Genomic DNA, 113,367 nt, shown 5'->3' on the forward strand with positions numbered 1-113,367 from the left:
ACGATCAGAATAATGGCGAACAAAAAAGCCGGTATGGCGTAGCCGATGATTATCAGGCTGCTGCTCCAGGTGTCAAAGGCGCTGCCGTTGCGCACTGCCTTGCGAATGCCGAGCGGGATCGACACCAGGTAAATGATCAATGTGCTCCACAGCCCGAGAGTGATCGATACCGGCATGCTCTGGCCGATCAGTTGCATTACCGACGCGCCACGAAACAGGCTGTCGCCGAAATCCAGACGGGCATAGTTCCACAGCATGGTGAAGTAGCGCTCATGTAACGGCTTGTCGAAGCCGTAGCGCTGGGTAATTTCGGCGATCACTTCAGGATCCAGTCCGCGGGATCCACGGTACTGGCTTTCCGGGCGCGCGTGGCCAAGACCGTCACTGACGCCGCCCGCGCCAAAGCCGCTGCTGTGGCCGAGTTCGATGGCGGCAATCGCCTGATCTACCGGCCCGCCGGGGGCGATTTGCACGATAAAGAAGTTGATGGTAATGATGGCCCACAGCGTCGGGATCACCAAAAGCAGTCTGCGAATCAGATAAGCGCCCACCGGTTGCCCCCTATTGCTGCTGAGCCGGCAAACGCGCGGCTTTATTGACGTCGAACCACCAATTGTCTAAGCCGATGTCATAGGCAGGACGGATGGCCGGCAGCGAGAACTTGTCCCAGAAGGCGTAACGGTCGTGGTTGGAGTACCACATCGGCAGCATGTAGTGGTTCCAGGTCAGCACCCGATCGAGCGTTCGGCCGAGCGGCAGCAGGTTTTTTTCATTACCCTGATTTTTGGCGATCTGGGCAATCAGCGCATCCACCGCCGGGTCGCTGACGCCCGGCGTGTTATAGCTCGAATCGATATAGGCGGAACCCCAGTATATCTGGAGATCGGCGCTCGGGAACGGCATCGCCGGATAGACGGTCGACACCATATCGAAGTCGCGGTTACGGACGCGGCGGGTGTACTGACTGGCATCGATTTCACGGATCTCCATGGTGATACCGAGCCGTTGCAGGTTGTGCTGGAACGGCAAAACGTACTGGAAGTTGCTGCCGCTCAGCAGCAATAGCTCAAACACCAACGGTTGGCCGGTTTTGCCGTTGATCAGACGCTGGTCTTTCACTTGCCAGCCGGCCTCTTTCAGCAGTTGGGTCGCCTTCAGCAGGTTTTGCCGATCGTTACCGCTGCCGTCAGAGGTTGGCGGTTGATAAATGGCGGTAAACACCTCCGGCGGCACTTGGCCTTTCAACGGCGCCAGTAGCGCGAGTTCGGCAGCATCCGGATAGCCTTTGGCGGCGTAGGGGGTGTTCTGGAAATAACTGTTGGTGCGTTGATAGGCGTTGTAATACAGCGCCTTGTTCATCCAGTCGAAGTCAAACGCCAGTGAAATGGCTTCACGCACCCGGCGATCGGCAAACTGTGGCCGTTTAATATTGAACGCCAGCCAGCGGGCGTTTTGTGCCGCTTCGTTGGTTTCATCATGCTTGATAATGTAATTGCGGGCAAAGTTGCCCCCCTGGTACTGGGTAGCCCAGCTTTTGGGCGAGCCTTCGGCGCGGAAGTCGTAGGCGCCGGCCTTGAAGGCTTCCAACGCCACCTTGTCATCCAGGTAGTAATCGTAGCGCAGGCTATCAAAATTAAAGCGCCCGCGGTTGACCGGCAGATCGGCCGCCCAGTAATCGCGAACCCGCTGATAGGTAATGTATTGCCCGAGGCGGTAGCTACCGATCTTGTACGGGCCGCTACCAGGCGGCGGCGTGCCGAGCGGCTGGTTCAGCTTGTGCCGTTTCCAGAAGCTTTCGGGCATCACCGGCAGGCTGAGCAGGCTGAGCATCTGTTCGCGATCCGGCTTGGGCAGTTCAATGCGCACCGTCAGGCGCGAAATGGCCTTGACCGTGACGCCCTTATAGTAGGAACGGAACTGCGGTACCCCTTCGGTCATGAATTTGCCAAAGGTGAAGGCCACGTCGCTGGCGGTGATCGGGCTGCCGTCGTGGAAGCGGGCGCGGGCGTTGATATCCAGCTCCATCCAGCGCATGTCTTGCGGATAGCGTGCCGATTCGGCTACCAGCGGGTAATAACTGGCCGGTTCGTCATGCGATTGGGTGAACAGGGAATCGTACAGTTCGCCGGTGCGCTGGCCGGGGACGCCGCGGCTGGCGTAGCGGTTGAAGTTGTCGTAGGTACCGATAGCCGCCAGCCGTACGTTGCCCCCTTTGGGCGCCGCCGGATTGACGTAGTCATAATGGCTGAAGTTGGCAGAGTACTTCGGCTCGCCAAGCAGAGCGAAAGCGTAGCCTTCGTTGATGGCTTCGGCCTGCGAAGCAAAAGTCAGTGCCGAAAGCACCAGAGCAGCAAAAACGCGCATGGACATTTTTACGGTAAGCTCCTGCTGTGTAGTCAATTAAACTGCGCACAGCATAACATTCCCAGCTGTGCCATGAAGTAAAGAAGTTTAAATATTGGGCTCAGCATCGGCCCGGTGCGGATAAACCGCGTTAACGTTGCAAAACTCGACAAACGCCTCAATGCTCAACGGCTTGCTGAAGTAATAACCTTGCATGAAGTTGACGCCGTGCTGGTATAAATAATGACGTTGTTCCGCGGTTTCAACGCCTTCGGCCACGGTTTGCATCCTGAGCTTTTTCGCCAGCGTCAATACCGCATCCAGTACCGGGGCGGTGACCGTGTCCTGACCGATGGTGCTGACGAAGCCACGGTCGATCTTCAGATAGTCCATGCTAAAACGCTCCAGGTAAATCAGCGCGCTGTGCCCAGTGCCGAAGTCATCGATCGCCACCTCGATGCCTTGTCGATGCAGCCAGTCAAACTCCGCCAACGCGCTTTTTTCTTCCAGCATGCCGCGTTCGGTAATTTCAAATACCAGGGTGAAATGGTCTTCAGGCAATTGCGCCAGCAGCGCGCGCACATCCTGATGGAACGACGGGGCGCTGAGGTGATGGGGAGAGAGATTGAGGCCCAGTTTGGCACCGCGCGGCAGTACCGTCGCCAACCGGGGCGCATCTGTGGCAATCAGCGAAAACAGATGACGGGTCAGCGGCACAATCAGGTCTTCGCTTTCCGCGTAGGGGATGAATAAATCCGGCGGGATGCGGCCTTCTATCGGATGCTGCCAGCGAAGCAGGGCCTCCAATCCGGAAACCGCGTTGCTGGCGCTATGCAATACCGGTTGGTATTCGACAAAAAATTCGTTGTGCCTGATAGCGCGCATCAGCGCGCGTTCCGGGCTCTGGCGTAGCATCAGCATGTAATAGCACAACACGCCGATCAGCAGTGACAAGACCAGGCTGCCCAGCACCGTCAGACGTATATCGTTAGGGGTCAACTTTTCGTTATAAAACTGAATGGCCAACGGATAACCGGGAATCGACAGCCGGTAGGAACGGCCGCTCGGCAGTTGATCCAGCGAGAGCAGGTCGGGGCCAAAGGTGGTCAGGGCGCGGTTGCCCATGATGATGGCAATACCGGGCGCTTCTTCATCATGCGAAGTAAACAGCAGGTACGGCAGCAAATCGATATCCAGCGTTGCCAGCACGCCGGTGTTCCCCGCGCCGGGCTGGCGCAGCCATACCGCGACCGCCGGCTTGTCGGGCACCATCGGCGTACCTTGCTGCAATTTGAGGTCGAGTGGCTGATGCCAGTTGAGATCCGGATAAATATCCTTCATTGCCAGCATCATGTCGCCGGTGGCGGAAGAGCAGTAGGCATAGCCGTTCTTGATCAGCAGGAAAGTGCGCACGCCGCTGGTAAATGCGGCCTGATAGGTAATGTCGGCCTGCATGGCCAGACAGGGTTTGTCGGTCAGCGCGGTTAGCTCGCGCATGATGCCGGTCAGGTGGTTAAGGTAATTGACGGTAAACTTCTGCGTCCGCTGCTCCACCAGACGCTGGTATTGCGCGCGCTGATGATCGATTAAAAATAGCGTCACCGAGATAAACAGCAGAAAAAAAACCAGGGCGGCAATAGCACTTTTAACCAGGCTGCGTTGTCGGTGTGAGACGTGGCGCGCGAATGCTCTTTTCAAGCCCATAAACCTGCCCCCTGAGCATGGCATAACAGTCTGTTTTTATTATAGCGACAGCTTTTACTATATCTCATCAACCGCGATCTGATCATTTTGCCGGCAGCAGCTAGGCGCACTTCAAGTAACGCATCACCACGTCTACCGTCATTTGGCGGTAATAGGCCAGCTTTTCTTCTGCAGAGCGGTTGCCTTCGAACAAGGTGTCGAAGGTGTACTGGTTCGCGGCATAGTGAAAACAGAGTGAACTGATCACCCGGTGCAGATCGCGCGCATTCACTTGCGGGTCGAACAGCATCTGTTGTTTGCCGCGCAGCAGTATTTCCTCCAGCGTGTGTAAGGCGCTGGTATTGAGCATTTTCAGTTTTTCCGACTGGCGGGCATATTGCCCGCGTTGCATATTTTCCAGGCTGACCAGGCGGATAAACGCCGGATGGGCGGCGTGATAGGTGAAACTGGCTTCAACCAACCGCTGCATTGCCGCTTTCGGCTCCACCGTGGCCAGATTAAGCGCGATTTCATCCTGGCGAATATGGGCATAGGCATATTCCAGCACGGCAATATATAAAGACTCTTTATTTTTAAAATGATAGACCACCATGCGCTTGGTGGTTTCAGCTTGCTCTGCAATCCGTTCCAGTCGCGCGCCCTTCAGGCCGGCCTCGGAAAACTCGATCAGGGCGCTTTCGAAGATACGCTGTTTCAGGCCTTCAGGATCGTTTTTACGTGTGCCTTTCGGGGATGTTTCGCGGGTAGCGCTCAAAGTCGGCTCCATTACCTGGCGGATTCAGTAAACTGAAATCTTGTCACAATTTAAAAGCAGACGGTAGAAAGTGCAAATTTAACCGGCATATAGCAGAAAAAACGCCGCCTACAAGGGGCGGCGCTAGTTCGTTCGTTTGGGATTCTGGACTTCGGACGGGTTGCGACTTAGCTGCTGGTGAGCACTCGCCGCGCTTCGCGATAACGTTTATTCCAATAGTTATCGGTCAGCTTCGATATCATCACGCCGCTGCTGGTAGAGGCATGAACGAATTGATCGTTACCCAGGTAGATGCCGACATGACGTCCGGTTGAACCCGCGCGGAACAGCACCAGATCGCCAGGGCGCAATTTGGTTCGCTGAATCTTCTTGCCGACGTCTTCCTGACCATAGGTCGAGCGCGGCAGATCCATACCAAACTGTTCGCGGAACGTTCGCTGTACAAACGCCGAGCAATCGATGCCACGCTTGGTTTCACCGCCTAAACGGTAGCGAACGCCTTTCCAGTCAGCATACTGGTCCATAATTTTTGACTTGATGTCAACATTACGCACCATCGCTTCGAATTCATCCTGAGACGCTTGCAGTAAAAGACCGTTTTTGTCATTAACTGCATGCGTCTCAGTTTGTGCGTTATCCAAGTTCGATGTGTGAGTAGTACTACATGCGGAGAGCAGAACCGCTGCCGCAACGGCAGGTACCAACCGCAAAACATATCTCAGAAAAGGTTGAGATGTGACCATTGTTATTGTTATCCCTTGAAGTCCTTAACGACGGATGTCGCTATCAGAAAATGCCAAACGAAACGAGACTAGTCTGCTGCTGGTTCACCGACAATCAGTTACCGCTGAAAATGTGCTGGAACGCACAGTTTTCCTTGGTTTCTTACTGAAAGGCAGTAAACCAGATATAAACGTTGTTGAGATTACCGGAACGAATAGGGGATTGCGAGCCTTTTTCGGTGCTTTTTAATATAAAATATCGATGTAACATAATGTAAATATTCATATAAAAAAACAAAGCCGATTCTGTCGGTAATTTGCCGGAATTCGGGCGGTGAAAGAGGAGGGCAGACGGCGGATGCAAATAGCATGGCGCGGGTGAAATCCGCCCGACGGCGGCGCGGCCTTCAGGCGGTCATAACGGTCTCTTATGGCTATTGCGGGCGATTTTTCCCGGGGAGTCGGCGATTCAATCCGTTAATCAACGCATCGCTGGCCGGCGTCATCAGCCACCAACTGGCACCAACCAGCACCACTGACAGGGAGCCGACGGCAATATCGGTAAACCAGTGCGCACCTATCATCACGCGCGGCAATGAAAACACTACGGTAATCAGCATGGCGCAGGCAAACGCCCAAACGTTAAAGTAACGCAGCATAAAGCAGGCAAAAATCATCAGCATCATGCCGTGATCGCCAGGGAAACTGTCCCACGAAGCATCTTTGGTGGGGATACCGGTCAATTCGCTAACGCGATTGACGTGTTCAAAGCTGACCGACGGGCTGGGGTGTTTTACCGGCAACAGATGTCCCAACTGGTTGAGCACCACCGCCGTCAGTAACATCACAATGCCGGTCACCAACAGCCGACGGCGCCCGGCGGCGTCTTGTTTGAGGAAGAAATAGAGATACAGCAGCCCCATGGCGATCAGCGAAATGCCGTCGAAGGCGCGGTTATTGGTGATTGCCACCAGATGCAAAAACGCCGGGTCGCTCGCCAGATGACGATTAAAGAAGAAGAAAATTGCCGAGTCCAGCGCAAACCACTGGCCGTGATTCGCCGGCAAGTACCAGGATAAAAACAGTGCGATGCCCAGGATATTGAGCAGCAGGATGAACGGTAAATTGCGGCGCGTCATGAAATAACCTGTATCTATAGTCTAAAAACGGGAACAACGGTAAAACCATTAACTTAAACGAATCTTAAACAGATCGGATTGCAGCGCATTCCAATCTGCATCGGCGCTGTGGATCAGTTCAATACGGCTGTCGAGAGGGGCGCCCGGGCGGGTTTCGATGCTGAAATCCTGCCCTTGACGGTTTACCAGCAGCGTGCCTTCATTAATACGTACCACCGCTTTGGCGCGGTCGACCGGCGCCAGCCGCACCCATTCCATCATGCCGATGGTGTCAAATTCGGTGTCGCCGTCAAAAATCCAGCCGCAGGCGGTATAACCCTGTCCCTGATTCAGCGCACGGCGCCAGCGGCTGTTTTCCGGCAGACGCAGTGCCGCCAAACCCTGGCTTTTGCCGTGCGTATGATGATGCTGCGCATCCGGCAATGCTGTGCTATTTGTGCGGGGGCGGTCGAGCAGTTCCACCGCCAATCGGCCGTGCTCGATGCGCAATAGCGGGCGCTCGCCGGCAAACTGCGCTTGCCAGTCCTGTAATGCCTCAACATCCTGCGGCTGCCAGGTATCGCTTTTATTGGCGATGATAATGTCGGCTGCCGCCAGTTGATCACGAAAATTCTCGTTTTCCGTGTAGCGGGCATCGCTAAGCTGACGCGGATCCAGCAGGCACAGCGTGGCGCGCAAATCAATCCAGCCGCCATAGGTTTCCTGTGTCAGCAACGACAGGATCTGCTTCGGATGCCCGAGACCGGTGGGCTCAATCAATAAACGATCGGGTTTGGACTGTTGCAACAGCATGTTCAACCCGACCTGCATCGGCAATCCATTCACGCAGCACATGCATCCGCCCGGGATCTCTTTCAAAACGGCTCCGCTGTCGGCCAGCAAGGCACCATCGATACCGATTTCGCCAAATTCATTCACCAGCACCGCCCAGCGCTCATTTTCGGGTTTGTTCGCCAACAGGTGACGGATGGTGGTGGTTTTGCCGCTGCCGAGGAAACCGGTGATCAGGTTGGTTTTTGTCATGGATATCATCCTGATGTTAATGGATTTAACATATTAATAAATAAGGTTAATTGTGCGTTTTATCAGCGCCAGAGCGGCCAGCGTGTTGCGCGTCACAAATATGACAGATAAAGATGCCGCTTTCTGGCGTAGAAATCCATCTTACGTTACAAGAAAAATCCTATTAAAAACCATGTATTAGGAGGGGGGCTGTTTGTTATTAGCTTGTTTTTACGCGGTTAATTACCCGATTACTCAACCAATATACTGCCTTACCTTGCGATTATTCTTAGGAAGATCCTCTATGTTTAAATTGGCTTAATTAAAAGTGAGGTTGCCATGAAGACCCGTCGGTTTATCACGATAGTAGGACTTGCAGTTTCATGGATAGCAGGCAGCCATGCCGAAACCAACGGCGGAGTGATTTATTTCTCCGGCGCCATTGCGGAAAGCCCTTGCACGTTTTCCGTCACTGATTCAACCGCCAATACGCAATGTTATCGCAACGGACGACACTATCAAAGCCAGCAGCACACCCTGCCACACTTCGATACCACCCGCAAAAACCTTCCACTTAATTTGGGTTCGACAGAAATGAACTGGGTGAACCAACAACAAAAACTGGCCGTCATGACGGTAGTCTATCGTTAATTCCTTACGCCATGCCGGGTGTGAGTAGCCCGGCATGGCGGCATAGACCGGCTTACGCCTGGTTAACCCAGTCCTGTACCGTCTGGCGGGCACCCCGATCGCGTAGTGACAGGTAGGCTTGGGTCACCGAGGCAATAAAACGTTGATCCTGTGGCAACTGCTTGCCAAACACATTGCTCAGCGCCAGCAGCGCCTGAACCCGGCTTTCATCATCCGGCGTGGTACTGACCACCTGTTGCAGGCTGTTGAGCAGCGGATCGCGGATATCAATGACATTGCCAGCATCGTCAATGCCGCCAACATAGCGCATCCAGCCAGCCACCCCCAACGCCAGACCGGAGAAGCTGCCGCCGTGCTGCAAATGCCAACGCACCGAATCCAGCAGGCGTTGCGGCAGTTTTTGCGTGCCGTCCATGGCGATTTGCCAGGTGCGATGCTGCAAGGCCGGATTGCTGTAGCGCGCGATCAGTTGATCGGCGTAGGCGGCCAGATCGATGCCGCTTACGCTCAGCGTCGGCGCCTGTTCTGCCAGCATCAGACGGTGAGCAGCCTGCCGGTAGTGAACATCCGCCATGCAGTCGTTGATGTATTGATAACCGCCGAGATAACCGAGGTAAGCCAGGAACGAGTGGCTGCCGTTCAGCATACGCAGCTTCATTTGTTCAAACGGAAGCACGTCGTCCACCAACTGCGCGCCGGCCACTTGCCAATCCGGGCGTCCGGCGACAAAGTTGTCTTCCACTACCCACTGAATGAACGGTTCGCAGGCGATGGCGCATTCATCACGCACTCCGCCGAGCGCAGTGGCGATTTCATCCAGCGTTTCAGGCGTGGCGGCCGGCACGATACGGTCCACCATGGTGCTGGGGAAGGTGACGTGGCTGGCGATCCAGTCGGCCAATGCGGCGTCGCGGGCCTGCGCCAGCCCGATGACCGCATTGCGTACCACGTGGCCGTTTTCCGGAATATTGTCGCATGACAACACGGTAAACGCCGGTAGCCCACGTTGTCGGCGCAGATGCAGCGCTTCAACCAAAATGCCCGGCACGCTGCTCGGCTGTGCCGGATTGGCCAGATCGTCACGGATGGCCTGATGCTGCAAATCCAGTTGGCCGCTGCCGGGTTCGATGCAGTAGCCTTTTTCGGTAATGGTCATCGAAACAATCGCCACCTGCGGCTCCGCCAGCTTCGCCAGCACCGCGTCGATGCCTTCCAGCTTGCGGTGCACGCTTTCATGCACTGCGCCGATGATGATGGCCTGATTGCCGTCGGCGCCTTTCTCCAGCACCGTATAGCAGTGCGCTTGCTGGCGTAGTGCTTCAAACAGCTTGTCGCCGCCGTATTGGCTGATCTCGCATAGCCCCCAATCGCCACCCTGGCGTTCAAGCACCCGATCGGTCAACAGCGCCTGATGAGCGCGATGAAATGCACCAAAGCCGATATGCACAATGCGGCTGCGCAACGCGCTGCGATCGTAAGTGGGCTGCCGTACGTTGGCGGGAAGCGGCTGGTTGGCGATAGTCTTCATGCAAAGCTCCATAGCAAGGTAAAGGATTCGGGGTGCCGGCAAAAGTTATCAGACCAGTTGGCCGATCGGTATACGCTGAGTTTCACGCTAGCCAGCATATATCTGTCCACTTAGCGCCGCTGAATGTTGTATCCAAAATAGATTGGAAGCGTGAGGTGGATCAACCAAATAACGATTCTGTTTTGACAGCGTGCTGCGAAGGAGTAAGGTTAAAGCTGAATGATATCTATCGCAAGTTGGTATAACAGCATTGTCTTAAATGTGCGATCTGCCTCACCACTGCGCAGTCAATAACCCTAAAAGGATAACGGTATGGAACAAACGTGGCGTTGGTACGGGCCGAATGACCCGGTTTCTCTTGATGATGTCCGCCAGGCCGGGGCTACCGGAGTCGTCACCGCTCTGCATCACATTGCCAACGGTCAGGTTTGGCCGGTCGAAGAGATCAGGGCGCGCCAGGCGCAGCTGGCTGAAAAAGGGCTGGTATGGTCGGTGGTGGAAAGCATCCCGGTGCATGAAGAGATCAAGACCCACAGCGGCGACTATCAACGGCATATCAGCAACTATCAGCAGTCGCTGCGTAATCTGGCAACGTGTGGCATTGATACCGTATGCTACAACTTTATGCCGATCCTCGACTGGACGCGTACCGATCTGGAATACACCCTGCCGGATGGATCAAAAGCGCTACGCTTCGATCAGATCGCGTTCGCGGCGTTCGATCTGCATATTTTGCAGCGCGCCGGGGCAGAGCAAGATTACAGCCAACAGGAGCAGGAACAGGCGGCGGCATATTTCAAGGCGATGAGTGAGGCGGAAATCGCCAGGCTGACCGGTAACATCATTGCCGGTCTGCCGGGCGCTGAAGAGGGCTATACGCTCGATCAGTTCCGTGCGCGACTGGCAGAGTATGACGCCATCGACAAAGCGCAACTGCGCGAAAATATGGCCTATTTCCTGCGTGCTATCGTACCGGTAGCCGAAGAGTCAGGCATACGGCTGGCGGTACACCCGGACGATCCGCCGCGGCCAATTCTCGGTCTGCCACGCATCGTTTCCACCATTGAAGACATGCAGTGGCTGAAGAGCACCGTCGACAGCATTCACAACGGATTTACCATGTGTACCGGCTCGTATGGCGTACGTGCCGATAACGATCTGGTGAAAATGATCGAAACCTTCGGCGATCGTATTCATTTCACCCACTTGCGTGCCACCTGTCGCGAAGAAAACCCGAAAACCTTCCACGAGGGCGCCCACCTGCACGGCGATGTCGATATGGTGGCGGTGATTGAGGCGATCCTCAGCGAAGAGCAGCGCCGTCTGCGCGCAGGGGATCGCCGACCGATCCCGATGCGTCCGGATCATGGTCATCAGATGCTGGATGACTTGAAGAAGAAAACCAACCCGGGCTATTCGGCGATTGGGCGGTTGAAGGGGTTAGCGGAAATTCGCGGCGTCGAGCTGGCACTCAAGCGGCGCTTCTTCCCGGATTTGTTGCCATAGACGGCACCCAAGCTCAGTGGAATTCACGCTGCGGCCAGGCGGCCAGTGCACGGATCCCCAGCAGCTGACATAAGTCGGTAACTGGGGTAAACGTACGCCGCCGGCAACGCGGCAGCGTGAATGACGAGGGGCTAGTCTGCGCGGCTCATGTAGCGGCGTTCGGCAATATGGATCCGGATCTTGTCACCGGTGCTGAGGTATTCCGGTACGTGGATCACCAGGCCGGTTGCCATGGTCGCCGGCTTGTTGCGTGCGCTGGCTGAGGCACCCTTGATGCCTGGTGCGGTTTCCACAATTTCCATATCCACGGTTTGCGGCAGTTCCAGCGCCAATACCTGGCCGTCCAGCGTCAGAACCTGCATGCCTGGCAGACCCGCTTCAGGAATAAACAGCAGTTCCTCTTCGATCTGCTCTTTCTTGAAGATGTATGGGGTGTAGTCCTCTTCGTCCATAAAGACGTATTCTTCGCCATCGATGTACGAGAAGGTAACTTTGCGGCGTGACAGCGAAATGGTATCGAGAATATCGTCGCCTTTAAAGCGCTCTTCGACCTTCAAACCGGTGCGCACGTCCGAAAACCGCATTTTGTATAGCGTACTGGCGCCACGGGCGCTTGGGCTCTGCACGTCGATGTCTTTCACCAGCAGCAGTTTGCCGTTGTAGCTGATCGCCATGCCGCGTTTGATTTCGTTAGCTCTTGCCATAAAAATAACCTGTCAGTAAGGATCCGGGGAAAGTTGCGACAAATTACTCGCGCCGCGTGATTCAGGCAAGCGCAACGCGTGAAAACATGGCGCAAATCGGCTTTCGGGGCAGCAGGCGGGGGCCGAGCGGGTGGCTCCGCCCGCCGATATGTCGGGTTAGCCAAACACCGGCAGCACGCCGAACAGCGCCAGCAGGTGGGCGACGGCGTTGATCAGGCCAAACAGGATGATGAACAACACCATTCCCTGACCGCCGGGAGCCCGGTAACGGGCATTGGCAAAGCGGCGACGGCTGGCGCGCGCCATCAATGCTGGCACGATAACCGCCCAGATGGTGGCCGCCAGACCGGCAAAACCGATGGCGTACAGAAAACCGTTCGGCAACAGCAACGCGGCCAGGGTTGGCGGAGCGAAGGTAACCAGCGCAGTCTTGCTGCGGCCGGTAGCGTCATCGCTGAATTTGAAAAAATCGGCGATATAGTCGAACAGACCAAGCGACACGCCAAGAAACGAGCTGGCCAATGCCATATAAGAGAAGGCGTTGAGCAGTTGGCTGACGGTCTGGCTGCTGGAGACGTTACCCATCTGCTTGAGCAGGCTGCCGATATTGCCGCCTTCGGCGATCACCTGTTTAAAGGCGTCACGCGCAATGTTGCCCTGAATCACATACTGCCACAGGATGTAAATCGCCAGTGCCAGCAGCGTGCCGTACACCAGGCTGCGCACCACCGCGCCGCTGTCCTTTTGGTAGTATTTCACCAATCCTGGCACGTTGCCGTGGTAGCCGAACGAGGTCAGCAGATAGGGCAGCGCGGCCAGCGCATAAGGCAGGTAATGCGCGTCGCTGTCGCGTTGGTTCAACAGGGTCGCCGTTTGCACATGGCTGAACATATCGCCGACCGACATCACAAAGGTAATGACCATACCGCCGATCAAAATGGTGCTCAGACGATCCACCGCGCGGGTCGACAGCCAGACGATAAACGCCACCACGGCGGCAAATAGCAGGCCGGCACTGGTCTGACCAACGTTGCCGAGCGTATGGGCGATGATCGAGCCACCGGCAGAAATATAGGCATAGGTGAGGATATACAGCACAAAGGCGATGGAAATGCCATTGATGGCGTTCCAGCCTTTGCCGAGCAGGTCTTTGACCACGGTATGGAAACTGGCGCCCGCCGGATAATGCAGCGTGGCTTCCAGGATCATCAGGCCGGAAATCAGCATGCAAGCCCAGGTATACACCAGCAACGCGATCGAACCGCTGAACCACACGCCAGAAGTAACAATGGGGATCGAAAACATGCCGGCACCGACGGCGGTACCGGCAATGATCATCGCGCCACCGATAACCGATGGGCGAGAAAGCTTCTGGATGGTGTCCGTGGACATGCGGGCTCCTGAATGACCGATGTGGTCGTGAGTTCTTTTGTACTAGCTTGATGGTACGCGTTGGGCTGATGCATGTAAAGCGCTTATTGTGCATAAACGGCGCACTAAACCAGCTAGCGGTGCCGTTTTTTAGCGAAACAGGGGAGGGGAAGCTGGCAATCGTTGATGGCCGGCGGACCGGCGGCTGGCATAGTGGTACGATTGTGCTGGCGGTGTCGGTACGCGACTGCTATTGTCGCGCTTCAATTCCGCCAGCCCACCGGGAGACTCGCTGATGGACTGCCGTCCCGACTGCGGCGCATGCTGCATCGCGCCTTCGATATCCAGCCCTATCCCCGGCATGCCGAACGGCAAACCGGCCAATACCCGCTGCATTCATCTTGATGAACAGCTGCGCTGTGGCCTGTTCCATTCACCGTTACGGCCAAAGGTCTGCGGCAGCCTGCAGGCCAGCCGCGAAATGTGCCATGACCGCCGTGATGAGGCGCTGATCTATCTGGCCAGGCTGGAAGCGGACACCGCGCCGTAAGCCGTCAGGCGTCCTTTAATTTCCACAGGCACAGCGCTGCACCGATCACCATGGCCACCGCCGAATAAAACACGGCGTGGTAATTCCAGATTTCCGCCACCGAACCGGCTATTGAACCGGCGATGATCCAGCCTACGCGTGTGGTGTTGGTGAACAGCGTGGTGGCAGCGCCGGCCTGACCAGGCATCAGATCCTGAAAATACAGCATGCCAATCCCCGCCAGTACGCCAATAAAAACCGCGTTGAGCAATTGCAGCGCTATCAGTTGCCAACTGCCGCTAATAAACAGCAGCGCGACATAAAACAGCAAGCCGCCGATCGTCGCAGCGCGCATCAGAGCGCGTTTGCCAACGCGTTTTGCCACCATGCCGGCCAGCAGCATGATGGGGATTTCCAGGCCGGCGGCGGTGCCCATCAGGATACCGGCCAGTTTCTCGGATAGCTGTAATTCATGTACCACATATAGCGGCATATTGATCAGGTACATGCCGTTGGCGGTCCACATACAGGTACAGGCAATAAACAGCAGCAGCGTATCGCGGCGGTTCTGGCGCGGCGCTTCCAGCACCGTGCCGGGCGTCGGCGCGCTTTTGCGCATTGACGGCAGCAGCCTCCATACCAACGCGCCGCAGACGATAAACGCAGCGGCGGCGGCCAGGTACATGAACTTAAAGCCAAAACCCAACGCCAGTGCAAAGGCGACCGGCGGGCCAACCACCCATGCCAGCGAAACCTGCGTACGTAGAATCGAGCTGAACATCACCGCTTCCCGACCGGTGCGCTCGGCATGTTCGCGCGCCAGGGCAAACATTTGCGGGTTGGCGGTAGAGCCAAAACTGCTCAAAACGACACCGACCAGCAACAGCAGATAATAGTTACGGTTCCAGGCGAACAGCACGCAACCCAGAGCGCCAAGCATGCAGCAGAGGAAAATCAGCGATTTGCGGTCGCCTTTTTGATCCGAGCGTCGGGCCAGATACTGGCTGACCAAAATACCTATTACCGCACTGCCGGTGAAGAACAGCCCGATCATGGTTGGCCGTACGTTGACTTCGGTCGACAAAAACAGGCTCAGCGTCGGTGTTTGCAGTGCCCCGGCAATCCCGGTAAGAAAAGCCACGACCAGGAAAGCCAACGAAGTGAGGTCGGGCAAGCGCCGCGTTAGCGCAGGAGTAGTTTGCATAAGTGCTTAATAAATGGCTGGAAGGAAAGTCGCGCGTATAATACGCCTGTTTAAAAAAAACAAAAACCAGTTTCATTGCGGGCGGGGGCAAAACGCACGCAGACATAAAAAAGCAGGGCGGTGCTGGTCATCGCCCTGTCATGGATGTGGTCCGAGCCGGTCGTGGAGGCGACGGAGATGGCCCCGTCGCGGGCGATCGCTACGCGCCGGCCGGCACGTCGTGTGCGGTATTTTTCAATACCTGTCCCTGATACTTTTCGATTTCCAACTGCGCCATCTGCCCGCAGTTGCCCTGTGCCAGGCTGGAGGTGCCGACGTCGAAGGTGAGACAGTTGACGTTGCCATTCTTGCAAATCGAGCCCGGCTGTGATGGATCGGCCGGATCGAACCATGCCCCTTCGCTAATACGCACCGCGCCGGGGCGTACATCCTCACTGATCAACGCGCCGACCAGTATCTGGCCGCGATCGTTGAATGCACGCACCAGATCGCCATTGGTGATACCGCGCGCTTGGGCATCCTGCGGGTTGATCATGATCGCCTCACGATCGGCCACCGCGTACTTCTTGCGTAACGGGGTATTGTCCAACTGTGAATGCAGACGGTTGATCGGATGCGCGGTATTGAGCGATAGCGGATATTTCGCCGCTTCCGGCCCGCGATACCATTCATGCGGCGGCATCCAGGTCGGGATCCCTTTGCAATCCTGATAATTCATCTTGGCAATGGCATCGGAATAGATCTCGATTTTCCCCGAGGGGGTGCCGAGCGGATTGAGCAACGGGTTCTCGCGGTAATCGGCGAAGCGCACCCATTGCTGATTGGCTTCCGGCACCGGGAAGCGCACGTAGTTATTGGATTGCCAGAACATATCGAACGGCGGCAGGGCCACGCGGGCGTTGCGCGCCTGCTGTTTCATATCGTCATACATGCCCTTCAGCCATTGAGTTTCGTCTTTGCCTTCGGTGAAGGCATCCTGCACGCCAAGCTTGGCGGCCATGGCAGCAAAAATATCGAAGTCGTTACGCGCTTCATGCTGCGGTGCCACGCATTGATGCATTGGGAACACATACAGCTGCGAATAATCGCCGCCCATCTCCAGATCATTGCGTTCATAACTGGTGGTTGCCGGCAGCACGATATCGGCATATTTGGCGGTGGCGGTCCAATAAGGTTCGTTGACCACGATGGTTTCCGGCCGCTGCCAGGCTTTGATCAGGTTATTGGTGTCCTGATGCTGGTGGAAGGTATTGCCACCGGCCACATAGACCATTTTCACCTCGGGATAAGTGACGTCAGCCCCGTTGAAATGAATGGTTTTTCCTGGATTGGCAAGGCATTCGGCGATGCGCGCCACCGGGATCGGTGATGGCGAATTCTTCGGCGCGTTGCCGGCGGAAATACCGGCGATAATGCCGCCTTTCGCCGTCGGGCTGCCGCCGGAAGAGTAGTGGTAACTAAAGCCGAAGCCGCCGCCGGGCATACCGATCTGGCCGAGCATCGCAGCCACCGTGACCAGCAACCAGTGTTGCTGTTCGCCGTGATGCTGGCGCTGAATGCCCCAGCCGCCCATGATCATGGTGCGGTTCTTGGCCATGTCGCGTGCCAGTTGCCGCAGTACCTCGGCGTCGACGCCGCTGATGTCGGCTGCCCATTCGGCAGTTTTTGGCGTGCCGTCTTCCTCACCCAGCAGGTAGGCGGCAAAACGATCGAAGCCGACGGTGTAGGTTTTCAGGAAGTCCGGGTTATGCAGTTTTTCGCTCAACAGCGTATGGGCGATGCCGATCAGCATTGCGCTGTCGGTGTACGGGCGCGGCGCGATCCACTGCGCATTGACGAATTTGGCGCTGTCGTTATGTACTGGATCAATGCTGATCACCCGGGTGCCTTTTTTCTTCAGCGCTTCAAACCCGGTTTGGCCATAGTGATCCGGTACGTTCCAGCTATTTCTCAGCGTGACCATCGGGTTACAGCCCCAGAGGATCACCAGTTGGCTGTTTTCAATCACGTTTGGCCAGGCGGTTTGCTGTTCATATACCTCCATAGAGCCGACCACGTGTGACATGATCACCTGCGCGGCGCCGGTCGAATAATCCCCGGCGTAGCCGAGAAATCCGCCGGTCAGATTCATCAGACGTTGCAACAGCGTGCGGCTATTGTGCAGCATACCGACGCTCTTCCAGCCGTAGGAACCGGCATAGATCGACTGTGGGCCATGCTGTTGCTGCAAACGGGAGATTTCGTTGCTCACCAGCGTGATGGCCTTGTCCCAGCTGACGCGCACCCACTCATCGTGGCCGCGCAGTTCAGGGCGGCTTCCGGGGCCACCCTCCAGCCAGCTTTTGCGCACCATCGGATATTTGATGCGGTTTTCGGCGTGCACCTGATACGGTGCCATGGTGATCAGATCGTTCGGGTACGGATCGTCCTTGACCGGCTGTACGCCGACCATTTTACCGTCCTGCACGATGGCTTCAAAGGCGCCCCAGTGAGCGCCGGTCAGAATGCCTTTTTGTGCCTGACGCAGCACCACAAACTGCGGCAGCGCCTGGCTGATGGCTTCCGCCAGCGCGGTTTTTGGCCATAGACCCGCCAGCAACGGTGCGGCGGCAAGCGCAGTGGCGCCGGTCAGAAAGCGGCGACGACTCATTTTTAATGGTTGTTGTGAATACGATTTCATCTGCGCTTCTCCCTTAAAGCTTGGCCGAGGTGGCCGGTGGCATATCGCTGGCGTGTTTCTGCACGTATTGCGTCAATACACGCAGCTGTTCCTGCGTCAGTGAGGTACGTGGAGCCATGCCCTTGATTACGCCGATCCATTGGTTGGCGTTGAAGCGGTCGAGCGCGGTCAGACCATGGCAGCCGGTGCAGTTGGCCGACATCATGTCTGCGCTGTAGCGCCAGATTTTTTGTTGATCGTCAATCAGCTGCTTACGCGGCAGCCACACCTGCAGGGAAACCTGGTGCCACACCAGCCCGGTTTCTGTGTCGGTCATGGTGTTGGCGGATTTCAGCTGCTTGCGCGCGTCTTCACCCAGCAATACGCTGAGGATGCGCTTGCCCTGTGCGGCATAGAACACTTCGCTGACGCCGTCCTGTTGCCAACCGGCCACTTCGGCCAGCACCTTGTCACCGTCCTGTTTCACCACGCGCACTTCGGTTGAAGGCATCAGATTGCCGGCGTTGTGTTCGTCGTTTGGCTGCAAGAAGAACGGTTCGGTCGCAATGGTGTACAGCGTGGTGGCCGTTGGCGAGGTTTCAGCCGCCGCCTTCGCCAGTTCGGCGGCTCCGGCCTGCGCTGCGCCGCTCATGTCTGGCAGAATGTGCGCAACGCCCTTATGACAGTCGATGCAGGTTTCACCCTGTTTGATCGCCACCGGGTGCTGCACGCGCGCTTCAGCACTTTGTGCGGTGATGTCCATGGCGTCAAAGCTGTGGCATGAACGACAGGTGGCGGAATCATTTTCTTTTAACGTTTTCCACACCGACTGCGCCATCGCCAGTTTGTGCGCTTCGTATTTTTCCGGCGTGCTGATGGTGCCGGCCATTTCGCCATAAATGTCTTTCACCGCACGAATTTTGGTCCACAGATATTCCAGCGGTTCGTGCGGAACGTGACAGTCGGCGCATTCAGCGCGGATGCCTTTGGTATTCTGGAAGTGAACGCTGCCCTGATATTCGGCGAGAGGTTGCTGCATGGTATGACAGGAAACGCAAAAAGCGGTATCGCTGGTTTTATGAAAGACGGTGGCAGTGCCGGCCAACAGCGCTGCGCCAAGAACGATGCCAATGAGTAACAGCCACAACCATCCCCACCGGCGCCGCTTTTCCAAGCCAGTTGTTTTTTTGCTCATATTGAACCCACTTATAATTATGAAATCCCGAAGAAGCCTTGCCAAAAATCCCGATGGGGATTAACCCCATATACCCATGCGATTATAAAGCCTATTTATTGGTGTTACTAACACATTGGGGGTAATTGTAGGTAATAATTCGACATTTGCTGCAAAATAAAGCGTTATGTTTCATTTTATATAACGAGGGGCGATAGGATTGGGCTTTTGTCTGGTGGGTAATCGACGGGGTAACCAGCGTGGTGTCGGCCAACAAATACCGCGATGGACATGACATTAACGCGCCTGGCAGTAGTATTGCCCGCGTTGCCACAGGGTAACGGCCATTTTGCTGGCTTCGAAATGCGGTTCGGGCAGGGCGTCGGGCGAGCACCAACACCATTGCGCGCATTTTTCCGGCTCGAGACGCTGTGGCTCACCGCCAGCGTGTTGCGCCAGCATGCAGATGGACACCGTGTGTTTACCTTCTTCACGCCAGGTTTGCAGGTTATTGCAAACGCCAATAAATAGCGGCGGCGCGATATGCAAGCCGGTTTCTTCCAGCACTTCTCGTTGAGCGCATTGCTCAAAACTCTCACCGGCATCCAGATGCCCGCCGGGGATCGACCAGTAAGGGGCGTGCTTGCCGCAGCGTTTACCCAGTAGAATATGCCCCTGTGCGTTAACGATGATCACGCCTATGCCGGTCATGACGCTCATGTTTTTCTCCTTCAGCAAATTTCAGCAAATTATGCCACTTCTGTGCCGCACCGGGGGAATGGTGGGGAAAAATGTGCGTAAGCTCAAAAATCTGCTACGTCCCGATGGAGAAAACTTGCTTTCAGCATGGGCTGATTACACACTCCTTGAAACGTTTCAGCGTTATCGGACTGACTGGGTTGGTTTGGATAACGCTCCTTTTTCTCAATGAAGCTGAAACGATTCAATTCAGCAGGAGAGGAGAGCCATGTTCCAGTTGTCACAGCAAGACATTCACCTGGGCGCTGCCGCTGGCAGCAAGCAGGACGCCATCCAGCAGGTGGCGGCCGCCCTTACCGAGGCTGGCTGCGTCGGCGCCGCCTATGTGGACGGTATGTTGCAGCGCGAGCTGCAAACCTCCACCTATCTTGGCAATGGTATTGCCATTCCCCACGGCACCACCGATACCCGCGATTTGGTGTTGAACACGGGTGTGCAGGTGTTTCAGTTTCCGCAAGGCGTCGAATGGGGCGAAGGCCAGACCGCCTATGTGGTGATCGGCATTGCCGCGCGTTCTGACGAACACCTGGCGCTGTTGCGCCAACTGACGCACGTGCTGAGTGATGACAGCGTGGCGGAGCAACTGGCGAAGACCACCTCGCCGAACGAGCTGCGCAGCCTGCTGATGGGTGAAAAACAGGCGGCCGAATTCCAGTTCGACGCGTCGCTGATTGCGCTTGATGTTGCTGCCGACAGTCTGATGACGCTGCAGGCGTTGAACGCCGGTCGTCTGCAAAAGATTGGCGCGGTTAGCGCCGAGTTCGTCAGCGACGTCATTACCCGCAAGCCGCTGAACCTGGGACAGGGCATCTGGTTGAGCGACAGCACCGAAGGCAATCTGGGCAGCGCTGCCACCGTCAGCCGTCCGGCCCCAGCGTTCGACGAAGACGGTGAAAAGGTGGCGTTGCTGCTGACCGTCGCCGTGGCCGATCGGCAACCGCTGACGGTGCTGAACTATCTGGGCGATCTACTGCTGGCGCAAAAAGCTGAACGTCTGCTGAACGCTGACGCCGCCGGAGTGCTGGCATTGCTGACCAGCGAGGTGGCGGAGGAAAGCACCGTACTGACCGCAGAATACATCATCCGCAACGAACATGGCCTGCATGCGCGGCCGGGAACGGCGCTGGTCAACGTGATCAAACAGTTCACTAGCGAGATTACCGTGACCAACCTGGACGGCAGCGGCAAGCCGGCCAACGGGCGCAGCCTGATGAAAGTAGTTGCGCTGGGAGTGAAAAAAGGCCATCGCCTGCGCTTTACCGCCAGCGGTGAAGATGCAGAAGTCGCGCTGAAAACCATCGGCGAGGCAATCAACGAAGGACTGGGCGAGGGCGCAGCATGAGCAGAAGAGTCGCAACCATCACCCTGAACCCGGCTTACGATCTGGTGGGGTTTTGCCCCGAGATCGAGCGTGGCGAAGTGAATCTGGTTAAAACCGCCGGCCTGCACGCCGCCGGTAAAGGCATCAACGTTGCCAAGGTATTGAAAGATCTTGGCATTGACGTCACCGTCGGTGGTTTTCTAGGCAAGGAAAACCAGGACGGCTTCCAATTGCTGTTCAGCGATCTGGGCATTGCCAATCGCTTTCAGGTGGTGCCGGGGCGTACGCGCATCAACGTCAAACTGACGGAAAAAGACGGTGAAGTGACCGACTTCAATTTTTCGGGCTTTGAGGTAACGCCGCAGGATTGGGAGCGTTTCGTCAGCGACTCTCTGAGCTGGCTCGGCCAGTTCGACATGGTGGCGGTCAGTGGTAGCCTGCCGGCTGGCGTCGCGCCGGAAGCCTTTACTGACTGGATGACCCGTTTGCGCGCCCAGTGTCCGTGCATCATTTTCGACAGCAGCCGCGAAGCGCTGGTGGCCGGTTTGAAGGCCGCACCGTGGTTGGTCAAGCCAAACCGCCGTGAACTGGAAATCTGGGCCGGTCGCCGCCTGCCAACGCTGGCGGATGTGGTGGAAGCCGCCCATGCGCTGCGCGATCAGGGTATTGCCCACGTGGTGATTTCACTGGGTGCCGAAGGTGCCCTGTGGGTGAATGCTTCGGGTGCCTGGATTGCCAAACCGCCGGCATGCGAAGTGGTCAGCACGGTCGGCGCTGGTGATTCGATGGTCGGCGGCCTGATCTATGGTCTGCTGATGCGTGAGTCCAGCGAACATACGCTGCGTTTGGCCACCGCCGTTGCCGCCCTGGCCGTCAGCCAGAGCAACGTTGGCGTGACCGACCGTCCCCAGTTGGCCGCGATGATGGCGCGCGTCGATTTAAAACCTTTTAATCAATAGCAGGAGGCAGAATGAAAACGCTGCTGATGATAGACAGTTCGCTGGGACAGGCCCGTGGGCACCTGGCGCAACGCATGCTGAGTGCGGCTGCGGCCAAACAGGGGCTACAACGGGTTGACTCGCTGGCTGATGCCGAGCTGGTGGTGGTGGCCGGGCAGTCTGTGCCGGCAGACGCCGCGCTGAACGGTAAAGCGCTTTACCTCGGTGATGTCGAGCAGGCGGTGCGCGAGCCGGAGGCCTTCCTGGCTGCGGCCAAGGCGCAAGCTCAGCCGTATCAGGCACCGGCGGTCGCAGCCGTGCCGGCGCAAGCCGCCGGTCAAAAACGCGTTGTGGCGATAACCGCGTGTCCGACCGGCGTGGCACATACCTTTATGGCTGCCGAAGCGATTGAAAGTGAAGCGAAAAAACGTGGCTGGTGGGTGAAGGTAGAAACACGCGGCTCGGTGGGCGCAGGCAATGCCATCACGCCGGAAGAAGTGGCCGCGGCGGATTTGGTGATTGTCGCCGCCGACATTGAAGTCGATCTGGACAAGTTTGCCGGTAAACCGATGTATCGCACCTCTACCGGCCTGGCGCTGAAGAAAACCGCGCAGGAGCTGGACAAGGCGCAGGCGGAAGCCGAGGTGTACCAGCCGCAGAAAAGCGGCGCTGCCGCCTCCACCGCTGGCAAGAAAAAGGAAAGTGCCGGCCCATACCGCCACCTGTTGACCGGCGTGTCGTACATGCTGCCGATGGTGGTCGCGGGTGGCCTGTGCATCGCGCTGTCGTTCGTGTTCGGTATCAAGGCGTTCGAAGAGAAAGGCACGCTGGCGGCAGCATTGATGCAGATTGGCGGTGGTTCCGCTTTTGCCCTGATGGTGCCGGTATTGGCCGGTTACATTGCATTTTCCATCGCCGATCGTCCGGGCCTGACGCCGGGTCTGATCGGCGGCATGCTGGCAGTGAGCACCGGTGCCGGCTTCCTCGGCGGCATTATTGCCGGTTTCCTCGCGGGTTACGTCGCCAAGGCGATCAGCGGCAAGCTGCGCCTGCCACAGAGTATGGAAGCGCTGAAACCGATACTGATCATTCCGCTGGTTGCCAGCCTGATCACCGGTCTGGTGATGATTTACGTGGTCGGCACGCCGGTTGCGAAAATCATGGAAGGCCTGACCCACTGGCTACAATCGTTGGGAACCGCCAATGCGGTGCTGCTGGGGGCAATCCTCGGTGCGATGATGTGTACCGATATGGGGGGCCCGGTGAACAAGGCGGCTTATGCCTTTGGCGTCGCGCTGCTGAGCTCTTCGGTGTATGCGCCAATGGCGGCGATCATGGCGGCCGGTATGGTGCCACCGCTGGCGATGGGGCTGGCTACGCTGCTGGCGCGTCGCAAGTTCGAGAAGTCCGAGCAGGAAGGCGGCAAAGCGGCGTTGGTGCTGGGGTTGTGCTTTATTTCCGAAGGGGCGATCCCGTTCGCTGCCCGTGATCCGATGCGCGTACTGCCGTGCTGCATTGCCGGCGGTGCATTGACCGGCGCGCTGTCAATGGCGTTCGGCGCCAAGCTGATGGCACCGCACGGTGGCTTGTTCGTCCTGCTGATCCCGGGGGCAATTTCACCGGTGCTGCTGTATCTGCTGGCGATAGTCGCCGGGACGTTGCTGGCCGGGGTATCTTATGCGGTGTTGAAACGCCCTGAAGCGGCGATGACCAGCGTGGCATGATCCTCTGCCTCAATACCCGCAAACCGGCCAGGATATCCTGGCCGGTTTGCGTTGTAATCTGCTGATGTTGGGGTGGGAGGTTATTGCTGCGCCTTCAGCCAGGCGATTTCTTCCGCCCAGATATCCGGGTTGACGGTTTCGAGGATCAGCGGAATATTGTCGAAACGCGCATCGCGCATGATGTAGCTGAACACCGTTTTACCGATATTACCTTCCCCCAGGCTGTGATGGCGGTCGACCCGACTGTCGAACTGGCTCTTGGCGTCGTTCAGGTGCATGCCGCGCAGATAGTTAAAGCCGACGATGTCGCCCAGGGCCTTGAACGTCTGCTCGCAGTTTTCTTCGGTACGCAGATCGTAACCTGCGGCGAAGGCATGGCAGGTATCAATGCACACGCCGACCCGGCTCTTGTCTTCTACTCCGTCAATGATCGCCGCCAGATGCTCAAATCTAAAGCCCAGATTGCTGCCCTGGCCGGCGGTGTTTTCAATCACCGCGGTGACGCCCCGGGTTTTATCCAGCGCGATATTGATCGATTCAGCGATCAGTGCCAGACAGCGCTCTTCGTCGATCTGCTTCAGATGGCTGCCAGGGTGGAAGTTCAGCAACGTCAGCCCCAGCTGTTCGCAACGTTGCATTTCATCGATAAACGCTTCGCGCGATTTTTCCAGCGCTTCTGCGACAGGGTGGCCGAGGTTAATCAGGTAACTGTCGTGCGGCAAGATCTGCCCCGGGCCGAACCCGTATTGCGCGCAGGCGCTCTTGAATTTATCTATCACGTCGGCAGGCAGCGGTGCCGCTTTCCATTGACGCTGATTTTTGGTGAACAGGGCGAATGCGGTCGCCTCCAGTTCGTGTGCGCGGATAACTGCTTGATCCACGCCGCCTGACGCGCTGACATGTGCACCGACAAACTTCATTTTCATTCTCCTGTATTATCGGCGTCATTATGGCATTGATAGCGGCAGATTTGGAAGGCGGGGAGGGATTACGGACCCGCTTTCGGGCCCGTAGGCAGGGATTACAGCAGATGTTGTACCAGTTGGTTGATGGCAGCACCGCCGACAATCAGCCAGACAAACAGCAGCGTGGCCAGCAGAATCGGTTTGACCCCGGCCTGTCGCACCGCGCTGATATGGGTGGTCAGGCCCAGTGCGGCCATCGCCATTGCCAGCATCCAGGTATCGGCGGTTATCAGGTGTTGCACTAACGGTGCCGGGAGCAGATTGAATGAGTTGAAGCCGGCAACCGCAATGAACAACACCGCAAACCACGGGATGGTGATGGCGGACTTTTCACTTTTATCCGCCTGACCGCCGCGGCTGATGTAGCCGGAAAGCAGCAGCAGGAACGGTGCCAGCATCATCACGCGAATCATTTTTGCTATTACTGCCGCATTTTCCGCTTCCGGGCCAATGGCATGACCGGCGGCCACTACCTGCGCCACTTCATGAATGGTAGAGCCGGTGTAGATACCAAAGGTTTCCTGGCTAAACGGCAGCCACTGGAACTGCTGGTTGAGATGATACAGCCACGGGTAGGCGAAAATCGCCAGGGTACCGAACACCACCACGGTGGAGACCGCGACCGCCACCTTACTTGAATCGGCCTTTAACACCGGCTCGGTCGCCATCACCGCCGCGGCACCGCAGATACTGCTGCCAGCACCGATCAGCATCGCGGTCTGACCATCGATACCAAACACTTTTTTCCCCAGCCAGCAGGCGAGCAAAAAAGTGCTGGTGAGGGTCAGGGCATCAATAATGATACCGGTGGTGCCGACGTCGGCAATTTGCTGAAAGGTCAGGCGAAAACCATAAAGGATGATCCCCAGGCGCAGCAGTCGCTGTTTGGCCAACTGCACACCGGTGTGACAGCGTGGTTGCAGCCACGGATAAAGCGTATTGCCGACCACAATGCCCAACAGGATCGCCAGCGTCAGCGCACCGAGTCCCAGCCCGGCAATCCACGGCACTTCGCCGGCCCAGATGGCGATGGCGGTCAGCGCGGCGGTCAGTGCCAGGCCGGGTACCAGGCGCGGCAGGCCAAACAGCGGGAAACGCCGTTCGGGGAACAGTGGGGTGGTGTGGGTTGCCATAAATGAGTCCTTGTGCTGTTTCTCTGCCGACAAGGATATAGCGCTGTACTATAAAAGATAAATTGATTATATATTTATAACCAATCTAAATAAGTGGTATAACCGCCGTGATGGGCCCACAGCCGTTTTGGCCAAACGTGATAATCTTAATCACAGGTTCCAGGACAAACAGGCTGGCTTATCAGCGGACAGGCGTTCACGCGGCGCAAGATAGCCCGCTCACCCCATTATCGAGACGGCCATGCATATTACCTTACGTCAGTTGGAAGTGTTTACCGAAGTGCTGAAAAGCGGCTCGACTACTCAGGCCTCGGTGGTGTTGGCGTTATCGCAATCGGCAGTCAGCGCGGCGCTGGCGGATCTGGAAGGGCAACTTGGCGTACAGTTATTTGATCGCGTTGGCAAGCGGCTGGTGATCAATGAACATGGCCGTTTACTGTATCCCAAAGCGCTGGCGCTGCTGGAACAGGCCGGTGAGATTGAACAGCTGTTTCGTCATGACGGCGGCGCGTTGCGCATTGCTGCCAGCAGTACCATCGGCAACTATCTGCTGCCGGCGATGATGGCGCACTACCGGCAGGATTACCCCAATGTGCCGTTGGAGTTGAACGTTGGCAATAGCCAGGATGTGATTGGGGCGGTGGCGGATTTTCGCGTCGATCTGGGGTTGATCGAAGGGCCGTGTCATATGCCGGAGCTGGTTACCCAGCCGTGGCAGGAAGATGAGCTGGTGGTGTTTGCCGCGCCGGACAGTCCGTTGGCGCAACGATCGCTAAGCCTGGAGGCGCTGGCCAACGCCCCCTGGATCCTGCGTGAGCGCGGTTCCGGCACGCGAGAAGTGCTGGATCATCTGTTGCTGGCCCATCTGCCGCATTTTCAGTTGGTGATGGAGCTTGGCAATTCGGAAGCGATCAAACACGCGGTGCGTCACGGCATTGGCATCAGCTGTCTGTCACGGCGGGTGATTGGCGAGCAGTTGGCGGCCGGCACGCTGGTGGAGTTGCAGGTGCCGCTGCCGCCGCTGATGCGCACGCTGTATTTGATCCATCACCGACAAAAACATATTTCCAACGCGCTTGCGCGTTTTCTCAGCTATTGCACCCTGCCTGCACAAGCATAAAAACCCGTGCTGCTTCACATTAATGATACGAAGTCGGGCAAATCAGGTTGCTGCTAATAATTGCCTCTGAATTATGAAGCTATCTTATATCATTGCAATGTTGCTAGTGCGTCGGCGGGTATTTGTTACAATCCGCCCTCATTTTTTGAAGAGCAAATAGGGTAAGAATGGCTCAGCAGGATATAAAAACATCGGGGCAACCAGCACCCGGGCTACGCCGCGAGCTAAAAGCGCGGCATTTAACCATGATTGCCATTGGTGGTTCCATCGGTACCGGCCTGTTTGTCGCCTCGGGCGCAACGGTTTCTCAAGCCGGGCCGGGTGGGGCGCTGTTGTCTTATGCGCTGATTGGTCTGATGGTGTACTTCTTGATGACCAGTCTGGGCGAACTGGCGGCATTTATGCCGGTTTCCGGCTCATTTTCCACCTACGGCGCCAAATACGTCGAAGAAGGCTTTGGCTTCGCGCTGGGCTGGAACTATTGGTACAACTGGGCGGTTACCATCGCCGTTGACCTGGTCGCCTCGCAGTTGGTGATGAGCTACTGGTTCCCGGATACGCCCGGCTGGATCTGGAGCGCCTTGTTCCTTGGTCTGATGTTCCTGCTGAATTACATTTCGGTGAAAGGCTTCGGCGAAGCCGAATACTGGTTCTCGCTGATCAAGGTAACTACGGTCATCATCTTCATCGCCATTGGCGTATTGATGATTGTCGGCATCCTGCAGGGCGGTGAACATGCCGGCTGGCAAAACTGGACCATAGGCGATGCGCCGTTTGCCGGTGGATTTTCGGCGATGATAGGCGTGGCGATGATCGTCGGTTTCTCGTTCCAGGGGACTGAACTGATCGGCATCGCCGCCGGTGAATCCGAGAACCCGGGCAAAAATATCCCGCGTGCGGTGCGTCAGGTGTTCTGGCGTATTCTGCTGTTCTATATCTTCGCCATCCTGATCATCAGCCTGATCATTCCTTATACCGATCCGAGCCTGCTGCGTAACGACGTGAAAGACATCAGCGTCAGCCCGTTCACGCTGGTATTCCAGCATGCCGGCCTGCTGTCTGCGGCGGCGGTCATGAACGCGGTTATTCTGACGGCGGTGCTGTCGGCCGGCAACTCCGGCATGTATGCCTCGACCCGTATGCTGTTCACGCTGGCGTCGGAAGGCAAGGCGCCGCGCATCTTCGCCAAGTTGTCAAAGGGCGGCGTACCGCGTAATGCGCTGTATGCCACTACCGTGGTGGCGGGCCTGTGCTTCCTGAGCTCGATGTTCGGCAACCAGTCGGTGTATCTGTGGCTGCTTAACACCTCGGGCATGACCGGTTTCATTGCCTGGTTGGGGATTGCCATCAGCCACTATCGGTTCCGCCGTGGCTATATGCTGCAAGGGCGTGACCTGAGCGATTTACCGTACCGTTCCGGGTTCTTCCCGCTGGGGCCGATCTTCGCTTTCGTGCTGTGCCTGATCATTACCCTGGGCCAGAACTACCAGGCGTTCCTGCAAGATAAAATCGACTGGTATGGCGTGACCGCCACCTACATCGGTATTCCGCTGTTCCTGATTATCTGGTTCGGTTACAAGCTGACGCGCGGTACCCGCGTGGTGAAATACAGCGAAATGGAATTCCCGAAGATGGACGTGAAATAACCTCCCGTTCCGACCAAACGCGGCGCCATGGTGCCGCGTTATTTCCCTTCCCGTTTTGCCTCCGCCAGCGCCTGCTGGGCCGCCGTTAACAGACTTTCCACCGTTTGATCATGCCATGGCCGTAACAGCAGGATACCGGTCGTCAGACTCAGGCTGACGCTGCCGAACGCGCCGAAGCCAAAAGGCGCAGCCAATGGCGGCGTAATGCGCGCCAGCAGCTCTTTTTCCGCGCCGTAAGGCAGGTCATGCAGCAGAATCAGAAACTGTCCGCCAAGATAGTGACAAAGATGATCGCTCGGGCGGATCAGCGTTTTCAGGCGTTCGCCGACAGTGCGCAGCACGTCATCACCGATCTGCACGCCGTGACTCTGATACAGCGCCGACAAAGGGCCGAATTCGAGAATGAACATATGCGATAGGGAATGCGCGATTGGCGAAGACTGGCACATCTCGGCCAGTATGGTTTCGATACCGGTGCGGTTGAGCAGGCCGGTCAGCGGATCCCGATGAGCCACCCGTTGCTGCTCCGCTGCCAGCTGCACGCTCTGCGCCAACTGGCGGTGATGACGTCGGATAAGCCCATGTGCCAACCATAACCACAATGGCAGAATATCTGCCAGCAGATAGAGGTGCTGTACGCCGGAAAACGGCATCGTCAGCAGATAGGGCGTGGTCAGCAGCGTAATTTCCAGCATGGCGAATCGTGGCGCGGCGGCGTGGTGCTGCATCAGCCAGAATGCCAGCCCGCACACCAGTAAACCGGCGCCCGACATCAATACATAGCGGCCGGAAAGTACCGCCAGCACAGCCAGCGTCGCCAGCAGCACCGCGCCGGCGACATATAGCCACCACGCGTTGACGGACACGGGTAATGCCTGGCGCATCTGGCTCTGGAACCGGCAGTCATCGGCGTGTAGCGGGCTGTGTAGTAACCAGCGCAGCAGTAACGGGCGTTTTGCCGCGTTGGCGGAGGGTAACGTTCTCATAAAGCCTCTTTATATCCCTATTAATATGGCCGCAACGGCGCGCTCAATTGCGGCCATAGCTGGGATTCTATGTGCTTTTTTGGCTATTTGTGCATAACGCTGGGGGAGACGACGGGCTTTTCAGAATGTTTAACCTGGTGAAACATATGCTTTCATTGGGAAGCTAACTGTCATTCTATTTATAAAACAAATAATTACGCTGAAATTTTTGCTGTCATGGCTATCGCTGTGATTGATAAGTATTATCGTTTGCTTTATTGTTAGCGCCTATTATTGCGCAGATGCTGCGCACTTTTCCGCTGCAATCACCGGGTTGATCAGTGGCAATCATTTCGTCGTAACAGGTAGCCAAAATAATGAGCGTAACCACCGATCCTTTGCCAGAGGCAAAGGGGCAATCCAGCGTCCAGGTGATGGGGCACTATCAGCATATTCTGCGTCATCGCCTGATGATCATGGGGATTCTGGCGCTGGCGATCGCCGGCTCACTGCTGCTGGACTTTACCATGGGGCCGTCCGGCCTTTCGCTGTCTTCCCTTTGGCAAACGCTGATCGATCCTGCGTCGGCCGATGCCGGCACCCGGGTCATCGTCTGGGACATTCGTCTGCCGTACGCGTTGATGGCGGTGGTGGTTGGCATGGCGTTGGGACTGGCCGGTGCAGAAATGCAGACCATCCTCAACAATCCGCTGGCCAGCCCGTTTACGCTGGGGGTTTCTTCGGCGGCGGCGTTCGGCGCCGCGCTGGCTATCGTGTTGGGTATTGGCCTGCCGGGGGTTCCTGCCCAGTGGTTTATTTCCGCCAACGCCTTCGTTTTTGCGTTATTGGCCGCGCTGATGCTGGACGGCATCACTCGCTGGACGCGGGTTGCCACCTCCGGCGTGGTGCTGTTTGGCATCGCGCTGGTGTTCACTTTCAATGCGCTGGTATCGATGATGCAGTTTATCGCCAGTGAAGATACCCTGCAGGGGCTGGTGTTCTGGACCATGGGCAGCCTGTCGCGGGCCTCATGGGACAAGCTTGGCATACTGTTTGCGGCGTTTGCCGTGCTGTTGCCGCTGTCGATGATGAGTTCCTGGAAACTGACCGCGCTGCGTCTGGGTGAAGATCGTGCCGTCAGCTTTGGCATCGACGTACGTCGCTTGCGACTGGCGACTCTGCTGCGCATCAGCATTCTTTCGGCACTGGCGGTGGCATTCGTTGGGCCGATCGGCTTTATCGGGCTGGTTGCACCGCATATCGCGCGTATGATGTTTGGTGAAGATCACCGTTTCTATCTGCCGGCCAGTGCGCTGATCGGCGCGCTGGTGCTGTCGATGGCGTCGGTGGCGTCGAAAAACCTGGTACCGGGCATCATTATTCCGGTTGGTATTGTCACCTCGCTGGTTGGCGTGCCGTTCTTCCTGAGTATTATTCTGCGCCACCGGGGGAACGTCTGATGAACCAGGGCCTACGTATCGCCGGCTTTTCTGCCGGTTACCCAAAACGACCGGTGATCGTCGATCTGTCGGTGCCGATGCTGCCGCGCGGCAAGATTACCGTACTGCTGGGGCCGAACGGCAGCGGCAAGTCGACGCTGCTGCGCTCGCTGGCTGGCCTTAACCCGGCGCAGGGCCAGCTGTGGCTGGATAACAATGATCTGATGCAGATGCCGTTCGCCCGTCGTGCCGAGCAGGTGGTTTACCTGCCGCAGTCGCTGCCGGCCGGCGTACATTTGCACGTGCTGGAATCGATTATCGTGGCGCAGCGTGCCTCCGGTGGCCGGAGCAATGCCGGCAGCGAAGCGGAGGTGATGACGCTGCTGGAACAGCTCGGTATCGCCCATCTGGCGCTGAGCTATCTGGATCAGCTGTCCGGCGGCCAGAAACAATTGGTCGGCCTGGCGCAGTCGCTGATCCGTCAACCGTCGTTGCTGTTGCTGGACGAACCGCTCAGCGCGCTCGATCTGAACTATCAGTTTCACGTGATGGATTTGGTGCGCCGTGAAACCCGCAAACGCAATATCGTGACGGTGGTGGTGGTGCATGATATCAACATTGCATTACGCCACGGTGACCACGTCCTGATGCTGCAAAACGGCGATATGATCGCCGACGGGCTGCCGGAGCAGGTGATCACGCCGCAAAGCCTGGCGCAGGTCTATGGCGTTCGCGGTCGCATCGAGCGCTGCTCCCAGGGTACCCCGCAGGTATTGATTGATGGACTGGTGACCGAGCCGGTGGTGTAACGGCTGGTAAAGCAAGCGTCGGAATAAAAAGGCCCGTCAGGGCCTTTTGTCCGTTAGAAGCTGTAGGTCATGCCCACCGTGTAGCGGCGGCCGTCCAGCGTGGTGTTGTAGTCGTCGTAATTGACGTTTTTATCCAGAACGTTGTACACCCCGCCGGTCACCAGCAGGTTTTTGTTCGCCTTATAGCTCAGCCCCATGTCAACGAAGGTATATGAGGGGGTGCTCTGTGCGATCGAGGTGCGGCTCAGGTATTGCGAGGTTTTACTGCGGAAGTTGACGCGCGACCACAGGCTGACGTCGTGGGTTGCCTGCCAGTCCAGCGTCGAGTTGATCATGTGCTTGGGCATCTGGTTTAACGGCTTGCCTTTGAACTGGCCGCTCTTTTGCTCGGACGAGGTATAGGTGTAGTTGGTGTTCCACTGCCAATCCTTGCCGATCTGCCAGCCGAAGGTGGCTTCCACGCCGCGCATGTTGGCTTTATCAACGTTGACGCGGTCGCTGATAAAGTCGTAGTGGGTGGCGCCAATCATGCAATCAGGCGTATCTTCGCAGCGCCTTACTTCGGTAATTTTATCTTTAAAGTCGGTATTGAATACCGTAACGCCGCCATTGATACCCTTGAGGCTATCCCACATCAGGCCGATTTCTTCGCTCAGGCTTTTTTCCGGCTGCAAATCCGGGTTGCCGACGATAATGCCGGAGCGCACGCCGCCGCCGGTGGCCTGGCCCCAGTTGGGCGAGGACTGGCGCAGATCGGGTGAGCGGTAACCGGCAGAAACGCCGCCTTTCAGCGTCCACTGTTCGGCCAGGTGCCATACGCCATACATGCGCGGCGTCCAATGGCTGCCGTAGTTTTGATCCTGATCCATCCGCAGACCGGTAGTCAGGCTGAAGTCGTTGGTCAACGCCCATTCATCTTCGGCAAACAACGCCCAGCTCCAGCGCGTCAGCTGGTTCACATCCTGCGCCGCTGCCAACTTGTTGCCGCCGTCAGCCAGCTTTTCATAACGATATTGGCCGCCCAGATTGAGCATATGATTGCCCAACTCGAACTGGTTCTGGGTATTGAAGATGGTGTTGTACATCTTCATGTTACGGCCGGGGTTGTTGGTTTCTTCGCGTTGAACGTAGCTGTTGGTATGGCCAAAATCATAGTAGCCGTTATGGGTCAACGCATAGTTGGTGCGGGTATACAGGCTTTCGCTCACCTGGCTTGGGGTGCACTTGCCTTTGCTGCAACGTTCAACGGCCACCGACTTGCCGGGAGTGCTGTTACGATCCTGCAAGGAACGGCCAATTTCAAAGTCTAATTCGTTTTGATCATCCGGCGTCAGGCTGAACACCGCAGTACCGCTGCGCATGCGCTGTTCGTTGTAGCCGTTGACGATCTTGTCTTCGGCGCGCTGCGACAGCAGTCCGTTGACGCGCAGACCGAGCAGGCCGTCAATCAGCGGGCCGGAGGCATAGGCGTTGGTCTGGAACAGATCGCCGGAATCGCGGCGCTCCTGGAAGGTGGCGTCGGCGTGCAGCGAGCCTTTCCAGCCCTGGGTGGTGGCGGTCTTGCGCGTAATGACGTTGATCACGCCGCCCATGGCATCGGAACCGTACAGCGATGACATTGGGCCGCGTACCACTTCGATACGTTCGATGGCCTCCAGCGGCGGCAGCCAGCCTTGTTCGATACCGGCATTGTCGCTGTTTGGGCGGGTACCGCGGGTATCGACGCGCTTGCCGTCCACCAGAATCAGCGTGTATTTGGATGACATGCCGCGAATGCTGATATCGCTGCTGCTGCCGCCGCCGGTGACTACCACGCCCGGCACGTCTTTCAGCGCATCGGTGACGTCGCGATAGGCTTTTTCTTCCAGTTGCTGACGGGGGATCACCGAGATCGATGCCGCTGAATCCTGAATTTTCTGTTGGAACCCGGAGGCGGTAACCACCATGGTGTCCTGTTGATCGTCCTGGCTGGCTGCAAAGGCAGCGTGGCTGGCAAATGACGCAAGGATTAATGCGGCGAGTTTATTATAGTTTGGCGTTTCCATGAATGAACGATTCCTAGCCAGAGAAACAGGCGGATCTGCCTGTTAACCTACTGAATTAAAAATTAAAACCCTTGCATCTCTGTGGATGAAAAGGCCCGAGTGGTGGTGCGTAAGGGTATTGTAAGATAATAAAAACGAATGTAAATGCAAATGATAATTCGTATCATTTATATATTTAATCGGGCGTGGGTCAGGAATAATCCAACGAGGGTGAAACGGCACGCTGTTAGCGTGCCGGGGGATTTAGCGCTTTTGGATGTAGGTGATGGCCAGCGCCAGCGCCAGTACCAACCCTTTGATGATATCCATCGCGTAGTAGGGTACCGACAGCATCACCAGGCCGTTTTGCAACACGCCAAGAATGATTGCGCCAATCAGCGTGCCGAAGGCGTTGGGTTTGCCGGACCCGGCCAGCGAAAAACCGATATAGGCTGCCGCCACTGCATCCATTAAATAACCGCCGCCAGCGTTGACCTGCGAAGAGCCGATACGTGACGCCAGTAGAATACCGCCAAGCGCCGCCAGCAGCGACGAAAGCACGTAAGCGATAACCCTGTAACGCAGTGTGCGAATACCGGAAAGCCGCGCCGCTTCCGCATTGCCGCCGATCGCGTACATGCGGCGTCCGTGCTTGGTCAGCGACAGGAACAGCTGTATTACCAGCGTTACCGCCAACATGATCAGCACGATCGTCGGCACCTGGCCCAGCGCGGAAAAAATCTGCGGAATGACGCCTTCTGCCATCTCGCCGTTGGGCAACAGCATATTCTGGGTGATTGATCCGCCGTAACTGTAGGTCATCGCCACGCCCTGGATGACGAACAGGCTGGCGAGAGTGGCCAGCATATCCGGGATCTTGAGTACCACGATCAGAAACGCGTTGAACAAACCGACCAGGCAGCATATCAGCAGCGTCAGGATAATCGCCCCGGTGGTGCCAAAGCCGTACCAGACAAACAGCGAGATCACCAGTGCATTAGCCAGCGACGCGGTCGATCCGACGGAAAGATCAAACCCGCCAACCGACAGCGAAATGGAAACGCCAATGGCGATCACCGTGACGATGGCGATCGAACGCAGAATATTGATGATGTTGTTGGGATCGAGAAAATTGTCCGACGCCAGGCCGAACAGGGCGACCAGAGCAACGACGGTGAGCAGCATCCCCCATTTATACAAAAACTCGAACAGCCGATGACGCCAGGGTTGCACGTTGGGCAGGGAAAGATCTTTACTCACGCTGGGATTCCTCCGGTGGAATACAGTAACAGGGTTTCTTCATCAATATCGGCGGCATTGAGTTCAGCCACGATGCGGCCATCCCATAACACGCAAATGCGATCGCACAGGCCAACCAGTTCGGAGAATTCACCCGAGGCATAGATGATGCCTTTGCCGTCACGCGCCAACTGGTCTATCAACGCAAACAAATCCTGCTTGGCCTTGATGTCCACGCCCTTGGTCGGTTCATCGAAAATCAGCAGATCGGCATCGCCGCGCGGCCATTTGCCTATCGCCACTTTTTGCTGGTTGCCGCCGGAGAGTCGCGCCAGCTTCTGCTGCGGCCCGGCGGCGCGTACGCCCAGGCGGCGGATGACCCGTTGCGCCCAGTCCAGCGCCTGCCGCTGGCTGAAAACGCCCCAGCGGCAAAAACCATCGTCGGCAGCAACGCTCAGGTTCATGGCAATGGTTTCGTCAATAAACACCCCCTGTTTGCGGCGCTCCTCCGGCACCAGCGCCATACCTAGCGCAACGCAACGATGCGGCGAACCTGGCACCCATCGTTTGCCGTGCAGTTCGCCGTGTTCGATGCGTGCCGGGGTGGCACCGAACAGCGCCTTGCACAATTCGGTTTTGCCAGCACCTGCCAGACCGGCGATGCCGAGAATTTCGCCCCGTTGCAGCGTCAGGGAAATGTCGCGCAATTTATGGCGATCGCTCAGGCCGCGTACCGACAGCAGTGGCCGAGGCTGTGGCGTAGGGCGACGCGGTGGAAAGATGTCGTCCAGGCGATGGCCAAGCATTTTTTCGACAATCTGTTCGCCGCTCAGCCCGCGCATGGTGTCCTCGCTGACCTGTCTGCCATCGCGCAGCACCGTCAAGCGGTCGCAGACTTCGCTCAGTTCATGAATACGATGTGAAATAAACACAATGCCGATGCCTTCAGACTGCAAACGGCGCACCACCGTAAACAGACGTTGGCTTTCGGCGTGGTCCAGCGGGGCGGTCGGTTCATCCAGCACCAGAAAGCGGCAGCGGTGCGATAGCGCGCGTGCCAGCAGCACCTGCTGCTTTTCCGCCAGCGTGCAATCTGCCAGCCGCCGTCGCGGGTTGATGGTCGACGCCAGTTGAGCGAGCAGGGCTTGCGCCTGGGTGTACAACTGACGCCAGTTCAACAGCTGGCCGGGCTGATTGAGCCAGTCGAGCATGATGTTTTCCGCGACCGATAGCGTCGGGATCAGGGCGACGTCAACTTCCTGCTGCACTACGTGAATGCCATGCTGCCGCGCATGCAGCGGTGAGTGAATGTCGACCGCTTGGCCATCTATCAAGATATTGCCGTGATAATGACTATGGGCGCCGGACAGGATCGCCATCAGCGTCGACTTGCCGGCACCGTTGGCACCGACCAACGCATGGATGGATCCTCCCGTCAGGGTAAAGTCCACCTGTTGCAGGGCGTTGAAACCGGCAAAGGCGATCGAGATATTGCGCATCTCCAGGCGGGAGGGCGTAGGGGTTGGCATCATATGTATGAAGACGTTTAGGTGTTTAGATGGCTAAAGTGGCTCTTTTGTAACATAGATTGCCGTTTTGGCAACGAACGAAATGGCATAAGAGAGATGAAAATGGTTGTTGCATCGGCGAATCCCCGCCCGCGTGGCGCAGCGGGCAGGAAATGGCCAGCGATCAGAAGGTGGTGGGGGTATGCGCGCTGACGATGCGGCAGACGCGGGTTGAGGTATTGCTGAAGCTGTGGGGGATACCGGTGTTGATCGCGTAGCTCTGGCCGGCGCTGAGAGAATAGCTCTGGCCGTTGATGGTCAGCACGATTTCACCCTCCAGCAGGGTGCCGACTTCTTCGCCCTGGTGCTTTATTTTTTCGCCGGTGGTGGTGCCTGGCGGGTAGGTTTCCAGCATCATCGCCAGCGTGCGCGTCGGGCTGCCGTTATGTACCAGTTTCATTGATACGCCCTGGCTGCCGATTTCTATCAGATCGTCGGCGTCAATCACCACTTTTGGTTGATCCAGCCGCTCCGGTTCGGCAAAGAATTCCGACAGTGACAAGCCATACACTTTCAACAGTTTTTGCAGAGTGCTGATGGCAGGGCTGACCTTGTCCTGCTCGATGGTACTGATGGCACTGTGGGTCAACCCGGACAGTTCGGCGACCCGGCGCTGTGACAAACCCAATTGCTGACGGATTTGCGACAGGCGCTTACCTGGCGCCAAGCTGACTTCGCTCATAGTGGTACTTCCTTCTAAAAGAGATGGCTGGCAGAAAGGATGCCGCCATAGGGCAGCAGGACGATGCCGGTGGAAAATATATTGCCCATGATGATACCTGACTCACCGAAATAAATTCTGTCTGTCAAAACAATCTATCGCCTTTTCGGTCAATATTTTATCAATTTAGCAGCGAGTGGTGAATAATCAATCACTATTGTAACATTTGCAAACCAATTCTGTTAAGGCTATGTTTGATATTATGGATGTTATTTTGAGCGCCGGCCGCGGGCGCTGTCTAGAGAGAGTTGATTAGCTATGTTAAACGTTCGGTAAGCGGGCGCCACGGCGTCTTTTCAGGGCATAATGGCAGGTGATGTATGCAAACCCATATCGCAGCAGTTGAAAATTTTGCACAGCATAATGAAGAAAGGCGAAGTAGCGCGTTCCAACGTGAGGTTGCTCACTATTTGGAACGCCACCCTGCAACGCAGTATATCGATATTCTCCTCACCGATCTCAATGGTTCCTTCCGCGGTAAACGCATCCCCGTCTCCGGGCTGAGCAAACTGGAAAAAGGCTGTTACTTCCCCGCCTCGGTATTTGCCATGGATATTTTGGGCAACGTGGTGGAAGAGGCCGGTCTGGGCCAGGAACTGGGCGAGCCGGACCGGGTGTGCATGCCGGTAGCCGGCAGCTTGACGCCGTCGGCGGCGGATCCGGAAAATATCGGCCAGCTGTTGCTGACCATGCTGGATGAAGATGGCACTCCCTTTGACGTTGAACCCCGCAATGTACTGAACCGAGTGTGGCAGATGTTGCGCCAGCGCGGCATGTTCCCGGTGGTAGCGGTAGAGTTGGAGTTCTATCTGATTGACCGACAGCGCGATGCCGAAGGCTATCTGCAACCGCCGTGTGCGCCTGGCACGCAGGAACGCAATGTGCACAGCCAGGTGTATTCTCTGGACAACCTGAACCATTTTTCCGATGTGCTGAACGATATCGACAGCCTGGCGCAAATGCAGGGACTGCCCGCAGACGGCGCGGTGGCCGAAGCCTCGCCTGGCCAGTTTGAAGTGAATCTCAACCATACCGACAACGTGCTGCAAGCCTGCGATCATGCGCTGGCGTTGAAAAGGCTGGTGCGTCAGGTGGCGGAAAACCACGATATGCATGCCACGTTTATGGCCAAACCCTATGAGGAATATACCGGCAGCGGTATGCATATCCATATCAGCATGGTGGACGGCAACGGGGTCAATCTGTTTGCCGATGCGGATGGCGGCGACTCCGCGCTGCTGCACCGCGCCCTGGCCGGGATGATTGCGCTGATGCCGGCGTCAATGGCGCTGCTGGCGCCCAACGTCAATGCCTTCCGGCGCTTCCAGCCGGGGATGTACGTGCCGACGCAGGCGTCATGGGGTCACAACAACCGCACCGTGGCGTTGCGTATTCCCTGTGGCGAACCGCAAAATCACCGGGTCGAATATCGGGTTGCCGGCGCCGATGCCAATCCCTACCTGGTGTTGGCAACCGTGCTGAGCGGCATTTTATACGGCCTGGATCACCCGTTGCCGCTGCCCGAGCCGGTGACCGGTAACGGGCTGGAACAGCAAGGGCAGCCTTTCCCTATTCGCCAGAGCGACGCGTTGTACGAGTTTGCCGAGCAGCCGGCGATGCAACGGTATCTGGGCCAGCGTTTTTGTCATGTCTATCATGCCTGCAAGTCGGACGAGCTGATGCAGTTCGAGCGTATGGTGACTGAAACCGAGATTGACTGGATGTTGAAAAATGCCTGAAAAGAGGTATAAAGTAAGGGCAGTTAAATAACTTTTCGTGCTATGACTTGCGGAATTATTAAGCCGTAAGGCGGTTTTCCAGTCGATCGCGAAAAGAATTTGTGTCAGAAGGCTTCTGGATCTTGTCATCCAGAGGCTTTCTGATGCAAAATATCCCCAATGCAGATAGCCGACGTTTTAAAGCGTCGGTTATTTTTTTGCATTTTTGTTTTGTAAACCGAGCGTTTCATACACCAAGCGAGGCCGGACTTCGAGCCGGATAGATAAACAGGTTTGTTCACGATCAACCAAAACTTTATGGTCGTGACTCATGAGGATAAGAAAGATGGGGCAATTTTTCACTTTAGCACCGGTGCCCGCCGGTTTCCGCTGCACACGCAGCGATTATGGAGCAGCAGCCAAGGCCGCCTTGACGCGTTATCCAGCTTCCAATACCCCTCTTTTAGAATTCAGTCGCACGTTGCGAAGTTTCCCCGCAACCTTGAGTCTTGGCGTGTCCATTATCCGCAAGTCTGAAGGTCAGGGGGGGCTGCGCAATGTCCGATAACATCATCAGCGCTGCCGCTGCGGCACCGCGCCCTCAATTGCGTAAAACCCTGACGTTGCTCCCGGTGGTAATGATGGGTCTGGCTTACCTGCAGCCAATGACCATTTTCGATACCTTCGGCATCGTTTCCGGCCTGACCGATGGTCATGTCGCGACCGCCTATGCCTTTGCGCTGCTGGCGGTACTGTTTACCGCGCTCAGCTACGGCAAACTGGTGAAGAAATTCCCATCGGCCGGCTCGGCTTACACCTATGCGCAAAAGGCCATTGGCCCGCACGTTGGCTTTATGGTCGGCTGGTCGTCGTTGCTCGATTATCTGTTCATGCCGATGATCAACATTCTGTTGGCCAAGATTTATCTGGAAGCCATCTTCCCGGGCGTGCCGTCGTGGATTTTCGTTGCGGCGCTGGTGGCGTTGATGACGCTGTTCAACCTGCGTGGCATCAAGCTGGTCGCTAATCTGAACTCCATCATCGTGGTGGTGCAGGTTGCTATCATGATCGTGTTCCTTGGCCTGGTGATCAACGGCGTCTATCACGGCGAAGGTGCGGGCCATCTGGTTAGCAGCCGCCCGTTCTGGTCTGAGGATGCCCACGTGGTGCCGATGATCACCGGTGCAACCATCCTGTGCTTCTCGTTCCTCGGTTTTGACGGTATCAGTTCGCTGTCGGAAGAGACCAAAGACGCTGAGAAAGTGATCCCGAAAGCAATCTTCCTGACGGCGCTGATCGGCGGCATTATCTTTATCGTGGTGTCTTACTTTGTGCAACTGTACTTCCCGGACATTTCGCGCTTCAAGGACCCTGATGCCTCACAGCCTGAAATCATGCTGTACGTGGCCGGCAAGTTCTTCCAGTCGGTCATTCTGGTGTTCTCCTGCGTGACGGTATTGGCGTCCGGCATGGCAGCGCACGCTGGCGTTTCCCGTCTGATGTACGTGATGGGCCGCGATGGGGTATTCCCGCAGCGTTTCTTCGGCTATGTGCACCCGCAATGGCGTACTCCGGCGCTGAACGTGCTGCTGGTTGGGGCGATTGCCCTGTCTGCGGTGTCGTTTGATCTGGTTACCGCCACGGCGTTGATCAACTTCGGTGCGTTGGTGGCATTCACCTTCGTTAACCTGTCGGTGATCTCCCAGTTCTACATTCGCGACAAAATGAACCGTAGCGTTAAAGACACGGTTAATTACCTGATTCTGCCGATCATGGGTGCGTTGACGGTGGGTGCACTGTGGTTGAACCTGGAAAGCAGCTCGATGACGCTGGGCCTGGTATGGGCGGCAATCGGCCTGATCTACCTGGCATTCGTCACCCGCAGCTTCCGTTTGCCGGTGCCGCAAGCCAGCGAAGACCTGGCCTAAGCGCATCAAAAGGGTTGCACGTGTGCAACCCTGAGTAAGACTGAACAGTCAGAATCCGAAAGGCCGCCGTTGCGGCCTTTTTTTTTTGGCCTCACCCGACCAGTTGCTTGCCGTAATCGAACAGCGATTTCAGCAACGCCAGTTTGGCGCTATCACCTTCATGCAGGTTGTATAACGCTTCCAGTTGCAGCACATAATTTTGCACTTTTTCGGCGCTGAGCGCCGTCTGGCGATGTTGCAGCCAGCGACGTTGCTCGCCGTCATCCAGCGTATTGGGGTAATTACGCGCGCGGAAACGGAACAGTAGCTCCTGCATACGGTCATCGTTGAAGGTCAAATCCAGTGCCGGCAGGTTTTGCGGTTTGGTCTGCTGAATGATTTTCATCGCCGCTTTGTCGGCGTCGCTGAAGAAACCGTCATACAGCCTGGCATCGACGTCATCGCTGGCGGCAAAGGGCTCGGCTTCGGCATACAGCGCCACCACCTTTTCGCGAACTTCCGGATGCTGGCGCAGGATCTGCAGATTGTTCAGACAGGCCTGGCGATCGATGCCCAGCCGATCGGCATTCTCCGGCAGCAGCGTTTTTGCCGGCGCCAGCACCGGGCATTTGTTGATATGCACCAGCTTGATCGGCACCGGCGGCCGATCGGCGCTGAGCCGATCGCGGCGGGTATACAGTCGCTCACGCAGCTGGTCGGCGTCCAGTTTCAGCAGCGGCGTAATGTCGCCGGCCAGGTCGCACACGATCAGCGCATTTTTGTTGTCCGGATGCCAGGCCAGCGGCGCAACCCAGCTGGTGTTGCTGCGTGCGGCGCCAAACATGCCGGAGACGTGCACCAGCGGCGTCATTTCGGCAATGTCGATCAGCGCGTTCAGCTTGTGTTTATTGCGGTGTTGCAGCAGATAATCAAACAGCCGCGGCTGGGCCTGACGTACCAGCTTGGCCATGGCGATGGTGGCATACACGTCGGACATCGCGTCGTGCGCCTGCTCATGCGCGACGCCGTTGGCGCGCGTCAGGTGCTCAAGCCGGAAACTGGGGAAGCCGTCGTCGTTTTCTGGCCAGGTGATGCCCTCAGGGCGCAGGGCGTAGCAGGCACGCATCACGTCGAGCAAGTCCCAGCGGGAATTGCCGTTCTGCCAGCTGTAGGCATAAGGGTCGTAAAAACTGCGATAGAAGATGTTACGGCTGACTTCGTCATCGAAGCGAATGTTGTTGTAGCCAACGATGCAGGTGCCGGGGACGCTGAAGGCTTGGTGTATCTGGCGGGCGAACTCCGCTTCGCATACGCCTTTTGCCAGCGCTTCCTGCGGCGTTATGCCGGTAATCATCACCGCTTCCGGGTCGGGCAGGTAGTCATCGGCCGGGGTGCAGTAGATCACCAGCGGCTCTTCGATAATATTGAAATCGATGTCGGTACGCACGCCGGCGAACTGCGCCGGGCGATCCAACGAAGGACTTTTGCCGAAGGTTTCATAGTCGTGGAAGTAGAATGTGGCCGGTGCCTTGCTGCTCAAAATCGCATCTCTTCAGTCGCGTAGGAATATCTCCCTATTGTAACGGCGTGCGGCGCGATGCCAAGCAGTGGTTATGCTTTCACGTTGAAATGCGCGTTGTTGCGCATGCTGTCCGTAGCAATGGTGTGCGGATTTTTGGCATGCGGATTGATTGCGGCCTTTGCCATCTGGCCGCTCTGTTGTGCAGATTGTTGCGATAGCCGTTCACCCAGCGTATGTACACTCTGGATCACCGCCAGCCAGAACAGCGTGCAAAATAGCACAACGCCCAGCCATACTTTTTGATTGTAGCTCATGGTCACTCCGAAAGAGACGGGAATATTTGCGCTGATTAAAACAAACGCAACATAAATAAGATATCAACGCATGGGAAATATCTTATCTGCCGTGGCGGAAGAGTGTTACCAACAGGCGATTGATGTTTCAGGATATTCCTTAAGATAATATTAAGAAGCTCATTGTTTTTTCGTGCGTATTCTATTGATGATGCGTTTAATTTCCACCGCATACAATCCGTCTCATTCAATGCCAATGTGGATGATTACAATGAAAACCTTACTGTTGACGGGTGCTACCGGCTTTCTCGGGGGGGCGGTGCTTGAGAAGATACTTATTGAAAAACAGCCGGTTACTTTCCTGTTATTGGTACGAGCCAATAATCCTGAACAGGGTTTGGCACGTATTAAGGATAATATGTCCAAGTTTAATCTTGCGCCTGATTTATTTGATAATCTTAGCGAAGAAAATATTCTATTAGGGGATTTGTCGGAGCCGGAAGGTTTTTTATCGGACATTCGAATTAATCAGGTAACGCATGTTATCAATTGTGCGGCGGTGGCGTCATTTGGCAATAATCCGCTTATTTGGAAAGTTAACGTTGAAGGTACGATGGCTCTGGCGAAGAGAATGTCGCAGGTCGATGGATTGCAACGCTTTTTGCACGTTGGTACCGCCATGTCCTGTGCGCCGGAGCAGGGGGCGCTGGTGTCGGAAAGCGGCGAGTTTGAACCGGACGCCGAGCACCTGGTGGAATATACCCGTTCAAAATCCACCATCGAACAGCGCATGCGCCGTGAATTGCCACAATTGCCGCTGGTGATTGCCCGGCCTTCGATCGTGGTCGGCCATACGCGCCTCGGCTGTCAGCCATCGAGCAGCATTTTCTGGGTGTTCAGCATGGCGCTGATGCTGCGTAAATTCATGTGCTCGCTGCAGGACAATATCGATGTCATCCCGGTTGATTACTGCGCCGACGCGTTAGTGATGCTGCTCAACAGCGAACGATTGGAAAATGACCTGTACCATATTTCTGCCGGCGAAGAGTGCAGCGTCAGTTTTGCCGACATAGATCGGGCCATGGCGGCGGCGTTGGAAACTGCGCCGGTCGGCGATCGCTATGCGCAGGTCAGTTATGACGCACTGGTGCAGATGCGCCGGCAGTTGAAAGACATTTTCGGCCCGTGTAATGAACGTCTGATGCTCAAGGCGATGCGCCTGTATGGTTCATTCGCCATGCTCAACGTACGGTTCAGTAATGAAAAAATCCTCAAGCTGGGCATGCCGAAACCACCGCGCTTCACCGATTATATCGCGCGGTGCGTCCACTCTACGCGTGGCCTGTCGATCCCGCAGCAGATGGTGGTGGATTTCAAATAAGCGTTTACCAGGACGAGGACGACCAGAATACCCGGCCCAGCACGATCAACTGCTCTTTACGCTGCTGGTAGCTGAGCTGTTCGTCCTGGTATTCTTCGCGGTTCAGCGAGCGGATGATCACCCCGCCGTCCGGCTGTTCGATCAGGATTTTGACTCGCAGCAGGTTGCCGTGGCGAATGGCGTAGGTTTTTCCTTCGCGGATGCGCGTGTCGTCGGTATTGATGCCGACCACGTCGCCGTCCTGCAGGCGTGGTTCCATGCTCGAGCCGGAAATGCGGATAATGCGCGCGGCATTGACCGGCACGCCCATCTTGTGCAGGTAGTAGCGGCGGAATATCAGTGAAAATGCTTCGAGATCGACAATGTCATAGCAGCCGTCGCCGGCAGAGAAATCGATGTCCAGCAGCGGGATCTCCACAAACTCTTCCCGATCCTGCTCGGTTTCTTCCCAGACCACCGGTTTTAGCCGCGCAGGCTGAAAGTCGGATTCTGCCGCAACGTTATCAAAGGGTTTTGCCAGCAATTTTTCATGAAAAACGTCAAGCCAACCGGTGGGCAGACTGAGCCTGGCCTCAATCCGTCTGGCGAGATTATCGCCAAGATTGCGGCAGGATTTGTCACCGGTAATTTGGCTGAGCGTGGGCGCGGAAGATTCAACCAGTCTGGAAAACTCGTGTTGATTGATGCCGTTGCGCGCATAGCGTGCCATCAGGTCGCGCAGATTATTGCGCCGTATTTCTTTGATTTCCATCGGCCGATAATCGCACCGTTTGGCAAAAAGTGGAATATCCTGTTGCTAAAAACTTGCCCTCAATTTAGCAATCCGCTAAAAGTGGGGGAGCCGCGAGGAACCGCCGCGCCTGTTTTGCCTATCATGACGATCGGTAAGCAGCATCTGCGGCAACCACCAAGAGGGAATCTGCGATGTTCACTATTGATTACAACAGTTATCGGTCGGTAGCCAGCTTTAATCGCCGCGTGCGTTTTCTGGTGTTGCATTATACCGCGCAAAACTTTGCCGACTCGATAACCTCGCTGACCGGACCTGCCGTCAGCGCGCACTATCTGGTGCCGGATCCGGGCGATCAAAGTTATCGTGATGCCGGCTATGGCGATCTGCGTATTTTCAACCTGGTGGATGAAAACGAACGCGCCTGGCATGCCGGCGCCAGCCAGTGGGCTGGGCGCACCAATCTCAACGACACCGCCATCGGTATTGAAATCGTCAATATGGCGAGCGGTGACGGCGAGGATATTCACTTCCCGCCGTTCAATTCCCAACAGATCGATGCGGTGATCCAGCTGACGCGCAATATTTTGCAGCGCTATCCGGACATTTCGCCGGTTAACGTGGTGGCGCATTCGGATATCGCCCCTGGTCGCAAAAGCGATCCAGGCCCGCAGTTCCCCTGGTTGCAACTGTATCAGGCCGGTGTGGGAGCCTGGTATGACGCCGCAGTGCAGCATCGCCATCAACAGTACTATTGCCGTCACGGCCTGCCTGAACGCTCGGCGCTGCTGGCGCTGTTCGCCCGCTACGGTTACGACACTTCTGCTGCCGGCAGCGATGAAGGCTACCGTCAACTGGTGCGCGCCTTTCAGTTGCATTTTCGTCAGCGCCAATATGATGGCGTGATGGACGCCGAAACGGCGGCCACCTTGCAGGCACTGGTGGACAAGTACGGCGCTTGACGTCTGCCGGCTTGCCGCGAGCCGCTGGTTTGCTTGAATAGCGTACCGTTAGCGGGCTGGAATAGGGGTGAGATCATAAAGCAGGCGCTTCAGGTTTTTGCCAGGCTGCTAAAGTGGGTAAGATAACGGCATTGAGAGTTGTGTCGCATAGCCACAAACCTGTATCTTGGTGTCATTGTGGCCGTAAGCAAATGAATCTGTGTATTACAAAGCAAGGGTATGAAGATGGATAATGCAAATAAGCCGAGTTTCCAGGACGTGCTGGAGTTTGTGCGTATGTTCCGACGTAAAAACAAGCTGCAACGTGAAATCGTTGATAACGAAAAGAAAATTCGCGACAACCAAAAGCGCGTATTGCTGCTCGACAACCTGAGCGAATACATCAAGCCGGGCATGAGCATTGAAGACATTCAGGCGATCATCGCCAATATGCGCGGCGATTACGAAGATCGCGTCGATGACTACATCATCAAGAACGCCGATTTGTCGAAAGAGCGCCGTGAGCTGTCTAAAAAGCTGAAAGCCATGGGTGAAGTGAAATAACCTGCGGTCAGCGCCGGCGCAGGGCGCTGTTGCCATTGCGCCTGCATACCCACAAACCCGCACCAAGCGGGTTTTTTCATTCTGGCCCGTGCGGTTTGAGCATAAGCGCCTGCGGCAGGCCTGTGCCGCGATTGCGCGGCGAACCGAAGCCGTTGCTTAGCCGTGCAGCAGCAGCGAAATCTTCGGATACCTCTGACAGATAAATTCAACGAATGCCCGCACTTTCGGCGTCGTCAGGCGCCTTGAGGTGTGTAACACCCAGAGTGCAACTTCCATTCCCGTCACGGTTCCCCACTGCACCAGTTCGCCAGCTGCAAGCTGGCTACCGATTATCGAGCGTGGCAGCCGTGCCACGCCGCCGCCGGCGATGGCTGCATCGCGGATCATCAGAAACGAAGAAAACTTCATTCGCGGTATGGGGTCGAGGACCAGGCGGCCCTGATCCAGATCCCAGAGAGTTGGCTGGAAGTTTGAAAATACCAGCGCGGGTACCGGGCTGACCTGACCCGGGGGCGGCATTGCAACCGAAGGCGCGGCCACTACCACCTGCCTATCTTCGGCAACACACCGGCCGATGAGGCCATCGTCGGGTCTGGGGTTGATGCGGATGGCAACGTCAAAATGTTCTTCGACCAGATCGACCATGCGATCCTCGGCAACGACTTCGAGGGTGATTTCCGGGTAGGTGGCACAAAACTCGGCGGCGATGCGCCCCATCGACAGCTGGGAGAATAGCACCGGCGCTGCGACGCGTAAGTGACCGCGCGGCGTCGAAAGCCCTTCCTGAACCGATGTCATGGCTTCGCCCAGTTCGTTTATCGACCCGGTGGTGCGCGCCATCAACATCTCTCCCGCTTCGCTAAGCCGCAATCCACGGGGGCTGCGCTCAATCAGCCGCACGCCGAGCTGTTCTTCCAGATCGGCTATATGGCGTGACAGAGTGGCCTTGGACCTGCCGCTGGCACGGCTTGCCTTGCTCGCCTGGTCAGCTTCTGTTTTCACGCTGACTTCGCGTTACTGGCAGCGTTTCAGGATGTCAGCTGGTGACTGTCGGCAAGCAACGGGTGTATTTCTTGGGCTGACAGCGGGCCGGGCAGCAGAATGCTGACCCTGTGTTCCTTGTTCATATGGCAAGCCGGCAGGATAGCGTTTTTTTCCGCAACGGGCCAATATGCTCCGGACGCGCTTTGACTTCGGACTCGTCCAGCTGCCGATCGGACAATGCCATCATCGCTCGCTGCGGCAGGGGACGAAAGGGTGATGCGTTTTGTGCCAATTGGCTCGTTGAGCGAGTAAGAGATTTCCTTGCATAATAAAAAGAAATTAAGAATATTATTCCTCCAATCAGGGGAAAATAAAAAGTAAGATTCACTTGTAATACTCTCTGAGGTGTCTCGGACTTTTTATGGACAGGATACATGGAGAGGAAAGCAAGGCATGCTTACTTTCTCATGATAATATCATCGGTAGCAAAAAACGACAAAAGCCCGGGAAGATAACGCGAATGATGCTCATTATACTACAAGCGATTTTAATGCAGAGCCGTATAAAGCCATTGTAACCCATAGTATATAAATTATGGACTCAAATAGAAGGTCATAACAGACCATAATAATATAATAAATCTGATATTTATATTTCGTTTACACTTCGTTTCAGTTGGTTGGTGTTAAATGGCTAGTGAGAAGAGCGACGCTTTTGTTGTAAAATTGATTGGAGGTAATAATGAAAGGTAATATCATGGCGATTATGGTACTTTCTGCCGCATTCGCTGTTGTTGGGTGTTCAAGTGATTATGTGATCTCCACTAATGATGGTCATATTATGACCACTCATGGGAAGCCTAAAAAAGATAAAGATACGGGGTTGATATCATATAAGGACTCAGACGGGAACGTTCATCAGTTGCATCAGTCTGATGTCAAAGAGATTGTCGAGAAGTAATTAAACGTTTTTTACAATATTAAAAAGTTCCGTCATGATGAATGCGCGGAACTTTCGTGAAATTATTCTTTATGAAATGTAGTTGCCCCTTCCAATTATTATCACTGTTATATCATTTTCCGTCAGATTCGCTATTGATACCGCGATATGTCAGGCTGCCGGTGATATTATCAGTCAGTACTAAAGATGATAATTCCCCAACGCCATTCACCCTTATTTTTGTTTTAGAAGCATCGAACATTGCTTACCCATCGCGAGTTTAACGAAAGGCAATATCAGTAACTTAGGGTTTATGCTTGCAAAGTAAATCATACCATCTCGGGATTCACCAGGCTGATATGGTTTTAAGAAGTCCACCTGAACGCTATGAGCCAAAAGAGTATGGCCATTATCATCATCAAGATAAAAACATAATTGATTTTCCTTGCCAGGGGTTAATGGTGCTTTAGAATTATTACTCACGGTAACTTTATAATAAATGGTATATCTTGACGTGTTTTTTATACTATTCCACTCGCTTCCGATTGATCCTTTAAGGGCGGTAACAGTAATATCAAAAAGCCCGTCTGATGCAGTTGCGTTGGTGGATAGCATTATAAACAATAATCCAATAATCATTCTTCCCTTGAAGTTAAACATATTTTCTCCTGCAATGTTTAGTTAAAAATTTAAAATACTGCAAGCCCGTTCCCGTCAAGTAAAAATATAACATTCATGCTTAGTGAATCAATATTTTTCAATGGAATGATTCGTGGTTCTTCGGTATTCCATGGGGGTGCATCCATATTCTTTATTAAAGCTTCTGCTAAAATGAGCGCAATCGCTAAAACCTATGTGCAAAGCAATTTCAGTTATACTTTCACTTGAATTGCGTAAAAGCCACTTCCCATACTTTAATCGACAGTGCCGAATAAAATCAGCGGGAGTTTGGTTAAACTCCGTTTTGAATAACCTGCATAGTTGGCGTGGGCTGATATTAACCTGTTCCGCCAACCATGCAGTATTTATAGATTTGACAAGATACTCTTCCACAAGAAAAACTGCTTTACGCAAACGTGTATCTGATACCCGAGTAAAACCGAGAGCTCGCGTAATACTGACAGCATTATTATCCAGTCGATTAGGAACAGCAATCTGATGGATCGCTTTGGTAGCCCGATCTGGGCCACAATATCTTTTAATCAACTCAGTCGCAGCCGCGATTGTAGATATCCCACCGGGGCAAGTCATAATGCCTTTGCTGTCAATATAGTCGCATCCTGTAACAGCCTTAACATCAGGGAAACGCCTACAAAATTCTTGCAGATGATAAGGATGTACAGCGGCACGATTGCCGGATAGCAGTCCTTCCTCGGCAATAACAAAGCTACCGGTACAAATACCGATAAGATTTACACCCCTTTCCGCTGCATTGATGAGATACTTTCTGGCCTGCTTTGAAGCTTTATGCAAACTCCTCAGTAATCCACCGATAACGACAATGCAATCAAACTGTTGTGGATCCTTATAATAACCATCAATGTTGACTGATATTCCTGAACTTGAAATGACTTCATCTTTGGGTTTATTGCCCATTATAAACCAGGAGCAACGTTTTTTTTGGCTATCATCACCATTGTCTGCAGCGTGCCGCAGAGAGTCGACCAGGCTCGCCAAGGCCAGAATAGGAAACTCCGGCCAGAGCAGTATTCCTACTCTTAGTTCTGGCTGCCCCTGTGGCGAGGTTTCATCTAAATGGTCTATTTCTTTTATAAACTCATACGACACCTCAGAATACAGTTCTTTCATATTTGATCCTTCCCAGCGTGCCTTGCAAACAGTATCGTGAGCAATAAGCCAGTTAAAAGTAAAACAGCACCCGATATGAATCCAGGGGTTAGTATCTCGCCAAGTACTATATGACCTGCAATTATACCCATTACGGGGGTCATGAGTATAAATGAGCTTAATGATGCAACCTGGTACTTTCTCAATAGATTAAACCATACCAGATAACTGATAAATGAAACTACAACTGTCTGACATAAAAGATTGATAACGACCGTTCCGTCTGGTACCAACCTGTAATCTTCAAAAAATAATGCATAGCCACATAATGTGATTGACGTTACTGCTAATTGATAGAAAAGTGTGCATGCCGCCGGAGCAGTTGACAGTATGGAACATCGAATAATGATACTGCTTAACCCCCAGGCAAAACCCGCGGCTACGGCACAAAGATCGCCAGAAAAGGACCAGTCTTTTTCTGACGATAAACCCATTCGGACCGCTAGCGCTATGCCTATGAGAGCTACGCCAATACCTACCCACTGATATTTATTGAGCTTCTCCTGCGGAAGCAAAAAATGTAACCCCACAGCCGTAAAAACGGGCGCAGTGTATAAATAAAGAGAAACATGGGATGTTTCAGTTCTCGAGATTGCTGCTGAAACAAGGAAGAACTCTAACGAAAATAGCAACCCAACCGTTAATGCGGCGAGTAATAATTTTTTATCAGTAAGATGATAGAGTATTTTTTCTTTTTTGTTAAAAAACAGCAAAATTAATATGGCAGCAATGCCGGACCTAATTCCAATCTGCATTGTTAAAGATATACTATGTTGTATCGATTTCATCGCTACCTGTTGCCCACCCCAGACGCAGCAGATGAGGGTCATGACCAAGAAGACCTTCAAATCAATATTTTTTCTCATTTGTCATGCTACCATGGTGAATAAATGCAATGTTAAATATTTGCTTTAAATTGTTAATGCCCTAAGGGCTGCTTGCCATTCTTGACTGATTTTGACTAGCAACTATGGTTTTATTATAAAGACTTGCCCTGGTGAGATACATGCTTTACTCGATTGTCTGATGCGATGAAGTGCATTAGTTTTGTCGCTTTATCTCTAAAAAACAACTTTTTATTATGATTAGATATAAGATCTGACTTTACCCTGGTTGCCATCAGCGAAAAATATTTATAGTCATGTTTGTGCGTGTAGGGTTGAGTAGTGGAATTGGCACCAAAACTTATCAGAAGCAATGTTATTACTATTATCAAAGATTTATTCAATACGGTGTTCATACACATTTCCTGTATGTACTAAATTTATAAGACCCATTTTCAATGCTTTTACATTTTTATACTTGAACGTAACGGACATAAGATTGTCCCCGTCAGACAGATGATTCCAAGGGGCCTCGATGAGCCTACCTGACTTCGAGCCGAAATCCTGCACCATTCAGAAATAGAATCCCGGCATGATGAATACCTCCCTGAACGGAGATGGTGCCGATGAAAAGTCGCGATTCACCGAAGAACGGCGTGTCTATGCCCTGAGGCAGGCTGTGTGAGGACGCCGGTGCCGGAAGTCTGTCGTAAGCCGGGTCTTTCCGAGGTCACATTCTATACGGGGCGGAAGAAATATGGCGGTATTCCACCCCCGGCGTTGCAGCTCATGCGGCAGCAATTTGCGGATACCTTCAGGTTGTTGCCGAGCGACACAAAGAGAGTGCCCAGGATAGGCGTACAGCGCAATGCAGGATTGATCACCGTTAATTGGATACCTGGGATCCCAGTGACGGCCGCCGCCGGGCTTGGGTAAAAGAAATGGGCCGTGGGAATCGGGGAGTTAAAAAGGTTTTTCAGAAGGTTTGATAGTGCGGATTTCGCCTCGCAAAAATGCATCGAGGCAGGAAGTATGGCTCCTCTGACTGGACTCGAACCAGTGACATACGGATTAACAGTCCGCCGTTCTACCGACTGAACTACAGAGGAATCGTGTGAACGGGGCGCATGTTAGCGAGGGTGAGGATGTTTGTCAAAGCCGGGATTCGGCAAAAAAGCGCGTTTGCTGATGCAATGTACAGCATGGCGGGTTTTTCGCCACCGCTGGGGTAATTGGCAAGCAAAATGGCGTAGGGGAGCGCCGGCGATACCGGCGGGATCGTGGTGGGGCAGATATTTTTGGCTCACCTGCAAGAAAAATAATTATCATAAAAAGTGTGACGCATATCGCATTTTATAACGCAGTTGGATAAAATATCTCCATTGCTTCCCACCTGTTCTGGACCCATTTACCATGGAAGAAATTGCCGCTTCCCGCCGCACAGCCTGGCTGCGCGTCGTCGTGCTTGCCGTTTCGGCATTTATTTTTAATACCACCGAATTTATTCCGGTCGGTTTGCTCAGTGACATTGCCCAAAGCTTCGCCATGCAAACCGAACAGGTGGGGCTGATTATTACCATTTATGCCTGGATCGTGGCCACGGCGTCGTTGATCTGCATGCTGCTGACCAGCAAGATTGAGCGTCGCAAGTTGCTTATCGGCGTATTTATCCTGTTTATCGCCAGCCATGTGTTGACCGCCGTGGCCTGGGATTTCACCACGCTGGTGATTTCACGTGCCGGCGTAGCCTTGGCGCACTCGGTGTTTTGGGCAATTACCGCCTCTCTGGCGATTCGCGTGGCTCCGGCGGGTAAAAAAGCGCAGGCATTAAGCATGCTGGCCGGCGGCACCGCCCTGGCGATGGTGCTGGGTTTGCCGCTGGGCCGGGTGGTCGGGCAGTTGCTCGGCTGGCGTATGACCTTTATTGGCATCGCGGTGGCGGCAACCTTGGCGCTGGTGATGCTGTGGCGACTGCTGCCGGAACTGAAAAGCGAGCACTCCGGCTCACTGGCCAGCGTACCGATGCTGTTCAAACGCCCGGCGCTGGTCAGCCTGTATATGTTGACCATTATCGTGGTGACGGCGCATTTCACCGCTTACAGCTACATCGAGCCTTTCATTCAGAACGTGGCCGGCCTGAGCGGCAACTTCACCACCTTGATGCTGCTACTGTTCGGTGCGAGTGGCATCATCGGCAGCATGCTGTTCAGCCGTTATAGCGAGCGTTATCCGTCGGGTCTGTTTATCGGCGCGATTGGCCTGCTGACGCTGTGCCTGCTGTTGCTGTTGCCGGCGGCGGGCAGCCAGCTCAACCTCACGCTGCTTTGCGCTTTCTGGGGGATGGCGATTATGGCGATTGGTCTGTCGATGCAGGCTAAAGTGCTCAGCCTGGCGCCGGACGCGACCGATGTGGCGATGGCGATTTTCTCGGGTTTGTACAATCTGGGGATCGGCGGTGGGGCGCTGCTGGGCAATCAGGTCAGTTTGCATCTCGGCATGCCGAACATCGGTCTGGTCGGCGCGCCGCTGGCGCTGATCGCCCTGGGTTGGTGCGTGCTGAACTTCTACCGCAGCGAACGGCTGCAACACCACCGCGCGTAATCTGGCACTGCGGCCGAGGGCGACTGGCCCCCGGCCGGGTTCAGACTTAGCGGAACGGCGGTTCGTTGAAGGTGCGCAGTTTGCGTGAATGCAGGCGCTCACCTTCGGCGCGCAGCAGGTCAATTGCGCGGATACCGATTTGCAAATGCTCTGAAATCGCCCCCTCATAAAAACGGTTTGCCTGTCCAGGCAGCTTGATCTCACCGTGCAGCGGCTTGTCCGAAACGCACAACAGCGTCCCGTAGGGCACGCGGAAGCGGTAACCCTGCGCGGCGATGGTGGCGCTTTCCATATCCACGGCCACCGCCCGGCTGAGGTTAAAACGCAGCGCCGACGCCGAATAGCGCAGTTCCCAGTTGCGGTCGTCGGTAGTGACTACGGTACCGGTGCGCAGCCGCTGTTTGACCTCTTCCCCCGGCATGCCACTGACCATTTTGGTGGCGTCGTACAGCGCACGCTGCACTTCGGCGATGCTCGGGATCGGAATATCTGGCGGTAACACCGCATCCAGCACGTGATCGTCGCGTAGGTAGGCATGCGCCAGCACGTAATCGCCAATTGACTGACTCTCTCGCAGGCCGCCGCAGTGGCCGATCATCAGCCAGGCATTCGGCCGCAGCACCGCCAGATGGTCGCAGATGGTTTTGGCGTTGGACGGCCCGACGCCGATGTTGATCAGCGTAATACCCTGACCGTTGGCGCCGATCAAATGGTAGGCCGGCATCTGGTGGTTTTTCCAGGCCAGATCGGATACGGCCTGCTCGGGCGCCGAGGTTTCTGCGGTGATATAGGTACCGCCAGCACAGGACAGCGCTTGATACGGGCTGTCGGGATCGGCGATTTGTCGGCAGGCCCAGCTGACGAACTCGTCAACGTAGCGGGTATAATTGGTGAATAGCACAAACGGCTGGAAGTCTTCTACCCGCGTACCGGTGTAATGGCGCAGACGCGCCAGCGAAAAGTCCACGCGCAGCGCATCAAAGTGCGACAACGGGAAGGTATCGGTGGCGTGGAATAAGCCATCGGCAGTTTCATCGCCAATTTGTGACAGTTCGGTGGTGGGAAAATGCTGCGCCAACCCGGCGCTCATGGAACGATCCAGCGACAGGCTGGAGCCGTCAATCACATACGGGTAGGGGATCTCGAGCGTTGACGGCACGACCTCGATGTTGGCGCCGTATTCGCTTTGCAGCAGAGTCAGCTGATCGGCCAGATAATGGCGGAACAATTGCGGCCGGGTAACGGAGGTGGTGTAGCAGCCTGGATGGGTGAAACGCCCATAGGCGCGGGTTTTTTTCTCGCTGGGGGCGGTGCCATCCCAACTGACCCGCAGTTGCGGATAGACAAACAGCCCTTCAGCGCGCGCTTTGACGTCAGGCAACTTACCGTGCTCAATATAGGCGCCAATCGCCGTGCGCAGCGCATTTACCGCGTTGTCGTACAGGGTTTCCAGTTGATCCAGTGCCTCGGAGGCCGTCAGTCTGGTGCCCGTTTCGCTGTTGGTCATAATACCCCTTGTAGCTGGTGGTTTCTGGCTGAGAATATGTTAGAAAAGTAGCATATTCTCAATATGTTACAACTGTATGCCGCAGGGATGGGCGGTTCTTCCCCCTCAGCCGGCAGATTCGTGCGGCGTTGGTGGGGGAGCGGCAGCGTTTTTGATAAAGCTGATAAAGGCCTTGAGCGGTGCGGGAACCAGGCGATGGCCAGGATAATAGAGATACGGGCCGGAAAAGGCTGGCCACCAGGGCTCCAGCACCGGTTCAAGCTCGCCGCGTGCAAAATAGGGTCGCAGCCACTCTTCAAACAGCATGACGACGCCGGTACCGGCCATCGCGGCATCGATAGCCAGATCCGCCGCGCCGCCGAGACGCACGACCAGCGGTCCGTCGACATCCACGCGCACCAGCTCGTCGGCCTTGGCGAATTCCCAACTGGCCAGCGCGCCGCTGGGGAAACGCCCGCGTATGCAGGCGTGGTTGAGTAATTCATTCGGGTGTTGCGGCCGGCCGTGCCGATTGAGGTAGGCGGTTGACGCGGCGGCGGCGAAACGTTGGCTGCGCGGGCCGATAGGCACTGCAATCATGTCCTGTTCCAGCCGTTCGTCATAACGGATACCGGCATCACAACCCGCCGCCAAAATGTCGACGAAGCTCTCTTCGGTAACGATTTCCATCTGAATATCGGGATAGGCCGCGAGGAACGGTGACACCAGCGTGGGCAGCACTAGCCGGGCGACGCTGACCGGCACGTTCAGTTTGAGGGTGCCGGCCGGCTTGTCGCGAAAGTGATTGACCGAATCGAGTGCCGCAGCGATCTCGTTGATGGCGGGCGTCAGCCGCTCCAGCAAATCGCGGCCTGCTTCGGTGGGCATTACGCTGCGGGTGGTGCGGTTCAGCAGCCGGACACCAAGCTGCGCCTCCAGCCGGCGTACCGCCTCGCTCAGCCCTGAGGCGCTGGTGCCACTGGTTCTGGCACCTTCACGGAATCCACCGGCGCGCGTTACCGCGACAAACGCCCTTAAATCGTTCAGATCGCTCTTCATCGTGATTGTTCGCCATGTCGCACAGCCCATACCGATTGTGCCGGATTATCGCGCGGTCGAAAAGAGACTATCTTGTCAGTAGTGAATGCAAAAGGAGCGATAACATGTCTCAGATCGAAAATTCAGGCAGTTACACCCTGGGGGAGCGCCGCGTGCACCGCTTGGGATACGGCGCAATGCAGTTGGCCGGTCCGGGGGTATTTGGCCCACCGCGCGATCGTGCCGCGGCGCTGGCGGTGTTGCGCAGCGCCGTTGAGCAAGGGGTTAATCATATTGATACCAGCGATTTTTATGGTCCGCATATTACCAACCAACTGATCCGTGAAGCGTTGGCACCTTACCCTGACGATCTGGTCATCGTCACCAAGATCGGTGCGCGCCGCGGCGACGATGCTGCCTGGTTGCCAGCCTTTTCTGCCGAGGCGTTGACGCAGGCGGTGCATGATAATCTGCGCAACCTGGGGCTGGAACAGCTTGAGGTGGTCAATTTGCGTATCATGTTTGACGCGCACGGCCCGGCGGAAGGATCGATCGAGCAGCCGCTCAGCGTGCTGGCGCAGTTGCAGCAGCAGGGGCTGGTACGCCATATCGGTTTAAGCAATGTGACGCCCAGCCAGGTGGCAGAGGGGCGGCAGATTTGCCCGATCGTCTGCGTGCAGAACCAGTACAATCTGGCCTGCCGTGGTGACGATGCGCTGATCGATGATTTGGCCCGTGACGGCATCGCCTATGTGCCGTTCTTCCCGCTGGGCGGTTTCAGCCCGCTGCAATCCTCGACGCTATCCGAGCTGGCGCAGCAGTTGGCTGTGACGCCGATGCAGCTGGCGCTGGCCTGGCTGCTACAGCGTGCGCCGAATATTCTGTTGATCCCGGGAACCTCCTCGCTCGGCCATCTGCGCGAAAATCTGGCGGTCGCGCAGCTGTCTGTGTCGGATGAGGTAATGAGCAGGCTGAACGCTATCGGTGCCTGACTGGTTGGGCAGGCTAGATGCCGCTGAACCAGTTATAGCCCTGATCCTCCCAGTAGCCGCCGGGGTTGGTGTCGCTGACCACAATGGCGGCGATGTGTTTGGCATTCTTGAAGCCCAGTTTGGTCGGCACCCGCAGCCGCAGCGGATAGCCGTATTCCGCCGGTAGCGCCTTGCCGGCGAAGTCCAGCGCCAGAATGGTCTGCGGATGCAGCGCGGTGGCCATGTCGATACTGGAATAGTAGCGGTCGGCGCACTTGAAGCCAACGTAGCGCGCGTTGAGATCGGCCCCCACCTGTTGCAGAAAGGTGCTCAGCGGCACACCACTCCATTGGCCGATGGCGCTCCAGCCTTCGATACAGATCAGGCGAGTGATCTGGCTGTGCTGCGGCAAGCGCTGTAACTGTGCCAGCGTCCACGGCGCTTTTTTCGCCACCTTGCCGGACACTTCCAGTTGGAAACTGTCGAGATCTACCTCTGGCACGTTGTATTGCGGATAATAGGCGTTGAACGGGAATGGTTGGGTGATCTGGTCTGGGCGATAGGTTTGCGCCAACCGCTGTCGGCTGAACAGCCAGCTCTGCACCCGATCGTTCCAGCGCGACATCGCCCACAGCACTTTATCCACCTGGTCGCCGTCCTGCATATTGCAGCCGGTCAGCATTGCGACACCGCCCAGCGTCAGACCGGATCGCAGCAGCAGGCGACGTTGCAGATTCACCAGGCGTTTTTTCTGATCCGGCTCCAGCGCTGGTGCGCGCAGGGTTTTATTCTTCACGTTGACCTCCAGTTAGCATGGCCCACAGCGTGCGTGGCACGAGAATCACCATCAGCAGGTGAATCACCACAAACAGTCCGATCGCCGCCATGGCGAAAAAGTGCACGTAGCGCGCAGTGTCGAACCCGCCGAACAGCGCCACCAGCCAGGACAGCTGCACCGGTTTCCAGATGGCCAGACCGGACAGCACCAGCAACAGGCCAAGCAGTAGCACGCCCAGATACATCAGTTTTTGAATACTGTTGTAGTGGCCGTGCCGGTGTTGCAGACGCAGCGTCAACGCCTGCCAGAGATCCTGTCGCAGCGTACTGATGCGCAGCGGCAGCAGATCGTGGCGAAAATGGCCGCTGAACAGGCTCCACAGCAGATAGCACAGCCCGTTGAGCGCCAGCAGCCACATTACGGCCAGATGCCAGCCAATCGCGCCGCCCAGCCAGCCGCCCAGCGTAATCTGCGGCGGAAAGCGGAAGTCGAACAGCGGCGAGGCGTTGTAGATCTCCCAGCCACTCATGAACATGCACACCATGGCGAACAGATTGACCCAGTGGGTTATCCTGACCGGCCAGCGGTGCGCCGGCCGCGGCGCGTTGGTTTTCATCGTTGGCTCCCGGGTTACATTGGCGGCACGGTGCCGTCTTTACCGGCGGAAATGCGCGTTGCCACGCGATCGCCCTTGGCGTCGGTCGCGGAGAACAGCACGATGTGCGCCCCGGGCTTCAGCAGGCTGCGATCGCCCGGATCGAGCGTCACAATCGGCACGTCGTCCGGTACGATCACGGTTTTTTGCTGGTTGCCGTAATTCACCGTCAGGGTGCGGCCATTGGCGTTAACCAGTTTGCCCACCGTGCCGTTAGTCATGGTATCCACCTTGCCATCGGCCGATTCCCATGGCGAATGGCCTTCGCCGGTGCCACGCAGGCTGGCGGCGAAGACATGCACTTCCAGTGCCTTGAGCGTGCCGTCGGCCTGCGGGACCGCGGCGGTGCCGATAAAGCTGTCGGGCTTGATATCGTCCGCGCTGCCTTTCGCGACGCTGAATACCTGGGTCTGATCGTTGAGTTTGACGTCTATCTTGCTGCCTTTACGGTCGGTGAGCTGCAACTGGGTATCACTCACCTGATCGATGGTGCCGCGCAGCGGCGCGATGGCTTTGCCTGGGGTTTGCGCGGCGGCGGCGATGCCGCTGCACATCATCAGGCTGGACAGCAGTAAACCGGCAATACGGTGACGAGTAAGCATAAATCTCTCCTGTAGTTGGTTGCCGATTAAGCATGGTCGAGTAATAGGGTCAGCTCCATGTCGATTTGATGACATTAATGTCATCAAGTTTGGCAGTCGAAACTGCTAATATTTCCGTGGGCGTAATGAGGTAATGAACATGCGAATACTGGTGGTTGAAGACGATACCAGCACCGGCGATTATCTGAAGAAAGGGCTGGAAGAGGCCGGTTACCGCGTCGATCTGGCGCGTAACGGCACCGATGGGCTATTCCGGGCGCTGGAGCATGGCTATGATGCCATTGTGCTCGACGTGATGCTGCCGGGGCTGGACGGTTGGCAGATTATTGAGGTGTTGCGCAAGAAAAGCGACGTGCCGATCCTGTTCCTCACCGCGCGCGACGGGGTACAGGATCGCATTCACGGCCTTGAGCTGGGGGCCGATGACTATCTGATCAAACCGTTTTCCTTTACCGAACTTGTACTGCGCCTACGCACCTTGCTGCGCCGCGGTACGGTGCGCGAAGCCGATCATTACGCGATTGCCGATCTGCACATTGACGTGCTGCGCCGCAAAGTGGTGCGTCAGGAACAAACCATTGTGCTGACCAACAAGGAGTTTATGTTGCTGCACCTGCTGGTGCGGCGCGAGGGCGAGGTGCTGTCGCGTACCATGATTGCCTCGCAGGTATGGGACATGAACTTTGACAGCGACACCAACGTGGTGGACGTGGCAATCAAGCGGCTACGCGCCAAGATCGATCGGCCGTTTGCGCTCAAACTCATTCATACCGTGCGTGGCATCGGCTACGTGTGCGAGCCGCGCGCATGAGCCGGCTGGCGGCGCGCTGGCGCTCACTGTCGCTGACGTTGCGCAGCGCGATGCTGTTTGCCCTGGCGGCGGCGTTGGTGGTCAGCGCCGCGGGCAGCTACCTGTATGGCGCGATGCGCCAGGAAATGGTGTATCGCAGCGACGTGCAGATCATCGGGCGGGTCGAATACTTCCGGCATCTGCTCAGCCAGCGTTTTCCGCTTGAACGGCTGACCGCCAATACCGGGTTATTTGAAAACATGCTGGGTAACGAGCAGGATGTGCTGATCTTCCGGTTGCAGGGGAAAAACGCCTTAATCAACGTCAATCCGGGCAGGCTGAATTTGCCGGCAGTCACACCCACACCGCCCGGGCAGCCGCAAATGCGTAGCGCGGTGCAGGCCGGCGCTACGCCGCAGGGGGTGCCACTGCGCGTGGTGTCAGCGCTGGTGAAGCTGGAGGACGGCGCGCTGCTGCAAATAACCGCCGCCCACGTTATGGCCAATGAACAGAAGATGCTGGCGCGTTACCTGTGGCGCATTGTCGCGGCGGTGGTTGCGGCGTTTCTGTCGATTGCCCTGTTAGGCTATTGGGTGATGCGTCGTGAACTGCGTCCGCTGTGGCGAATGGCGGCCCAGGCGGCGGCGATCTCGCCCCAGACGCTGTCGACCCGGCTGAGTGAACAGGGGGCGCCACAGGAACTGCAGCAGCTGATCCGCTCTTTTAATGCCATGCTCGACAGGCTGAATGCGGGCTACCAGCGTTTGACACAGTTTTCAGCCGATCTGGCGCATGAAATCCGCACTCCAATCGGCGCGTTGATGGGGCAGTGTCAGGTGGCGTTGTATCAGCCGCGCAGTACCGAAGAGTATGAAACCCTGCTGTCGACCAATATGGAAGAGCTGGAACGCATTTCGCGGATGGTGGAAAACATCCTGTTTTTGGCGCGTGCCAGCGAAGCGCAATCGGTGCTCAACTATCGCCAACTGGACGTGGCGCGGGAACTGCAACGGGTCGCCGATTATTTCGAAGGGCTGGCGGAGGAGCGCGGCATGACGCTGGTGTGTGACGGCGAAGGGCAAGTGCAGGCCGACGCCATGCTGTTCCAGCGTGCGCTAAGCAATCTGGTGGCCAATGCGGTGCGTTACGGCGATGAACAGAGTCAAATCGTGCTGCGCGCCGTGGCGCAACACGACGCGTTGGTGGTACGGGTGATCAACCAGGGGCCACCGATTGCCGCCGAGCATCTGGAAAAACTGTTCGATCGCTTTTATCGCGCCGATGCCGCGCGCAGCAGCCAGGCCAGCGGGTTGGGGCTGTCGATCGTACGCGCCATCATGACGCTGCACGGCGGTGAAGTCCAGGCGGCGTGCTACGCCGAACCTCCTGGCGCGCAGATCGTTTTCAGCCTGATTTTCCCGCGCTAAACGCCGCCGGCTTGCTCCGGCGGCATAAAAAACTTTGCATGATCTGCACTTATCAAACATCCTTTAAAACAAGGTTTCGTTTTTTGCTGTGGGCTAATTTTGAACTTACTTGATGACATGCGGCAGCGCGTTACCGGTGCGCGTTGGTATGGCAAAAGAACAAGCTATCGAGTGCTGTTTTGGCGAGAGATCACGCCATTGGCGGTACCGATTTTGCTGGAAAATGCTTGCGTATTGCTGATGGGGGTGCTGAGCACCTTTCTGGTAAGTTGGCTCGGCAAGGAGGCGATGGCCGGCGTGGGGCTGGCGGACAGCTTCAACATGGTAATTATCGCTTTCTTCGCTGCGGTCGATCTGGGTACCACGGTGGTGGTGGCCTTCAGTCTGGGCAAGCTGGATCATCAACGGGCGCGTTCCGCGGCGCGGCAGTCATTGGTGCTGATGACCCTGGTGGCGTTTATGCTGGCCATTGGCATCCATTTGGCCGGTGAACAGATCATTGGCGTGATCGCCGGCGAGGCGACGCCGGAAGTGAAAGCGCTGGCGCTGTCTTACCTGCAAACCACGGTGTGGAGTTACCCGGCGGCGGCGATTGCGCTGATCGGCAGCGGCGCATTGCGCGGTGCTGGCAATACCAAGCTGCCGTTGCTGATTAACGGCGGCATGAACATTCTCAATATCATCATCAGCAGCGCGTTGATTTACGGTATTCCGGGTTGGGATGGGCTGGGGTTCATTGGCGCCGGATTGGGGTTGACCATTACCCGTTACATTGGCGCTCTGGCGATTCTGTACGTGTTGATGATCGGTTTCACCCCGGCGCTGCATATTACGCTGCGCAGTTACCTGACGCCGCTGAAGCTGAACATCCTTTGGGAAGTGTTGGGGATTGGCATTCCCGCCAGCATCGAGTCGGTGTTGTTTAACGGCGGGAAATTGCTGACGCAAATGTTTGTTGCCGGCATGGGCACCAACGTGATTGCCGGTAATTTTATTGCCTTTTCTATTGCCTCACTGATTAATTTGCCGGGCAACGCGCTGGGCTCGGCGTCGACCATTATCGTCGGCAAGCGGCTGGGCAGGGGGCAGGTGGGACAGGCGGAGCGGCAGTTGCGCTTCATTTTCTGGCTATCGACCATTTTCATGACGCTGGTCGCCTGGGGCAGTGCGCCGTTTGCCGGGCTGTTTGCTTCGTTTTATACCCAGCAGGACGATGTAAAAGAGGTGGTCAAGACGCTGGTGTGGCTGAACGCGCTGTTTATGCCGATCTGGTCTGCTTCCTGGGTGCTGCCGGCCGGTCTGAAAGGGGCTCGCGATGCCCGATTTGCCATGTGGGTTTCCATGCTTGGCATGTGGGGGTGTCGCGTGGTGGCCGGCTACACCCTCGGCATCGTACTTGGGATGGGCGTAGTCGGCGTCTGGTTGGGGATGTTCCTGGATTGGGCGGTGCGTGGTGCCTTCTTCTACTGGCGGATGATCAGCGGGCGCTGGTTGCAGAAATACCCGCGCCATCAAACGCGCCAGAACGGTTAAGCGCCCAACCACCTACGGCGCTGATTGTCGGGCAACGCCGGTACGTTCAGTCAAACAGGTTTTCCGGCAGGTCGGCCAGATACAGCGCCGGCTTTCCTTCAACGTCCGAGGTAAACAACACCTGGCGGTCATCTGGCGTAAAGGACGGATGCGGATGGGTGACCTGACGATCGCCATCCAGCACGCGCCATGAACTGTTATGCGCCGCCAGCCGGGCCTGACGGCGACGTTTGGTATCGAACACGTACAGCCACGGATCGTTTTGAATGCTATAGCCTTGCGCATCCTGCACATCGACCGGGGTACCGGAACCATCGCCGACCAGCAGACTGCCGTCATGGTTACTCATCAGGTGCGAGCAGGCCGGCATTTCCATCACCACTTCATCGCTGCCGCTGAGCGGATCAAACCGGCAAATATGACGCTGCTGGCGGCCCTTCATATAGGAAACGTACATCAGCGCCGAGCCGTCCGGTACCCAGAACTCGTGTGTGCAACTTTCACCTTCGGCATGGGTTTTCACTTTGCGCAACTGGCTGCCATCTTCATTAATCAACCACATGCGGGCATCGACCCGATCGTGCGGCCCCTCATGACAGAACGCCACGCAGCTATCATCATTGGGGCGGTAAATAGGATGTCCGAGCCAGGTGGCGGCTTGGTGAATGACCGTGGCCTTGCCGCTGTGAAGATCGATGCGCAGCAGGCGACAGCGTGGTTTTTTGGTGAAGAAGGTATGGAACACCTGCCAGTCGGACAGTGGCACCCAGTCACGGCGATCGATTTCTATGCCCACCAGACTGGTGCATTCACCGTTAGCCACCCAGGTGCCATAGCCGACCCACTCCTCCGGTACGTGGTACACGGTGCTTTCCTGTAGTGTGCTCAGCGTTACCCGCCGCAGCTCTCGTTCATTTTTTACGTAATAGAGAAAGCGCTCATCCGGTGACAAAAACCCGCCAAAGGTATTGTCACCGGCGCCTTCGGTCAACTGCACCGCCTGCTGTTGCTGCCGATCCAGCAGATAATAGTTGCGATGACCGTCAAACTCGGCGGCAAACAGCAGCTGACGGCCATTCTGGGTAAAGCATTTTTGATAGAAGTAATTACGATGGCACAGTACCTCCGGCGGGGTGAGGCGCGTAACGCGCGCGCCGGTACCGGGATCGTTAAACTGATGAAAATCAAGATTGATGACAGAACCCTTAGCCACAATGGCCTCCTTGGTGCTGCCGGCGTCACGCCCGGCATTGGTTTAATTTTGGTAAATTAAAACGGTGTTTCATTTTGTGTTGAAATCATAACCAAATTAACCAATGCGCCAATCGAACTGGCTAATTTATGCGATGTAGATCGCATAATTCCCGTTTACCGTTAACTGCGTCTCAAAAATAATTTAAATAATCCTTCAGATTCTCTTATGTGATATTCATCACATCAATCCCTTTCGCATGCCAGTATAAAACGATTCTCCTATAAAAATGAAACGCAGGTTCAATTATAAAAAGAGAACAATCTGATGATAACGAAAGGTGTGCAACCTGTGGGCAGGTCGGTGACGTTGGGGCATCAGTTGGCTTACGGCGGCGGGAATTTGCTCGGTAGCGGGGCGCTGGCGATCAGCGGCGCCTGGTTATTGTATTTTTATACGACCTTCTGTGGGCTGACGCTGCTCCAAGCGTCGTTCATCTTTTCCGTGGCCAGCGTCATCGATGCGATAAGCAATCCGGTAATGGGTTATCTGACTGATAACTTCGGCCACACCTGGCTTGGCAAACGCTTTGGCCGGCGGCGGTTCTTTGTGCTGATCGGCGCACCGTTGATGCTGTTCTACCCGCTGTTGTGGGTAGAGGGCTTCGGCTTTTGGTATTACCTGTCGACCTATGTCATTTTTGAATTGATCTACACCTCGGTGATGGTGCCTTACGAAACCCTGGCCACCGAAATGACCGACGACTTTGCCGTGCGATCCAAGCTGACCGGGTACAAGGCCATTTTCGGCAAAATGGCGAACTTCCTGGCGGCCTTTATTCCGGGACAATTCATCCTGCTGTATGGCAAGGAGTCGGCACAGCCGTTTCTGTACACCGGCATCACCTACGGCCTGATTCTATTTATTGCCGTCGGCATGTTGTATCGCTATTCATGGGAGCGCAAGGATGGCGACCTCTCGGTGGCGCCGGCCAAGCGTTCGCTGATGAAAACGCTGGTTTCGCTGGCGCGTGACATGCAGTTGACCTTTTATCTGCGTGTATTCCGCAAACACCTGGGCATGTATCTGTTCGGGTTTGGCGCTGAATGGCTGTTCGCCTCGGTCTTCACCTATTACGTGATCTTTGTCCTGCAGTACGATCCGGCTATCCTGGCGGGGTTGAACAGCCTGAACGCCATGCTGCAACTGTTTTCCACCGCGGTATTTATTGGCCTATGCGTGAAAAAAGGTTTCAGCAAACCGTATAACTGGGCGCTTGGTATCGTGATGTTTTCCGTGGGGTGTTATTCGCTGCTGCATTTCTTCAACCTGCCAACGCACATCGCCACCATGGCGATTATCGGTATTACCGTGCTGTTCGGCCTGGGCACCGGCGGGGTGTATTACATCCCGTGGACGGTTTATACCTTCCTGGCCGACGTGGACGAAGTGTTTACCGGCCGCCGGCGCGAGGGGATTTACGCTGGCGCGATGACCTTCTCCGGCAAGATTGTGCGCTCCATCATCGTGTTTACCATGGGCGCGATCCTCAGTTATTACGGCTTCCAGTCCAAAGCGCATACTCAGCCGGAGACGGCGATCGTGGCGATCTCCTGGGTGTTCTTTGCCGGCGTGGCGATTCTGGCGCTGGTGGCAATTGTATTCAGTAGTCAAATGACACTCAACCGCCAGACGCACCGCGTGGTGCTGGACGAAGTGGCGCGCATTAAAGCCGGCGGTCAATTGGCTGACATTACGCCAGAGGCGCGGGCGGTGATCGAAAAACTGGTAGGCCTGCCGTATGAACAATGCTGGGGCAACAGCAAAATCTGCCAGAAAATGAACCTCATTCCCGAGGCTGGCATCAGCCAACCGACGGCGGCTTCCCAGCTGTGATCCTCCGTTAAACCCGATCTGGAACGTCCCCTCTCTGGGGGGGCGGTTATCGCCGAAAGGAAAGTACCCTGAAGAGCCAGTTGCAGCTCAAGCATAGTATCGCCAGCTTATATTTGGTCTTTAGTTTTAATTAAAATAAAACTACGTTTCTATTTTGTTGATCGGCGCCATCAGAAACGATAGACTTTCTTCATCATCACGGTTTGGCGGCGTTGAACGCGTCGCCGCGGGTGACAACGGCGGCAGTACGGGTGGTGAGCCGCGGATCCCTCTTCGACACAGGCGCAGGCGCCTTGAGCACAAAGGAAACGCTATGATTCTCGATAATTTTGCATTGCAGGGTAAGGTGGCTATCGTGACTGGTTGTGATACCGGTCTGGGACAGGGCATGGCGATCGGGCTGGCGCAGGCGGGCTGCGATATCGTCGGTATCAACCTGGTTGAGCCGCAGGAAACCATCGCCAAGGTGACCGAACTTGGGCGCCGTTTTCTCAGCCTGCAAGCCGATCTTGGCTCGCTGGAGGGCCTGCCTGCACTGTTGGAGCGTGCGCTGGCCGAGTTCGGTCATATCGATATTCTGGTCAACAACGCCGGCATCATCCGCCGCCAGGATGCGCTGGAATTCAGCGAAAAAGACTGGGATGAAGTGATGAACCTGAACATCAAAACGGTGTTCTTCCTGTCGCAGGCGGTGGCCCGCCAGTTCATTGCGCAAGGGCGCGGCGGCAAAATCATCAATATCGCGTCTATGCTGTCTTATCAGGGCGGCATTCGCGTGCCTTCCTATACTGCGTCAAAAAGTGCGGTGATGGGAGTAACGCGTCTGCTGGCCAACGAATGGGCCAGCCACGGCATCAACGTCAACGCGCTGGCTCCGGGCTATATGGCCACCAACAACACGCAACAGCTACGTGACGACGAAGCGCGCAGCGCAGCGATCCTGGAGCGTATTCCGGCGGGGCGCTGGGGTCTGCCGCAAGATTTGATGGGGCCGGTGGTGTTCCTGGCGTCGCCGGCTTCCGATTACATCAACGGTTTTACCCTGGCAGTGGACGGCGGCTGGTTAGCCCGTTAACCCTGCATGACACCCATCGATTTTAGAGAGGAAACCATGAATATTGCACTGATGATGGAAAACAGCCAGGCAGGCAAAAATGCGCTGGTGCTGGAACAACTGCAGGCCGTTGCCGCTGATAATCAGGATGCGGTGTTCAACGTCGGCATGAGTGACGAGCAGGATCACCATTTGACCTATATTCATCTGGGCATCATGGCCAGCATTCTGTTGAATGCCGAAGCGGTGGACTTTGTCGTTACCGGCTGTGGCACCGGGCAGGGGGCCTTGATGTCGTTGAATATCCACCCGGGCGTGGTATGCGGTTACTGCATCGATCCGGCTGATGCCTTTCTGTTTGCCCAGATCAACAATGGCAATGCGCTGTCGCTGCCGTTTGCCAAAGGCTTCGGCTGGGGCGCGGAACTCAACGTGCGTTATATCTTTGAAAAGGCCTTTACCGGCCGTAAGGGCGAAGGCTATCCGGTCGAGCGCAAAGAGCCGCAGGTGCGCAACGCCGGTATTCTCAATCAGGTAAAGCGCGCGGTGATGAAAGAGGACTATCTTGCTACGCTGCGCGCCATCGACCCTGAGCTGGTCAAGACGGCGGTGGGTGGCGAGCGCTTCCAGCGTTGCCTGTTCGAGCACGGCAAAAAGCCCGAGATCGTGGCTTTCGTCAAGGATGTGCTGCAAATAGCCTGATCGACAACCTGCAAAAGCCCGCTCAGTTGCTACTGGGCGGGCTTTTTTTTTGGGGCCGAGTATTGAACTGGCCGCCGGTTTTACCGCCGGTGGAGATCTGCGGACATTGTCTGACCGGCCGGTTATGCTGACGCCATCTGTCGCAGCAGCCATTCCCGTAACGCAACCACGTCCTCACGTTCGGCGCTGTCCTCGCCGGTGACCCAATAGTAGCGCGCACCGGGCAGCGAGCATGCAAACGGCGCGACCAGTACCCCGCGTTGCAGCTGATCCTGCGCCAGCAGCTGGCTGGCGATCACCACCCCTTGTCCGGCAACCGCCGCCTGCAACGCGTGGGTTTCATCGCTAAAGCGCAGCCCGGCGTTAATATTCAGATCCGGCGGCCCGTAGAGCCGTTGCCAATGTGACCAGTCTGGCGCATCGGCGGGCACATGGCGCTGCTCGACGTGGAACAATGTCACCGAGCGCAGATCGTCGAGCTGCCTGATATGCAGCGTCGGGCTGGCGACCAGGATAAAGCGATCTTCATGCAGCAGCGTGCACGGCAAGTCGGTCTCTGGCGTTTCACGGTAGCGAATGGCTGCGTCTACCCTGTGCTGGGTCAAATCTACGCGTTCAACGCTGGTATGCAGGCGCAGATCAATCTGCGGAAACTGTGCTTTGAAATCAGCCAGGCGCGGTACCAGCCAGTGGGTGAGAAAATTCGAGGTGGTAGTGACGGTGAGCGCCGGCGGCTGGTTGGCATGGGCAATTTGTGCGGTGGCTTCCTCGAGTGCGGCAAAGGCGCGCTGCGTGCCGGCGTATAAGGTTTGGCCCGCGGCGGTCAGGCTGACGCCCTGGGCGCTGCGCTCGCACACCCGGCACGCCAGCGAGGTTTCCAACAGGCGTATCTGATGGCTAACGGCAGTGGCGCTCACGCCGAGCTGGTCGGCTGCCCGTTTAAAGCTCAGACAGCCGGCAACGGCGTGAAACGCGCGTAACGCACCCAGCGGTGGTAAGCGTGGTTTTCTCATGCTGAGTTTTTCTCATCTATGGATGAAATCAATGACTTTGATCTGCTGATTGTACGAGAGATACCCTAATGGTACGCGAACAGACCAAGTCAGTTTATTTCATCTTATCTCGATTACACCGCAGGAGTCATTATGCGTTTATCTTCTCAATCCGCATGTCGCCAGGCAACGCAACAACCCCGGTTGATTGCCGGCGGCATTTTTTATAGCGGTTTGGCGGCCGAAGCGCTGTTGCTGGTGACGCTGTATGGCGGCAGCGGGCTGCTGTACGGCCTGGCGTTGTTGTTAACGCTGACGCTGACCACCGCCGCCGGTATCGCCACCGCCCGCTGGCGCCATACCGGACAATTGGCGGGGATTATGCACGGGTTCCTGATCGCCGCCGCAGGTCTGTTGCTAGTGGTGCTGGCGCTGCATGCCCAGCGTGATTGGCTGGTGCTACTGCCGGCGGTGGCGATCAGCGGTGTGGGGCAAGGCATGGTTGGCGCGGCACTGCATCAGGGCAGCATGCGCTCTCGGTCTGGGCGGGTACGGTTGCTGGTATATGGCCTGCTCGCGCTGCTGTCCTGCGTGCTGGTATTGGCGATCAAACAGGCCGTCGGCGGCCTGGAAGGGCGCAGTTTCTCTTTCGCGCTATTGCTCGATCTGGCGCTGTTCGGCGCATTGCTGGTGCGCATTAGCCAGCGCGATGTGGAAAGTGACCTGGTGGACGGCACTGCGCCACGCTGAACCTGACTGCTGGTCAACCGGCCTAGAACGTGTAGGAAAGACCTACGCCGGTATAGTGATATTTACCGTTGCTGCCCACATCGTCAGCGGCGCTGTGATAGCGCTGCAATTCATAGGCATACTCCAGGCTCAGCGCAATACCCTGCGGCAACGTCTGTTCCAGCAATAGGCCGATGCGGGTGTCGGTTTGGCCGTCGTTGCGCTGTTGTTCAACGTTATAGCCAGAGGTATTCAGCGAATGGCGCAGATAAGGGGTCACGATCGGGGGCGTGTGCCACAGCGATAGCGTCAACGGAACGTACAGGCGCAGCTCCTGCTGAGAAAACTCCGCCAGCCGATCGCTGCCGCTATTCCAGCCGCGATCGATATAATAATTGAGTTTGAAGCTGAGCAGGTCGTTGACCTGGTAGCCAAACCCGGTTTCACCCTCCAGTTCCTTGTCGGTCAGCGCGTTCTGCCTTACATGATTGATATATTGATACAGCGCCAGCCAGCCGCTAAAGCGGACCTGGTCGCCAAGCCGGATTTCCCAGTCGGGTTGCACGGTATAGCGCTGCGTCTGGTAGCGGGCTATGCCACCTTGCTGTTTATATTGCCACTGGTAATGGCGTACGCCGGCCATCAGACCAAGATCGTAGGCGGCATTGCTGGCGATCAGATAGCGTAAATTAATTTCGTACTGGTTAAACCAGTCGCTGCGCCCCTGAGAACCGTAATAGTGCGCGCCATTATGGTTCTCTTGATAAAAGGAACCATAGATACTCCAGTTGCCGCGCGCCGCCTCAAGGTATAGGGTGGGTTCCCAAAATCCTTTATTATCCGATTGGCCTTCGACGTTTTCCGTTTCAATCAACAGGCCGGTGGTTATGTGCCAGGTTCTTTCTGCAGCTGGCGACGTTGGCGGGGCGGCAAGCAGCGGCGGCTGGTCATGCTTGCTGTCGGCGTGTTCAGCGTCACCCTGCTGGGCGCAGGCGGTGCCAGCCCATACGAGCAGGCTCGAGGCGAGGGCCTTTATCTGGTTCATTATTATTCTCGTCAGCTAGCGAGGCGGTTTATTGTTGTCGAGGTTGCAGGCAGCAGCGTGCGTGAGCCTGCGCTGTGCCTATGGCGCCGCAGCAAGCGGCGTTTGGCGTGGCCGCACACCGCATCGTGGACCCACAGCAGGGGCCCACAATGTGTGCGGTTTACCAGCCGCTGCGGATAACCAGCATTTTGGCTTCATGCGATTGCACTTCGCTGCTGTAACTGTCGGTCACGGTTGCCACGTCGCGGTGAGCCCACAGATCGCGCACCAGCGTTTTTTTCCAGGGAAGATCCAGATCCTGGTGGAGATTGAGAGTCATGGTGGCAGTCTGACCCGACCGGTTGAGCAACGCCACCGCCCAGGAGCCGTCGGCAAGCGGTTTGGCAAAGATCTGCTGGTCACCGTTATTGACATAGCGCCTGGCTTGCAACCCTAGCGGATCCTGGTTCAGCGCAATGATTTCCTTGTTTTTCAAGGTGGCCATATCCGCGGCGTTCAGATTGTCGAGGCTGGCGCCAATCAGCAGCGGCGAACTGAGGATCGCCCACATACTGAAGTGAGTACGGTATTCGGTGTCCGACGCGCCGGTGCCGACCAGCTCTTTTGAATGGCCATGCAGCCCGATAACCAGCATATCGTAGTCGTTCCAATGCCCCTTGCCGCTGTAGGTTTCCAGGCCAACGCCACGATCGATCATGTCCAGCACGTCAAAGTAGTAACCTTCGCGGTTGCCGGGATAATTGAAGTCGTCGCTGATGTCCTGACCGATGCGCCACTGGTTTGCGCCAACGCTGTCACCCCATTGCCAAATGTTCTGCCAGCCGCAGTGGCAGGCATGATAGACAATCGGCCGGCCGGTAGCCTGCAGCGCCCTGGACATAGCGCCAAACACCGTTTTTAGTACCGCCTGACTCGCCTGTTGGTGACTGCAACAGGAGTCGTATTTCAAATGATCGACCCCCCACGAGGCGAACATGGCGGCATCCTGCTTTTCATGCCCTTCAGAACCGACGTAGCCTGCGCAGGTGGAATTCCCCGGCCCGCTGTAAATGCCCAGCTTCATGCCTTGTTGGTGAGCGTAGTCGGCGAGGTATTTAATACCCCGTGGAAACTTTTTTTCGTCATAGGTTAATGGATGGTCGGCGCGCGAACCTTTATATTTTTGCCAGCCGTCATCAATATTGACATAAATATAACCTGCGTCGCGCAAACCGCTGGCAACCATTTTATCGATAGTATCTATAATAATTTTTTCATTGATCCTGTCGCCATAATAGTTCCAGCTTGACCAGCCCATCGGCGGCGTTTGCGCCAGCGTGGTTATCCGTTCGGCGGCTGCTTCGTCGCGGGTGGAGTCTATGGTTGCGGCATGTACGGCACCGCTGAGTAACATGGCACAGATGACGGAAAGTAAGCGTTTCATTAATTAAAGGCTCCGGTAAGATAACGGGCGTAGCGGTTCGCTGCGCCAGCGCAGGGAATCGATGTTTATCCTGAAATACCTTTTATCTAAAAATAATGTCTGAACTTACGCTTGCTGCATTAATAAAATAACCGGCCGTGGTAATAATGGCGCATGGCTCGATAAATATTAATCATGGCTGATATGTTATAGGGCAGTGCTCAGCTTGGCGGCATTTTGCTTTTCTTCGGAATAGACCATCATCGTCGAACCTGAAATGGCCAGCACAATACCAACGATTGCCCAGCTGCTCGGCATCGACTGGTAAACGATCAGGGAAATCACCGCGGTCAATACCGGTGCCAGCGCATTGGTGCAGGGGGCGATAATGGTGGCCTTACCGCGCGACAGCGCCATCACCAGGCAAAGTGCGCCAACGGCGTTCAATACCTGAATGCACGCGGTAGCCAGCGTGGCCATCAACGGATAGCTGGCGCCCTTGTCGGCCAGCATCAGCCAGGCAACCGGCGCCAGCAGGATCCCGGTCAGCGTCATATAACCGAACAGCGAACTGTCGGCAATGCCAAGGTTGGAGGCGCGTTTCATAAAGAACGCCTGCACGCCCCATGCCGCGCAAATCACCACCGAATACAATAGCCACAGCAGGCCCCCGTCGCGATCGCCGTCGCCACTGCTGATACTGAACATGACGATCGACAACAGCGCCAGCAGTACCCCCAGGCCGCCCAGCCGGTTTATCCGCTCCTTGAGCAACGCCAGCGACATCAGCACCGTGATGGCCGGAGAAATGGAAATGATCGGGAACACCAGATAGGCGGGGGCGCCCATCGCCAACGTTTTGAACAGCAGCAGTTGCCCGCCGGCGCCGGTACAGCCGATCAGACAGCCATACAGAATCGCGGTGCCGGAGGTATCGAAACGCTGGCCGCGTAGCGCGAAATAGCAGGGGATTAGCATGGTTGATGACCAGATGATGTAGATCCACTGGTCGGGATAGCCATAGTGGGTGGTTGGCCAGGCGCTGAATGCTCCCCAGATTCCCCAGGTAATGACCACCAGAAAGGTATAAACGATCCAGGATGTGTTATTGACCATTTTATTCACCGTGTGACAGTTTGCCCAACGCCGGCCCAGAGAGCGGCGTACCGTTTAGTTTCGCGGCATAGATCGCCGCGCCGAGTGTGGGGTGATATTCAGGCAGACAGATATGATAATTGCCGTTCAATTTTGCGAGTTCATAGGCAAAGGCCTCCAGAATCACGTCGCCGCATTTGAATACGCCGCCGGAATAGGACACGCGTACGCTTTCATCGGCGTGCCAACGCAGGGTTTCACGCAGCGTATCCACCATCAGCGCCAGCTCTTTGGCCGCCAGGAAGAAAATGGCGCGGCTTTGCTTGTCGCCGGCGACCGCCGCTTCACAGGCGATAGGCGCCAGCGAGGCAATCTTGCCGCGGTCGCCTTTCCACTGGTTGAACACCAGATCGCAGATATCCAAATCGTTGCGACAGGGATATTTTTCGCGTATCAGATCGTAAAACAGATCTTTCTTCAACCGCCCATCGGCCATGCGCGAAAACAGGTTCAATGCCTGGCAGCCGATCCAGTAGGCGCTGCCTTCGTCACTGAACAGCTCGCCCCAGCCACCGCAGCGCGCGCTACGCCCCCGGTATTCGCCATAGGCGATTGAGCCGGTGCCGGATACCACGTTGATGCCGTCGCGACACCCCAGACTGGCGGCCCAGCCGCAGATCATGTCGTTATCGCAGCGGTAGCGTTCGCGGTTCAGCAGCGACTGCGCTATCGCATCCAGCCGCTCCACGTCGGCCGACACTTCGCCGTAGGCCGGCAGGCCAAGAAAGGTGAAGCTGATATCGGCGGGGGTAATACCCGCACGATGGCAGATTTCGCCAATGCCGTTGAGCACCACGCTGCGCGCGGCGTCCATGCCGACACTCAGGTAGTAGCTGGTTGCCGCTTCATGGCGGGCCAGCACATCGCCGGCGTCATTGATCAACACGAAGGCGGTTTTGGTGCCGCCACCGTCAACCCCCAGGTAAATCACCGTTCACCTCCCGCATTCAGTCGCCCCTCAGCACCGCACAGGGTGATTTTTTCATGGATAACGCGCTTCATGGCATCCATTCCTTCACGCATGTAATAACGGGGATCGCTGGCATCGGGGTGCACCGCAAAGTAGCGTTTCACCGCGTCGGCGAAGGCAATCTTCAATTCGGTGCCGACGTTGACCTTGGCAATGCCCAGACCAATCGCCTGCCTGACGTCGTCGTCCGGCACGCCGCTGCCGCCGTGCAGCACCAGCGGGATAGCCACCCGTGCGCCGATCTCCTGCAAACGGGCAAAGTCGATGTTCGGCCGCTGGGCATACATGCCGTGCGCGGTCCCGATCGCCACCGCCAGACTGTCGATGCCGGTGCGTTCGACAAAACTGAGCGCCTGCGCCGGATCGGTCAAAAATGCCTGTGCTTCGCCAACGTCCTGATCGTCTTCGATCCCGCCCAGCCGCCCGAGCTCCGCTTCCACGCTGCAGTCGCGCTGGTGGCAATATGCCACTACCCGAGCGGCGAGTTGGATATTTTGTTCAAAAGGGAGATGGCTACCGTCAATCATGGCGCTTCTCACCCCTACGTCGACCTTGCTGGCGATATCCTCAAAGGTCTCATGATGATCGAGGTGCAAAATCACCGGCAGCTGATAACGGGTTGCGTAGGTTGCGGCCAGCGCCAGCATTTCCTGACAGCCGATATGACGGAAGGTACCCGGCGTGCCGGCCAGAATCGCCGGTGATTGCCGTTCCCGGCAGGCTTCCAGCACCGCCTGGATGGTTTCTGCGTTGTGAATGTTGAATGCCGGGACGGCCCAGCCCTGTTTACGCGCCTGAGCCAATAAGTATTTGGTTGAGATAATCGCCATGGTGTTGTCCACTCCTGAGGCTATGGTTGCGCGTGCCAAGGGTAGATAGTGACCCCTTGCACCACCCGGTTGATTCGCCCTTCCGGTGAAGGATTGTCCGGCGTCATGCCGAAATGCACCGATTGCGCCAAGGCATAAAGCTGGGCGAATACCAGCAACCCCAATGCCAGCTGGCCATCGTTGAAGCCCTGTGCGTTGGGCAGGTAGATATGCTCACCCCGTTCGATCTCCGCCGACGGCCTGCCGGCCAGCGCCACAATCCGGCATGCCACGCCGTCGTTACGCAGCTCATTGAGCAGATCTTCGTCATAACGGCGGGTGTAGGGGTCGTTGGACATCAGGACGATAACCTGCGTTTGCTGATTGATCAGTGACTTGGGGCCGTGGCGGAAGCCCAGCGATGATTCATAGAACGCCGCCGTCTGCCCGGCGGTCAGTTCCAGCAGTTTCAACGCGCTTTCGTGGGCGATGCCGCGCAGTGCGCCGCTGCCCAGCCAGATAACCCGTTGCGCATCGGCGGTCTGTAACGGCGAGCGCGTCACATCACGCGTTGCTTCCAGCAAGGCGGCCACGCTTTGCGCCAGCGCCTGCACTGCGGCCTGGTCGATGCCTGCAACGTTAAAGGCACACAGGCAGGCCAGCATCATGCTGCTCATGCTGCTGGTCATGGCGAAGCCGCGATCGCAGGTAGTGGCGGGCAGCGCCAACGCCAATACCCGTGGCTGATCATGATGACGGCGGTATAAATCGCCTTCGGCGTTGCAGGTGATCAGTAGGTGGTAGCTGTCGGCGTTGTGCTGGTTGGCCAGCGCCACCGCGGCCAGGCTCTCGGGGCTGGATCCCGAACGGGCAAAGGACACCAGCAACAGCGGCCGGTCGGCGGGCAAAAAGCCGGCCGGATCGCTGACAATGTCGGTAGTAGAGATCGACTGCACCGGCGCGCTGAGGGTGCGTGCCAGCATCGGCGCCAGCGTATCGCCGATAAACGCGGACGATCCCGCGCCGGTAAGTATCACCCGTAGGCCGGGACGTGCCAGCAACGGGGCAAGGAAGCTCTCCAGCGCCTGACGTTGCCGTTCGATGGCGTCGGCGGTGGCCAGCCACACCTCGGGTTGCTGACGGATTTCCCGCTCTGTCCAGCAGGTAGCGGTGGGTTGTTGATACATATGATTCTCCTGAATAGCCATCTCACTGGCAGGCTGCGGTGTAAGTGCGCAGAACATCGGTAATACAATCCAGCGCCAGACTGCGGGCATCGGCCGGCAACTGCCCGGCGCGCACACGGCGATACTGTATCGGCAGGTATTGGCTCAGCAGCGGCAGCGGTAAGGGCTGGCGTCCGAGGTTGCCCAACAGGCGTTCAACCGCCGCCTGCACCGTGCTATCGGGCCAGTAGTAGCGCAGACGATCCGAGTAGCTGAAATGCCGCGCGAAATACCGTTGCCGTTCGCTACCGTGATAATATTTTTCCCAGGCGTCTGGCCGCTGGCACATCACCCGCTCAAGCTGGGCGCGCAGGTTGCTGCATTGCGTCGCCGGCAGCAGTTCGCGCTCCATGTTTTCCAAAGCGTACAAGGCTTCGCGTAGCGCGAAGGTCAGCGCCGGACCGACCTTCAGGATGGCGAAGTGCCCCTGCACCAGACTGCGGTAGGCCTGCGGCAACTGGTAATCGGTGGAATGGGCTTCAAACACCAGATGAGGTTGGTCAGCGACGTAGTGGCTTAGCGCCGCCGCTGGTTCGGGTTGGAAATCCACCACGCCATGGTGCGAAAACTCCACGCCCGGCTGCACCACCAGCCCGATAACCCGTGGCCAGATATCCGCCAGTCCTTGGCGTGCAAAGGCTTGCCGGTGTGCTGCCAACGTATGCTCCACCGCGTCAACCTGGGTGACGGCGAGCGTATCCAAGGCCTCTTGCGCACCGCCGGGTACTGGAACCTCGGTGCCGATCACATATACCACCTCGCTTTTACCGAAGATCTCCAGGCTGGTTTGTTCGCAAACGTAAGCCAGCTGTGCCGCGCGCTCGGCAACCGTTTCATCGCTAAGCGGCTGCGGATCGTCGGCGCAGGGCATGCTGCAATCGAGGTGAATTTTCTGAAAGCCGGCGGCGACGTAGTGCTCAACCAGCACCGACGCCTGCGCCATCGCCTGAGTGGCTGGCAGATGTTGCCAGCGGTTGGGGCCAAGATGATCGCCGCCCAGCACCAGTTGGGCCTGATCGAGCTCCAGTTTTTCCGCCAGCGATCGTAACTGCTGCTGAAACATCTGCGGCGTCATGCCGGTGTAGCCGCCATGCTGATCAACCTGATTCGAGGTGGCTTCAATCAGCAACGGCGTCTGCTGCTGGCGCGCATGCAGCATTGCTGCCTCCAGTACCCAGGGGTGGGCGGAACAGACCGAGGTAATCCCGATATGTTCGCCTTGTTTATGCCTTGCAATCAGCTCGGTTAAGCGTGTCATATATCCTCATTTCTTTCGTTTTGTTTCTTTTTGGCGTTTTGTAAACTAAAAATGACGTTAATAAAAACGAAAAGAAAGATCAATAAGGTTTTTGCCGTAACGAAAAGAAAGTGTAAGCGTTGTGATCGCGGTTTTATTTTTGATGAGACACAAGTGAAAGATAACGAAACTTTTATCTTGGGTTTTAACCGGCAAGGAAAAGAAAACAAAGCAAATGCCTTGGGCAACATCGTCGTTTAGCGGCGAATATGGTAGGGTTCGTAAGGGAAGGGATTGCCGTACCGTTGGCATAGCATTGCGCGGCGGCCGTTTTTGCCCAGTGATTTATCTTCAACCACACCTGACGGTGTAATGGGTCATTTCAGACGATGAGCATGAGTGATAAAAAAAGCGTTCGTGGTACCAGTGAGCGGCGGGAAAAAATAATTTCCTTGCTGAAACAGCAGGGAGCGGTGCAGGTGAGCGAGCTGGCGGCGCAGTTTAACGTGTCGACCGTGACCATTCGTGGCGATCTGGCATTTCTGGAAAAGCGGGGAATTGCCACCCGGGCCTACGGTGGGGCGCTGATTTGCGAACCGCCGGTACTGGCCAGCGAACGCAGCATTGAGGCCAAGCAAACCGAACACCTGGCGGTCAAGCAGCGCATTGCCCGCCAGGCTGCCGAGATGGTGGTTACCGGTAGCAGCATCATTCTTGATTCTGGCACCACCACCTACGAAATTGCGCAGCAGCTACGTGACAAAAAAGAAATTATCGTCATGACCAACGGTATGAACGTTGCCAATGCGCTGCTGGACGCTACAGAGGTCGAACTGCTGGTCACCGGCGGGCATCTGCGCCGCAGTTCCCAGTCGTTTTATGGCTCACAGGCCGAACTGTCGCTGGACAATTACCATTTCGACATGCTTTTTCTGGGGGTTGACGGTCTCAGCCTGAGTCAGGGCGTCACCACCCATCAAGAGAATGAAGCGCGCCTCAATCGCCGGATGTGCGAGGTGTCCAAACGCATCATCGCGGTAGCCGATTCCAGCAAGTTCAATCGCGTCGGGCTGCATCGTATTATCGATACCGCGCGTATCGACGTGCTGATCACCGACACCGCCATCCCCGACGAGATGCGCAGGGGGCTTGAGGCCCTGGGCGTGGAGCTGCTGCTGGTTGAACACGACTAACCTGCACCAGGCGTTGTATTGCGGCACGGCCAGTGCCGCAGGTGGCAGGCTAAACCAGATAGGGCTGCCGCCATTCGGCCTTTAACTGATTGATAAACCAGACTCCGGCCGGTCCGGGCGGCTGCGACGGGCGGTGGAATGCCGACATGGTCAATACGAACCCGGTGCGTGGCATATCATCTACATCCAGTACCACCAACGTACCTTCGGCGATGTCTTTTTCCACCATATGCAAGGGCATTCCCCCCCAGCCGACGCTGTCTTTGAGAAAGGCATGTTTGGTTGACAGATCGGCCAGACGCCAGGTCGTGGGCGATGCGACGGCGAAATCTCGACCGGTGGTCAGTTCCGAACGGTCCGAGAGCACCAGTTGCCGGTGCTTGCTGAGTTCGCTGCGCGGGATGCGGCGCTCGAAACGGGCCAGCGGATGACTGGCCGACGCCACCGCGACCAACGGCACCTCTCCCAGCCGTTCGCTGAGCAGCGAAGGGAAGGTTTGCGGCAGCGGCGGCAGGATACCCAGGCTGCAACGGCCATCCAGCACCGGTTGATAGGCCGCGCCCAGGGCTTCGACGAACAGGCGCAGCGGCGTCAATGGGAAGCGAACGGCAAACGCTTTGGCCACCGCGCTGACCACCGAAGTTGGAAAACACACGTCAACCACCACCGACAGTTCGGCCTCAACCCCGGAGGTCATCTGCCTGGCCCGCGCCTTGAGCGTGTCGACGCCGGCGACGATATTGCGCGCATCCGCCAGTAACAGCACCCCTGCCGGCGTCAGCTTGGGAAACTTGGCCGAGCGATCAAACAGCATCACGCCGATCTGATCTTCCAGACTGCTGACCCAGCCGCTGACCGCCGACTGCACCCGGTTGAGTTTCCGCGCCGCCGCCGAAAAACTGCCTTCATCCGCGGCGGTAATGAAAGTTCTGAGCTGATCGAGAGAGACGCCATCAAGCATTAGCCGTTCCTACATCTCAAATAACGATGGTTGGTATCTCAATTTACCGTCTTCTCAGATGTATTGGCAATCATTAGGATTTTCTTTAGCGGCGCGGGATGTCCCGGCCTGTTGGTAGCCGACCAATCTCAAACCGGCGAAGTAAAGGGGGTCTTATGAGGTATTCGATTATCGGTAGCGGCAGCGTCGGGATGGCCCTGGCCACGCAATTCGCCCGCCAGCACATCACCGTTGGACTGGCAAATAGCCGTGGTCCGGACTCGCTGGCATCGCTGCCCGTAGCGCTGGCAGAGCACGTCATTCCCCAGACGCTGACCGATGCCCTGCAGGCGCAGTTGATCCTGCTGGCGGTGCCGTTCCGTGCGCACCGTGATGTTGCCGCTGCCCTCGGCGACTGGCAGGGCAAGATTGTTATCGATGCCACCAATGCTTACGGCATCCCACTGTCCGAACTGGGCGGCCAGCCGTCGTCGGCGGTGGTGGCACGGGCGATGCCGGGGGCGACGCTGGTGAAGGCGTTCAATCATCTGCCCGCCGCACAATTGGCACAGGAACCCGCTAGCGCCGGTGGCCGGCGCGCGATCTTCCTAGCAGGGGATGATGATGCCGCAGTGGAGACCGTGGCCGCGCTGGTGCAACGGCTCGGCTACGCGCCGGTCAGTCTTGGCAAGTTAGCCGAAGGCGGGCTGCTGGTGCAGGCAAGAGAACAACAGTGGGCACCGCTTATTTTTCAAGACCTTTTCAAAAAGGACAGCTAACCATGTACGACCATGTAATTTGGCCAGAGCAGTTCGATCCAAGGATCTCGCCTATCTATGCGCTCAATGATATTGACATCAAAGCCCCGCCAGAGGTGGTGTGGGCGCTGTTGGTCGACGCCGAAAACTGGGTCAGCTATTTCCCCCCTGAAGACCAGGTGAAAATTCTCTCCGGCGACAGCGAGCTCCAGGCCGGCACGAAATACCACCGAGTGACGGTGGGTTTTCCGATGAGCCTGGTGGTAACGGAATATGTGCCGGGCCGCAGGATCGCCTGGTCGGCAACCGTCGACGGCGACAGCACGCACTCCAGCGCCTATCACGGCTGGGTTATCACGCCAACGCCGGACGGCTGCCATCTGCTGACCGAAGAGACGCAACAAGGGGAGTTCTTCCTGGAAACGCTCGGTCGCAAACACCCTGGTGCGCTGTACCGTTATCACCAGGAATGGGTTGAACGCTTGGCCCAGGCGGCAGAAGCGCGGGTTGCCGAGCAGTAACCTGCATAGTGAGGTTCACACTGCCTGGCCGGTTGGTCAGGCAGATTGCCCCGATACCGACGCTGGAGAAACAGAGATGAAAATCGAATTGAATGGCAAAAAGGCTATCGTTAGCGGCTCCACCGCAGGCATTGGCCGGGCCATAGCAGAAGGGCTGGCGCGTGCCGGCGCCTCGGTGGTGATTAACGGTCGTGGTGAACAGCGGGTATCGGCTGGTGCCTGGGCATGAGATTGCCGGGCGAGTGGTAGAGGTTGGCGGCCAGGTCAGCCATTTTAAACCCGGAGATATCGGCGGTGTGGGCGTGATGGTCGACGCCTTGCGACCTCCCCGGAGAAGGGCGAAGATGCCCGTCGTCTGGGGGCAAAACAGGTGGTGGTGTCGCGCGATGCCGCGCAAATGGCCGCCTGCCAAACCTCGCTGGATTTGATTATTGACTGCGTAGCGGCACCGCACGATCTGGATCCTTATCTGGCCGCGCTGAAAACCAATGGCCGCTTGGTGTTGGTAGGCATTCCAGACCAGCCACACCTCTCGCCGAATATTACGCCGATGGTGTTTCGACGTTTAAGCATCAGTGGTTCGTCGATTGGCAGCATGCGGGAAACCCAGGAGATGCTCAACTTCTGCGGCGAGCACAATATTACCGCCGATATAGAAATAATCGGTGGTGAAGGTATCGAGGCTGCCTTTGCCCGTATACTTAAGGGCGACGTTAAGTACCGCTTTGTGATCGATATGCAGACTACGCGCTGGTAGCGGATGGTGCAGACGGAGCGGCATGCCTATCGTCGTTCTGGGCGGCCGTTTCTCATCTTTTCTTTCCCATCTGCATGATTGATTTCCTGAGCGGTAGATGCAGCCTTCACTGAAATAAACCCCATGACCAATGTAGTAATAAGGAGTGTTTTCATATTTAGTACCTCATTTAACAACACGTTATAAACTGGACTTGTATCAGGAGTAAATTCCTCCATCTGTATATTCAAATATACAGACCAACGCTGTCATAAGGCTGACCGCTATATGGCAAAGTTGTCAGGGTTGTAGATTGGTTAACTTTTTTGAATACAGGTTCAGTTCGTTAATAATGCACCCAGGTTCTTCACGCAAAGGCATATTGTCTATGTCTAAAACCCCATCATTTTTTGTGGATCATCAGTCTGCAGGTCTGCAAACAGTGGGGTAAGCTCCTGCTGTGCTTCGCCTCGCTCAGCCACCAGCTCGAACGTTTTATTTTTTGCCTCGTCGTTGGTCAGGGCACAGACCAGAACCTGGGCGATTTGCTTGCGGGATATCACTCCATCTTCCGGTGTTCCCGCATGGCGACGATCCCCTTGAAGCATAACGATTCTGTGTTCATCATCATTGTTGTAATCAAACCAGCCGGGCCTGACGATGGTATAGGGATGGCCACTCGCCCTGACCAGACGCTCGGCACGCCTTTTCCAGTCATGTACCTCAGTGTGTTGATTCCAGGTGCTGAGCCGTTCAGTCACGCCAATCGTGGTCATCAGGCTGATACGAACAGACGTATGCTTGAAAATTCGTAAAATATTACGCACTCCGCCGTAATCGATTGCTCTGGCACCAATACGACCCTGCCCATCGGAACCGAGCGTGAAGATGATGGCATCAATATCTTTCGGTAATTCGGTGAGTGTTTCAGGCATTGAAACATCGCCGTAAAAAACATCCATTCCACGAGGAAGCGATTTTACTTTGCGTTTATTTCTGACCAGCGCGACGGGCTGATGACCCATTTCAATAGCGGTATTCACGACATGAAGACCAATACTTCCTGTCGCCCCTGCAATGAGTATTTTCATGATAAACCTTCTGATAATTCAGCCTTATTTTCGATACGGTCAGAATATCAATTATCATTATCGTCAGTAATGGGGCTAAAATGATTGTGTCTATGAACACCCTTCATGAATGTGCGATGAAGGGAATGCCCCCATAAGGAAATCACCGATGCTCAAAGAAAACTTCAACGAACTGCAAATCTTTCTTGTGGTGGCAAGAGAGCGAAGTTTTACCAAAGCAGCGGGTAAGCTGGGCGTTTCTCAGTCTGCACTCAGCCACGCGATGAAGGTCCTGGAGGAAAGGCTGAATATCCGCCTTCTGACCCGTACGACCCGAAGCGTTGCCCCTACGCAAGCCGGTGAGAGAATTATTGCCTGTCTTGAACCGCGTATCGCCGATCTTGAGCAGGAGCTGGAATCGCTGGTTCAACTGAACGGCACCGCCTCCGGCAATATCCGTTTATCTGCCGGGGAACATGCCGTGCGAAGTCTGGTATGGCCGAAGCTAAAACCCTTCCTCAGGGAATATCCGGAAATCAATGTTGAACTGGTGGTTGATAACGGTTTTGTCGATATTGTTGAGGGGCGTTTTGATGCCGGGATCCGCCTGGGCGAAAGCGTGGATAAGGACATGATTGCGGTAAGAATTGGGCCGGACATGAGAATGGCTGTGGTGGGAGCACCATCCTACTTTGCCGCTAACACCGCGCCCGAAACGCCGCATGAGCTACAAAATCACCGGTGTATCAATATGCGCCTGCCGACTGCCGGTGGACTTTACCACTGGGAGTTTGAGAGAGAAGGGAAACCGTTACGGGTCAGAGTGGAAGGGCAGGTCACGTTTAATCTGCAGGCGGAAAGGATTGATGCGGCGTTATCCGGTTTTGGCATCGCCTGTATACCTGAAGACAGGGTGCAGGATTATATAAAGTCAGGAGAGCTTATTCAGATTCTGCAGGATTGGTGCCCATCTTTTCCCGGATATTATCTTTACTACCCGAGCCGCAAGCAGCATCCGCCCGCTTTTGCGCTGATGATCGATGCACTTCGCTATCAGGAATAACGGGCCCGCCAATCGCAGCGGACCCGTGCGGGTATTACCGGCCTACGCGGGCCTGGTGCTCAGGAGAGTAACGTTCGCCGACGATTTTAATCGTTTCAAGCGCCTGGGTTATCTGTCGCGTGTCATCCTGCGAAAGAATGATGTCGGTAGCCCCCAGGTTTTCCTCCAGCCGGTGCAGTTTGGTGGTGCCGGGGATAGGAACAATCCACGGCTTTTGTGCCAGCAGCCATGCCAGCGCGATTTGTGCAGACGTCACTGCTTTCTCTGCCGCCAGTTCACCCAGCAATGAGACCAGCTTTTCATTGGCTGCAATCGCCTGTTCGGCGAAACGCGGCACGGTGCTGCGATAATCGTCCTTCCCAAAAGTGGTTCCTGGCTTAATCGATCCCGTCAGGAAGCCTTTGCCTAATGGGCTGAAGGGAACGAAACCAATGCCCAGTTCCTCCAGCAATGGCAGGATCTCCTGCTCAGGCTCGCGCCACCACATTGAGTATTCGCTTTGCAAGGCCGTGACCGGTTGTACGGCATGCGCACGCCGAATGGTTTGTGCACCCGCTTCGGACAGACCGAAATGTTTAACTTTGCCTTCAGCGATCAGGTCTTTCACCGTACCCGCAACATCTTCAATCGGGACCTCCGGGTCGACACGGTGTTGGTACAGCAGATCGATGACATCAGTCTTAAGACGGCGTAATGATCCTTCCACAGCTTCACGGATATGCTCCGGACGACTGTTTAAAATCTGCTGCTTGTTGTCGTCGCCAAAAGTAAAACCAAACTTGGTGGCGATGACCACGCGGTCACGAACTGGTTTTAAGGCTTCACCGACCACCTCTTCATTAAGAAAGGGGCCATACACTTCAGCGGTATCGAAGAAGGTGACGCCACGTTCAACCGCTGTGCGAATGAGCTCGATAGCCTGACGAGTATCGGTCGCCGGGCCGTAGCCATGGCTTAAGCCCATGCAGCCGAGCCCAAGCGCGGAAACTTCGAGTCCGGATTGACCTAGATAACGTTTTTGCATTGAATGAATCCCTCTTTTATCACGACTTACACATCAAGTTTGCGGCCAGTCAGCCATTCAATCCTGGCAGGATCGCGGTGGGAGAAGAAAGCGCTGGTTGCGGTATCGATAGCTGTAATCTGCAGCATATCTTCAGAACTGAGTTCAAAATCGAGAATGTTGATGTTCTCTTCCATGCGTTCTTTACGCACTGTTTTTGCCAGCGAAACGATGCCTCGCTGGAAGATCCAACGCAGTACAACCTGACCCACGCTTTTGCCGTACTTCTGACCAATCGCCGTTAATACGGGATGCTGGAACAGGCCATTTCTTCCCTCAGCAAACGGAGCCCAGGCTTCCGGCTGAATGCCACGGCTTTGATTCCACGAAACGGCATGTAGCTGCTGGTTGAAGGGGTTAACTTCAATCTGGTTTACCGCAGGGGCCACTTCGTTGAATGCGATAAGGTCGGCCAGTCTGTCAGGATGAAAATTGCTGACGCCAATGGCGCGAATTTTTCCTGCTTGATGCAGTTCTTCCATGGCACGCCATGCCCCATGGACATCACCGTAAGGCTGGTGAATCAGGTACAGGTCAACGTAATCAAGTTGCAGTCGATTCAGGGAACGTTCGAACTGGGCTTTAGCGCCTTCGTAATTGGCATCCTGTAGCCAAAGTTTGGTCGTTACAAAGAGTTCGTTACGTGCGATACCGCTCTGTTTCAGTGCGTTCCCGACCTGTGTTTCATTCTGGTAAGACGCGGCGGTATCGATCAGGCGGTATCCCGTATCGATGGCATCAATAACGGCTCTTTCGCATTCAGCGGCATCAGACATCTGAAACACACCAAAGCCCAGCAGGGGCATCTCGATACCGTTGTTCAGTTTTACCGTTTGCATGACGTTATCCTTCAGCTGTTGTGTTGGAAAAGCATAACGCAAACTGATTTATTCGATTAGATGGGGTAATTAGCTAGGGTTTATTAGATGTGTTCATTAATCTAGAGGGGGGGAGGTCGGCTTTGTGCCAAAGCCGACGCTAAAACTGTTCGTAAAAGCCCCCTCAACAGATATTCCAAATCATGGATAAAGACAGAGCCCCAAACCTGTGTTGTTAACATAGGTGGGCTTTTCCGCTGGCCTTGCCGCAGCGTCGGAGAAGTCGATAGAAGTAAGCAGCCTTGGCCTTGCACGACCGTCTACCTTTTACTGTGAGGGGGAGTGCTCTTGTCAAAAATCACGGAGAACAACGTGGAAAGAGTTCTGGCTATCTGGCGAATAACTGACTCATTTTTTTAAACACAACATGAATAAGCATAAGCGCCGGTAACGCAGCTCCGAATGCGCAGATCCCGTTCCACTGCCAGTGACGAAAGCCCAGACTGCTGAGAGCGGACCCGAGTGACATGCCGATAAACCCTGACGTAACAAAGATGGAGGTAATGCGTGACTGGGCTTCGGGTTTGAGTTTGTAGATCACGGACTGATGTACAACCTGCAGTCCCATCGCGGCAACATCAAGGATCAGTATTCCCCCCGTCAGAAACGGCAGCGAGACCCGGGCCTCCATCATCAGTCCCCACGAAAGCAGCAGTAAAACAGCAAGTCCCACGGTTAAAGCCGCTGTGTGGCCTTTATCGCTGATTCTGCCCGCAATACCCGCTGAAGTGGCACCGGCAGCCCCGATTAGGCCAAAAAGTCCGATGGTTGAAGGCTGAAAATAATACGGAGCGCCGGACAGAAAGAGCGTAAGTCCTGTCCAAAGGATGCTGAAGCTCCCCATCCCCATCATGCAGTAGAAGGCCCGAACCCGGAGGGCCTCGTGTTCTTTTAACAGTGAGAGCATCGAAGCGATCAGTCCGGCATAAGCGATTTTTGTGCCTGAAATAACCGTTGGCACCATCATTTTTCTCACGATAATCAGAACGGTAGCTGCAGCAACCGTCGCAAGCAGGTACATCGCTCTCCAACTGAGAGCATCGGCGATCAATCCTGAAATCGTGCGGGCGAGAAGTATTCCCAGGAGCATTCCGGTGATCATCTGCCCCACCCGCTGACCGCGCTCCTTTTCAGGCGTGTGCGTGGCCACGTAGGGGATCAGGACCATCGTCGCGCTTGATGCCAGCCCCAGAAACAGCTGAACGACAGCGAAAAACCAGAAGCTCTGGCTGACAGCAGTCAGCGCCAGCGCAGTGATACACAGAAGCACCATTACCGAGGCCAGACGGCGTCGATCAATAAAATCCCCCAGAGGGACCAGAAACAACACACCAAGGCCATAACCCAGTTGCGTCAACGTTACCAGGAGAGCCGTGTCCGAAGAGGGGGTATGAAACTGCTGTCCAATCACGGCCAGCAGCGGTTGTGAGTAATAAATATTGGCGACCATAAAAGCCGCTGCCGCCGCAAAAACGGCTGTCTGTCGTGCAGTTAAGACGATGTGTGATGAGGTCATGCTATCTCCTGAGCCAGAAACAGAAATGCAGGCCCCCTGATGTGGGGCCTGTAATCAGAAGCCGTTTCAGGCTGCCGGATACTGCGCTTCCGCCGACCACCTGTCCTGCGGCTCAGCATGTAAATTCCAGAATGTCCGGGCAACGGCATGCGACTCATCCGAACCTGCAGCAACAAGTGTGCCGACTGTAACCGTCGCAATATGAACATTCCTGTCTTTGAGAAGATCAAACAGGCCGTGAGTCAGATTCCGCACACCGGCCTTGCCGACGCTCAGGGACAGATAATCAGCATTGGGCTGGGTGGCGAAAATGCCGCCGGTTATCAGGACGGTGCCTTCTCCGCGTTCAGTCATTCCGGGAGTGACGGCTTTGACAGCAGCAAAACCAGCACCAATATTCACCGTTAGATCCTGGATAAACCCTTCCACCGTCTGGGCTTCAAGCGATCCATCGTGCAATGCAGCTGAATTAAAATGCAGCACATCTACCGAGCCGGTTTGCGATTCCACCGTGTGGATAAGCTCATCGATACTGTTGATATCGCTGGCATCGACGTAGCGACCTTCTGCCTGCAATCCGGCCGCCTGTAATGCTTCCACCTGCTCTGAAACGTAATGTTTGTTACGTGATGTTAAAACCACGCGAAAACCTTCGCGGGCAAACAGGGTGGCAGTTGCAATTCCAATCCCCGGTCCGGAACCAATACTCAGAAATGTTTTCATCATTTTTGCCTCTCATTTAGTCAGAAAGGCAATTTTATAATTTGCTCATAAAATGATAATCAGGGTAAATTGCAAATTATTATTGTGTGGGGTGCATGAATTATGTTTGAGGACTTTGATGACCTGACGGCTTTTGTCTGCGTGGCCGAGGCCGGTAGCTTTACCGGAGCGAGCGACCGGCTTGGTCGAGATGCTTCAGTGATATCGCGTCGGGTAAGCCATCTGGAAAAAAGTCTGGGCGTACGTTTGCTTGTGCGAACAACGCGCAGCGTGACTCTGACAGAGGCCGGAACATATTTTCTGCAACGTACGCGGGCCGCACTGGATGAGATCGGCGCAGCGAGTCGGGAAGTTGGCGATTTCGCGACCACCCCTCAGGGGGTGCTGCGGGTTTCGCTGCCAGTTACCTTTGGAAGGGAAGTCATAGCCCCTGTTATTCCGGACTTTCTGAAGGCGTATCCTGACATACGACTGGATGCGCATTTTCTCGATCGGCGGGTTGACATTGTGGCAGAGGGTTTCGATGCCGTTGTCCGCGTCGGTATTATACGGGACAGCTCTCTCACGGGGCGCAAACTGGGTTCGTTTCGCAGTCAGCTGGTTGCCTCCCCGGGATATCTGAAGGAGCATGGTATACCTTCCGGGCCTGAAGAACTTGAGCAGCATGCCTGCCTGGGGTTTACCAGCCATCCGGACTGGCCTCACTGGGTGCTTGAGAACGGACAGGAACGCGCGCAGATAACACCCACGGGGCCGCTGACAACCAATACCAGTGAAGCGCTGATGATGGCCGTACGCCAGGGAACCGGTATAGCTCTTTTACCAGACTGGATGGTTAAACCGGCACTCGATGACGGCGCGCTTGAAAGCGTGCTGCCCCGGTGGCTCAGCGCGGCGGAAGTCAGCGTTTATGTGCTGATGCCCCCCGGCGCCCTGGTACCGGCCAAGACGCGGGTGTTTATTGATACCATCTGTAGCCAGCTGGCGCTATCCGGTACCTGGCATGCGCGGAAGGCCTGAGGAACTAAGGCAGCGCGCGGTTATGGACCGGGACAGGAAGACGTTCGCCATTCTTGCTGGCTCGAACGATGATATCCAGCAGGGTATGCAGTTCCAGCGCATCGTCAAAGTCCGGTGCAGTACGTGTGCCGTTGCGCAGATCCGCCGCAAGCCGCTGGTAGATGCGGGCCACATTCCCGCTTACCAGTCCGGCAGGAACCGTATCATCGTCGGGAACCGGCAACGGATGTAAGGTATTATCGTCTCCACGCGCTCCCGTCAGCGTCAGCGGCATAATCTGGGTCATGCCATTTTCTCCTGTGATACGTAAGTCGCCCTCGCTACCGTGAATATCCCAGACAAAACCCTCGGTACCTCTGGGCTCCCCACCGCGGAAATGGATGGAGAAGGGAGCACCGCCGATCAGCGAGCCAGTCACGATAATCTGGTCAGCAGCATTCATACTGACATACTGGCCCGTTTCTGGGGCATAGACCTGAGGAATGCGCGTTTCCAGGATGGAAGACACGCTGGTAATATCGCCCAGGACATCCTGAAAAGCCGCCAGGGTATGCGCAAACGGTATAGTCAGCATGGTGGCACCGTTCTCCCGCCTGAGCAGATATTCATCTGTTGCGAGCGATTCAATCCGGTCGCCCCAAATCCTGCCCCAGCCTGAGACCGAGACGGAACGAAGCGTGCCGACATAACCACTTTTGACAAGACGCGCGAGCTCACGTATCGCGGGGTTCACCCGGGCCTGGGTTCCGGTTACGGCAAGCACGTTTTTTTCGCGTGCGAGCGCTGCCAGAGTCTCTGCCTCCTGCATATTTTTCCCCAGCGGCCACTCACAGTAAACATGTTTCCCGGCCTGCAGGACTTCCTTGAGTACACTTAAATGACCCGGTACTTTGACGGTCACCACGATGAGATCGATATCCGGTGAGGTAGCCATATCCGACACGCTGTCATAAGCGACCGGGATCCCGCAGGCAGCAGCCGCGACACGTGAGCTTTCAATGCTTGAGTTTGCCACGCCTGCAATTTCAAAGTCGTCAGAGAGATGCTGAAGGGCCGGCATATGGGCCAGCGCGGCCCAGCTGCGGCCAGGCTGAAGGCCAACGATCCCTACCTTGATTTTACTCATTGATTCAGACTCCCGTGATTTACAGCGACGCACCGGCAAGGGAGGCCGTACTGCCAAACATTTTGTCATGTCGTACGGCTCTGGCCAGCAGGTCTCTGAGATAGAGCGCGGAGACCTGTGCGCCGGGCGCAGTCATGAACCACTCCCTCTCACTGACTGTATCAAACTGGCGAGGAATTTCGCCCATATACGGCAGCACGTAGGCGGGCATAGTAGGTTCGCTACGCCAGCTTTCTGACAGCGGCCCCATGTCAACGGCGTCGTAACCCAGCGCCTCGATCAGTGATATGACCTGACGTTTCGCTGATTTCACGTTCCCTGCGACAGGAAGAGCGCTCCTTTCAGTTGAATCAGCCGCCCGGGCACGGCTGGCGAGACGAACCCAGTCCATATTATTCAGTGCACGGATGACCTGAGAATTGTGCAGATGTGACTGTACCAGCTCACTACTTGCAATCTCAGCGGTCCGGATCTCCGGCATAATCCCGTCACGTTCCGGATAATAATTCATGGTATCCACCACGATCTTACCGGCGAGCTCATCGGCATCGAGCTTCTTGTAGGCAACAAGGGGAATGGCCGCAATGATGATGTCGGCTTGTGCAGCCAGTTCCGAGGTGGTTGTTGCCCGCGACAGCGGTCCGAGCTCATCAGTCAGCTCCCTGAGGGAGTCCGGTCCACGGGAATTACTGATAATGACATTAAGGCCTGCAGAAACCGCAAGTCTCGCAACCTGACTGCCAATCATCCCGCCACCAATAATACCGATAGGTTTCATCATTAATCCTCATCAGAAAATGTACGGCAGGATTGTATAACCTGCATACAAAAGGATATTAGAGGTAAAAAACAATTAACTATTGCGAATATTGCATGAATCAGTAGCACAGGCTCCGATGAATCCACGAGGCATTTACATCACTCCATACGCTCGCAGCGGAGCTTTAACATTCACTGGAATCGAATCAGGAATGTCCGCTTTTCGCTCATGAGGGACGACCATGCTCAAATCTCCCACATAGCAGGGGATTGGAGCATGAACACGTCACCGTGGAACAAAGGCCGTATCGTCGGCCAAAAAAGACCACTTCAGATATCTCATATCTGGGGGAGCCGAATCCGGCTTGAACTGAAAGGTAAGACGCGCGACGGCAATACAACCGTATTTTTCATGGGTGGGGAGCAAAGCTTGGCCTCGACGATTCGCTGTACAGCACACATTCCATGAGAAGAAAAAAACCTTACCTGATCTACAAGAAGACCAAGAATCTCCGGGTGATCCAACTACTGTGGAGCCATAGGAAACGGGAAAGCACAGTCCGTTATCTGGACATTGAAGTCGATGATGCGTTAGAGATTTCTGAATCGATTGAAGTCGAAGATTGTCAGGGCTGCAACAGCAGCCCTGTGCCAAAAGCGGAGGTCTACAAAGTCCACGATGCGTCAGACAATGAGGAAACGGGTCACTCTTTTTCTAAACACCATCACTAAACAGCTCATTCTTCTAAACGTTTAGTCACTGTCGCACAACATGTTTGATAGCTTTCACAAACAGGCAATCCAGTTGCAATATGCCGCCGTTCTCAGCTTGTGAAGGCGATCTTTCCGCTATAAATTCGTATGTAACGCTTCACTAAAACGATACAGGCTGAATTTAATGCCCTTGGTATCTTGAGCACATTAACATCGGGAGGTGCGAAAAATGGCCAATATTCGTGATGTCGCCTCTTACGCTGGCGTTTCTGTAAGTAGTGTTTCCAATGTGCTGAATGGCCGTACCGATCAGATGCGCAATTCCACTCTACTTCGCATTCAACAGGCAATGGATGCGTTGAACTACCACCCAAACCGCATAGCGCAGCAGCTTAAAACTGGCTTAGTACATATGTTCGGACTGCTTGTCCCCTCCATTGTTAACCCCAGTTTTTCGGCTCTGGCGCGCGAAGTCGATTTAGCCGCCAGAGAACATAGTTATCGGGTACTGCTGGGGAATACCTATCGGCAGGAAGATGAAGAGCGCGCCTTTATTGAGGATATGTTCGCCCACGGTGTGCGCGGTATTATTGTTGCCGCCAGCGATATCCGTAAAACGCACTTTGCTAAAGCCGCCGAGCAGGGCATGGTTATTATTAATTATGACAATCGTCTGGCCTACAATGTCGGTAACGATATAAGCCTGTTCGACAGTATCTCAATGGACAACGTCGAAGCCGGGCGTTTGGCAGCCTCACATCTGATTGAACGCGGTTGCCGGAATATTGTGTTTGCCACCGAAGCCAGCCTGAGCATGAGTCGTAGCCACAAAATCGATGGGTTTCAGACGGTAATTCGTAATCATAATTTAACGGGGCTGCATCGCATTGTCGAAGGCAAAGCGCTGGGTGGATATGGCGACACAGAAATGACCGACCTGGGGTACGCTCTGGCAAAACGCATTTTAGCTATCACTCCCCGTCCAGACGGCGTGGTCGCCATTAACGACGCGCTGGGAATTGGTCTGCTTGCAGGGTTGCGCGATGCCGGTATCGACATTCCCAGGGAAATATCCGTTATCGGTATCGATAATATTCCGCTTGCAGGGTTAACCTGGCCGGCTATGAGCTCAGTGAATCCACCCTTAAATAAAATGGCATCATTAATGATAGAGCGGCTGCTCCATAGGATTGAAGATCCAACGCTGCCGCCGGGAGAGTTCCTTTTTCCTCCGTCATTAGTCTGCCGTCATTCCGTACGGGAAGCGTAACCAGAGACACTATATAAATAATTGGTTTTCATCGATGGTGAGCAAGGAGCATCTTCCTGACGGGTATCACACAAATTCAGAGGAAAGGCGCAATGAACAACAACCAACAGACGTTACAGGACAGCACAGCACAGCCTGCAATATGCGAACAAACTCACCGACTATGGATATTGATGGGCGTTTCGGGGAGCGGGAAATCCGCTGTGGCGCGTCGCCTGGCAGCGCAGCTCGATATACCTTATCTTGACGGAGATTTTCTGCACCCTCGCAGCAACGTCGATAAAATGGCCGCAGGTCAGGCTCTGAACGATACCGACCGTGAGCCATGGCTGGAGGCCTTGAATACCGCGGGTTATTCTATGTTAAGAACCAACCCTCAATCGTTGATTATTTGCTCTGCGCTGAAAAAACGTTACCGTGATATATTGCGGGCGGGCAACCCCGGCATTCGATTTTTATTCCTTAACGGCAGCTATGAGGTAATAGAGAAGCGATTAAAACAGCGTAAAGGCCATTATTTTCGTTCATCAATGTTAACGTCCCAGTTTGAAACACTGGAGCTTCCCCATAGCAACGAATCAGATATTATTACTATTAACATTGATAGGTCTTTGGATGAGGTTATTTCTGATTGTATAGAAAAAATGGGTTAACAAAAAAGTTATTTACTATTTTATAAACTCTTATTAAAAAAACCATCCTACTATTCCATTTTACCAAATTGGAAGAGAAACAATGAACCAAAATAAAGCTCAAGACATTGAGCGCAGCACAATAAGAAAGCTTACAATTAACATTGTCCCCCTTATGATCCTACTTTATTTTCTGGCCTTTCTGGATCGTAACAATATGGCCTATGCCGCCAGTGCGCTCGAAGATAACCTTGGCCTGACAGCGTCTGCGTTCGGCTTTGCTTCAGGGATTTTTTTTATTGGCTACTTCTTATTTGAAATCCCCAGTAACGCCGGCACCATAAAATTTGGCCCACGTATCTGGTTTGCCAGAATACTGATTTCGTGGGGAGTGTTTGCCACTCTCCTGGGATTTGTCAGAACACCGATGGAACTGTATATCTGCCGTTTTATGCTCGGTGTGTGTGAGGCGGGGTTCTTTCCTTCCGTTGTTTATTACTTTACTGTATTTTTTCCGGAGAAATACAGAACAAAAATCCTCGGTCTGTTCATTATTGTTCAGCCGCTTTCCAATGCAATTGGCTCACCTATTTCCGGTCTTATTCTAAACATCGAGCACGGTTGGTTAGGTTTTGAACCATGGCAACTTCTATTTATTCTGGAAGGGGTGCCGCCTATTATTATTGGGCTGATTATTCCTTTTGTTATTAAAAACTCGCCGCGCGATGTTAACTACCTTAATATTGAAGAGAAAGCCTGGCTGATTGAAAGCACCGATCGTAATCGCTCAGGCTCAAAAATCACACTGACCGACTTCCTTAAGGGAATGAAAAATAGCAAATACCTGCTGTATGCAATTCTTAACTTCGGTATGGTATGTGGGATTTACGGATTTGGCATGTGGCTCCCATCTATTATTACCACCATTTCGGGTAACGATATTTTCCACGTCAGCCTGATTGCACTTATTCCTTATGGTCTGGCAGCTTGTCTGGTCTACCCCTGGAGTCTATGGGCTACCAAGACTAAAAAAATCGCAGTCTTTGCGGGTTGCAGCATGATTATCGCAGCCATTGGATTGACAGGAGCTGTTACGTTCTTTAACTACAGCGTCTTCGTTGCGCTTGGTTTCTTGTGTATCGCCTCTATTGGGATCTATACCGCCGTACCGTGCTTTTTATCCATGCCAGCCAATGTCGCAACCGGCGGTGCGGCAGCGGCGGGCTTAGCCGTTGTCAACTGTATTGGCAACCTCGGAGGGTTCGTTGCACCTTACGTCGTTGGCTTACTGAAAGACACAACAAAGAGCACAACCCCTGGCCTTATCTTTTTATCACTATGTCTGTTTATCACGGGAATGGTATGCATCTTCTACTGCGCTAAGCAACGGGAAGGCGTTATCCACTCCTGATTCTGTTTATCTGTATTAAGAAACGAGGAATTAATCATGGGAAATCTGACGGGTAAGAAAGTCTTCATCACCGGTGCAGAACAAGGGATTGGCAAAGCTACTGCCGAGCAGTTAATCAACGCAGGATGCGATATTTTTCTCCATTATCACAGCGATGAGTCAGGCCCTAAAGAGTTGGTCGAACTGGCTAAATCACGCGGTGTGAAGGCATCCTATCTTGGTGGTGACCTTATATCTGAAGAACAAGCGAAGAAATGCGTCAATACCGCAGCCGAGTTCCTTGGTGGCATTGACATCCTGATTAATAACGTTGGGGGTTTGGTTGGTCGTAAATGGCTGGGCGAGATTGACTCTGCCTTTTGGCAAAAGGTTATAGATGTCAATATGACCACTATGCTAAATATCACCCAGGGTGCCTTGCCGTACCTGAAAAAAGCCAGTGATGGTGCCAGCATTGTTAACCTCGCCTCTCTGGCGGGGCGCACTGGCGGTCACTCGGGCTCGTTAGTGTACTCTACAACCAAGGGCGCCATCTTGTCCTGGACTCGCTCCCTCGCCGCAGAACTTGGCGAATACGACATCCGCGTTAATGCGGTAGCTCCGGGCCTTATCCTGGGAACAAGTTTCCATAATCGCCATACCACTAAGGAGTCTGCCGAAGATACCGTACGGCACATCCCACTGGGGCGTGCGGGTAATCCTGACGATGTCGCACGCGCCATTAAATTCCTGGCCTCAGAATATGACGGGTTTATTTCCGGCGCCACTCTTGATATTAACGGTGGCATCTATCGTATGTAACCATTTTTTGCTGGCGTAACACGCCAGCTTTCCTATCACGGGTTGTTATCATGATAAAATCAGCGATTATTCATCCACAGCTCATCAGCAGCCTTGCTAAATGTGGCCATAAAACACAGATCCTCATTGCCGATGCAAACTATGCTTTTGAAAGTAATGCCCCCAAGGGAGTTGAGGTTGTCTATCTGAATCTGGCACCAGGCACCGTTGCCGCCTCGCTTATTCTGGAAAAATTGCTGCAAATCATTAACGTTGAGCAGGCGATGATGATGAGCTGGCCGACGTCGTTTGAAAATACCATTGCCGGGGAATACCTGTCTCTCTTACCGGCCTCCTGTTCCGTAACCTATCTGGAGCGGGAAGCCTTCTATAGTCAGGTCAAGTCAGAGATGACCCTGCTGGTGATTGCCAGTGGCGAAACCCGCCGCTTTGCCAATTTACTGCTGACCGTCGCGCCGGTTATTCTCGACTGATTTCGCCACTACACAATAGCCTCTTTTTTCCAGCAGCACGGGCATGAGGCTATTTGATCGCAGCAATATGCACTAGGTTCAGCCTCTGGCTCCTGAGCTGATGGATTTTATGAAAAAGCACCCACGCCGTATTCACTCTTCCTGGCTGGCAATGCGCTATCAATATTTTTTCATCCCTTTATAACGAACACGGTGACCGCATTAATACTCGAAGCGTTCATGCCGATTGGGCTGGAACCATTTCGGTAAATATTAGCAGAATCACAATGAGGGCAAAGGCCAGTAATCGTAGCAAAAATAACGCCTTAATTAACTGAATGATATAACAACACCCGGCTATTTGACGGCACTGCGAAAAAACAAATACGTTTATTTTTTCGCATCAAATTTCTCTCTTGCTTGACGCATAAGAAATTGCCAATCTACAGCCCATTGGAACAGCATCTGCAGGGGAACGAGCAGACTCCAACCCAAATCAGTTAATTTATATTCCACACATGGTGGGATAGTAGGATATACGGTGCGGTCGACAATGCCGTCACGCTCCAACCCTTTCAATGTGAGTGTCAGCATGCGCTGAGAAATTCCGCTAACAGCGCGACGAATCTCACTATATCGAAGAGTCCCATCACGCAATGCGTAAACCACAAGGACAGTCCATTTATCTCCTATGCGAGAGAGCGTTTCGGCCACAGCCCGGCAATTAGTATCAGAGTGTAGTGATGTCTCAATACTAACAAATTTGTTCGTATCGCCCAAAAAAGTGCCTCCTTGTTTAGATTCGTTACCTGCCATAGTATAACATCGAGAACAAATTGTATGCTACGCACATTTTGTTCCTATGTTTTTATTCAACAAGTTAGGTTTCATTAAACTGCGCAAGGATTGAAATATGCAACTTTTACACATTGATTCTAGTATTCTGGCTGACAACTCCGTCAGTCGCGTTCTGTCTGCTGCAGTTGTTGCACAAGTAAAGGACACTGTACCGGGACTCACGGTAACTTATCGTGATTTAGCGACAGATACTGTCCCACATCTTTCTGGTGCCTATTTGGCCGCTGCCCAGAATGAAGGTGGCCAACATGAAGTAACTCTACAAAAGGATTTGGCACTGGGAGCACAGATTCTTGATGAGTTTCTTGCTGCCGATATTATTGTGATAGGCGTTGCGCAATATAATTTCAGCGTTCCGAGTCAGCTCAAAGCATGGATTGATAGAATTGCGGTAGCGGGTAAAACATTCCGTTATACCTCTCAAGGCTCTGAGGGGTTAGTGGGTAATAAACGCGTAATTCTTGCGGTTGCGCGCGGTGGTTTTTATGGTCAGGGTTCGCCCACGGAGAGTTTTGAACATACGCTGAGCTATCTCAAAAGCGTATTTCTGTTCCTGGGCATTACAAACCCAGAAGTTATCACTGCTGATGGCGTCGCGATTAGCGCTGAGCAGCGAGAATTATCTATATCTGAAGCCTTGCAAAAAATATCTCATCTAGAGTAATTACCCTATCTAAAGCCTGTATTATTCATGGAGGGATTTGCAGAGGTAACTTAAATCATTCTGCAATTAATTAAATCCACACCTCCAATCATGTCAGCCATCTTGTTATATGGAGTTAATGTATGCGGCTAATCAAAGTAAAAGACTATACCGAGCTAAGCCAGATAAGTATCACTGAAGAGCCTAAACCTACAGTACGACATGGAGAGTTATTGATCAGGGTTGCGGCAGTTGGCGTTAATCCTCTGGATTGGAAGTTGATTATTGGTTCCATGAAGCAAGTTATGCCGACCCCTTTTCCATTTGTTCCAGGTTTTGAAGGCGCTGGTGTTATAGAAGCTGTCGGTGGGGGAGTGACAGGATTCTCGGAAGGAGATCGGGTTTATGGCCGTGCCCATGCTATGGTTGCGGAGTATGCGGTGATGCAGCCAGGTATGGTCGCTAAGCTTCCTGATAATATCAGTTTACTTCAGGCTGCTGCTATCCCTAGTGGAGCACAGGTAGCTTATTCCGCATTGCATAATGTAGCGCAGATACGGGCCGGACAAAAAATACTTATTCACGGAGCCTCTGGTGGTGTTGGTCAATACGCCGTCCAATTGGCTGAACTTGCAGGTGGAGAAATATGGGCTACAACATCGTCAAGCAATGTAGACATGGTAAAACAAATCGGTGCTCACCACGTGATCGATTATCAGAAAGAGTCATTTGAAAATATTGTGCACGACATGGATGTTGTATTGAATATCGTCAACGATGACTTGGAAGCGCGTTCCTGGTCTGCTTTACGCAACGGCGGGTTGTTAATCAGTTTATTACGTCAACCGGTGATACCTAATGATGCAGTCAAGGAAAATAAGAAGGGAGTATTCATGCGAGGGGTTCAAGGTGAATATATGGGCGTTATCAACCAGTTTGTAGCTGAAGGTAAAATAACCCCCACGATCGACAGTGTGTACGACTTAGAAGAGGCGGCAGACGCCTATAGTAAAAGCCAGGCAGGGCACGTAAAGGGGAAAATTATACTTGGAATTGCTAGTGACTTGATTTGATTTCATTGTTTTATATGTTTTCCATAGCGTACTAATAAATTTTCATATTCTTGGTTGAAATAATATAGGTGTGGTTAAAAGGATATTGTTATGAAAGATTTAATCTTACATGTAAGTGAACTTAATCGCCCTTGGAGAGGGAATGATCCTTTCCTGTTCTGCGCTTATCATATAGATAATTATCCAGAGGGTAACGGCCAGTTGGGAATCGACCTTCATCATCTTAATGATCGAACGCTGGGTAATGACTTCAGCCATTTACATGGATACAGTATGTATCATGGTCATTCTGTGCCAGGGTTTCCGGCCCACCCTCACCGTGGTTTTGAAACCGTTACAATAGTGCGTTCTGGGTACGTGGACCATGCCGATTCTCTAGGGGGAATGGCAAGATACGGAGCAGGGGATGTGCAATGGCTTACTGCGGGGCAAGGCATACAACATGCGGAAATGTTTCCTTTAGTACATACGGACAAAACTAATACTTTGGAATTATTTCAAATTTGGTTAAATTTGCCGTCACATAAAAAAATGGTACCACCGGCTTTCAAAATGCTTTGGTCAGAAACTATTCCCCGCTACTGCAACAATGGAGCTAGCGTTGAGGTAATTGCTGGGCAATTACATCTTCTGGATCAAAACCAAGCGTTGCGCCCACCATCTCCCCCCGAGAACAGTTGGGCAGCTGATGACAACGCAGAAGTAGCAATTTGGTTAGTGACTCTTCAACCAGGCGCTACATTAACCCTCCCAGCAGCTAGATTGAATGAAAACCAGCGTACTTTGTATGTTTTCGATGGTATGGGGTTACAAATCGACTCACAATCGGTTGGCACCAGTAAATTGATTCAGGTTGATGCGCTACAACCCTTGCCTGTTGCTAATTATGGAGAAAAACAAGTTCAGTTTTTGTTGCTGCAAGGTGTGCCTTTGAATGAGCCTGTTGTCGCGGAGGGCCCCTTTGTTATGAATACCGAGGCAGAAATTCACCAGGCTAAGTTAGATTATAGACGTAGCCACTTTGGTGATTGGTTGTGGGCTAATTATGAGCCGGTATATGGCAGTAGTGAACAACGCTTCGCTCGCTATCCTGGCCAGGTAGAGATCGGCATTCCGCCCTCAGATTCTCACAAGGAGGAGAGGCACGACTAGGTATTTCGAGCCTGTAATTTAAATTGTGCCTATGCTTGTTTTCGATATATTTACGCCAACAACGGAGCCAGGCACATAATAGATGAAGATTGGACAGCTCCCATAACAGTCGACAGTATCGATCCTCACCTTTATGGGGAGTCGGTGATGCCCAGCGCCTTATCACCCCAAAAGCAAAAAGCCCGCTCAAGTTTCCTTAAGCGGGCTTCTCTAAATATGGCTCCTCTGACTGGACTCGAACCAGTGACATACGGATTAACAGTCCGCCGTTCTACCGACTGAACTACAGAGGAATCGTGTGAACGGCGGGAATCATAACGACCTGCCGGGGGCATGTCAAAGGGCGATTACGCATTCTGTGACTGTTTGCTTACAGAATGCGCAATTGCTTGAGTTTTTTGCAGATTTATTGGCCCTTTGGCCGATAGGGCGGCAGTGAACGGCGTGCGTCTGGCCTTGTGTAACGGTACGGCTGCCGCCATTATCGCCGGCCAGCTGCTGTCGCGCAGTGCCCGTTGCGCTTCTCTCTGCGGGGGCGGGTTTGTCTGCCCGTGATTTGCATCACACATTTGCCCACACAACCCCGCCATGATAGCCAGCTCAAGCTAACTCACTAAAAATACACACAATAGGGACAAGCGGGATGAAAAGAAAAACGTTACTGCTGTGCTTGCCGATGCTGTTCAGCGCCTCGGCGCTGGCCGAGGCCGAAGGCTATCAACTGGAACAGGTATTGGTGATGAGCCGCCACAACCTGCGCGCACCGTTGGCCAACAACGGCAGCGTACTGGCGAACGCCACGCCGCAGGCCTGGCCAGCGTGGGACACCCCCGGAGGTCTGCTGACCACCAAGGGTGGGGTGCTGGAAGTGTATATGGGCCATTATTTTAACGCCTGGCTAAAGCAAACCGGCCTGCTGCCAGCGGAGGGCTGCCCGGCGCAAGACAGCGTATACGTTTATGCCAACAGCCTGCAACGTACGGTAGCCACCGCGCAGTTCTTCACCAACGGGGCGTTCCCCGGCTGTGACGTGGCGGTGCATCATCAGGCGAAAATGGGCGAGATGGACCCGACCTTTAACCCGATCATCACCGATAACAGCGAAACGTTTAATCAGCAGGCGCTAAAAGCGATGAATGCCAAACTGGACTCATTGCAGTTGGAGGCCGCCTATCGCCAGTTGGCGAGCATTATCGATTACCAGGACTCCAACGCCTGCAAGACCGACCGCCAGTGCGATCTGACCGCCGAACCGAGCAAGATGAGTGCGGTGCCGGGCAAGGAGCCGGGGGTAACGGGGCCGTTAAAGGTGGGTAACTCGCTGGTTGACGCCTTTATGCTGCAATATTACGAAGGTTTCCCGCTGACGCAGGTGGCGTGGGGCAAAGTGAGCACGCCCGACCAGTGGCGCCAGCTGGCGCAGTTGAAAGACGGTTATCAGGATGCGCTGTTCACCTCATCGGTAGTGGCGCAAAACGTCGCCAAACCGCTGCTGACTTACATTAATTCGGCGCTGAACGGCGCAGATAAAACCCATTCGCCGAAATTGACCGTGTTGGTCGGCCACGATTCCAACATTGCCTCGCTGCTGTCGGCGATGAAGTTCAAATCGTATCAGTTACCGAACCAATATGAGAAAACCCCAATCGGCGGCAAACTGGTGTTCCAGCGTTGGCATGATGCCAAACAGGATCGGGATTTGCTGAAGATCGAATACGTCTACCAATCCACCGAACAGCTGCGTAACGCCGATAAACTGACGCTGGCGCACCCGCCGCAGCGCGTGACGCTGGCACTGGAAGGTTGTCCGACTGATAACCAGGGATTTTGCGCCTGGAGCGACTTCAAGAAAACCATGCAAGAGATGTTGTAACGCTGTCTGCCCCTTTCCCCAGCGGGACGGGGGCATTACACTGGGGCATTGCCCGTTCATCTGGTTTCAACGTGTCTGCCTGTTTCCTTACCGATATTCAATGGCTGAATTTCAGCGATTATCCCGGCCACGTGATCCGCGGCCGTTTCAGCGTGGCCGAGTACCACGATTCCCTGTTTTCCCACTTTGCTATCCCGTTTCCGGCGCATCTGTCTGCGGCGGTGGCCAAGCGGCGGGCGGAGTATCTGGCCGGACGCTGTCTGGCGCGGCAGGCGTTGGCGCAGTTGGATCATCACGGCGTTACCGTCACCACCGGTGACCATCGTGCGCCGGTCTGGCCACCGGGCGTCGCCGGCGCGCTAAGTCATAATGTTGATACGGTACTGTGTGCAGTACAGCGGGAACACGGCCTTGGCGGCGTCGGGCTGGATGTCGAAACGCTGATGACGCAACAGCGCGCGGTGCAACTGTGGCAAGCGATAGTCTCGACGCAAGAGCATGCCTGGCTACAACGCCAGCCGATAGCCTTTCCTCATTTGCTGACGCTGGTGTTCTCCGCCAAGGAAAGCCTGTTTAAGGCGCTGTATCCGCAGGTGCAGCGTTACTTTGATTTTCTTGATGCGCGTACGGTGGCGGTTGACTGGCAGGCGCAAACGCTGGAGCTGGAATTACTGACGACGCTGACGCCACATTGCCCGGCGGGGCGGCGATTTAGTGGGCGTTTCTTGCTCGAAAATGACAGTGTAACAACATTTATGCATTTATAATTCAACGGGATATGTGTTTGTTTTGGCCAGTGCGATCGAGGCTGGACAACGGTGTTTTTAGCGCTAAAATAAACACTGGATATATAAACAGGTAATTGGTAATGACGCTCGATCTGTTTGAAGACGCGTTACCGCCACCGTGGCGTGAAGAAATTGCGCCCGGTGCGGTGGTGCTGCATGGGTTTGTCCGTGACCACGGCCCCGAACTGCTGGCGGCGGTGCAGAGCGTGGTGGCACAGGTACCGTGGCGGCACATGACCACGCCCGGCGGCTATACCATGTCGGTGGCCATGAGCTGGTGCGGTAACGGCTGGACCAGTGACAGCCGTGGCTACCGTTATTCCGAGCGCGACTCGCGCAGCGGCAAACGCTGGCCGCCGATCCCCGACATCCTGATGGCACTGGCCGACGAAGCCGCGTTACAGGCCGGTTTTGGCCATTACGTGCCGGATTCCTGTCTGATGAACCGTTACGATCCCGGCAGCAAACTGTCGTTGCACCAAGATAAGGACGAGCATGACTTTGGTTCGCCCATCGTCTCGGTGTCGTTGGGGCTACCGGCGGTATTCCAGTTCGGTGGTTTGCAGCGCAGCGATAAAACCCGGCGTATTCCGTTGGCGCATGGCGACGTGGTGGTATGGGGCGGTCCGTCGCGGCTGTGTTTTCATGGCATTATGCCGGTAAAAGAGGGCTACCACTCGCTGGTCGGGCCGCACCGCATCAACATCACTTTGCGCAAGGCGCTTTAAGCTGCGGCTCCGCTGCCAGGCAGCTGACAATATAATCGATAAATACCCGCAATTTTGCCGGCAGGTGCTGGGTCGGTGCGTACAGTAGCCACAAGCCCCCCTGATAACTGCTAAGAAAATCCCAATCTGCCAGCACCTGTACCACCTCACCCTCGGCCAGCGCCTGTCGCGCGGTAAAGTACGGCAGGCTGCCAATGCCAATATGCTGGCGCACCGCGTCCAGCCGCACTCCGGTGTGATTGGCGGCATAGCGGCCACCCACCTTGACCGTTACCGTTTTACCGGCGCGGCGGAACTTCCAGCGGGCGTCGTGCGGCGTTTCTCCCAGGTAAATACAGCTGTGCTGCGCCAAATCCTGTGGTTGCTGCGGGGTGCCGTGCTGTGCCAGATAATGCGGCGTGGCGCACAGTAGATGCTCGACGGTCATCAACTGGCGGCCAATCAGGCCCGGCGAGGGTCGATCGGTAATGCGCAGAGCCAGATCGACTCGGTCGTCAATCAAATCCATATAGCGGTCTTCCAGTCGCAGACGTACGTCGACCTGCGGATAGCGTCGCAAAAACTCCGGCATGTGCGGGTGCAGCACAAAGCGGCCAACCGCCTTTGGCACGCTGACGCTGACCAGTCCTTGCGGTTCTGCGTTGCCTTGCCTGCTGACGGTCATGGCGGCATTGGCGGCCGCCAGCATCTGCTGGCAATGCTGAAAAACCGCCTCGCCCTGTTCGCTGAGGCGCAGTTTGCGGGTGGTGCGATGCAGCAAACGCAGGTTCAACGCCTGCTCCAGTTTGCTGACGCTGCGGCTGATGGCTGACGGTGTGGCGCCCAGCCGGCGGGCGGCAGCGGAAAAGCTGCCGCTTTCCACTACCTGGGCAAATACGGCCATTTCGGCCAGCAGCGGTGAAGTTTGATTTGTGATCACAGCGCAAAAGTCCATTCTGTTGACGACGGATTATCAGTTAATTATGACATGATTATAATGCCGGTATCGGGAATAAGGAGAAACCAATGACTGAGCGACGCTATTACTACAGTGACGATCTGCAGTTGACTGCCCAACTGCTGGCCTGCAACGCGCGGGATGACGGCAATTACGCCGTGGTGCTGGACGCGACCCTGTTCCACCCGCAGGGGGGCGGACAACCGGCAGACAGCGGCTGGCTGAACGGCGTGCCGCTGCTGCAATTGCAGCAACAGGATGAGCAGGTGCTGCATGTGATCGGCCAGCCGTTACCGTTGGGGCCGGTTACGCTGACTATCGACCCAGCGCAGCGCGCGTTGCATGCGCGTTGGCATTCTGCGGGTCATCTGATTGGCGGGCTGGGGGAGCGGCAGGGGTGGCAACCGGTCAAGGCTCACCATTGGCCGGGAGAGGGGCGTATCACCTTTGCACCCGGTAGCGGTGCGAAAACCGTGGAGCCGGCGTGGCTGCAAGCCGAACTGGCGCAGTTGATTGCGCTGGATCTGCCGCGCGTGCAGCAGGCGGAAAATGGCATGCGCAAAGTGGGGTTTGGCGAGTTGCCGGCCTATGGCTGCGGCGGCACCCACGTGTCTTCGCTGGCCGAGCTGGGGCAGGTGCAGATTACGGCGGTAAAAATGAAGAAAGGCCAGCTGGTGGTGCAGTATCAGCTTGACTGAGCCGCACCAACGGGGTTATTTAGCCGCCCCGGCATTGCGTAACAGGGTGCAGAAGCCGCATTGACAGCCGGCCACCGGCCGTGTGCTACAGCTGCCGATGCTGACCGCCTGCGTATCCATGGCATGGAAACCGTAAAACCGGGATTCAAAGGCGTTTGCAGCCGAGCCGGCTTGCGCCGGCTGCGGCGAGGAAACCTGCGCCTGAAAGGCCATCGCCTTACCGGCCAGCAGGGTTAACAGTAATGCGCTCAGCTGTGGTTTCATCGTGCGTCCCTCGGATTTTTTGATACGTTATAACAAAAATATCCGCCTGCCAAGCCATGCCGCCGTTCCAGCCCCTCCTGCGCGTCGGCAGGGGGCTGGACGAGACAGAAACCGCTTACAGCATATGCTCGGTACGGGCGATGATATCGTCCTGGGCGTCTGGCGACAGCGCGGTAAAGAACGCCGAGTAGCCCGCCACGCGCACTACCAGGTCACGATACTGGTCCGGGTGCTGTTTTGCATCCAGCAGGGTTTCACGCGAGACGATGTTATATTGAATATGCCAGCCTTTATGTACCTCAAAGAAGGTGCGCAACAGTGCCATCAGCTTCTGGCGATCGCTGTCGTTATCCAGCGTCGCCGGATTCAGTTTCTGATTCAACAGTACCCCGCCAAGAATAGAGCCCGTTTGCAGTTTACCCACCGAGCCAATGACGGCGGTGGGGCCGAGATGGTCGGTGCCTGACGCCGGGCTTGCGCCTTCCGCCAGCGGCGTATGTGCCTTGCGTCCATCCGGCGTGGCCATGGTGGCGGCGCCAAATGGCACGTTGGCGGAAATGGAAGAGGTGCCTGCGTAATAATTGCCGCCGATCGGGCCGCGACCATAACGCGGATTGTGGTACAGCTTTAGCTCATCGATATACGTCTGGTAGGCGCGTACCAGCAGGGCGTCAACGCTGTCTTCGTCATTGCCGTATTTCGGCGCGCCGTTAATCAGACGCTGGCGCAGTTGCTCATGGCTTAGGCCATCGAAATCTTGCGCCAGTGCGGTTGCCAACTGCTGCTGCCCAATCGCACCCTGTTCGAAGACCAGTTTCTTCACCGCCGCCAGGCTGTTACCGAGGTTGGCGATGCCGACCTGCAGGCCCGATACCCAATCGTACTTGGCACCACCCTGTTTGATGCTCTTTGCACGCTCAATGCAGTCGTCCACCAGCGCAGAACAGAGAATGTCATGCACGTTCTCTTCGAGCATGGTGTCGACCACATACTCAATTTCGATTGATTTGCGGGTGTAGTAGCGGATCTGATTATCCCAGGCAGCGAGAACCTCGTCGAAATTAGCGAAGTTGCCTTTGGAAAGCGCCTTCTCCTGCGGCAGGAACACCTCGCCACTGGTGGCGTCGCGGCCGCCTTCCATCGCGGCCAGCATCACTCGGGCAAAGTTGATAAAGCTCATGCCGGTACAGCGGTAGCCCCATTTACCGCCGACCGCGGTTTCGATGCAGCCGATGGCGGCATAGTCGTAAGCATCCTGCTTCTCAATACCAAGTTTGATAAATTCCGCAATGACGATTTCGTCGTTATTGAACGCCGGCATGCCAAAGCCGCAGCGGATCACCTGCACGCAGGCGTCGAGGAAGTCGTTACTGATGCCTGCGTGATAGCGCACGCTCAGATTGGGTTGGGTGGAGCGCAGCCGACCGCAGGACTCGAGAATAGCGTAAGAAAGCGGGTTGACCGCATCCATGGCCCGATCGTTGACCAGCTTCTGGCCGCCGATGGTGACGTTCTGATACAGCGGACTACCGGCCGAGGCTTTTGAGTGGGAGCCGGAGCGAATTTTATTGACCTCCAGCAGCTTCAGCCAGCAGCTGTGCAGCAGCTCAATGGCCTGCTCCCGCTCCAGGGAATGATCCAGTTCCACGTCGCGGCGGTAGTACGGGTAAAGATACTGGTCCATACGACCAAAAGAGACCGAATGCCCATTGGACTCAATTTGTAGTATCAACTGGATGAAGTAGCACAGCTGCAGCGCCTGCCAGAAGGTTTTCGGTGGTTGGTGCGCGATAACGTCGCAGTTTTCCGCGATCGTCAGCAGTTCGTCGCGGCGCTTTTCACGGCTTTCATGCGCCGCCATGTCGCGAGCCAGCGTGGCAAAACGCAGGATATGCTGACTGACGGCTTGTAGAACGATATCAATCCCCTTGAGAAACTGGTCGCCATGCAGATCGTCAAGCACCGTCAGGTTGATGCGTGTGCGACGTTCCGCCACTTTTTCACGCAGGCCGTCGAGACCTTGTTCCAGCAGCAACGCGAAGTTGACCGCCAGATGCGCGTCGCCGGAGGTCATATTGCCTTCGGCTTTAATGATGCCGGTGGCCAGCAGCGCCTTTTGTTCGTCGGTGAACATGCCATAGCATTTGTCCTGCACCGTCTGCCCCCGCCACCATGGGCAAATCTGGTGCAGGACGCGCTTGTTCTCCTCGCTAACGGCAAAGCCGGCACCGGGCCTGTCGGCCAGGTCGTCTATTTCCTTTTCGATCCAGCTGACGGTGTATTCCGGGAAAATGGGGGCGGCGCGGACTTCACTGGCCTGGTTGCCGACGATCAACTCGTCGTGCTTGATCCAGATGGTGCGCTGCGCCAGATGATGCGCCAGTGCCAGCGCGCGGCGAAGCGGAATCGGCTTATCCATATTCTGCTGATAAGCGCTGGTGTAATGCTGCGCCCGCTCGGTGCAGACCGGTGGTTTAACGATATGTACCAGCGCGTTTTTATGTGCCTTGATGCGGTCCGTCAGGGTGTTGAGCTGTAAGGTTGTCATCGTATTATCCTCGTAGGGTTGCGATCAGCCCTTTATCGCCCGCAATGCGTTGGGCGAGCGCCAGCAGAGCCGGATCGTCAAGCGGTTTATCAGGAGCAAGGTAAGGCTCGCCAAGCAGGGTGTACTTGTTCATACCGAGCGTGTGGTAGGGTAAAAAATGAATGTCGCGAACGTGCAGCACATTGGCGGCAAAATCGGCGATCGCTTCAATTGATTCAGCATCGGCGTTAAAACCGGGGACTAGCGGGACACGTAGGGTGATCTGTTTTCCTGCGTCGGCAACGCGCCGCAGATTATCCAGTACGCGCTTGGCGGAACCCTCGGTCCAGTGCAGGAATTTAGCCGCATCAACGTGCTTGAGATCGGCAAGAAACAGATCGATCCAGGGCAGCGCCGGTTGGATGTATTTCCACGGTACGTGCAGACAGGTTTCTACGGCAGTGTGAATATCATGTTGGTGACTGGCTTTCAGCAAGCGCAGTGCCAGATCCGGGTTCATAAACGGTTCGCCGCCGGAGAGTGTCACACCGCCGCCGCTGCGGTCATAAAAAGGTTTATCGCGCAGGACGATAGCCATGATTTCATCGGCGCTTTTCGTTTCGCCGCAAACGGTCAGGGCCTGAGTGGGGCAGCAGTCGGTTAGCGCGTTCAGGTGCGCGGGGGCGATTTTTTCGCGCTCAATCACCAGCCCGTCCAGCGTGCGCATGATAACCTCCGGCGCCGCCTGTTGGCAGAGATCGCAACCGTCAAGACACAGACGAGCGTCATAAAGCAGCTCCGGTCCGTGGGCGCGGCTTTCCGGGTTTTGACACCAGCGGCAGCCCAGCGAGCAGCCTTTCATAAACACCACCGTGCGGATGCCGGGGCCGTCATGAGTGGAATAACGCTGAATATTAAAAATCATAATTCATTCGCCCTCGTGTTTCATATGAAGATTAAATAACCTTCTAATGAAGGATGTTTTGATTTTTATCAACTGAATGAAAGGTTGCTGCGTGATAGTTTTAAAGCATGCTGAATCTCACACTTTGAGGAACCGTAATGGAGCTTTATCTCGATACATCTGATGTCACGGCGGTCAGAAAACTGGCACGCGTTTTTCCTCTGGCAGGCGTCACCACCAATCCGAGCATTGTGGCAGCGGGCAACCGGCCGCTGGCGGCGCTGTTGCCGGAGTTACGGGAGGCGCTGGGCGGCAAGGGGCGATTGTTTGCCCAGGTGATGGCACGGCGCGCAGAAGAGATGGTGCAGGATGCTCGGCAACTGCGCGCCATGGTTGCCGATCTGGTGGTTAAGGTTCCGGTAACCGCCGAGGGACTGACAGCAATTGCGCTGTTAAAGGCCGAAGGCATTCCGACGCTGGGTACGGCGGTGTACAGCGCTACACAGGGGTTGCTGGCGGCACTGGCGGGAGCGGAATACGTTGCGCCTTACGTCAACCGCATCGATGCCCAGGGGGGCAGCGGCATGCGCAGCGTAGAGGAGCTTCAGCAGTTGCTTGCTCTGCACGCGCCGCAGGCGAAAGTGTTGGCGGCAAGCTTTAAAACCCCACGCCAGGCGCTGGATTGCCTACTGACAGGCTGTCAGTCCATTACGCTGCCGCTGGATATCGCACAGCAGTTTATTGCCTCTCCGGCGGTGGATGCTGCGATTGAGAAGTTTGAACAGGACTGGATGGCGGCATTTGGCAGGAAAACGTTATAGCTGTTCCTCTTGTCTTTTACTACCTGCCGGCCAACTCCCTGACGCTTGATCGCCACCGACGCTGTTTTGGCCGGCCACCTTGTGCATTTTCTAACAAAGCATTGCCGGATTTGTTCGTTCAATTCCCTGACGATTTGGTTTGTTATCTAACCCATAACCTCCAGAAATATATAAGGGCGTGGCGAGCATGTTTAATTTTTCATTCAATACCTTAACCAGTGGAATGGCAGTTGCTTTGGGGGTGACGCTCAGCGCCAGCCCCGCCTGGGCTGTGGTGCAGGGCGGCACCCTGATTTACCTGGAACAGCAGGCGCATACCACGCTTTATCCGCCTTCCGGCGGTTTTTATCCTAACGGCGGTATCCTCAATCAAATCACCGACAAGCTGACCTACCAGAACCCGCAAACGCTGGAGATCGAACCCTGGATCGCGCAATCCTGGAGCAGTAACGCCGATAAAACCGAATACACCTTCACATTGCGTCCCGGCGTCAGTTTTTCCGACGGTACGCCGCTGGACGCCAACGCGGTCGCCAGGAATTTCGACACCTACGGCTTGGGTAACAAACAGCAAAAGCTGCCGGTTTCGGAAGTGATCAACAACTATGACCACAGCGAAGTGATCGATCCGCTGACGGTGAAGTTCTATTTCAAACGGCCGTCGCCGGGCTTTCTGCAAGGCACCGCCACCATCGGCTCTGGCCTGGTAGCGCTTAGCACGCTGGCGCTCAGCTATGAGCAGTTGGGCGACGCCCGCAATATTATCGGTTCCGGCCCCTTTGTGGTCAGCGATGAGAAGCTGGGGCGGGAAGTGACGCTCAGCGTGCGCAAGGATTACCGCTGGGGGCCGGCCAAACTGGCGCAGCAGGGGCGCGCCAATCTGGATGGCATCAAAGTGATCGTCACCGCCGAAGACAGCGTACGTATCGGCGCGTTACAGGCCGGGCAGGCGGATTTCATTCGCCAGATCCAGGCCTATGATGAAAAGCCCACTCGCGATCGGGGTTTTATCATTTACGCCGCCCCGACGCGTGGCGTGAACGACAGTCTGGCCTTCCGCCCGGATAATCCGTTGGTCAGCGACCTGCGGGTGCGCCAGGCGCTGCTGCATGCCACCGACGGTAAACAGATCGTCGAGACGCTATTTTCGCCCAATTACCCGCAGGCCCGTTCGGTGGTGGCCTCGTCCGCAGCCGGTTTTATCGATCTGTCCGATCGGCTTAACTTCGATCCGGCGCTGGCCAACCGGCTGCTGGACGAGGCCGGCTGGAAAAAGGGCGCCGATGGTCTGCGCGAAAAAGACGGCAAAAAGCTGCGGCTGACGGTGTACGAATCCTTGCCGCAGCCGCAGAACAAAGCGGTGTTGCAGCTGGTTTCGCAGCAGTGGCGCAACGTCGGTGCCAGTCTGAATATTCTGGCTGGCGACGCCGGCAGCAAAGTGGCGGATAACCTTGACCCGCAAAAAACGCCGCTGGCGGTAATTGAGGTCGGCCGCGCCGATCCGGACGTGATCAAAAGCCAGTTTTTTCCCACTAACCGCGACGGCCTGCTGCAACAAGGCGGCAGCGGCAAGAGCAGCCGTTTCAGTGACGATCGGCTGAACGCATTGCTGCTTGGCATTGCTGCCGAAGTCGATGCGGCAAAACGCCTGCAAATCGCCGGCGATGCCCAGCGTTACCTGCTTGAACAGGCGTACGTCATTCCGATTTTTGAAGAGCCGCAGGTGTTTGCCGGTGCACCGTATCTGAAGGGCGTAAGCTTCGAGGCCGTAGGCCGGCCAAGCTTCTACGGCGCATGGTTGGAAAAGCACTAGGGAGGCAGTGATGATCGGGTATCTGAGTAGACGAGTCGGACAGGCGCTGTTGGTGCTGTGGGCGGCATTTACCCTGTCTTTTCTATTGTTGCAGGTGCTGCCGGGCGACGCTGTGCTGATCAAGTTCCAGAATCCGGAGATGGGCCTTAGCCCGGCGCAGATCGCCGAGATGCGTGCGGCCTATGGCGCCGATCTAGCGCTGTGGCAGCAGTACCTGCATACCCTCGGTAAGGTGCTGCATGGCGATCTGGGTTATTCGATGCAGGCCGGGGTGCCGGTCACCGCGCTGCTGGCCGCCAATTTGCCAGCCACGCTGCAACTGGCGGTAATCGGCTTTGCCTTGGCGCTGCTGGTGGCGCTGACGCTGGCCTTTGTCTCCCATCTGCCCGGCGCGTCCCGGCTGGCGGCACTGATGCGTTGGCTGCCGGCGCTGTTTGTCTCGGTGCCAACCTTCTGGCTAGGGATCGCGCTGATTCAGCTGTTTTCTTTCCATTTCAAACTGATACCGGTGATCAATCCCACGCAATGGCAGGGGCTGATCCTGCCGGTGGTAACGCTGGCGATACCGATTAGCGCACCGCTGGCGCAGATCCTGATCCGCAGTATCGACAGCGTGCAAACGCAGCCGTTCATCGCCGTGGCCCGCGCCAAAGGGGCCAGTCGGCAGCGGGTACTGCTGCATCACGTGGCGCGCAACGCCATGCTGCCGGCTCTGACCATCGCCGGCATGTTGTTTGGCGAGCTGATCGCCGGCGCGCTAATCACAGAAACGGTATTTGGCCGCAGCGGCCTTGGGCAATTGACACAACAGGCAGTGGAAAATCAGGACGTTGCGGTATTGCAGGCGATGGTACTGCTTTCTGCCGCGGCGTTCGTCACCATCAACCTGTTGGTGGATCTGTTGTTTCCACTGCTGGATCCGCGCTTGAAATCTCACGCAGGAGTGACCGCATGAGCAGTATTTCATTTGAAAAAGAGGTGGTGCCGGAACGCGATCTGACGGTGGTGGAAAGCGAAGGCACGTTGCCGATGCGCCGCCCGCGCCCGCGACGCCTTCCGCTAACGCTGGCGCTGGCCTGGGCGGTAGTTGCGTTGGCGGTGCTGTGGGCGTTGGCGCCGGGCCTGTTTACCGCCTACAGCGGGACCGACGGCATTGCCGGTGCGCAGCGGCTGGCGCCGAGCGCTGAACACTGGCTGGGAACCGACCCGCTGGGCCGCGATTTATACGCGCGCATCGTCTACGGCGCCTCGCAAACCCTGACCGGTGCGCTGGTGGCGGTGGCGCTGGGGGGCGTGGCCGGTACCGCGCTCGGCGTATGTTCCGGGACGCTGGGCGGGGTGGTTGATACTGCGCTGATGCGGCTGGTAGACGTACTGTTATCGATCCCCGGTCTGTTGCTGGCGCTCAGCGTGATTATGCTGCTGGGGTTTGGCACGGTGAACGCGGCGATCGCGGTGGGCATTACCTCGGTGGCGAACTTTGCCCGGCTGGCGCGGGCGGAAGTGGTGCGGGTGCGTCGCAGCGATTATGTCGAAGCGGCGTATGGCAGCGGCGGCGGCTTCTGGGCGGTGCTGTGGCGGCATATCTTGCCGAACTCGCTGGGGCCGGTGATTGCGCTGTCGGCGTTGCAGTTCGGCAGCGCCATTCTGGCGATCGCTACGCTGAGCTTTCTGGGCTATGGCACGCCGCCGCCAACGCCGGAATGGGGACTGCTGATCGCCGAAGGGCGCAACTATCTGGCCACCGCCTGGTGGCTGACCACGTTCCCGGGGCTGGTGGTGATAGCGGTAGTACTGGCCGCCAACCGTATCAGCCATGCATTGGGGAGAAGACGCGTATGAGTCTGCAAGGGGTATTACAGCATGCGGCGGTGCCGCCGGTGCTGGAACTGGATAACGTCTCGATTGCCTATCAACGGCGTGGCGACAGCCGGCGGGTGGTACATAACGTCTCGTTCGCCATTCGGCCGGGGGAGGTGGTGGCGCTGGTGGGGGAGTCAGGCTCCGGCAAAACCACCACCGCGCAGGCGATTATCGGCCTGCTGGCCGACAACGGGCAGCTTGAGCAGGGCGCTATCCGCCTGAACGGCGTGGATATTGGCCGCTGGCCCTCGTCGCGCCTCGATGCGCTGCGCGGCGCGCAAATCAGTCTGATCCCACAGGATCCGTCCAGCTCGCTCAATCCGGTGAAAACCATCGGCGCCCAGGTGGCGGAGATCATCAATATTCATCGCCGCCTACCGCGCCGACAGCTGCAACAGCGGGTGGTGGAGTTGCTGACCCGCGTCGGTCTGTCGCATCCGGCGCAGCGGCTGCATCAGTATCCGCATGAGTTGTCCG

At 55.6% G+C, this 113,367-nt stretch carries 104 protein-coding genes, 2 tRNA genes and 5 pseudogenes (2 of these 111 running past the window's edge); 51 read left to right on the top strand and 60 right to left on the bottom strand.

The window, feature by feature from the left end:
- The 7 genes from NYE85_RS12015 to NYE85_RS12045 form a co-directional block, all read right to left on the bottom strand.
- Nucleotides 1–551, bottom strand: partial view of a microcin C ABC transporter permease YejB gene (locus tag NYE85_RS12015; protein ID WP_259004986.1) — the 5' portion only. The gene continues 526 nt to the left of window position 1, outside the view; only the first 551 of its 1,077 coding nucleotides appear in the window; the start codon lies at nt 549–551; its stop codon lies beyond the left edge, outside the window.
- Between the two features lie 10 nt (nt 552–561).
- Nucleotides 562–2,370: an extracellular solute-binding protein gene (locus tag NYE85_RS12020; protein WP_259004988.1), complete on the bottom strand. Its 1,809-nt coding sequence runs from the start codon at nt 2,368–2,370 to the stop codon at nt 562–564.
- A gap of 81 nt (nt 2,371–2,451) precedes the next feature.
- Nucleotides 2,452–4,047, bottom strand: a complete 1,596-nt coding sequence (locus tag NYE85_RS12025; protein WP_259004989.1) for a cyclic di-GMP phosphodiesterase — start codon at nt 4,045–4,047, stop codon at nt 2,452–2,454.
- Between the two features lie 100 nt (nt 4,048–4,147).
- Nucleotides 4,148–4,813 (bottom strand): TetR family transcriptional regulator, encoded by a 666-nt coding sequence (locus tag NYE85_RS12030; protein WP_259004990.1) that lies wholly within the window; start codon nt 4,811–4,813, stop codon nt 4,148–4,150.
- Nucleotides 4,814–4,968: 155 nt separating this feature from the next.
- The gene (mepS, locus tag NYE85_RS12035) at nt 4,969–5,544 is read right to left on the bottom strand and encodes a bifunctional murein DD-endopeptidase/murein LD-carboxypeptidase (RefSeq protein WP_259004992.1); all 576 of its coding nucleotides are present in this window, start codon (nt 5,542–5,544) and stop codon (nt 4,969–4,971) included.
- A 413-nt stretch (nt 5,545–5,957) separates the two neighbouring features.
- A complete protein-coding gene (locus NYE85_RS12040) occupies nt 5,958–6,662 on the bottom strand; it encodes a phosphatase PAP2 family protein (RefSeq protein ID WP_259004993.1) in 705 nt (234 codons plus the stop codon).
- Between the two features lie 48 nt (nt 6,663–6,710).
- Complete coding sequence (locus NYE85_RS12045; RefSeq protein ID WP_259004994.1) at nt 6,711–7,685, bottom strand: GTP-binding protein; 975 nt, start codon at nt 7,683–7,685, stop codon at nt 6,711–6,713.
- 318 nt (nt 7,686–8,003) lie between these two features.
- Here NYE85_RS12045 and NYE85_RS12050 point away from each other — a divergent pair, with 318 nt between their 5' ends.
- Entirely contained in the window at nt 8,004–8,315 is a 312-nt protein-coding gene (locus tag NYE85_RS12050) for a type 1 fimbrial protein (RefSeq protein ID WP_259004996.1), read from the top strand.
- A 52-nt stretch (nt 8,316–8,367) separates the two neighbouring features.
- Here NYE85_RS12050 and NYE85_RS12055 read toward each other — a convergent pair whose 3' ends face one another.
- The gene (locus tag NYE85_RS12055) at nt 8,368–9,843 is read right to left on the bottom strand and encodes a mannitol dehydrogenase family protein (protein WP_259004997.1); all 1,476 of its coding nucleotides are present in this window, start codon (nt 9,841–9,843) and stop codon (nt 8,368–8,370) included.
- A 312-nt stretch (nt 9,844–10,155) separates the two neighbouring features.
- Between NYE85_RS12055 and uxuA the strand changes: the two genes are divergently transcribed.
- Complete coding sequence (gene uxuA, locus NYE85_RS12060) at nt 10,156–11,349, top strand: mannonate dehydratase (RefSeq protein ID WP_259004998.1); 1,194 nt, start codon at nt 10,156–10,158, stop codon at nt 11,347–11,349.
- Between the two features lie 131 nt (nt 11,350–11,480).
- On the opposite strand, the gene yeiP is transcribed toward uxuA, so the two are convergent.
- Together yeiP and mtr are read right to left on the bottom strand one after the other, a co-directional pair.
- Nucleotides 11,481–12,053, bottom strand: coding sequence for an elongation factor P-like protein YeiP (yeiP, locus tag NYE85_RS12065; RefSeq protein WP_004960762.1), 573 nt, complete (start codon nt 12,051–12,053; stop codon nt 11,481–11,483).
- 156 nt (nt 12,054–12,209) lie between these two features.
- The gene (mtr, locus tag NYE85_RS12070) at nt 12,210–13,445 is read right to left on the bottom strand and encodes a tryptophan permease (RefSeq protein WP_259004999.1); all 1,236 of its coding nucleotides are present in this window, start codon (nt 13,443–13,445) and stop codon (nt 12,210–12,212) included.
- A gap of 274 nt (nt 13,446–13,719) precedes the next feature.
- Between mtr and NYE85_RS12075 the strand changes: the two genes are divergently transcribed.
- Nucleotides 13,720–13,974, top strand: a complete 255-nt coding sequence (locus tag NYE85_RS12075) for a YkgJ family cysteine cluster protein (protein WP_259005000.1) — start codon at nt 13,720–13,722, stop codon at nt 13,972–13,974.
- 4 nt (nt 13,975–13,978) lie between these two features.
- Here the strand turns inward: NYE85_RS12075 and NYE85_RS12080 are convergent, their stop codons facing one another.
- The 4 genes from NYE85_RS12080 to NYE85_RS12095 all read right to left on the bottom strand — a co-directional run bounded on the left by NYE85_RS12080 (nt 13,979) and on the right by NYE85_RS12095 (nt 19,710).
- A complete protein-coding gene (locus NYE85_RS12080; protein ID WP_259005001.1) occupies nt 13,979–15,157 on the bottom strand; it encodes a sugar efflux transporter in 1,179 nt (392 codons plus the stop codon).
- 199 nt (nt 15,158–15,356) lie between these two features.
- Nucleotides 15,357–17,837, bottom strand: a complete 2,481-nt coding sequence (torA, locus tag NYE85_RS12085; protein WP_259005002.1) for a trimethylamine-N-oxide reductase TorA — start codon at nt 17,835–17,837, stop codon at nt 15,357–15,359.
- A gap of 13 nt (nt 17,838–17,850) precedes the next feature.
- Complete coding sequence (locus tag NYE85_RS12090; RefSeq protein WP_259005003.1) at nt 17,851–19,011, bottom strand: NapC/NirT family cytochrome c; 1,161 nt, start codon at nt 19,009–19,011, stop codon at nt 17,851–17,853.
- A gap of 276 nt (nt 19,012–19,287) precedes the next feature.
- Nucleotides 19,288–19,710, bottom strand: a complete 423-nt coding sequence (locus NYE85_RS12095; protein ID WP_259005004.1) for an NUDIX hydrolase — start codon at nt 19,708–19,710, stop codon at nt 19,288–19,290.
- A gap of 247 nt (nt 19,711–19,957) precedes the next feature.
- On the opposite strand from NYE85_RS12095, the gene fruB reads away from it, so the two are divergent.
- From fruB to fruA, 3 genes are read left to right on the top strand one after another with little or no spacing between them, the layout of a single operon-like run.
- The gene (gene fruB, locus NYE85_RS12100) at nt 19,958–21,091 is read left to right on the top strand and encodes a fused PTS fructose transporter subunit IIA/HPr protein (protein ID WP_259005005.1); all 1,134 of its coding nucleotides are present in this window, start codon (nt 19,958–19,960) and stop codon (nt 21,089–21,091) included.
- Nucleotides 21,088–22,029: a 1-phosphofructokinase gene (gene fruK / locus NYE85_RS12105; protein ID WP_259005006.1), complete on the top strand. Its 942-nt coding sequence runs from the start codon at nt 21,088–21,090 to the stop codon at nt 22,027–22,029. Before fruB ends, fruK begins: the two co-directional genes overlap by 4 nt.
- 11 nt (nt 22,030–22,040) lie before the next feature.
- Nucleotides 22,041–23,732: a PTS fructose transporter subunit IIBC gene (fruA, locus tag NYE85_RS12110; protein WP_259005007.1), complete on the top strand. Its 1,692-nt coding sequence runs from the start codon at nt 22,041–22,043 to the stop codon at nt 23,730–23,732.
- An 80-nt stretch (nt 23,733–23,812) separates the two neighbouring features.
- On the opposite strand, the gene nfo is transcribed toward fruA, so the two are convergent.
- Entirely contained in the window at nt 23,813–24,652 is an 840-nt protein-coding gene (gene nfo, locus NYE85_RS12115) for a deoxyribonuclease IV (protein WP_259005008.1), read from the bottom strand.
- A gap of 101 nt (nt 24,653–24,753) precedes the next feature.
- On the bottom strand, nt 24,754–25,830 hold the full coding sequence (locus NYE85_RS12120) for a YeiH family putative sulfate export transporter (RefSeq protein ID WP_259005009.1): 1,077 nt from the start codon (nt 25,828–25,830) through the stop codon (nt 24,754–24,756).
- A gap of 241 nt (nt 25,831–26,071) precedes the next feature.
- Here NYE85_RS12120 and yieE point away from each other — a divergent pair, with 241 nt between their 5' ends.
- Nucleotides 26,072–26,950 carry a DNA-binding transcriptional regulator YeiE gene (gene yieE, locus NYE85_RS12125; RefSeq protein WP_259005010.1) on the top strand — a complete coding sequence of 293 codons (879 nt, stop codon included), beginning with the start codon at nt 26,072–26,074 and terminating at the stop codon, nt 26,948–26,950.
- A gap of 167 nt (nt 26,951–27,117) precedes the next feature.
- Nucleotides 27,118–28,596 carry an amino acid permease gene (locus NYE85_RS12130; protein WP_259005012.1) on the top strand — a complete coding sequence of 493 codons (1,479 nt, stop codon included), beginning with the start codon at nt 27,118–27,120 and terminating at the stop codon, nt 28,594–28,596.
- 38 nt (nt 28,597–28,634) lie between these two features.
- Here the strand turns inward: NYE85_RS12130 and NYE85_RS12135 are convergent, their stop codons facing one another.
- Nucleotides 28,635–29,582, bottom strand: a complete 948-nt coding sequence (locus NYE85_RS12135; RefSeq protein WP_259005013.1) for a GGDEF domain-containing protein — start codon at nt 29,580–29,582, stop codon at nt 28,635–28,637.
- 356 nt (nt 29,583–29,938) lie between these two features.
- On the opposite strand from NYE85_RS12135, the gene NYE85_RS12140 reads away from it, so the two are divergent.
- Together NYE85_RS12140 and NYE85_RS12145 are read left to right on the top strand one after the other, a co-directional pair.
- Nucleotides 29,939–31,021: an iron ABC transporter permease gene (locus tag NYE85_RS12140; protein WP_259005014.1), complete on the top strand. Its 1,083-nt coding sequence runs from the start codon at nt 29,939–29,941 to the stop codon at nt 31,019–31,021.
- Nucleotides 31,021–31,809, top strand: a complete 789-nt coding sequence (locus NYE85_RS12145; RefSeq protein WP_259005016.1) for an ABC transporter ATP-binding protein — start codon at nt 31,021–31,023, stop codon at nt 31,807–31,809. Before NYE85_RS12140 ends, NYE85_RS12145 begins: the two co-directional genes overlap by 1 nt.
- 53 nt (nt 31,810–31,862) lie before the next feature.
- Here NYE85_RS12145 and NYE85_RS12150 read toward each other — a convergent pair whose 3' ends face one another.
- From NYE85_RS12150 to puuR, 4 genes are all read right to left on the bottom strand, one after another.
- On the bottom strand, nt 31,863–33,854 hold the full coding sequence (locus NYE85_RS12150) for a ligand-gated channel protein (RefSeq protein ID WP_259005017.1): 1,992 nt from the start codon (nt 33,852–33,854) through the stop codon (nt 31,863–31,865).
- Nucleotides 33,855–34,097: 243 nt separating this feature from the next.
- Entirely contained in the window at nt 34,098–35,093 is a 996-nt protein-coding gene (locus NYE85_RS12155; protein WP_259005019.1) for an ABC transporter permease, read from the bottom strand.
- Complete coding sequence (locus NYE85_RS12160) at nt 35,090–36,601, bottom strand: sugar ABC transporter ATP-binding protein (protein WP_259006311.1); 1,512 nt, start codon at nt 36,599–36,601, stop codon at nt 35,090–35,092. Before NYE85_RS12160 ends, NYE85_RS12155 begins: the two co-directional genes overlap by 4 nt.
- 163 nt (nt 36,602–36,764) lie before the next feature.
- The gene (puuR, locus tag NYE85_RS12165) at nt 36,765–37,322 is read right to left on the bottom strand and encodes an HTH-type transcriptional regulator PuuR (RefSeq protein ID WP_259005021.1); all 558 of its coding nucleotides are present in this window, start codon (nt 37,320–37,322) and stop codon (nt 36,765–36,767) included.
- Between the two features lie 359 nt (nt 37,323–37,681).
- Between puuR and NYE85_RS12170 the strand changes: the two genes are divergently transcribed.
- Both NYE85_RS12170 and NYE85_RS12175 read left to right on the top strand, forming a co-directional pair.
- Nucleotides 37,682–39,100: a glutamine synthetase family protein gene (locus NYE85_RS12170; protein WP_259005022.1), complete on the top strand. Its 1,419-nt coding sequence runs from the start codon at nt 37,682–37,684 to the stop codon at nt 39,098–39,100.
- Nucleotides 39,101–39,636: 536 nt separating this feature from the next.
- A complete protein-coding gene (locus tag NYE85_RS12175; protein WP_004960827.1) occupies nt 39,637–41,007 on the top strand; it encodes an APC family permease in 1,371 nt (456 codons plus the stop codon).
- Between the two features lie 91 nt (nt 41,008–41,098).
- Here the strand turns inward: NYE85_RS12175 and sbcB are convergent, their stop codons facing one another.
- Both sbcB and NYE85_RS12185 read right to left on the bottom strand, forming a co-directional pair.
- Nucleotides 41,099–42,526 (bottom strand): exodeoxyribonuclease I, encoded by a 1,428-nt coding sequence (gene sbcB, locus NYE85_RS12180; protein WP_259005023.1) that lies wholly within the window; start codon nt 42,524–42,526, stop codon nt 41,099–41,101.
- Between the two features lie 71 nt (nt 42,527–42,597).
- Entirely contained in the window at nt 42,598–42,822 is a 225-nt protein-coding gene (locus tag NYE85_RS12185; RefSeq protein WP_259005024.1) for a hypothetical protein, read from the bottom strand.
- Between the two features lie 250 nt (nt 42,823–43,072).
- On the opposite strand from NYE85_RS12185, the gene NYE85_RS12190 reads away from it, so the two are divergent.
- Nucleotides 43,073–44,182 carry an SDR family oxidoreductase gene (locus NYE85_RS12190; RefSeq protein WP_259005025.1) on the top strand — a complete coding sequence of 370 codons (1,110 nt, stop codon included), beginning with the start codon at nt 43,073–43,075 and terminating at the stop codon, nt 44,180–44,182.
- A gap of 4 nt (nt 44,183–44,186) precedes the next feature.
- Here the strand turns inward: NYE85_RS12190 and NYE85_RS12195 are convergent, their stop codons facing one another.
- Nucleotides 44,187–44,933, bottom strand: coding sequence for a helix-turn-helix transcriptional regulator (locus NYE85_RS12195; protein WP_259005026.1), 747 nt, complete (start codon nt 44,931–44,933; stop codon nt 44,187–44,189).
- A gap of 173 nt (nt 44,934–45,106) precedes the next feature.
- Between NYE85_RS12195 and NYE85_RS12200 the strand changes: the two genes are divergently transcribed.
- Both NYE85_RS12200 and tmaR read left to right on the top strand, forming a co-directional pair.
- Nucleotides 45,107–45,874, top strand: coding sequence for an N-acetylmuramoyl-L-alanine amidase (locus NYE85_RS12200; RefSeq protein WP_259005027.1), 768 nt, complete (start codon nt 45,107–45,109; stop codon nt 45,872–45,874).
- A gap of 225 nt (nt 45,875–46,099) precedes the next feature.
- A complete protein-coding gene (gene tmaR / locus NYE85_RS12205; RefSeq protein ID WP_039992647.1) occupies nt 46,100–46,417 on the top strand; it encodes a PTS system regulator TmaR in 318 nt (105 codons plus the stop codon).
- Nucleotides 46,418–46,573: 156 nt separating this feature from the next.
- Here tmaR and NYE85_RS12210 read toward each other — a convergent pair whose 3' ends face one another.
- Both NYE85_RS12210 and NYE85_RS12215 read right to left on the bottom strand, forming a co-directional pair.
- Nucleotides 46,574–47,419, bottom strand: coding sequence for a LysR family transcriptional regulator (locus tag NYE85_RS12210; RefSeq protein ID WP_259005028.1), 846 nt, complete (start codon nt 47,417–47,419; stop codon nt 46,574–46,576).
- A 26-nt stretch (nt 47,420–47,445) separates the two neighbouring features.
- A pseudogene (locus NYE85_RS12215) lies at nt 47,446–47,636 on the bottom strand (MmcQ/YjbR family DNA-binding protein); the annotation flags it as partial.
- A 506-nt stretch (nt 47,637–48,142) separates the two neighbouring features.
- Between NYE85_RS12215 and NYE85_RS12220 the strand changes: the two are divergent.
- Entirely contained in the window at nt 48,143–48,361 is a 219-nt protein-coding gene (locus NYE85_RS12220; protein ID WP_259005029.1) for a YgdI/YgdR family lipoprotein, read from the top strand.
- 213 nt (nt 48,362–48,574) lie between these two features.
- Here the strand turns inward: NYE85_RS12220 and NYE85_RS12225 are convergent, their stop codons facing one another.
- The 4 genes from NYE85_RS12225 to NYE85_RS12245 all read right to left on the bottom strand — a co-directional run bounded on the left by NYE85_RS12225 (nt 48,575) and on the right by NYE85_RS12245 (nt 52,121).
- A complete protein-coding gene (locus tag NYE85_RS12225; RefSeq protein ID WP_259005030.1) occupies nt 48,575–49,000 on the bottom strand; it encodes a DUF4354 family protein in 426 nt (141 codons plus the stop codon).
- Nucleotides 49,001–49,087: 87 nt separating this feature from the next.
- Complete coding sequence (locus tag NYE85_RS12230) at nt 49,088–50,149, bottom strand: GlxA family transcriptional regulator (RefSeq protein WP_259005031.1); 1,062 nt, start codon at nt 50,147–50,149, stop codon at nt 49,088–49,090.
- Entirely contained in the window at nt 50,146–51,054 is a 909-nt protein-coding gene (locus NYE85_RS12235) for a DMT family transporter (RefSeq protein WP_259005032.1), read from the bottom strand. Before NYE85_RS12235 ends, NYE85_RS12230 begins: the two co-directional genes overlap by 4 nt.
- 991 nt (nt 51,055–52,045) lie before the next feature.
- Nucleotides 52,046–52,121 (bottom strand) — tRNA-Asn (locus tag NYE85_RS12245).
- 304 nt (nt 52,122–52,425) lie between these two features.
- On the opposite strand from NYE85_RS12245, the gene NYE85_RS12250 reads away from it, so the two are divergent.
- Nucleotides 52,426–53,613, top strand: coding sequence for a sugar transporter (locus NYE85_RS12250; protein ID WP_259005033.1), 1,188 nt, complete (start codon nt 52,426–52,428; stop codon nt 53,611–53,613).
- A 46-nt stretch (nt 53,614–53,659) separates the two neighbouring features.
- On the opposite strand, the gene NYE85_RS12255 is transcribed toward NYE85_RS12250, so the two are convergent.
- Nucleotides 53,660–55,120 carry an AMP nucleosidase gene (locus tag NYE85_RS12255; RefSeq protein WP_259005034.1) on the bottom strand — a complete coding sequence of 487 codons (1,461 nt, stop codon included), beginning with the start codon at nt 55,118–55,120 and terminating at the stop codon, nt 53,660–53,662.
- A 105-nt stretch (nt 55,121–55,225) separates the two neighbouring features.
- Nucleotides 55,226–56,158: a LysR family transcriptional regulator gene (locus NYE85_RS12260; protein ID WP_259005036.1), complete on the bottom strand. Its 933-nt coding sequence runs from the start codon at nt 56,156–56,158 to the stop codon at nt 55,226–55,228.
- A gap of 104 nt (nt 56,159–56,262) precedes the next feature.
- Between NYE85_RS12260 and NYE85_RS12265 the strand changes: the two genes are divergently transcribed.
- A complete protein-coding gene (locus NYE85_RS12265) occupies nt 56,263–57,129 on the top strand; it encodes an aldo/keto reductase family oxidoreductase (RefSeq protein ID WP_259005037.1) in 867 nt (288 codons plus the stop codon).
- Between the two features lie 13 nt (nt 57,130–57,142).
- Here the strand turns inward: NYE85_RS12265 and NYE85_RS12270 are convergent, their stop codons facing one another.
- Genes NYE85_RS12270 through NYE85_RS12280 form a run of 3 tightly spaced genes read right to left on the bottom strand, consistent with a single transcriptional unit; the run spans nt 57,143 to nt 59,143 of the window.
- On the bottom strand, nt 57,143–57,904 hold the full coding sequence (locus NYE85_RS12270) for a molybdopterin-dependent oxidoreductase (RefSeq protein WP_259005039.1): 762 nt from the start codon (nt 57,902–57,904) through the stop codon (nt 57,143–57,145).
- Nucleotides 57,894–58,502 (bottom strand): cytochrome b/b6 domain-containing protein, encoded by a 609-nt coding sequence (locus NYE85_RS12275; RefSeq protein ID WP_259005040.1) that lies wholly within the window; start codon nt 58,500–58,502, stop codon nt 57,894–57,896. The genes NYE85_RS12270 and NYE85_RS12275 overlap by 11 nt, the downstream gene beginning before the upstream one ends.
- Before the next feature lie 14 nt (nt 58,503–58,516).
- On the bottom strand, nt 58,517–59,143 hold the full coding sequence (locus NYE85_RS12280) for a hypothetical protein (protein ID WP_259005041.1): 627 nt from the start codon (nt 59,141–59,143) through the stop codon (nt 58,517–58,519).
- A 139-nt stretch (nt 59,144–59,282) separates the two neighbouring features.
- Here NYE85_RS12280 and NYE85_RS12285 point away from each other — a divergent pair, with 139 nt between their 5' ends.
- The 3 genes from NYE85_RS12285 (at nt 59,283) to NYE85_RS12295 (ending at nt 62,893) form a co-directional block, all read left to right on the top strand.
- On the top strand, nt 59,283–59,954 hold the full coding sequence (locus NYE85_RS12285; protein ID WP_259006312.1) for a heavy metal response regulator transcription factor: 672 nt from the start codon (nt 59,283–59,285) through the stop codon (nt 59,952–59,954).
- Nucleotides 59,951–61,360 carry a heavy metal sensor histidine kinase gene (locus NYE85_RS12290; protein WP_259005042.1) on the top strand — a complete coding sequence of 470 codons (1,410 nt, stop codon included), beginning with the start codon at nt 59,951–59,953 and terminating at the stop codon, nt 61,358–61,360. Before NYE85_RS12285 ends, NYE85_RS12290 begins: the two co-directional genes overlap by 4 nt.
- Before the next feature lie 117 nt (nt 61,361–61,477).
- On the top strand, nt 61,478–62,893 hold the full coding sequence (locus NYE85_RS12295; protein ID WP_259006313.1) for an EmmdR/YeeO family multidrug/toxin efflux MATE transporter: 1,416 nt from the start codon (nt 61,478–61,480) through the stop codon (nt 62,891–62,893).
- 46 nt (nt 62,894–62,939) lie between these two features.
- Here NYE85_RS12295 and NYE85_RS12300 read toward each other — a convergent pair whose 3' ends face one another.
- Nucleotides 62,940–64,106 (bottom strand): oligogalacturonate lyase family protein, encoded by a 1,167-nt coding sequence (locus tag NYE85_RS12300; protein WP_259005043.1) that lies wholly within the window; start codon nt 64,104–64,106, stop codon nt 62,940–62,942.
- Between the two features lie 306 nt (nt 64,107–64,412).
- Here NYE85_RS12300 and NYE85_RS12305 point away from each other — a divergent pair, with 306 nt between their 5' ends.
- The 3 genes from NYE85_RS12305 to NYE85_RS12315 all read left to right on the top strand — a co-directional run bounded on the left by NYE85_RS12305 (nt 64,413) and on the right by NYE85_RS12315 (nt 67,737).
- Nucleotides 64,413–65,981, top strand: a complete 1,569-nt coding sequence (locus tag NYE85_RS12305; protein WP_259005044.1) for an MFS transporter — start codon at nt 64,413–64,415, stop codon at nt 65,979–65,981.
- A 313-nt stretch (nt 65,982–66,294) separates the two neighbouring features.
- Entirely contained in the window at nt 66,295–67,056 is a 762-nt protein-coding gene (gene kduD, locus NYE85_RS12310; RefSeq protein WP_259005046.1) for a 2-dehydro-3-deoxy-D-gluconate 5-dehydrogenase KduD, read from the top strand.
- A 36-nt stretch (nt 67,057–67,092) separates the two neighbouring features.
- On the top strand, nt 67,093–67,737 hold the full coding sequence (locus NYE85_RS12315) for an RpiB/LacA/LacB family sugar-phosphate isomerase (protein WP_259005047.1): 645 nt from the start codon (nt 67,093–67,095) through the stop codon (nt 67,735–67,737).
- Nucleotides 67,738–67,859: 122 nt separating this feature from the next.
- Here NYE85_RS12315 and NYE85_RS12320 read toward each other — a convergent pair whose 3' ends face one another.
- Nucleotides 67,860–68,750 (bottom strand): LysR substrate-binding domain-containing protein, encoded by an 891-nt coding sequence (locus NYE85_RS12320; protein ID WP_259005048.1) that lies wholly within the window; start codon nt 68,748–68,750, stop codon nt 67,860–67,862.
- Between the two features lie 132 nt (nt 68,751–68,882).
- Between NYE85_RS12320 and NYE85_RS12325 the strand changes: the two genes are divergently transcribed.
- Nucleotides 68,883–69,479 carry a hypothetical protein gene (locus NYE85_RS12325; RefSeq protein ID WP_259005049.1) on the top strand — a complete coding sequence of 199 codons (597 nt, stop codon included), beginning with the start codon at nt 68,883–68,885 and terminating at the stop codon, nt 69,477–69,479.
- A gap of 22 nt (nt 69,480–69,501) precedes the next feature.
- Here the strand turns inward: NYE85_RS12325 and NYE85_RS12330 are convergent, their stop codons facing one another.
- The 7 genes from NYE85_RS12330 to NYE85_RS12360 form a co-directional block, all read right to left on the bottom strand.
- A complete protein-coding gene (locus NYE85_RS12330; protein ID WP_259005050.1) occupies nt 69,502–70,503 on the bottom strand; it encodes an OmpG family monomeric porin in 1,002 nt (333 codons plus the stop codon).
- Nucleotides 70,504–70,663: 160 nt separating this feature from the next.
- A complete protein-coding gene (locus NYE85_RS12335; protein WP_259005051.1) occupies nt 70,664–71,926 on the bottom strand; it encodes a glycoside hydrolase family 27 protein in 1,263 nt (420 codons plus the stop codon).
- Between the two features lie 186 nt (nt 71,927–72,112).
- A complete protein-coding gene (locus NYE85_RS12340; RefSeq protein ID WP_259005053.1) occupies nt 72,113–73,021 on the bottom strand; it encodes a DMT family transporter in 909 nt (302 codons plus the stop codon).
- Between the two features lies 1 nt (nt 73,022).
- Nucleotides 73,023–73,991, bottom strand: coding sequence for a BadF/BadG/BcrA/BcrD ATPase family protein (locus NYE85_RS12345; RefSeq protein ID WP_259005054.1), 969 nt, complete (start codon nt 73,989–73,991; stop codon nt 73,023–73,025).
- Nucleotides 73,988–74,860, bottom strand: a complete 873-nt coding sequence (locus tag NYE85_RS12350) for a tagatose bisphosphate family class II aldolase (RefSeq protein ID WP_259005055.1) — start codon at nt 74,858–74,860, stop codon at nt 73,988–73,990. The genes NYE85_RS12345 and NYE85_RS12350 overlap by 4 nt, the downstream gene beginning before the upstream one ends.
- A gap of 20 nt (nt 74,861–74,880) precedes the next feature.
- On the bottom strand, nt 74,881–76,026 hold the full coding sequence (locus NYE85_RS12355) for an SIS domain-containing protein (protein WP_259005056.1): 1,146 nt from the start codon (nt 76,024–76,026) through the stop codon (nt 74,881–74,883).
- A gap of 22 nt (nt 76,027–76,048) precedes the next feature.
- The gene (locus tag NYE85_RS12360) at nt 76,049–77,323 is read right to left on the bottom strand and encodes a D-tagatose-bisphosphate aldolase, class II, non-catalytic subunit (RefSeq protein ID WP_259005058.1); all 1,275 of its coding nucleotides are present in this window, start codon (nt 77,321–77,323) and stop codon (nt 76,049–76,051) included.
- Nucleotides 77,324–77,691: 368 nt separating this feature from the next.
- Here NYE85_RS12360 and NYE85_RS12365 point away from each other — a divergent pair, with 368 nt between their 5' ends.
- A complete protein-coding gene (locus tag NYE85_RS12365) occupies nt 77,692–78,495 on the top strand; it encodes a DeoR family transcriptional regulator (protein ID WP_259005059.1) in 804 nt (267 codons plus the stop codon).
- A gap of 49 nt (nt 78,496–78,544) precedes the next feature.
- Here NYE85_RS12365 and NYE85_RS12370 read toward each other — a convergent pair whose 3' ends face one another.
- Complete coding sequence (locus NYE85_RS12370) at nt 78,545–79,456, bottom strand: LysR family transcriptional regulator (RefSeq protein WP_259005060.1); 912 nt, start codon at nt 79,454–79,456, stop codon at nt 78,545–78,547.
- A gap of 155 nt (nt 79,457–79,611) precedes the next feature.
- On the opposite strand from NYE85_RS12370, the gene NYE85_RS12375 reads away from it, so the two are divergent.
- The 5 genes and pseudogenes from NYE85_RS12375 to NYE85_RS12390 form a co-directional block, all read left to right on the top strand.
- A complete protein-coding gene (locus NYE85_RS12375; protein ID WP_259005061.1) occupies nt 79,612–80,214 on the top strand; it encodes an NADPH-dependent F420 reductase in 603 nt (200 codons plus the stop codon).
- A gap of 2 nt (nt 80,215–80,216) precedes the next feature.
- On the top strand, nt 80,217–80,714 hold the full coding sequence (locus NYE85_RS12380; RefSeq protein WP_259005063.1) for an SRPBCC domain-containing protein: 498 nt from the start codon (nt 80,217–80,219) through the stop codon (nt 80,712–80,714).
- A 76-nt stretch (nt 80,715–80,790) separates the two neighbouring features.
- Nucleotides 80,791–80,943, top strand: a complete 153-nt coding sequence (locus NYE85_RS12385; RefSeq protein WP_405050666.1) for an SDR family NAD(P)-dependent oxidoreductase — start codon at nt 80,791–80,793, stop codon at nt 80,941–80,943.
- Entirely contained in the window at nt 80,909–81,142 is a 234-nt protein-coding gene (locus NYE85_RS22750; RefSeq protein WP_309600876.1) for an alcohol dehydrogenase catalytic domain-containing protein, read from the top strand. The genes NYE85_RS12385 and NYE85_RS22750 overlap by 35 nt, the downstream gene beginning before the upstream one ends.
- Nucleotides 81,034–81,471 (top strand): annotated as a pseudogene (locus tag NYE85_RS12390) (zinc-binding dehydrogenase); the annotation flags it as partial. The gene NYE85_RS22750 and the pseudogene NYE85_RS12390, both read left to right, overlap by 109 nt.
- Before the next feature lie 53 nt (nt 81,472–81,524).
- Here NYE85_RS12390 and NYE85_RS22755 read toward each other — a convergent pair.
- A pseudogene (locus NYE85_RS22755) lies at nt 81,525–81,626 on the bottom strand (multiple stress resistance protein BhsA); the annotation flags it as partial.
- A 124-nt stretch (nt 81,627–81,750) separates the two neighbouring features.
- Nucleotides 81,751–82,541 (bottom strand): annotated as a pseudogene (locus NYE85_RS12395) (SDR family oxidoreductase).
- 148 nt (nt 82,542–82,689) lie between these two features.
- Here NYE85_RS12395 and NYE85_RS12400 point away from each other — a divergent pair.
- Entirely contained in the window at nt 82,690–83,583 is an 894-nt protein-coding gene (locus NYE85_RS12400) for a LysR family transcriptional regulator (RefSeq protein ID WP_259005064.1), read from the top strand.
- A gap of 34 nt (nt 83,584–83,617) precedes the next feature.
- Here NYE85_RS12400 and NYE85_RS12405 read toward each other — a convergent pair whose 3' ends face one another.
- From NYE85_RS12405 to NYE85_RS12420, 4 genes are all read right to left on the bottom strand, one after another.
- A complete protein-coding gene (locus tag NYE85_RS12405) occupies nt 83,618–84,607 on the bottom strand; it encodes an aldo/keto reductase (RefSeq protein WP_259005065.1) in 990 nt (329 codons plus the stop codon).
- 26 nt (nt 84,608–84,633) lie between these two features.
- Entirely contained in the window at nt 84,634–85,485 is an 852-nt protein-coding gene (locus NYE85_RS12410; RefSeq protein ID WP_259005066.1) for an aldo/keto reductase, read from the bottom strand.
- A gap of 367 nt (nt 85,486–85,852) precedes the next feature.
- Nucleotides 85,853–87,040 carry an MFS transporter gene (locus tag NYE85_RS12415; RefSeq protein ID WP_259005067.1) on the bottom strand — a complete coding sequence of 396 codons (1,188 nt, stop codon included), beginning with the start codon at nt 87,038–87,040 and terminating at the stop codon, nt 85,853–85,855.
- Nucleotides 87,041–87,106: 66 nt separating this feature from the next.
- Complete coding sequence (locus NYE85_RS12420; protein WP_259004539.1) at nt 87,107–87,766, bottom strand: SDR family oxidoreductase; 660 nt, start codon at nt 87,764–87,766, stop codon at nt 87,107–87,109.
- A gap of 99 nt (nt 87,767–87,865) precedes the next feature.
- Between NYE85_RS12420 and NYE85_RS12425 the strand changes: the two genes are divergently transcribed.
- Nucleotides 87,866–88,783: a LysR family transcriptional regulator gene (locus tag NYE85_RS12425; protein WP_259004540.1), complete on the top strand. Its 918-nt coding sequence runs from the start codon at nt 87,866–87,868 to the stop codon at nt 88,781–88,783.
- Between the two features lie 4 nt (nt 88,784–88,787).
- Here the strand turns inward: NYE85_RS12425 and NYE85_RS12430 are convergent, their stop codons facing one another.
- Nucleotides 88,788–89,909: a Gfo/Idh/MocA family protein gene (locus NYE85_RS12430; protein WP_259004541.1), complete on the bottom strand. Its 1,122-nt coding sequence runs from the start codon at nt 89,907–89,909 to the stop codon at nt 88,788–88,790.
- 19 nt (nt 89,910–89,928) lie between these two features.
- Nucleotides 89,929–90,690: an NADPH-dependent F420 reductase gene (locus NYE85_RS12435; protein WP_259004542.1), complete on the bottom strand. Its 762-nt coding sequence runs from the start codon at nt 90,688–90,690 to the stop codon at nt 89,929–89,931.
- 255 nt (nt 90,691–90,945) lie between these two features.
- On the opposite strand from NYE85_RS12435, the pseudogene NYE85_RS12440 reads away from it, so the two are divergent.
- The 6 genes and pseudogenes from NYE85_RS12440 to NYE85_RS12465 all read left to right on the top strand — a co-directional run.
- Nucleotides 90,946–91,286 (top strand): annotated as a pseudogene (locus tag NYE85_RS12440) (hypothetical protein); the annotation flags it as partial.
- A gap of 325 nt (nt 91,287–91,611) precedes the next feature.
- Entirely contained in the window at nt 91,612–92,652 is a 1,041-nt protein-coding gene (locus NYE85_RS12445) for a LacI family DNA-binding transcriptional regulator (protein ID WP_259004544.1), read from the top strand.
- Between the two features lie 173 nt (nt 92,653–92,825).
- Nucleotides 92,826–93,305, top strand: coding sequence for a gluconokinase, GntK/IdnK-type (locus tag NYE85_RS12450; protein WP_259004545.1), 480 nt, complete (start codon nt 92,826–92,828; stop codon nt 93,303–93,305).
- 82 nt (nt 93,306–93,387) lie between these two features.
- Nucleotides 93,388–94,695: an MFS transporter gene (locus tag NYE85_RS12455; protein WP_259005068.1), complete on the top strand. Its 1,308-nt coding sequence runs from the start codon at nt 93,388–93,390 to the stop codon at nt 94,693–94,695.
- 36 nt (nt 94,696–94,731) lie between these two features.
- Nucleotides 94,732–95,496, top strand: coding sequence for an SDR family NAD(P)-dependent oxidoreductase (locus NYE85_RS12460; RefSeq protein ID WP_259005069.1), 765 nt, complete (start codon nt 94,732–94,734; stop codon nt 95,494–95,496).
- 50 nt (nt 95,497–95,546) lie between these two features.
- Nucleotides 95,547–95,969, top strand: a complete 423-nt coding sequence (locus NYE85_RS12465) for an RbsD/FucU family protein (RefSeq protein WP_259005070.1) — start codon at nt 95,547–95,549, stop codon at nt 95,967–95,969.
- A gap of 170 nt (nt 95,970–96,139) precedes the next feature.
- Here NYE85_RS12465 and NYE85_RS22805 read toward each other — a convergent pair whose 3' ends face one another.
- Together NYE85_RS22805 and NYE85_RS12470 are read right to left on the bottom strand one after the other, a co-directional pair.
- Nucleotides 96,140–96,268: an IS1 family transposase gene (locus NYE85_RS22805; RefSeq protein WP_405050685.1), complete on the bottom strand. Its 129-nt coding sequence runs from the start codon at nt 96,266–96,268 to the stop codon at nt 96,140–96,142.
- A 70-nt stretch (nt 96,269–96,338) separates the two neighbouring features.
- The gene (locus tag NYE85_RS12470) at nt 96,339–96,764 is read right to left on the bottom strand and encodes a helix-turn-helix domain-containing protein (RefSeq protein ID WP_259005071.1); all 426 of its coding nucleotides are present in this window, start codon (nt 96,762–96,764) and stop codon (nt 96,339–96,341) included.
- Nucleotides 96,765–96,861: 97 nt separating this feature from the next.
- Here NYE85_RS12470 and NYE85_RS12475 point away from each other — a divergent pair, with 97 nt between their 5' ends.
- From NYE85_RS12475 to NYE85_RS12485, 3 genes are all read left to right on the top strand, one after another.
- Complete coding sequence (locus NYE85_RS12475; RefSeq protein ID WP_259005072.1) at nt 96,862–97,470, top strand: FMN-dependent NADH-azoreductase; 609 nt, start codon at nt 96,862–96,864, stop codon at nt 97,468–97,470.
- A gap of 122 nt (nt 97,471–97,592) precedes the next feature.
- A complete protein-coding gene (locus NYE85_RS12480) occupies nt 97,593–98,522 on the top strand; it encodes an NADP-dependent oxidoreductase (protein WP_259005074.1) in 930 nt (309 codons plus the stop codon).
- A gap of 90 nt (nt 98,523–98,612) precedes the next feature.
- Nucleotides 98,613–99,674, top strand: a complete 1,062-nt coding sequence (locus NYE85_RS12485; protein WP_259005076.1) for a pirin family protein — start codon at nt 98,613–98,615, stop codon at nt 99,672–99,674.
- A 217-nt stretch (nt 99,675–99,891) separates the two neighbouring features.
- Here NYE85_RS12485 and NYE85_RS12490 read toward each other — a convergent pair.
- Nucleotides 99,892–99,967 (bottom strand) — tRNA-Asn (locus NYE85_RS12490).
- A 350-nt stretch (nt 99,968–100,317) separates the two neighbouring features.
- On the opposite strand from NYE85_RS12490, the gene agp reads away from it, so the two are divergent.
- The 3 genes from agp to alkB all read left to right on the top strand — a co-directional run bounded on the left by agp (nt 100,318) and on the right by alkB (nt 103,063).
- Nucleotides 100,318–101,547 (top strand): bifunctional glucose-1-phosphatase/inositol phosphatase, encoded by a 1,230-nt coding sequence (gene agp, locus NYE85_RS12495; protein ID WP_259005077.1) that lies wholly within the window; start codon nt 100,318–100,320, stop codon nt 101,545–101,547.
- Between the two features lie 71 nt (nt 101,548–101,618).
- A complete protein-coding gene (locus tag NYE85_RS12500; protein ID WP_259005078.1) occupies nt 101,619–102,314 on the top strand; it encodes a 4'-phosphopantetheinyl transferase in 696 nt (231 codons plus the stop codon).
- 101 nt (nt 102,315–102,415) lie between these two features.
- On the top strand, nt 102,416–103,063 hold the full coding sequence (alkB, locus tag NYE85_RS12505; RefSeq protein WP_259005079.1) for a DNA oxidative demethylase AlkB: 648 nt from the start codon (nt 102,416–102,418) through the stop codon (nt 103,061–103,063).
- Here the strand turns inward: alkB and NYE85_RS12510 are convergent.
- The gene (locus NYE85_RS12510) at nt 103,041–103,997 is read right to left on the bottom strand and encodes a LysR family transcriptional regulator (protein WP_259005080.1); all 957 of its coding nucleotides are present in this window, start codon (nt 103,995–103,997) and stop codon (nt 103,041–103,043) included. The two genes, alkB and NYE85_RS12510, sit on opposite strands and share 23 nt — an antisense overlap.
- A 71-nt stretch (nt 103,998–104,068) precedes the next feature.
- On the opposite strand from NYE85_RS12510, the gene NYE85_RS12515 reads away from it, so the two are divergent.
- On the top strand, nt 104,069–104,698 hold the full coding sequence (locus NYE85_RS12515; protein WP_259005082.1) for an alanyl-tRNA editing protein: 630 nt from the start codon (nt 104,069–104,071) through the stop codon (nt 104,696–104,698).
- 15 nt (nt 104,699–104,713) lie between these two features.
- Here NYE85_RS12515 and NYE85_RS12520 read toward each other — a convergent pair whose 3' ends face one another.
- The 3 genes from NYE85_RS12520 to NYE85_RS12530 form a co-directional block, all read right to left on the bottom strand.
- Nucleotides 104,714–104,962, bottom strand: coding sequence for a hypothetical protein (locus tag NYE85_RS12520; protein WP_259005083.1), 249 nt, complete (start codon nt 104,960–104,962; stop codon nt 104,714–104,716).
- Nucleotides 104,963–105,077: 115 nt separating this feature from the next.
- Entirely contained in the window at nt 105,078–107,510 is a 2,433-nt protein-coding gene (locus NYE85_RS12525; protein ID WP_259005084.1) for a formate C-acetyltransferase/glycerol dehydratase family glycyl radical enzyme, read from the bottom strand.
- Nucleotides 107,511–107,514: 4 nt separating this feature from the next.
- Entirely contained in the window at nt 107,515–108,414 is a 900-nt protein-coding gene (locus tag NYE85_RS12530; RefSeq protein WP_259005085.1) for a glycyl-radical enzyme activating protein, read from the bottom strand.
- A gap of 137 nt (nt 108,415–108,551) precedes the next feature.
- On the opposite strand from NYE85_RS12530, the gene fsa reads away from it, so the two are divergent.
- From fsa to NYE85_RS12555, 5 genes are all read left to right on the top strand, one after another.
- Nucleotides 108,552–109,214 carry a fructose-6-phosphate aldolase gene (gene fsa / locus NYE85_RS12535; protein WP_259005086.1) on the top strand — a complete coding sequence of 221 codons (663 nt, stop codon included), beginning with the start codon at nt 108,552–108,554 and terminating at the stop codon, nt 109,212–109,214.
- A gap of 223 nt (nt 109,215–109,437) precedes the next feature.
- The gene (locus NYE85_RS12540) at nt 109,438–111,027 is read left to right on the top strand and encodes a TIGR04028 family ABC transporter substrate-binding protein (RefSeq protein ID WP_259006314.1); all 1,590 of its coding nucleotides are present in this window, start codon (nt 109,438–109,440) and stop codon (nt 111,025–111,027) included.
- A gap of 10 nt (nt 111,028–111,037) precedes the next feature.
- Nucleotides 111,038–111,982 (top strand): ABC transporter permease, encoded by a 945-nt coding sequence (locus NYE85_RS12545; protein ID WP_259005087.1) that lies wholly within the window; start codon nt 111,038–111,040, stop codon nt 111,980–111,982.
- Entirely contained in the window at nt 111,979–112,869 is an 891-nt protein-coding gene (locus NYE85_RS12550; protein ID WP_259005088.1) for an ABC transporter permease, read from the top strand. The genes NYE85_RS12545 and NYE85_RS12550 overlap by 4 nt, the downstream gene beginning before the upstream one ends.
- Nucleotides 112,866–113,367, top strand: partial view of an ABC transporter ATP-binding protein gene (locus tag NYE85_RS12555; protein WP_259005089.1) — the beginning only. 1,157 nt of this gene lie beyond the right edge of the window; 502 of the gene's 1,659 nt are visible here — the first part of the coding sequence; the start codon lies at nt 112,866–112,868; the stop codon falls past the right edge of the window. The genes NYE85_RS12550 and NYE85_RS12555 overlap by 4 nt, the downstream gene beginning before the upstream one ends.

The sequence above is a fragment of the Serratia sp. AKBS12 genome, assembly GCF_024793895.1.
Classification (GTDB): Bacteria; Pseudomonadota; Gammaproteobacteria; order Enterobacterales; family Enterobacteriaceae; genus Serratia_F.

What these genes read in the sequence shown, in the direction of transcription:
- NYE85_RS12020 (WP_259004988.1), bottom strand. Translation starts at nt 2,370, where the DNA reads ATGTCCATGCGCGTTTTTGCTGCTCTGGTGCTTTCGGCACTGACTTTT.
- NYE85_RS12025 (WP_259004989.1), bottom strand. Translation starts at nt 4,047, where the DNA reads ATGGGCTTGAAAAGAGCATTCGCGCGCCACGTCTCACACCGACAACGC.
- NYE85_RS12030 (WP_259004990.1), bottom strand. Translation starts at nt 4,813, where the DNA reads ATGGAGCCGACTTTGAGCGCTACCCGCGAAACATCCCCGAAAGGCACA.
- mepS (WP_259004992.1), bottom strand. Translation starts at nt 5,544, where the DNA reads ATGGTCACATCTCAACCTTTTCTGAGATATGTTTTGCGGTTGGTACCT.
- NYE85_RS12040 (WP_259004993.1), bottom strand. Translation starts at nt 6,662, where the DNA reads ATGACGCGCCGCAATTTACCGTTCATCCTGCTGCTCAATATCCTGGGC.
- NYE85_RS12045 (WP_259004994.1), bottom strand. Translation starts at nt 7,685, where the DNA reads ATGACAAAAACCAACCTGATCACCGGTTTCCTCGGCAGCGGCAAAACC.
- NYE85_RS12050 (WP_259004996.1), top strand. Translation starts at nt 8,004, where the DNA reads ATGAAGACCCGTCGGTTTATCACGATAGTAGGACTTGCAGTTTCATGG.
- NYE85_RS12055 (WP_259004997.1), bottom strand. Translation starts at nt 9,843, where the DNA reads ATGAAGACTATCGCCAACCAGCCGCTTCCCGCCAACGTACGGCAGCCC.
- uxuA (WP_259004998.1), top strand. Translation starts at nt 10,156, where the DNA reads ATGGAACAAACGTGGCGTTGGTACGGGCCGAATGACCCGGTTTCTCTT.
- yeiP (WP_004960762.1), bottom strand. Translation starts at nt 12,053, where the DNA reads ATGGCAAGAGCTAACGAAATCAAACGCGGCATGGCGATCAGCTACAAC.
- mtr (WP_259004999.1), bottom strand. Translation starts at nt 13,445, where the DNA reads ATGTCCACGGACACCATCCAGAAGCTTTCTCGCCCATCGGTTATCGGT.
- NYE85_RS12075 (WP_259005000.1), top strand. Translation starts at nt 13,720, where the DNA reads ATGGACTGCCGTCCCGACTGCGGCGCATGCTGCATCGCGCCTTCGATA.
- NYE85_RS12080 (WP_259005001.1), bottom strand. Translation starts at nt 15,157, where the DNA reads ATGCAAACTACTCCTGCGCTAACGCGGCGCTTGCCCGACCTCACTTCG.
- torA (WP_259005002.1), bottom strand. Translation starts at nt 17,837, where the DNA reads ATGAAATCGTATTCACAACAACCATTAAAAATGAGTCGTCGCCGCTTT.
- NYE85_RS12090 (WP_259005003.1), bottom strand. Translation starts at nt 19,011, where the DNA reads ATGAGCAAAAAAACAACTGGCTTGGAAAAGCGGCGCCGGTGGGGATGG.
- NYE85_RS12095 (WP_259005004.1), bottom strand. Translation starts at nt 19,710, where the DNA reads ATGAGCGTCATGACCGGCATAGGCGTGATCATCGTTAACGCACAGGGG.
- fruB (WP_259005005.1), top strand. Translation starts at nt 19,958, where the DNA reads ATGTTCCAGTTGTCACAGCAAGACATTCACCTGGGCGCTGCCGCTGGC.
- fruK (WP_259005006.1), top strand. Translation starts at nt 21,088, where the DNA reads ATGAGCAGAAGAGTCGCAACCATCACCCTGAACCCGGCTTACGATCTG.
- fruA (WP_259005007.1), top strand. Translation starts at nt 22,041, where the DNA reads ATGAAAACGCTGCTGATGATAGACAGTTCGCTGGGACAGGCCCGTGGG.
- nfo (WP_259005008.1), bottom strand. Translation starts at nt 24,652, where the DNA reads ATGAAGTTTGTCGGTGCACATGTCAGCGCGTCAGGCGGCGTGGATCAA.
- NYE85_RS12120 (WP_259005009.1), bottom strand. Translation starts at nt 25,830, where the DNA reads ATGGCAACCCACACCACCCCACTGTTCCCCGAACGGCGTTTCCCGCTG.
- yieE (WP_259005010.1), top strand. Translation starts at nt 26,072, where the DNA reads ATGCATATTACCTTACGTCAGTTGGAAGTGTTTACCGAAGTGCTGAAA.
- NYE85_RS12130 (WP_259005012.1), top strand. Translation starts at nt 27,118, where the DNA reads ATGGCTCAGCAGGATATAAAAACATCGGGGCAACCAGCACCCGGGCTA.
- NYE85_RS12135 (WP_259005013.1), bottom strand. Translation starts at nt 29,582, where the DNA reads ATGAGAACGTTACCCTCCGCCAACGCGGCAAAACGCCCGTTACTGCTG.
- NYE85_RS12140 (WP_259005014.1), top strand. Translation starts at nt 29,939, where the DNA reads ATGAGCGTAACCACCGATCCTTTGCCAGAGGCAAAGGGGCAATCCAGC.
- NYE85_RS12145 (WP_259005016.1), top strand. Translation starts at nt 31,021, where the DNA reads ATGAACCAGGGCCTACGTATCGCCGGCTTTTCTGCCGGTTACCCAAAA.
- NYE85_RS12150 (WP_259005017.1), bottom strand. Translation starts at nt 33,854, where the DNA reads ATGGAAACGCCAAACTATAATAAACTCGCCGCATTAATCCTTGCGTCA.
- NYE85_RS12160 (WP_259006311.1), bottom strand. Translation starts at nt 36,601, where the DNA reads ATGCCAACCCCTACGCCCTCCCGCCTGGAGATGCGCAATATCTCGATC.
- puuR (WP_259005021.1), bottom strand. Translation starts at nt 37,322, where the DNA reads ATGAGCGAAGTCAGCTTGGCGCCAGGTAAGCGCCTGTCGCAAATCCGT.
- NYE85_RS12170 (WP_259005022.1), top strand. Translation starts at nt 37,682, where the DNA reads ATGCAAACCCATATCGCAGCAGTTGAAAATTTTGCACAGCATAATGAA.
- NYE85_RS12175 (WP_004960827.1), top strand. Translation starts at nt 39,637, where the DNA reads ATGTCCGATAACATCATCAGCGCTGCCGCTGCGGCACCGCGCCCTCAA.
- NYE85_RS12185 (WP_259005024.1), bottom strand. Translation starts at nt 42,822, where the DNA reads ATGAGCTACAATCAAAAAGTATGGCTGGGCGTTGTGCTATTTTGCACG.
- NYE85_RS12190 (WP_259005025.1), top strand. Translation starts at nt 43,073, where the DNA reads ATGAAAACCTTACTGTTGACGGGTGCTACCGGCTTTCTCGGGGGGGCG.
- NYE85_RS12195 (WP_259005026.1), bottom strand. Translation starts at nt 44,933, where the DNA reads ATGGAAATCAAAGAAATACGGCGCAATAATCTGCGCGACCTGATGGCA.
- NYE85_RS12200 (WP_259005027.1), top strand. Translation starts at nt 45,107, where the DNA reads ATGTTCACTATTGATTACAACAGTTATCGGTCGGTAGCCAGCTTTAAT.
- tmaR (WP_039992647.1), top strand. Translation starts at nt 46,100, where the DNA reads ATGGATAATGCAAATAAGCCGAGTTTCCAGGACGTGCTGGAGTTTGTG.
- NYE85_RS12220 (WP_259005029.1), top strand. Translation starts at nt 48,143, where the DNA reads ATGAAAGGTAATATCATGGCGATTATGGTACTTTCTGCCGCATTCGCT.
- NYE85_RS12225 (WP_259005030.1), bottom strand. Translation starts at nt 49,000, where the DNA reads ATGTTTAACTTCAAGGGAAGAATGATTATTGGATTATTGTTTATAATG.
- NYE85_RS12230 (WP_259005031.1), bottom strand. Translation starts at nt 50,149, where the DNA reads ATGAAAGAACTGTATTCTGAGGTGTCGTATGAGTTTATAAAAGAAATA.
- NYE85_RS12235 (WP_259005032.1), bottom strand. Translation starts at nt 51,054, where the DNA reads ATGAGAAAAAATATTGATTTGAAGGTCTTCTTGGTCATGACCCTCATC.
- NYE85_RS12250 (WP_259005033.1), top strand. Translation starts at nt 52,426, where the DNA reads ATGGAAGAAATTGCCGCTTCCCGCCGCACAGCCTGGCTGCGCGTCGTC.
- NYE85_RS12255 (WP_259005034.1), bottom strand. Translation starts at nt 55,120, where the DNA reads ATGACCAACAGCGAAACGGGCACCAGACTGACGGCCTCCGAGGCACTG.
- NYE85_RS12260 (WP_259005036.1), bottom strand. Translation starts at nt 56,158, where the DNA reads ATGAAGAGCGATCTGAACGATTTAAGGGCGTTTGTCGCGGTAACGCGC.
- NYE85_RS12265 (WP_259005037.1), top strand. Translation starts at nt 56,263, where the DNA reads ATGTCTCAGATCGAAAATTCAGGCAGTTACACCCTGGGGGAGCGCCGC.
- NYE85_RS12275 (WP_259005040.1), bottom strand. Translation starts at nt 58,502, where the DNA reads ATGAAAACCAACGCGCCGCGGCCGGCGCACCGCTGGCCGGTCAGGATA.
- NYE85_RS12280 (WP_259005041.1), bottom strand. Translation starts at nt 59,143, where the DNA reads ATGCTTACTCGTCACCGTATTGCCGGTTTACTGCTGTCCAGCCTGATG.
- NYE85_RS12285 (WP_259006312.1), top strand. Translation starts at nt 59,283, where the DNA reads ATGCGAATACTGGTGGTTGAAGACGATACCAGCACCGGCGATTATCTG.
- NYE85_RS12290 (WP_259005042.1), top strand. Translation starts at nt 59,951, where the DNA reads ATGAGCCGGCTGGCGGCGCGCTGGCGCTCACTGTCGCTGACGTTGCGC.
- NYE85_RS12295 (WP_259006313.1), top strand. Translation starts at nt 61,478, where the DNA reads ATGCGGCAGCGCGTTACCGGTGCGCGTTGGTATGGCAAAAGAACAAGC.
- NYE85_RS12305 (WP_259005044.1), top strand. Translation starts at nt 64,413, where the DNA reads ATGATAACGAAAGGTGTGCAACCTGTGGGCAGGTCGGTGACGTTGGGG.
- kduD (WP_259005046.1), top strand. Translation starts at nt 66,295, where the DNA reads ATGATTCTCGATAATTTTGCATTGCAGGGTAAGGTGGCTATCGTGACT.
- NYE85_RS12315 (WP_259005047.1), top strand. Translation starts at nt 67,093, where the DNA reads ATGAATATTGCACTGATGATGGAAAACAGCCAGGCAGGCAAAAATGCG.
- NYE85_RS12320 (WP_259005048.1), bottom strand. Translation starts at nt 68,750, where the DNA reads ATGAGAAAACCACGCTTACCACCGCTGGGTGCGTTACGCGCGTTTCAC.
- NYE85_RS12325 (WP_259005049.1), top strand. Translation starts at nt 68,883, where the DNA reads ATGCGTTTATCTTCTCAATCCGCATGTCGCCAGGCAACGCAACAACCC.
- NYE85_RS12330 (WP_259005050.1), bottom strand. Translation starts at nt 70,503, where the DNA reads ATGAACCAGATAAAGGCCCTCGCCTCGAGCCTGCTCGTATGGGCTGGC.
- NYE85_RS12335 (WP_259005051.1), bottom strand. Translation starts at nt 71,926, where the DNA reads ATGAAACGCTTACTTTCCGTCATCTGTGCCATGTTACTCAGCGGTGCC.
- NYE85_RS12340 (WP_259005053.1), bottom strand. Translation starts at nt 73,021, where the DNA reads ATGGTCAATAACACATCCTGGATCGTTTATACCTTTCTGGTGGTCATT.
- NYE85_RS12350 (WP_259005055.1), bottom strand. Translation starts at nt 74,860, where the DNA reads ATGGCGATTATCTCAACCAAATACTTATTGGCTCAGGCGCGTAAACAG.
- NYE85_RS12355 (WP_259005056.1), bottom strand. Translation starts at nt 76,026, where the DNA reads ATGTATCAACAACCCACCGCTACCTGCTGGACAGAGCGGGAAATCCGT.
- NYE85_RS12360 (WP_259005058.1), bottom strand. Translation starts at nt 77,323, where the DNA reads ATGACACGCTTAACCGAGCTGATTGCAAGGCATAAACAAGGCGAACAT.
- NYE85_RS12365 (WP_259005059.1), top strand. Translation starts at nt 77,692, where the DNA reads ATGAGCATGAGTGATAAAAAAAGCGTTCGTGGTACCAGTGAGCGGCGG.
- NYE85_RS12370 (WP_259005060.1), bottom strand. Translation starts at nt 79,456, where the DNA reads ATGCTTGATGGCGTCTCTCTCGATCAGCTCAGAACTTTCATTACCGCC.
- NYE85_RS12375 (WP_259005061.1), top strand. Translation starts at nt 79,612, where the DNA reads ATGAGGTATTCGATTATCGGTAGCGGCAGCGTCGGGATGGCCCTGGCC.
- NYE85_RS12380 (WP_259005063.1), top strand. Translation starts at nt 80,217, where the DNA reads ATGTACGACCATGTAATTTGGCCAGAGCAGTTCGATCCAAGGATCTCG.
- NYE85_RS12385 (WP_405050666.1), top strand. Translation starts at nt 80,791, where the DNA reads ATGAAAATCGAATTGAATGGCAAAAAGGCTATCGTTAGCGGCTCCACC.
- NYE85_RS12400 (WP_259005064.1), top strand. Translation starts at nt 82,690, where the DNA reads ATGCTCAAAGAAAACTTCAACGAACTGCAAATCTTTCTTGTGGTGGCA.
- NYE85_RS12405 (WP_259005065.1), bottom strand. Translation starts at nt 84,607, where the DNA reads ATGCAAAAACGTTATCTAGGTCAATCCGGACTCGAAGTTTCCGCGCTT.
- NYE85_RS12410 (WP_259005066.1), bottom strand. Translation starts at nt 85,485, where the DNA reads ATGCAAACGGTAAAACTGAACAACGGTATCGAGATGCCCCTGCTGGGC.
- NYE85_RS12415 (WP_259005067.1), bottom strand. Translation starts at nt 87,040, where the DNA reads ATGACCTCATCACACATCGTCTTAACTGCACGACAGACAGCCGTTTTT.
- NYE85_RS12420 (WP_259004539.1), bottom strand. Translation starts at nt 87,766, where the DNA reads ATGATGAAAACATTTCTGAGTATTGGTTCCGGACCGGGGATTGGAATT.
- NYE85_RS12425 (WP_259004540.1), top strand. Translation starts at nt 87,866, where the DNA reads ATGTTTGAGGACTTTGATGACCTGACGGCTTTTGTCTGCGTGGCCGAG.
- NYE85_RS12430 (WP_259004541.1), bottom strand. Translation starts at nt 89,909, where the DNA reads ATGAGTAAAATCAAGGTAGGGATCGTTGGCCTTCAGCCTGGCCGCAGC.
- NYE85_RS12435 (WP_259004542.1), bottom strand. Translation starts at nt 90,690, where the DNA reads ATGATGAAACCTATCGGTATTATTGGTGGCGGGATGATTGGCAGTCAG.
- NYE85_RS12445 (WP_259004544.1), top strand. Translation starts at nt 91,612, where the DNA reads ATGGCCAATATTCGTGATGTCGCCTCTTACGCTGGCGTTTCTGTAAGT.
- NYE85_RS12450 (WP_259004545.1), top strand. Translation starts at nt 92,826, where the DNA reads ATGGGCGTTTCGGGGAGCGGGAAATCCGCTGTGGCGCGTCGCCTGGCA.
- NYE85_RS12455 (WP_259005068.1), top strand. Translation starts at nt 93,388, where the DNA reads ATGAACCAAAATAAAGCTCAAGACATTGAGCGCAGCACAATAAGAAAG.
- NYE85_RS12460 (WP_259005069.1), top strand. Translation starts at nt 94,732, where the DNA reads ATGGGAAATCTGACGGGTAAGAAAGTCTTCATCACCGGTGCAGAACAA.
- NYE85_RS12465 (WP_259005070.1), top strand. Translation starts at nt 95,547, where the DNA reads ATGATAAAATCAGCGATTATTCATCCACAGCTCATCAGCAGCCTTGCT.
- NYE85_RS12470 (WP_259005071.1), bottom strand. Translation starts at nt 96,764, where the DNA reads ATGGCAGGTAACGAATCTAAACAAGGAGGCACTTTTTTGGGCGATACG.
- NYE85_RS12475 (WP_259005072.1), top strand. Translation starts at nt 96,862, where the DNA reads ATGCAACTTTTACACATTGATTCTAGTATTCTGGCTGACAACTCCGTC.
- NYE85_RS12480 (WP_259005074.1), top strand. Translation starts at nt 97,593, where the DNA reads ATGCGGCTAATCAAAGTAAAAGACTATACCGAGCTAAGCCAGATAAGT.
- NYE85_RS12485 (WP_259005076.1), top strand. Translation starts at nt 98,613, where the DNA reads ATGAAAGATTTAATCTTACATGTAAGTGAACTTAATCGCCCTTGGAGA.
- agp (WP_259005077.1), top strand. Translation starts at nt 100,318, where the DNA reads ATGAAAAGAAAAACGTTACTGCTGTGCTTGCCGATGCTGTTCAGCGCC.
- alkB (WP_259005079.1), top strand. Translation starts at nt 102,416, where the DNA reads ATGACGCTCGATCTGTTTGAAGACGCGTTACCGCCACCGTGGCGTGAA.
- NYE85_RS12510 (WP_259005080.1), bottom strand. Translation starts at nt 103,997, where the DNA reads ATGGACTTTTGCGCTGTGATCACAAATCAAACTTCACCGCTGCTGGCC.
- NYE85_RS12515 (WP_259005082.1), top strand. Translation starts at nt 104,069, where the DNA reads ATGACTGAGCGACGCTATTACTACAGTGACGATCTGCAGTTGACTGCC.
- NYE85_RS12520 (WP_259005083.1), bottom strand. Translation starts at nt 104,962, where the DNA reads ATGAAACCACAGCTGAGCGCATTACTGTTAACCCTGCTGGCCGGTAAG.
- NYE85_RS12525 (WP_259005084.1), bottom strand. Translation starts at nt 107,510, where the DNA reads ATGACAACCTTACAGCTCAACACCCTGACGGACCGCATCAAGGCACAT.
- NYE85_RS12530 (WP_259005085.1), bottom strand. Translation starts at nt 108,414, where the DNA reads ATGATTTTTAATATTCAGCGTTATTCCACTCATGACGGCCCCGGCATC.
- fsa (WP_259005086.1), top strand. Translation starts at nt 108,552, where the DNA reads ATGGAGCTTTATCTCGATACATCTGATGTCACGGCGGTCAGAAAACTG.
- NYE85_RS12540 (WP_259006314.1), top strand. Translation starts at nt 109,438, where the DNA reads ATGGCAGTTGCTTTGGGGGTGACGCTCAGCGCCAGCCCCGCCTGGGCT.
- NYE85_RS12545 (WP_259005087.1), top strand. Translation starts at nt 111,038, where the DNA reads ATGATCGGGTATCTGAGTAGACGAGTCGGACAGGCGCTGTTGGTGCTG.
- NYE85_RS12550 (WP_259005088.1), top strand. Translation starts at nt 111,979, where the DNA reads ATGAGCAGTATTTCATTTGAAAAAGAGGTGGTGCCGGAACGCGATCTG.